Origin of the sequence: Streptomyces composti, assembly GCF_012034205.1 — a bacterium.
Lineage (GTDB): Bacteria > Actinomycetota > Actinomycetes > Streptomycetales > Streptomycetaceae > Streptomyces > Streptomyces composti.
Genome location: NZ_JAATEM010000016.1, coordinates 1 through 113,585, shown reverse-complemented (window position 1 = coordinate 113,585; position 113,585 = coordinate 1). Strand labels below are relative to the sequence as shown.

General features: G+C 72.9%; 97 protein-coding genes, 1 tRNA gene and 7 pseudogenes (1 of these 105 running past the window's edge). 57 read left to right on the top strand and 48 right to left on the bottom strand.

The window, feature by feature from the left end:
* Positions 1-1,788, bottom strand: the 5' portion of a protein-coding gene (locus HCJ93_RS15120; protein WP_167996209.1) for an HAD-IC family P-type ATPase. The gene continues 615 nt to the left of window position 1, outside the view; only the first 1,788 of its 2,403 coding nucleotides appear in the window; its start codon is at positions 1,786-1,788; its stop codon lies off the left edge, out of view.
* Positions 1,789-1,934: 146 nt separating this feature from the next.
* The gene (locus HCJ93_RS15115) at positions 1,935-2,216 is read right to left on the bottom strand and encodes a DUF2530 domain-containing protein (RefSeq protein ID WP_167996208.1); all 282 of its coding nucleotides are present in this window, start codon (positions 2,214-2,216) and stop codon (positions 1,935-1,937) included.
* 151 nt (positions 2,217-2,367) lie between these two features.
* On the opposite strand from HCJ93_RS15115, the gene HCJ93_RS15110 reads away from it, so the two are divergent.
* Entirely contained in the window at positions 2,368-3,819 is a 1,452-nt protein-coding gene (locus HCJ93_RS15110) for an NCS2 family permease (RefSeq protein WP_167996207.1), read from the top strand.
* A 79-nt stretch (positions 3,820-3,898) separates the two neighbouring features.
* Here the strand turns inward: HCJ93_RS15110 and HCJ93_RS15105 are convergent, their stop codons facing one another.
* Entirely contained in the window at positions 3,899-4,081 is a 183-nt protein-coding gene (locus tag HCJ93_RS15105; protein WP_167996206.1) for a ribbon-helix-helix protein, CopG family, read from the bottom strand.
* 156 nt (positions 4,082-4,237) lie between these two features.
* Between HCJ93_RS15105 and HCJ93_RS15100 the strand changes: the two genes are divergently transcribed.
* The 3 genes from HCJ93_RS15100 (at position 4,238) to thpR (ending at position 6,746) form a co-directional block, all read left to right on the top strand.
* Entirely contained in the window at positions 4,238-4,675 is a 438-nt protein-coding gene (locus HCJ93_RS15100; protein WP_167996205.1) for a MarR family winged helix-turn-helix transcriptional regulator, read from the top strand.
* Positions 4,676-4,702: 27 nt separating this feature from the next.
* The gene (locus HCJ93_RS15095; RefSeq protein ID WP_167996204.1) at positions 4,703-6,064 is read left to right on the top strand and encodes an MFS transporter; all 1,362 of its coding nucleotides are present in this window, start codon (positions 4,703-4,705) and stop codon (positions 6,062-6,064) included.
* 109 nt (positions 6,065-6,173) lie between these two features.
* Positions 6,174-6,746, top strand: coding sequence for an RNA 2',3'-cyclic phosphodiesterase (thpR, locus tag HCJ93_RS15090; RefSeq protein WP_167996203.1), 573 nt, complete (start codon positions 6,174-6,176; stop codon positions 6,744-6,746).
* Between the two features lie 147 nt (positions 6,747-6,893).
* On the opposite strand, the gene HCJ93_RS15085 is transcribed toward thpR, so the two are convergent.
* Positions 6,894-7,886: an aldo/keto reductase gene (locus tag HCJ93_RS15085; RefSeq protein ID WP_167996202.1), complete on the bottom strand. Its 993-nt coding sequence runs from the start codon at positions 7,884-7,886 to the stop codon at positions 6,894-6,896.
* Between the two features lie 110 nt (positions 7,887-7,996).
* Between HCJ93_RS15085 and HCJ93_RS15080 the strand changes: the two genes are divergently transcribed.
* A complete protein-coding gene (locus HCJ93_RS15080) occupies positions 7,997-8,773 on the top strand; it encodes an aminoglycoside adenylyltransferase domain-containing protein (protein WP_167996201.1) in 777 nt (258 codons plus the stop codon).
* 38 nt (positions 8,774-8,811) lie between these two features.
* Here HCJ93_RS15080 and HCJ93_RS15075 read toward each other — a convergent pair whose 3' ends face one another.
* Entirely contained in the window at positions 8,812-9,507 is a 696-nt protein-coding gene (locus HCJ93_RS15075; protein WP_167996200.1) for an SGNH/GDSL hydrolase family protein, read from the bottom strand.
* Between the two features lie 89 nt (positions 9,508-9,596).
* Between HCJ93_RS15075 and HCJ93_RS15070 the strand changes: the two genes are divergently transcribed.
* On the top strand, positions 9,597-10,595 hold the full coding sequence (locus tag HCJ93_RS15070; RefSeq protein ID WP_167996199.1) for a WD40 repeat domain-containing protein: 999 nt from the start codon (positions 9,597-9,599) through the stop codon (positions 10,593-10,595).
* Here the strand turns inward: HCJ93_RS15070 and HCJ93_RS15065 are convergent.
* Positions 10,566-11,420, bottom strand: a complete 855-nt coding sequence (locus HCJ93_RS15065; RefSeq protein ID WP_167996198.1) for a TetR/AcrR family transcriptional regulator — start codon at positions 11,418-11,420, stop codon at positions 10,566-10,568. The genes HCJ93_RS15070 and HCJ93_RS15065 overlap by 30 nt on opposite strands.
* 86 nt (positions 11,421-11,506) lie before the next feature.
* On the opposite strand from HCJ93_RS15065, the gene HCJ93_RS15060 reads away from it, so the two are divergent.
* Both HCJ93_RS15060 and HCJ93_RS15055 read left to right on the top strand, forming a co-directional pair.
* Positions 11,507-12,559, top strand: a complete 1,053-nt coding sequence (locus HCJ93_RS15060; protein ID WP_240967616.1) for an ATP-binding cassette domain-containing protein — start codon at positions 11,507-11,509, stop codon at positions 12,557-12,559.
* Positions 12,556-13,365: an ABC transporter permease gene (locus tag HCJ93_RS15055; RefSeq protein ID WP_167996197.1), complete on the top strand. Its 810-nt coding sequence runs from the start codon at positions 12,556-12,558 to the stop codon at positions 13,363-13,365. The genes HCJ93_RS15060 and HCJ93_RS15055 overlap by 4 nt, the downstream gene beginning before the upstream one ends.
* 117 nt (positions 13,366-13,482) lie before the next feature.
* On the opposite strand, the gene serC is transcribed toward HCJ93_RS15055, so the two are convergent.
* Positions 13,483-14,601 carry a phosphoserine transaminase gene (gene serC / locus HCJ93_RS15050; protein WP_167996196.1) on the bottom strand — a complete coding sequence of 373 codons (1,119 nt, stop codon included), beginning with the start codon at positions 14,599-14,601 and terminating at the stop codon, positions 13,483-13,485.
* A 180-nt stretch (positions 14,602-14,781) separates the two neighbouring features.
* Between serC and HCJ93_RS15045 the strand changes: the two genes are divergently transcribed.
* Positions 14,782-17,682 (top strand): FAD-binding and (Fe-S)-binding domain-containing protein, encoded by a 2,901-nt coding sequence (locus HCJ93_RS15045; protein WP_167996195.1) that lies wholly within the window; start codon positions 14,782-14,784, stop codon positions 17,680-17,682.
* 280 nt (positions 17,683-17,962) lie between these two features.
* Here the strand turns inward: HCJ93_RS15045 and HCJ93_RS15040 are convergent, their stop codons facing one another.
* Complete coding sequence (locus tag HCJ93_RS15040; RefSeq protein ID WP_167996194.1) at positions 17,963-18,196, bottom strand: GntR family transcriptional regulator; 234 nt, start codon at positions 18,194-18,196, stop codon at positions 17,963-17,965.
* 353 nt (positions 18,197-18,549) lie between these two features.
* Here HCJ93_RS15040 and HCJ93_RS15035 point away from each other — a divergent pair, with 353 nt between their 5' ends.
* The 9 genes from HCJ93_RS15035 (at position 18,550) to HCJ93_RS14995 (ending at position 29,835) form a co-directional block, all read left to right on the top strand.
* Entirely contained in the window at positions 18,550-19,506 is a 957-nt protein-coding gene (locus HCJ93_RS15035; RefSeq protein ID WP_167996193.1) for an EamA family transporter, read from the top strand.
* A gap of 147 nt (positions 19,507-19,653) precedes the next feature.
* On the top strand, positions 19,654-20,481 hold the full coding sequence (locus tag HCJ93_RS15030; protein ID WP_167996192.1) for a TIGR03084 family metal-binding protein: 828 nt from the start codon (positions 19,654-19,656) through the stop codon (positions 20,479-20,481).
* The gene (locus tag HCJ93_RS15025) at positions 20,478-22,190 is read left to right on the top strand and encodes an acyclic terpene utilization AtuA family protein (RefSeq protein ID WP_309141407.1); all 1,713 of its coding nucleotides are present in this window, start codon (positions 20,478-20,480) and stop codon (positions 22,188-22,190) included. Before HCJ93_RS15030 ends, HCJ93_RS15025 begins: the two co-directional genes overlap by 4 nt.
* Positions 22,187-23,785, top strand: a complete 1,599-nt coding sequence (locus HCJ93_RS15020; protein WP_167996191.1) for an acyl-CoA carboxylase subunit beta — start codon at positions 22,187-22,189, stop codon at positions 23,783-23,785. The genes HCJ93_RS15025 and HCJ93_RS15020 overlap by 4 nt, the downstream gene beginning before the upstream one ends.
* 7 nt (positions 23,786-23,792) lie before the next feature.
* Complete coding sequence (locus HCJ93_RS15015; protein WP_167996190.1) at positions 23,793-25,634, top strand: ATP-binding protein; 1,842 nt, start codon at positions 23,793-23,795, stop codon at positions 25,632-25,634.
* A 94-nt stretch (positions 25,635-25,728) separates the two neighbouring features.
* A complete protein-coding gene (locus HCJ93_RS15010; protein WP_167996189.1) occupies positions 25,729-26,895 on the top strand; it encodes an acyl-CoA dehydrogenase family protein in 1,167 nt (388 codons plus the stop codon).
* Positions 26,896-26,918: 23 nt separating this feature from the next.
* Positions 26,919-28,487, top strand: coding sequence for a 4-coumarate--CoA ligase family protein (locus HCJ93_RS15005; RefSeq protein WP_167996188.1), 1,569 nt, complete (start codon positions 26,919-26,921; stop codon positions 28,485-28,487).
* Complete coding sequence (locus HCJ93_RS15000; RefSeq protein ID WP_167996187.1) at positions 28,484-29,230, top strand: enoyl-CoA hydratase family protein; 747 nt, start codon at positions 28,484-28,486, stop codon at positions 29,228-29,230. The genes HCJ93_RS15005 and HCJ93_RS15000 overlap by 4 nt, the downstream gene beginning before the upstream one ends.
* Positions 29,218-29,835, top strand: a complete 618-nt coding sequence (locus tag HCJ93_RS14995) for a TetR/AcrR family transcriptional regulator (protein WP_206317437.1) — start codon at positions 29,218-29,220, stop codon at positions 29,833-29,835. Before HCJ93_RS15000 ends, HCJ93_RS14995 begins: the two co-directional genes overlap by 13 nt.
* 113 nt (positions 29,836-29,948) lie before the next feature.
* Here the strand turns inward: HCJ93_RS14995 and pdxH are convergent, their stop codons facing one another.
* Entirely contained in the window at positions 29,949-30,635 is a 687-nt protein-coding gene (pdxH, locus tag HCJ93_RS14990; protein ID WP_206317436.1) for a pyridoxamine 5'-phosphate oxidase, read from the bottom strand.
* 243 nt (positions 30,636-30,878) lie between these two features.
* Between pdxH and HCJ93_RS14985 the strand changes: the two genes are divergently transcribed.
* On the top strand, positions 30,879-31,979 hold the full coding sequence (locus tag HCJ93_RS14985; protein WP_167996184.1) for a citrate synthase 2: 1,101 nt from the start codon (positions 30,879-30,881) through the stop codon (positions 31,977-31,979).
* 513 nt (positions 31,980-32,492) lie between these two features.
* On the top strand, positions 32,493-33,926 hold the full coding sequence (locus HCJ93_RS14980) for a PAS domain-containing protein (RefSeq protein WP_167996183.1): 1,434 nt from the start codon (positions 32,493-32,495) through the stop codon (positions 33,924-33,926).
* A 135-nt stretch (positions 33,927-34,061) separates the two neighbouring features.
* On the opposite strand, the gene HCJ93_RS14975 is transcribed toward HCJ93_RS14980, so the two are convergent.
* On the bottom strand, positions 34,062-34,817 hold the full coding sequence (locus tag HCJ93_RS14975) for an SIS domain-containing protein (protein ID WP_167996182.1): 756 nt from the start codon (positions 34,815-34,817) through the stop codon (positions 34,062-34,064).
* Positions 34,818-35,109: 292 nt separating this feature from the next.
* On the opposite strand from HCJ93_RS14975, the gene HCJ93_RS14970 reads away from it, so the two are divergent.
* Both HCJ93_RS14970 and HCJ93_RS14965 read left to right on the top strand, forming a co-directional pair.
* Entirely contained in the window at positions 35,110-35,805 is a 696-nt protein-coding gene (locus HCJ93_RS14970) for an iron-dependent transcriptional repressor DtxR (protein WP_167996181.1), read from the top strand.
* 556 nt (positions 35,806-36,361) lie between these two features.
* Positions 36,362-37,225 carry an alpha/beta fold hydrolase gene (locus tag HCJ93_RS14965; RefSeq protein WP_167996180.1) on the top strand — a complete coding sequence of 288 codons (864 nt, stop codon included), beginning with the start codon at positions 36,362-36,364 and terminating at the stop codon, positions 37,223-37,225.
* A 34-nt stretch (positions 37,226-37,259) separates the two neighbouring features.
* Here HCJ93_RS14965 and HCJ93_RS14960 read toward each other — a convergent pair whose 3' ends face one another.
* From HCJ93_RS14960 to HCJ93_RS14950, 3 genes are all read right to left on the bottom strand, one after another.
* Positions 37,260-38,852, bottom strand: coding sequence for a transporter (locus HCJ93_RS14960; protein WP_167996179.1), 1,593 nt, complete (start codon positions 38,850-38,852; stop codon positions 37,260-37,262).
* Positions 38,849-39,640 carry an ABC transporter ATP-binding protein gene (locus HCJ93_RS14955; RefSeq protein ID WP_167996178.1) on the bottom strand — a complete coding sequence of 264 codons (792 nt, stop codon included), beginning with the start codon at positions 39,638-39,640 and terminating at the stop codon, positions 38,849-38,851. Before HCJ93_RS14955 ends, HCJ93_RS14960 begins: the two co-directional genes overlap by 4 nt.
* Positions 39,641-39,789: 149 nt before the next feature.
* Positions 39,790-40,443, bottom strand: coding sequence for a bifunctional DNA primase/polymerase (locus HCJ93_RS14950; protein WP_167996177.1), 654 nt, complete (start codon positions 40,441-40,443; stop codon positions 39,790-39,792).
* A 328-nt stretch (positions 40,444-40,771) separates the two neighbouring features.
* Here HCJ93_RS14950 and HCJ93_RS14945 point away from each other — a divergent pair, with 328 nt between their 5' ends.
* Complete coding sequence (locus tag HCJ93_RS14945; protein ID WP_167996176.1) at positions 40,772-42,157, top strand: NsdA family TPR-like regulatory protein; 1,386 nt, start codon at positions 40,772-40,774, stop codon at positions 42,155-42,157.
* 227 nt (positions 42,158-42,384) lie between these two features.
* The gene (locus tag HCJ93_RS14940; RefSeq protein ID WP_167996175.1) at positions 42,385-44,106 is read left to right on the top strand and encodes a hypothetical protein; all 1,722 of its coding nucleotides are present in this window, start codon (positions 42,385-42,387) and stop codon (positions 44,104-44,106) included.
* A gap of 70 nt (positions 44,107-44,176) precedes the next feature.
* On the opposite strand, the gene HCJ93_RS14935 is transcribed toward HCJ93_RS14940, so the two are convergent.
* Positions 44,177-45,481 carry an ABC transporter substrate-binding protein gene (locus HCJ93_RS14935; protein ID WP_167996174.1) on the bottom strand — a complete coding sequence of 435 codons (1,305 nt, stop codon included), beginning with the start codon at positions 45,479-45,481 and terminating at the stop codon, positions 44,177-44,179.
* A 172-nt stretch (positions 45,482-45,653) separates the two neighbouring features.
* Here HCJ93_RS14935 and HCJ93_RS14930 point away from each other — a divergent pair, with 172 nt between their 5' ends.
* Entirely contained in the window at positions 45,654-46,100 is a 447-nt protein-coding gene (locus HCJ93_RS14930) for an SCO4402 family protein (RefSeq protein ID WP_167996266.1), read from the top strand.
* A 46-nt stretch (positions 46,101-46,146) separates the two neighbouring features.
* The gene (gene purU / locus HCJ93_RS14925; protein ID WP_167996173.1) at positions 46,147-47,037 is read left to right on the top strand and encodes a formyltetrahydrofolate deformylase; all 891 of its coding nucleotides are present in this window, start codon (positions 46,147-46,149) and stop codon (positions 47,035-47,037) included.
* A 102-nt stretch (positions 47,038-47,139) separates the two neighbouring features.
* Here purU and HCJ93_RS14920 read toward each other — a convergent pair whose 3' ends face one another.
* Positions 47,140-48,390 carry a maleylpyruvate isomerase N-terminal domain-containing protein gene (locus HCJ93_RS14920; RefSeq protein WP_240967615.1) on the bottom strand — a complete coding sequence of 417 codons (1,251 nt, stop codon included), beginning with the start codon at positions 48,388-48,390 and terminating at the stop codon, positions 47,140-47,142.
* On the bottom strand, positions 48,387-48,986 hold the full coding sequence (locus tag HCJ93_RS14915) for a sigma-70 family RNA polymerase sigma factor (RefSeq protein ID WP_167996172.1): 600 nt from the start codon (positions 48,984-48,986) through the stop codon (positions 48,387-48,389). Before HCJ93_RS14915 ends, HCJ93_RS14920 begins: the two co-directional genes overlap by 4 nt.
* A 369-nt stretch (positions 48,987-49,355) precedes the next feature.
* Here HCJ93_RS14915 and HCJ93_RS14910 point away from each other — a divergent pair, with 369 nt between their 5' ends.
* Both HCJ93_RS14910 and HCJ93_RS14905 read left to right on the top strand, forming a co-directional pair.
* Complete coding sequence (locus tag HCJ93_RS14910; RefSeq protein WP_167996171.1) at positions 49,356-49,736, top strand: STAS domain-containing protein; 381 nt, start codon at positions 49,356-49,358, stop codon at positions 49,734-49,736.
* 240 nt (positions 49,737-49,976) lie between these two features.
* Complete coding sequence (locus HCJ93_RS14905; protein WP_167996170.1) at positions 49,977-50,489, top strand: EF-hand domain-containing protein; 513 nt, start codon at positions 49,977-49,979, stop codon at positions 50,487-50,489.
* Here HCJ93_RS14905 and HCJ93_RS14900 read toward each other — a convergent pair.
* Positions 50,473-50,682, bottom strand: coding sequence for a hypothetical protein (locus tag HCJ93_RS14900; RefSeq protein WP_167996130.1), 210 nt, complete (start codon positions 50,680-50,682; stop codon positions 50,473-50,475). The genes HCJ93_RS14905 and HCJ93_RS14900 overlap by 17 nt on opposite strands.
* 8 nt (positions 50,683-50,690) lie before the next feature.
* On the opposite strand from HCJ93_RS14900, the pseudogene HCJ93_RS14895 reads away from it, so the two are divergent.
* Together HCJ93_RS14895 and HCJ93_RS14890 are read left to right on the top strand one after the other, a co-directional pair.
* Positions 50,691-51,030: pseudogene (locus HCJ93_RS14895) on the top strand (acyl-CoA dehydrogenase family protein); the annotation flags it as partial.
* A 465-nt stretch (positions 51,031-51,495) separates the two neighbouring features.
* The gene (locus tag HCJ93_RS14890; protein ID WP_309141412.1) at positions 51,496-51,957 is read left to right on the top strand and encodes an ATP-binding protein; all 462 of its coding nucleotides are present in this window, start codon (positions 51,496-51,498) and stop codon (positions 51,955-51,957) included.
* A 519-nt stretch (positions 51,958-52,476) separates the two neighbouring features.
* Here HCJ93_RS14890 and HCJ93_RS14885 read toward each other — a convergent pair.
* Positions 52,477-52,947, bottom strand: a pseudogene (locus tag HCJ93_RS14885) (cyclase family protein); the annotation flags it as partial.
* A 22-nt stretch (positions 52,948-52,969) separates the two neighbouring features.
* Here HCJ93_RS14885 and HCJ93_RS14880 point away from each other — a divergent pair.
* Positions 52,970-53,134: pseudogene (locus HCJ93_RS14880) on the top strand (Zn-dependent alcohol dehydrogenase); the annotation flags it as partial.
* On the opposite strand, the gene HCJ93_RS14875 reads toward HCJ93_RS14880, so the two are convergent.
* Positions 53,059-54,141 (bottom strand): GlxA family transcriptional regulator, encoded by a 1,083-nt coding sequence (locus tag HCJ93_RS14875; RefSeq protein ID WP_167996169.1) that lies wholly within the window; start codon positions 54,139-54,141, stop codon positions 53,059-53,061. The pseudogene HCJ93_RS14880 and the gene HCJ93_RS14875 sit on opposite strands and share 76 nt — an antisense overlap.
* Before the next feature lie 71 nt (positions 54,142-54,212).
* On the opposite strand from HCJ93_RS14875, the gene HCJ93_RS14870 reads away from it, so the two are divergent.
* Complete coding sequence (locus tag HCJ93_RS14870) at positions 54,213-55,532, top strand: MFS transporter (protein ID WP_167996168.1); 1,320 nt, start codon at positions 54,213-54,215, stop codon at positions 55,530-55,532.
* Positions 55,533-55,784: 252 nt separating this feature from the next.
* On the opposite strand, the pseudogene HCJ93_RS29515 reads toward HCJ93_RS14870, so the two are convergent.
* Both HCJ93_RS29515 and HCJ93_RS14860 read right to left on the bottom strand, forming a co-directional pair.
* Positions 55,785-56,520: pseudogene (locus HCJ93_RS29515) on the bottom strand (CoA-binding protein); the annotation flags it as partial.
* 143 nt (positions 56,521-56,663) lie between these two features.
* Positions 56,664-57,887, bottom strand: a complete 1,224-nt coding sequence (locus tag HCJ93_RS14860; protein WP_167996167.1) for a flavin-containing monooxygenase — start codon at positions 57,885-57,887, stop codon at positions 56,664-56,666.
* A 216-nt stretch (positions 57,888-58,103) separates the two neighbouring features.
* Here HCJ93_RS14860 and HCJ93_RS14855 point away from each other — a divergent pair.
* From HCJ93_RS14855 to HCJ93_RS14845, 3 genes and pseudogenes are all read left to right on the top strand, one after another.
* A pseudogene (locus HCJ93_RS14855) lies at positions 58,104-58,484 on the top strand (Zn-ribbon domain-containing OB-fold protein).
* Positions 58,485-58,492: 8 nt separating this feature from the next.
* The gene (locus HCJ93_RS14850) at positions 58,493-59,122 is read left to right on the top strand and encodes a GNAT family N-acetyltransferase (protein WP_167996166.1); all 630 of its coding nucleotides are present in this window, start codon (positions 58,493-58,495) and stop codon (positions 59,120-59,122) included.
* Positions 59,123-59,208: 86 nt separating this feature from the next.
* On the top strand, positions 59,209-60,093 hold the full coding sequence (locus tag HCJ93_RS14845) for a GNAT family N-acetyltransferase (protein WP_167996165.1): 885 nt from the start codon (positions 59,209-59,211) through the stop codon (positions 60,091-60,093).
* 14 nt (positions 60,094-60,107) lie between these two features.
* Here the strand turns inward: HCJ93_RS14845 and HCJ93_RS30175 are convergent.
* Positions 60,108-61,213 (bottom strand): annotated as a pseudogene (locus HCJ93_RS30175) (pyridoxine/pyridoxamine 5'-phosphate oxidase).
* Between the two features lie 198 nt (positions 61,214-61,411).
* Here HCJ93_RS30175 and HCJ93_RS14830 point away from each other — a divergent pair.
* Positions 61,412-61,854: pseudogene (locus HCJ93_RS14830) on the top strand (nitroreductase/quinone reductase family protein).
* A 68-nt stretch (positions 61,855-61,922) separates the two neighbouring features.
* On the opposite strand, the gene HCJ93_RS14825 reads toward HCJ93_RS14830, so the two are convergent.
* Positions 61,923-62,549: a LysE family translocator gene (locus HCJ93_RS14825; protein ID WP_167996164.1), complete on the bottom strand. Its 627-nt coding sequence runs from the start codon at positions 62,547-62,549 to the stop codon at positions 61,923-61,925.
* A gap of 83 nt (positions 62,550-62,632) precedes the next feature.
* Between HCJ93_RS14825 and HCJ93_RS14820 the strand changes: the two genes are divergently transcribed.
* Positions 62,633-63,088 (top strand): Lrp/AsnC family transcriptional regulator, encoded by a 456-nt coding sequence (locus tag HCJ93_RS14820; protein ID WP_167996163.1) that lies wholly within the window; start codon positions 62,633-62,635, stop codon positions 63,086-63,088.
* A 190-nt stretch (positions 63,089-63,278) separates the two neighbouring features.
* Here HCJ93_RS14820 and HCJ93_RS14815 read toward each other — a convergent pair whose 3' ends face one another.
* Positions 63,279-63,914 (bottom strand): TetR/AcrR family transcriptional regulator, encoded by a 636-nt coding sequence (locus HCJ93_RS14815; RefSeq protein ID WP_167996263.1) that lies wholly within the window; start codon positions 63,912-63,914, stop codon positions 63,279-63,281.
* A gap of 134 nt (positions 63,915-64,048) precedes the next feature.
* Here HCJ93_RS14815 and kbpA point away from each other — a divergent pair, with 134 nt between their 5' ends.
* The 4 genes from kbpA to HCJ93_RS14790 all read left to right on the top strand — a co-directional run bounded on the left by kbpA (position 64,049) and on the right by HCJ93_RS14790 (position 68,456).
* Positions 64,049-64,780 carry an AfsK-binding protein KbpA gene (gene kbpA, locus HCJ93_RS14810; RefSeq protein WP_167996162.1) on the top strand — a complete coding sequence of 244 codons (732 nt, stop codon included), beginning with the start codon at positions 64,049-64,051 and terminating at the stop codon, positions 64,778-64,780.
* Between the two features lie 199 nt (positions 64,781-64,979).
* Positions 64,980-67,370 carry a protein serine/threonine kinase AfsK gene (afsK, locus tag HCJ93_RS14800; RefSeq protein WP_167996161.1) on the top strand — a complete coding sequence of 797 codons (2,391 nt, stop codon included), beginning with the start codon at positions 64,980-64,982 and terminating at the stop codon, positions 67,368-67,370.
* Between the two features lie 194 nt (positions 67,371-67,564).
* Entirely contained in the window at positions 67,565-68,131 is a 567-nt protein-coding gene (locus HCJ93_RS14795; RefSeq protein WP_167996160.1) for a hypothetical protein, read from the top strand.
* A 133-nt stretch (positions 68,132-68,264) separates the two neighbouring features.
* The gene (locus HCJ93_RS14790) at positions 68,265-68,456 is read left to right on the top strand and encodes an AMP-binding enzyme (protein ID WP_373563584.1); all 192 of its coding nucleotides are present in this window, start codon (positions 68,265-68,267) and stop codon (positions 68,454-68,456) included.
* Between the two features lie 72 nt (positions 68,457-68,528).
* On the opposite strand, the gene HCJ93_RS14785 is transcribed toward HCJ93_RS14790, so the two are convergent.
* The 4 genes from HCJ93_RS14785 to HCJ93_RS14770 all read right to left on the bottom strand — a co-directional run bounded on the left by HCJ93_RS14785 (position 68,529) and on the right by HCJ93_RS14770 (position 74,244).
* Positions 68,529-68,711: a hypothetical protein gene (locus HCJ93_RS14785; protein WP_167996159.1), complete on the bottom strand. Its 183-nt coding sequence runs from the start codon at positions 68,709-68,711 to the stop codon at positions 68,529-68,531.
* Positions 68,712-68,931: 220 nt separating this feature from the next.
* Entirely contained in the window at positions 68,932-71,910 is a 2,979-nt protein-coding gene (gene afsR, locus HCJ93_RS14780) for an SARP-family global regulator AfsR (RefSeq protein ID WP_167996158.1), read from the bottom strand.
* Positions 71,911-72,303: 393 nt separating this feature from the next.
* A complete protein-coding gene (locus tag HCJ93_RS14775; protein WP_167996157.1) occupies positions 72,304-72,696 on the bottom strand; it encodes a nitroreductase/quinone reductase family protein in 393 nt (130 codons plus the stop codon).
* Between the two features lie 21 nt (positions 72,697-72,717).
* Positions 72,718-74,244, bottom strand: coding sequence for a CehA/McbA family metallohydrolase (locus tag HCJ93_RS14770; protein ID WP_206317455.1), 1,527 nt, complete (start codon positions 74,242-74,244; stop codon positions 72,718-72,720).
* Between the two features lie 197 nt (positions 74,245-74,441).
* Here HCJ93_RS14770 and HCJ93_RS14765 point away from each other — a divergent pair, with 197 nt between their 5' ends.
* The 4 genes from HCJ93_RS14765 (at position 74,442) to HCJ93_RS14750 (ending at position 80,134) form a co-directional block, all read left to right on the top strand.
* Entirely contained in the window at positions 74,442-75,299 is an 858-nt protein-coding gene (locus HCJ93_RS14765; protein WP_167996155.1) for an LLM class F420-dependent oxidoreductase, read from the top strand.
* Positions 75,300-75,449: 150 nt separating this feature from the next.
* The gene (locus tag HCJ93_RS14760) at positions 75,450-78,035 is read left to right on the top strand and encodes a bifunctional FO biosynthesis protein CofGH (protein ID WP_167996154.1); all 2,586 of its coding nucleotides are present in this window, start codon (positions 75,450-75,452) and stop codon (positions 78,033-78,035) included.
* A gap of 224 nt (positions 78,036-78,259) precedes the next feature.
* Positions 78,260-78,820, top strand: a complete 561-nt coding sequence (locus HCJ93_RS14755) for a L,D-transpeptidase (RefSeq protein ID WP_167996153.1) — start codon at positions 78,260-78,262, stop codon at positions 78,818-78,820.
* Positions 78,821-79,015: 195 nt separating this feature from the next.
* Positions 79,016-80,134 carry an ADP-ribosylglycohydrolase family protein gene (locus tag HCJ93_RS14750; RefSeq protein WP_167996152.1) on the top strand — a complete coding sequence of 373 codons (1,119 nt, stop codon included), beginning with the start codon at positions 79,016-79,018 and terminating at the stop codon, positions 80,132-80,134.
* Positions 80,135-80,298: 164 nt separating this feature from the next.
* Here the strand turns inward: HCJ93_RS14750 and HCJ93_RS14745 are convergent, their stop codons facing one another.
* Positions 80,299-82,245: a DUF8823 domain-containing protein gene (locus tag HCJ93_RS14745; protein ID WP_167996151.1), complete on the bottom strand. Its 1,947-nt coding sequence runs from the start codon at positions 82,243-82,245 to the stop codon at positions 80,299-80,301.
* A gap of 190 nt (positions 82,246-82,435) precedes the next feature.
* On the bottom strand, positions 82,436-85,522 hold the full coding sequence (locus HCJ93_RS14740; protein ID WP_309141406.1) for a serine hydrolase: 3,087 nt from the start codon (positions 85,520-85,522) through the stop codon (positions 82,436-82,438).
* A 235-nt stretch (positions 85,523-85,757) separates the two neighbouring features.
* On the opposite strand from HCJ93_RS14740, the gene HCJ93_RS14735 reads away from it, so the two are divergent.
* From HCJ93_RS14735 to HCJ93_RS14725, 3 genes are all read left to right on the top strand, one after another.
* Positions 85,758-86,513: a GOLPH3/VPS74 family protein gene (locus tag HCJ93_RS14735; protein WP_167996149.1), complete on the top strand. Its 756-nt coding sequence runs from the start codon at positions 85,758-85,760 to the stop codon at positions 86,511-86,513.
* 301 nt (positions 86,514-86,814) lie between these two features.
* Positions 86,815-87,672, top strand: coding sequence for a Scr1 family TA system antitoxin-like transcriptional regulator (locus HCJ93_RS14730; protein ID WP_167996148.1), 858 nt, complete (start codon positions 86,815-86,817; stop codon positions 87,670-87,672).
* 328 nt (positions 87,673-88,000) lie between these two features.
* Positions 88,001-88,192 carry a DUF397 domain-containing protein gene (locus tag HCJ93_RS14725; protein WP_167996147.1) on the top strand — a complete coding sequence of 64 codons (192 nt, stop codon included), beginning with the start codon at positions 88,001-88,003 and terminating at the stop codon, positions 88,190-88,192.
* A gap of 99 nt (positions 88,193-88,291) precedes the next feature.
* Here the strand turns inward: HCJ93_RS14725 and HCJ93_RS14720 are convergent, their stop codons facing one another.
* From HCJ93_RS14720 to HCJ93_RS14690, 7 genes are all read right to left on the bottom strand, one after another.
* Complete coding sequence (locus HCJ93_RS14720) at positions 88,292-89,161, bottom strand: MerR family transcriptional regulator (RefSeq protein ID WP_167996146.1); 870 nt, start codon at positions 89,159-89,161, stop codon at positions 88,292-88,294.
* Between the two features lie 75 nt (positions 89,162-89,236).
* The gene (locus HCJ93_RS14715; RefSeq protein ID WP_167996261.1) at positions 89,237-89,773 is read right to left on the bottom strand and encodes a glutathione peroxidase; all 537 of its coding nucleotides are present in this window, start codon (positions 89,771-89,773) and stop codon (positions 89,237-89,239) included.
* Between the two features lie 341 nt (positions 89,774-90,114).
* Positions 90,115-90,513 (bottom strand): hypothetical protein, encoded by a 399-nt coding sequence (locus tag HCJ93_RS14710; RefSeq protein ID WP_373563583.1) that lies wholly within the window; start codon positions 90,511-90,513, stop codon positions 90,115-90,117.
* Positions 90,514-90,819: 306 nt separating this feature from the next.
* Complete coding sequence (locus HCJ93_RS14705) at positions 90,820-91,536, bottom strand: nucleotidyl transferase AbiEii/AbiGii toxin family protein (RefSeq protein ID WP_167996145.1); 717 nt, start codon at positions 91,534-91,536, stop codon at positions 90,820-90,822.
* 162 nt (positions 91,537-91,698) lie between these two features.
* Positions 91,699-92,520 carry an SAM-dependent methyltransferase gene (locus HCJ93_RS14700; RefSeq protein WP_167996144.1) on the bottom strand — a complete coding sequence of 274 codons (822 nt, stop codon included), beginning with the start codon at positions 92,518-92,520 and terminating at the stop codon, positions 91,699-91,701.
* Between the two features lie 244 nt (positions 92,521-92,764).
* On the bottom strand, positions 92,765-93,169 hold the full coding sequence (locus HCJ93_RS14695; RefSeq protein ID WP_167996143.1) for a hypothetical protein: 405 nt from the start codon (positions 93,167-93,169) through the stop codon (positions 92,765-92,767).
* 27 nt (positions 93,170-93,196) lie between these two features.
* Positions 93,197-93,841, bottom strand: a complete 645-nt coding sequence (locus HCJ93_RS14690) for a hypothetical protein (protein WP_206317432.1) — start codon at positions 93,839-93,841, stop codon at positions 93,197-93,199.
* 549 nt (positions 93,842-94,390) lie between these two features.
* On the opposite strand from HCJ93_RS14690, the gene HCJ93_RS29500 reads away from it, so the two are divergent.
* A complete protein-coding gene (locus tag HCJ93_RS29500; RefSeq protein WP_240967612.1) occupies positions 94,391-94,684 on the top strand; it encodes a hypothetical protein in 294 nt (97 codons plus the stop codon).
* 166 nt (positions 94,685-94,850) lie between these two features.
* Here HCJ93_RS29500 and HCJ93_RS14680 read toward each other — a convergent pair.
* Positions 94,851-94,923 (bottom strand) — tRNA-Arg (locus HCJ93_RS14680).
* A 123-nt stretch (positions 94,924-95,046) separates the two neighbouring features.
* A complete protein-coding gene (locus HCJ93_RS14675) occupies positions 95,047-96,423 on the bottom strand; it encodes a M6 family metalloprotease domain-containing protein (RefSeq protein ID WP_167996142.1) in 1,377 nt (458 codons plus the stop codon).
* Positions 96,424-96,764: 341 nt separating this feature from the next.
* Here HCJ93_RS14675 and HCJ93_RS14670 point away from each other — a divergent pair, with 341 nt between their 5' ends.
* Positions 96,765-97,418, top strand: coding sequence for a TetR/AcrR family transcriptional regulator (locus HCJ93_RS14670; RefSeq protein ID WP_167996258.1), 654 nt, complete (start codon positions 96,765-96,767; stop codon positions 97,416-97,418).
* Positions 97,419-97,729: 311 nt separating this feature from the next.
* Positions 97,730-99,283, top strand: coding sequence for an MFS transporter (locus tag HCJ93_RS14665; protein ID WP_206317431.1), 1,554 nt, complete (start codon positions 97,730-97,732; stop codon positions 99,281-99,283).
* Between the two features lie 129 nt (positions 99,284-99,412).
* Here the strand turns inward: HCJ93_RS14665 and HCJ93_RS14660 are convergent, their stop codons facing one another.
* Positions 99,413-99,928 carry a MarR family winged helix-turn-helix transcriptional regulator gene (locus HCJ93_RS14660; protein ID WP_167996141.1) on the bottom strand — a complete coding sequence of 172 codons (516 nt, stop codon included), beginning with the start codon at positions 99,926-99,928 and terminating at the stop codon, positions 99,413-99,415.
* A 172-nt stretch (positions 99,929-100,100) separates the two neighbouring features.
* Here HCJ93_RS14660 and HCJ93_RS14655 point away from each other — a divergent pair, with 172 nt between their 5' ends.
* Entirely contained in the window at positions 100,101-100,862 is a 762-nt protein-coding gene (locus tag HCJ93_RS14655; RefSeq protein ID WP_167996256.1) for a dioxygenase family protein, read from the top strand.
* Positions 100,863-101,045: 183 nt separating this feature from the next.
* On the opposite strand, the gene HCJ93_RS14650 is transcribed toward HCJ93_RS14655, so the two are convergent.
* On the bottom strand, positions 101,046-101,567 hold the full coding sequence (locus HCJ93_RS14650) for a GNAT family N-acetyltransferase (protein WP_167996140.1): 522 nt from the start codon (positions 101,565-101,567) through the stop codon (positions 101,046-101,048).
* A 192-nt stretch (positions 101,568-101,759) separates the two neighbouring features.
* On the opposite strand from HCJ93_RS14650, the gene HCJ93_RS14645 reads away from it, so the two are divergent.
* Entirely contained in the window at positions 101,760-102,758 is a 999-nt protein-coding gene (locus tag HCJ93_RS14645) for a sigma-70 family RNA polymerase sigma factor (protein ID WP_167996139.1), read from the top strand.
* A gap of 523 nt (positions 102,759-103,281) precedes the next feature.
* Positions 103,282-103,986 (top strand): TetR/AcrR family transcriptional regulator, encoded by a 705-nt coding sequence (locus HCJ93_RS14640; RefSeq protein ID WP_373563581.1) that lies wholly within the window; start codon positions 103,282-103,284, stop codon positions 103,984-103,986.
* Between the two features lie 35 nt (positions 103,987-104,021).
* On the opposite strand, the gene HCJ93_RS14635 is transcribed toward HCJ93_RS14640, so the two are convergent.
* Positions 104,022-104,999 carry a helix-turn-helix transcriptional regulator gene (locus tag HCJ93_RS14635; RefSeq protein ID WP_167996138.1) on the bottom strand — a complete coding sequence of 326 codons (978 nt, stop codon included), beginning with the start codon at positions 104,997-104,999 and terminating at the stop codon, positions 104,022-104,024.
* Between the two features lie 41 nt (positions 105,000-105,040).
* On the opposite strand from HCJ93_RS14635, the gene HCJ93_RS14630 reads away from it, so the two are divergent.
* A complete protein-coding gene (locus tag HCJ93_RS14630; RefSeq protein ID WP_373563580.1) occupies positions 105,041-106,570 on the top strand; it encodes an MFS transporter in 1,530 nt (509 codons plus the stop codon).
* A gap of 121 nt (positions 106,571-106,691) precedes the next feature.
* Complete coding sequence (locus HCJ93_RS14625; protein WP_167996137.1) at positions 106,692-107,018, top strand: hypothetical protein; 327 nt, start codon at positions 106,692-106,694, stop codon at positions 107,016-107,018.
* 144 nt (positions 107,019-107,162) lie between these two features.
* On the opposite strand, the gene HCJ93_RS14620 is transcribed toward HCJ93_RS14625, so the two are convergent.
* From HCJ93_RS14620 to HCJ93_RS14610, 3 genes are all read right to left on the bottom strand, one after another.
* A complete protein-coding gene (locus HCJ93_RS14620; RefSeq protein WP_167996136.1) occupies positions 107,163-107,909 on the bottom strand; it encodes a DUF6227 family protein in 747 nt (248 codons plus the stop codon).
* A gap of 200 nt (positions 107,910-108,109) precedes the next feature.
* Entirely contained in the window at positions 108,110-109,321 is a 1,212-nt protein-coding gene (locus HCJ93_RS14615) for a L,D-transpeptidase (RefSeq protein WP_167996135.1), read from the bottom strand.
* Between the two features lie 250 nt (positions 109,322-109,571).
* Positions 109,572-110,600: a P1 family peptidase gene (locus HCJ93_RS14610; protein WP_167996134.1), complete on the bottom strand. Its 1,029-nt coding sequence runs from the start codon at positions 110,598-110,600 to the stop codon at positions 109,572-109,574.
* A 193-nt stretch (positions 110,601-110,793) separates the two neighbouring features.
* On the opposite strand from HCJ93_RS14610, the gene HCJ93_RS14605 reads away from it, so the two are divergent.
* Positions 110,794-110,970 carry a hypothetical protein gene (locus HCJ93_RS14605; protein WP_167996133.1) on the top strand — a complete coding sequence of 59 codons (177 nt, stop codon included), beginning with the start codon at positions 110,794-110,796 and terminating at the stop codon, positions 110,968-110,970.
* Between the two features lie 13 nt (positions 110,971-110,983).
* Here HCJ93_RS14605 and mscL read toward each other — a convergent pair whose 3' ends face one another.
* The 3 genes from mscL to HCJ93_RS14590 form a co-directional block, all read right to left on the bottom strand.
* The gene (gene mscL / locus HCJ93_RS14600; RefSeq protein WP_167996132.1) at positions 110,984-111,451 is read right to left on the bottom strand and encodes a large conductance mechanosensitive channel protein MscL; all 468 of its coding nucleotides are present in this window, start codon (positions 111,449-111,451) and stop codon (positions 110,984-110,986) included.
* 198 nt (positions 111,452-111,649) lie between these two features.
* Complete coding sequence (locus HCJ93_RS14595) at positions 111,650-112,165, bottom strand: RcpC/CpaB family pilus assembly protein (protein ID WP_373563582.1); 516 nt, start codon at positions 112,163-112,165, stop codon at positions 111,650-111,652.
* 455 nt (positions 112,166-112,620) lie between these two features.
* On the bottom strand, positions 112,621-113,478 hold the full coding sequence (locus tag HCJ93_RS14590; RefSeq protein WP_167996131.1) for an S-methyl-5'-thioadenosine phosphorylase: 858 nt from the start codon (positions 113,476-113,478) through the stop codon (positions 112,621-112,623).
* Between the last annotated feature and the right edge of the window lie 107 nt (positions 113,479-113,585).

The window sequence follows — 113,585 nt, the reverse complement described above, 5'->3', positions numbered from 1 at the left end:
CAGTGTGGCGAAGCTGTTGTTCAGCAGCACGATCTGCGCGACGGCCCGGGTCGCCTCCGAGCCCGAGCCCATCGCCACGCCGATGTCCGCGTCCTTCAGCGCCAGCACGTCGTTCACGCCGTCGCCGGTCATCGCCACGGTGTGCCCGTGCGACTGGAGCGCGCCGACCATGTTCCGCTTCTGCTGCGGGGTGACCCGGCCGAAGACGGTCGCCTCGTCCAGCGCCTCGGCCATCTCGTCCCGGTCGGCGGGCAGCCGGCGCGCGTCGACCGTCCTGCCCTCGAGGCCGAGCTTCGCGGCGACCGCCCCCACCGACACCGCGTTGTCGCCGGAGATGACCTTGGCACGGACGTTCTGCTCCTCGAAGTAGCGCAGGGTGTCGGCGGCGTCCGGGCGCAGCCGCTGCTCCAGCACCACCAGCGCGGCCGGCCGGACGCCCTCGGCGACGTCCGCCGCGGTCAGGGCACGGTCGGTGCGGGCCAGCAGCAGCACCCTGAGCCCCTGCCGGTTGAGGCGGTCGGTGTCGTTCAGGGCGGGGTGGCGGGCGGGCAGCAGGACGTCGGGTGCCCCGAGCAGCCAGGTGACGCTCTCGCCGCGGTCGCCGTCCTCCTCGAGCACCGCCCCGCTGTACTTGCGGGCGGAGGAGAAGGGCAGCGCCTCGGTGCAGCGCCAGCCGCCGTCGGACGGGAAGCGGTCGATGATCGCCTGGAGGGAGGCGTTGGGGCGGGGGTCGGAGGCGCCCAGCGCCCCGAGTACCCGGTGCACGTACGGCTCCTCGAACCCCTCGAAGACCCGCAGCTCGGCGACGTCCATGCCGCCCTCGGTCAGGGTGCCGGTCTTGTCCAGGCACACCGTGTCCACCCGGGCCAGCCCCTCGATGGCGGGCAGCTCCTGCACCAGGCACTGCTTGCGGCCGAGCCGGATCACGCCGATGGCGAAGGCTATGGAGGTGAGCAGCACCAGCCCTTCCGGGACCATCGGCACGATGCCGCCGACGGTGCGGGCGATGGAGTCCTTCAGCTCGTTGTCCTTCACCACCAGCTGGCTGACGATCAGACCGATCGCGGTCGGAATCATCATCCACGTCACGTACTTGAGGATCGTGGAGATGCCCGAGCGCAGCTCGGAGTGGACCAGGGTGAAGCGGGAGGCCTCCTCGGCGAGCTGCGCCGCGTACGCCTCGCGGCCCACCTTGGTCGCCTGGAAGGCGCCGCCGCCCGCGACCACGAAACTGCCGGACAGCACCTGGTCGCCGGGACGCTTGACCACCGGGTCGGCCTCGCCGGTGAGCAGCGACTCGTCGATCTCCAGCATGTCCGTCTCGACGCACACCCCGTCGACGACGATCTTGTCGCCCGGCCCGATCTCTATGAGGTCGTCGAGCACGATCTCGGAGGTGCTGACCTCGGTGGCCGTGCCGTCCCTGCGGACCGTGGGACGCGCCTCGCCGATCAGCGCCAGCGAGTCGAGGGTCTTCTTCGCCCGCCACTCCTGCACGATGCCGATGCCGGTGTTGGCGAGGATCACGAAGCCGAACAGGCTGTCCTGGATGGGCGCGACCGCCAGCATGATCACCCAGAGCACGCCGATGATCGCGTTGAAGCGGGTGAAGACGTTGGCGCGGACGATGTCGGTCAGCGACCGGCTGCTGCGCACTGGTACGTCGTTGACCTGGCCGCGGGCCACCCGCTCGGCGACCTCGGCGGAGGTCAGTCCGCTCGCCGGGGTGGTGGATCCGGTGCCGGGTCGTGCGACGTCGGCCTGGGTGCCCGCGTCGAGATGCGTCATGCATTCGACGGTACGTGCGGACGGGGGCATTCACCCGCCGGAGCCGCGGAGTTCAGACCTCGGTAGGACGGGGCCCGGTGCCTTGTCGTGCCGTGGTCGTACGAGGGGGCGGGGGCGGTGGGCCGGCGGCGGTCACGCGACGGGGGCTAGGGGGTCTGCTGCTCCTCGCGCTCCGCCCGCGCGCGCTTGATCGCCGCGTCCCGCCTGCGCACGTACCAGATGCCGATCAGCCCGAGTCCGCCGCCGACCAGGCAGGTCCACAGCCACCAGGTGTGGCCGTGCTCTTCGAACCAGCCGTAGAAGGGCAGCTGCACCAGGAAGAGGACGAACCAGACGATCGTGCCGCCGACGACGGTGGCGACGACCGGCCCCTCCAGGGGCTCCGGCGCCTCGTGCCTGATCGGGGTTCCCGAGAAAAGCCCTGCCATGAGCGACAGCTTACGGGGCCCGCGTCTCTACGCGAGTAGATGGATTTGCGGCGGCTATATGTTCATACTGAATCCGTTTGCTTCTGACCGCTTCTGTTCGTAGGAAACGCCAAAGGGCCGTGGGGGAGGCCCGCTGGTGATGAGGTCCCGCATGTCCACCTCGGCACCCGCCAAGGCCCCCAGTCCCGATCAGCCGGGGTCCGGCCCCGCCACCGGAGCGCTCGACCGCTTCTTCAAGATCTCCGAGCGCGGCAGCACCCTCGCCCGCGAGGTGCGCGGCGGATTCGCCACCTTCTTCGCGATGGCCTACATCATCGTGCTGAACCCGATCATCCTCGGCAGTGCGAAGGACATGTACGGCCACCAGCTGGACAACGGCCAGCTGGTCACCGCGACCGCGCTGACCGCGGCGTTCACCACGCTGCTGATGGGCGTCATCGGCAACGTCCCGATCGCGCTGGCCGCGGGTCTCGGCGTGAACTCGGTCGTCGCGCTCCAGCTCGCCCCGCGGATGTCCTGGCCGGACGCGATGGGCATGGTGGTGCTGGCCGGTTTCGTGGTGATGCTGCTGGTGGCCACCGGTCTGCGTGAGCGCGTGATGAACGCCGTGCCCTACGGGCTGCGCAAGGCCATCGCGATCGGTATCGGCCTGTTCATCATGCTGATCGGCCTGGTGGACGCCGGCTTCGTCTCCCGCATCCCCGACGCCGCCCGGACCACCGTCCCGCTGCAGCTCGGCGCGGACGGCCACCTCACCGGCTGGCCGGTGCTGGTCTTCGTGCTCGGCGCGCTGCTCACGCTGGCGCTGATCGTGCGCCGGGTGCCCGGAGCGATCCTGCTGTCGATCGTGGTGATGACGGTCGTCGCCATGATCATCAACGCCGTCGCCGACATCCCCTCCTGGGGCCTGACCAACCCGGTCTGGCCCGGCAACCCGGTGGCCACCCCCGACTTCGGCCTGATCGGCGAGGTCAGCCTGTTCGGCGGGTTCGGCAAGGTCGGGGTGCTGACCGGTGTGCTGTTCGTCTTCACCGTGCTGCTGTCGTGCTTCTTCGACGCGATGGGCACGATCATGGGGGTCAGCGACGAGGCGAAGCTGACCGACGGCGAGGGCCAGATGCCCGGCATCAACAAGGTGCTCTTCGTCGACGGTGTCGCGGTCGCCGCGGGCGGTGCCAGCTCGGCCTCGGCCACCACCTGCTTCGTGGAGTCCACCGCCGGTGTCGGCGAGGGCGCGCGCACCGGCTTCGCCAATGTGGTCACCGGTGCGCTGTTCGCCGTGGCGCTGTTCCTCACCCCGGTCGCCACCATGGTCCCCTCGCAGGCGGCCACGCCCGCGCTGGTCGCGGTGGGCTTCCTGATCCTGGCCGGGTCGGTCAAGGAGATCGACTGGGCGGACTACACGATCGCCGTGCCGGCCTTCGTGACGATGCTGATGATGCCGTTCACCTACTCGATCACCAACGGCATCGGCATGGGCTTCATCACCTTCGCGGTGCTGCGCCTCGCGGTCGGGCGCGGCCGGGAGGTCCCGCCGGCGATGTACGTGGTGGCGGCGGTCTTCGCCTTCTACTACCTGATGCCGGCTCTGGGCCTGACCTGATCCGGCACCGCGGAACCCGGGGCCGCCCTCGGACGGGCCCGACCCGGCCGGCGGGTCCCCGCCCGCGCACCCGGCGGGGTCAGGTGACCCCGTAGAACTTCTCCGTCTCCTCGACGGCGGCCTGGAACCGCTGGTCGAAGTCATCGCGCATGAGCGTCCGGACGACATAGTCCTGGACGCTCATGCCGCGTTTGGCGGCATGTTCCCTGAGTCGTTCGAGCAGTTCGTGATCTATGCGGAGGCTGAGCACATCGGTCCCCATGGCTCATGAGCGTTGCCGCACCCTTCGGTGCGGTGTGTCAGGTTCCGTTGAAGGATCACCCAAATGAGTGATCCGGTGTATGAGTGGCGGTCGTCACGGGCACCATGGATCCTCTCCGGTGGTCTTTAGCCAGGGTAATGAGATAACCTAAACAACATGCCGGACCTCAGCCATGGCGACGACGCGGCCGCCGTGAACGCACTCCGATCCGCCGTGATGCGGCTGTCCCGTCGGCTCAAGCACCAGCGGGTCGACGAGTCGCTCAGCCCCACCGAGATGTCGGTGCTCGGCACCCTGGCCCGCTGCGGCAGCGCCACCCCGGGCGAGCTGGCCCGCAGGGAACACGTGCAGCCGCCGTCGATGACCCGCATCGTGGCACTGCTGGAGTCCAAAGGGCTGGTCCGGCTGGAGCCGCATCCGGACGACCGGCGCCAGAAGGTCGTGACGCAGACCGAGCGGGCCGAGGCGATGCTCGAGGAGAGCCGCCGCAAGCGCAACGCCTTCCTGGCCTCCCTGGTGGAGGAGCTCGACGAGGAGGAGTGGGCCAAGCTGCGCGTCGCGGCCCCGGTGCTGGAGAAGCTGGCGCACCTGTAGACGTCGATTCGCGAGGAGGCGAACCTTTTGAGTACGGGACCCGGAGCACCTTCCGCCCCCGCACCGGACACCCACGAACCCGCCCGCGAGACCACCCCCCGCAAGACGTCGATGTTCTCCTCCCTGAGGATCAGGAACTACCGCCTGTTCTTCCTCGGCCAGGTCGTCTCCAACATCGGCACCTGGATGCAGCGCATCGCCCAGGACTGGCTGGTGCTCAGCCTCACCGGCTCCGCCGCCGCCGTCGGCATCACCACCGCCCTGCAGTTCCTGCCGATGCTGCTGTTCGGCCTGTACGGCGGCGTGCTCGTCGACCGCCTGCGCAAGCGCCCCACGCTCGTCGTCACCCAGTCCGCGATGGCCCTCACCGCGATCGCGCTCGCCGTCCTCACCCTGACCGGGCAGGTGCAGGTCTGGCACGTCTACGTCGCCGCCTTCGCCGTCGGCCTGGCCACCGTGGTCGACAACCCGGCCCGCCAGTCCTTCGTCTCCGAGCTGGTCGGCCCCGAGCAGCTGCAGAACGCGGTCAGCCTGAACTCCGCGAACTTCCAGTCCGCCCGCCTGGTCGGCCCCGCCGTCGCCGGCCTGCTGATCACCGGCGTCGGCACGGGCTGGGCGTTCCTCCTCAACGGCCTGTCCTTCGTGGCACCGCTCACCGGCCTGCTGCTGATGCGCTCCCGCGAGCTGCACGCCGTGGAACGCGCGCCACGCGGCAAGGGCCAGCTGCGGGAGGGCCTGCGCTACGTGGCCGGCCGGCCCGAGCTGATCTGGCCGATCGTGCTGATCGGCTTCATCGGCACCTTCGCCTTCAACTTCCCCGTCTACCTCTCCGCCTTCGCCGACGACGTCTTCCACGGGGACGCGGGCGTCTACAGCATGTTCAACACGCTGATGGCGGTCGGCTCGCTGGCCGGCGCCCTGCTCGCCGCCCGCCGCGGCACGGCCCGGCTGCGCCTGCTGATCCTGGCCGCGCTGGCCTTCGGCACGCTGGAGATCCTCGCCGCGGCCGCCCCCGAGCTGTGGATGTTCGCCCTGCTGATGATCCCCATCGGCCTGTTCGCGATGACGGTCAACGTCACCACGAACACCTCCATCCAGATGTCCACCGACCCGGCCGTCCGCGGCCGTGTCATGGCCCTCTACATGATGGTCTTCCTCGGTGGCTCCCCCGTCGGCGCGCCCGTCGTCGGCTGGCTCACCGACACCTACGGCGCCCGCGTCGGGTTCGCCGCGGGCGGCACCGTCGCCATCACCGCCGCCGCCGTCATCGGCCTGATCCTCGCCCGCGTGGGCAACCTCCGCCTCACCGTCGGCTGGCACCACGGCCACCCCCACATCCGCTTCGTCCCCCGCGAGCAGCCGGAGAAGGCGCTGGCCCGGGCGGTGTAGCGGCCGGGGCGGTACAGCGGCCGGTGGCCGGGGCGCCGCTCGATGCCTGTGCGGCCGTGCGGTGCGACGCTGCGCACGGTGACCGGGGCACACCCGGCAGACTGGACCCATGAGACTGTTCGCCGCCGTGCTGCCGCCCGAGGACGTCGCCGAGGAGCTCGCCGCCGAGGTGGCCCGGCTGAGGAGGCTGCCCGGGGCCGAGGGGCTGCGGTGGACCGGGCGGCCGGGGTGGCATTTCACGCTGGCCTTCTACGGGGAGGTCGACGACGCGCTGGTGCCCGCGCTGACCGAGCGGCTCGGGCGGGCCGCGTCCCGTACGGAGCCGTTCGCGCTGGCGCTCGGCGGCGGGGGGCAGTTCGGGCGCGGGAGGGCCCTGTGGGCTGGGGCGGACGGGGATGTGCGGGCCCTCGGGGTGCTCGCCGGGCGGGCCGAGGCGGCGGCGCGCAAGGCGGGCATCGACATGGGGGAGCACCGCAGGTACAAGCCGCATCTGACGGTGGCCCGCAGCCGGGACGGCATCGACGTCAGGCCCTTCGTCGCGCGGCTGCGCGCCTTCCGCAGCCGTACCTGGACCGTGGCCGAGCTGGCGCTGGTGCGCAGCAATCTGCCGGTGAGCGGGGTGCCGGGCGAGCAGCCCCGCTACGAGGCGGTCGCGCGCCGGGCGCTCGGGGCGGCCGGTTAGGCTCGAGGCGTGGACCCGAAGACCCGTAACCGGATCATGGCCGGTGCGCTCGTGCTGATGTTCGTCGTGGTGGCGCTGGCGGCGGTGCTCGGGAAGTAGCGCCGCCGCCCGCCACCGGGTGCGGGTGACGTCCGGTCCCGCCCGCTACTACCAGGCGAAGGCCTCCGGGGACGGGCCCGGGCCGGGGAAGATCTCGTCCAGGCCGGCCAGCAGCTCCTCGCTCAGCTCCAGCTCCGCCGCCCGCAGCGCGGAGGCCAGCTGCTCCGCGGTGCGCGGGCCGACGATCGGGCCGGTGACGCCGGGTCGGGTGAGCAGCCAGGCCAGGGCCAGCTCGCCGGGCTCCAGGCCGTGCTTGTCGGCCAGATCCTCGTACGCCTGGATCTTCGCGCGCGCGGCCGGGTCCTGCAGCGTCTCCGCGGCGCGCCCCGAGGCCCGCCGGGCGCCCTCGGCCTGCTTCTTCAGCACGCCGCCCAGCAGCCCGCCGTGCAGCGGCGACCAGGGGATCACCCCGAGCCCGTAGTCCTGTGCGGCCGGGATGACCTCCATCTCGGCGCGCCGCTCGTAGAGGTTGTACAGGCACTGCTCGCTGACCAGTCCGATGGTGCCGCTGCGGCGGGCGGCCAGCTCGTTGGCCTGGGCGATCTTGTATCCGGGGAAGTTGGAGGAGCCGACGTAGAGGATCTTGCCCTGCTGGATCAGGACGTCGATGGCCTGCCAGATCTCCTCGAACGGGGTGGCCCGGTCGATGTGGTGGAACTGGTAGAGGTCGATGTGGTCCGTCTGGAGCCGCTTGAGGCTGGCGTCCACGGCCCGGCGGATGTTGACCGCGGAGAGCTTGTCGTGGTTGGGCCAGACCTCGCCGTCGGCGCCCATGTTCCCGTACACCTTGGTGGCGATGACGACCTTGTCCCGCCGGCCGCCGCCCTTGGCGAACCAGTTGCCGATGATGCTCTCGGTGCGGCCCTTGTTCTCACCCCAGCCGTAGACGTTGGCGGTGTCGAAGAAGTTGATCCCGGCGTCCAGCGCCGCGTCCATGATGGCGTGGCTGCCGGCCTCGTCGGTCTGCGGACCGAAGTTCATCGTGCCGAGGACGAGTCGGCTGACCTTGAGTCCGGTGCGTCCGAGCTGCGTGTACTTCATGACCGTCCAGCCAACGTCGTGGAGTGCGCTCTAGGCAAGGGGACGTTCCGCGAGGGCCCCTGGACGCCGGGCACGGAGTACAACGGGACGAGGGACGAAGGGGGACGCGTATGCCGGACGGGAGCGGCGTCGGCCGGCTGGCGGAGCTGGTGCTGCGGCACCTCGGGGACGACGTGCTCGGTGCGTATCTGCACGGCTCCGCCACCCTGGGCGGGCTGCGCCCGCACAGCGACATCGATCTGCTCGTGGTGACCCGGCGTTCCCTGGGAGAGGTCCGGCGCCGGGCGCTGACCGACGCGTTGATGCGGGTGTCCGGCGGCGGGCGGCGGCCCGTGGAGCTGAGCTGTGTCGTGCGGGACGCGGTGCGGCCCTGGCGGTATCCACCGGAGTGCGACTTCCTGTACGGGGAGTGGCGGCGCGAGGAGTACGAGCGCGGGGCGGTCCCGCTGCCCGGGCCGTGCCCGGATCTCGCGCTCCTGCTCACCGTGGTGCTCGGTGCGGGCGCACCCGTGTACGGCCCTCCGCCCGCCCGGCTGCTCGACCCCGTGCCGCACACCGACGTGCTGCGCGCCATGAGGGACGGAATCCCGGATCTGCTCGCCGGGCTGGAGACCGACACCCGCAATGTGCTGCTCACCCTGTGCCGCATCTGGCTGACCTTCAGCACCGGGGAGATCCGGTCGAAGGAGGCGGCGGCCGGCTGGGCGCTCGAGCGGATCCCCCACGCCCGTCACCGGGCGGTCGTCGCGCACGCCAGGGCGGTCTGCACGGGGGAGGAGAAGCAGGAGCGGTGGGAGGAGCTGCGGGACGGGATCGCGCCCGCCGCCCGCTTCCTGGTGCGGGCGATCGGGGCCGCCGGCGCCGGCCGGGCAGCGGTCGCCCGGTGAGGGCCGGCGCTCGCTCGGCAGCGGTGACGCGACGAGGGTCAGCGGCCGTTGCCGCGGTCCCGCACCTCGTAGGGGCCGCCCAGGTCCCAGCTCTGCCACATCGCGTCCGCGAAGGACGCCGCCAGCTTGTGCTCGCCGCTGGCGTTGGGATGCGTGCCGTCGTAGGTGTCGGTGTGGATGTCGTAGGAGGGGGCCGGGGTGGCCAGCAGCACGGGGGAGGCGGGGGTGTCCAGGTCGGCCGCGGTCTTGGCCAGGCGCTCGTTGAACTCGGTGACCTGGGCGGCGAAGGGCGCGTCCTGCTGGGCGCGGATGTTGGGGATCACCGGCAGCAGCACCATCCGGATGCCGGGGCGGGCGGCCCGCGCCTCGTCCACGAAGGTGCGGACGTTGGCCGCCGTCTGCTCGGCGTTGGTGTAGAAGCCCAGGTCGATCAGGCCGAGGGAGACGAGCAGCACGTCCGCACGGAAGGTGCGGACCGCCTCGCCGATCAGGGGGGCCATGTGGCACCAGCCCTCGCCCCAGCCGGCCAGATGCGCCCGCGGGAAGTCGGGGTCGGCGTAGGCGTACGAGGTGGGTTCGTCCGTCGCCGGGTCGCGCAGCGCCTCGCGCGGTCCGACGAAGGTGAAGGGCCCGCCGTACGCCCCGCACAGGTGCTGCCACAGCCGGTAACGCCAGGTGTGTTCACCCGCGCTCCCGATGGTCATCGAGTCGCCTACGGGCATCAACCTGAGCACACGATCATCATGGACGAAACCGCCGGTCGCCGCGATGTGAGTCCGGCCACCAGCCCTCGTACCGCCGCGCGGGGTGGCACTCTTGGGACATGCGCCGATCTTTCGCCCTGCTCGTCGCGGGACTTCTGACGGGTGCCCTCGCCGGAGCCGCCGTCCCGACCGCTTCCGCCGCCGGCGGCGACGACGGTGACGGCGGGTTCCAGATCAAGGATCCGCGCATCACCGAGTCCAGCGGGCTGGCCGCCTCCCGCCGCCACAAGGGCATCTACTGGACGCACAACGACCAGGACCGGGGCGCCTTCCTCTACGCCGTGGACAGCCGCACCGGCGAGACCGTCGCGACGATCACCATGACCGGGGTCGGCACCCCGCGCGACGTCGAGGCGATCTCGATGGGACCGGACGACCAGCTCTACGTCGGCGACATCGGCGACAACGACGGTGTGCAGTGGCCGTATGTGTGGATCTACCGGCTGCCCGAGCCGAAGGTGCTCAAGGACCAGTCGGTCCGGGCCACCCAGTACGTGGTGAAGTACTCGGACGGAAGCCGCGACGCCGAGTCGATGGTCGTGCACCCGAAGACCGGGCGCGTGTACATCATCGACAAGCAGGAGGAGGGCGGGCATCTCTACGCGGGGCCCGCCGAGTTGAGCCCCTCGGGCGCCAATGTCTTCCGGCCGGTCGCCGACGTGGAGATGTGGGCGACCGACGCCGCGCTCTCGCCGGACGGCGAACACCTGGTCGTGCGCGGCTACTTCGGCGGCGTGCACTACGAGTGGAACGGCGGGAAGCTGCGCCGCAGGGGGCGGCTGAGCGTGCCCATCCAGCCCCAGGGGGAGTCCGTCACCTACTCCGCCGACGGCTCGCACCTGCTGTTCGGCAGCGAGGGGGAGCGCAGCGGAGTCGTGGCACGGGAGGCCCCGGGCGGCTCCGGCGGCAGCAAGGGGTCCTCCTCCGGCAGGGGGGACGCGGACGCCTCCGGTGACGGCAAGTCCGTGCCCCCGGTGCTGACTTCGGGGGCGGTCGCGGTGATCACCGGGATCGCCGTGTTCCTCGGGCTACGACGGCTGTTCCGCCGACGGGGCTGAGGAGGGGCCATCGGGCGCCGGGGCTGAGCACGCGTCCGCGGCAGCCCGCGCCGAAGAGCCGCCGTCCGCGGCCGCGCGGCGCGCCTCGACGCACGTCTCCAGGCCGTCCAGGATGCGCTGCAGCCCGAACTCGAAGTGGTCGAACCCGGGGCTGAAGGCGTCCTCGGAGAGCGAGGCCAGCACCGGGTACCGGCCGCTGTGCATCGCCTTTTCCAGGGCCGGCCGCTGCGCCTCCCAGAACTCGGTGTCGGTCATCCCGGTTCTGCGCTCGGCCTCCTCCTCGAAGATCCGGGTGCGGGCCGCGCCCACCACGTACCCGTCGATCAGGATGATCACCGAGACCAGCTCGGGGTCGGTCAGGCCCATCGGCCGGATCCGGGCGAGCGTGTTCTCCATGTTCTCCAGGGCGTTGGGGCCGAGGATCGGACGGGCCTGGTTGACCTCCAGCAGCCAGGGGTGACGCCGGTAGAGGTCGAGCATGCTGCGGCCGAGCGCCTCCAGGGCGGTCCGCCAGTCCACCTCTCCCGGGCCGGCCGGCTCGTCGGAGGGGCGCTGCACGCGGTCCAGCATCAGATCGAGCAGCTCCGCCTTGCCGGGGACGTAGCGGTAGAGGGACATCGTGCCGGTGCCCAGCTCGGTGGCGATCCGGCGCATCGACACCGCGTCGAGACCCTCGCGGTCCGCGATGCCGACGGCGGTCTCCACGATGCGGTCCAGGGTCAGCCCGGGCTTCGGGCCCCGGCTGGGGCGCGGTCCGGTGTCCCAGAGCAGGTCGAGAGTCCGGGCGATGTCACCGCTGCCGCTGGTCTGCCTACCGCTCGTCATGAGGGCAGTCTAGGTCTCCCGCAAAAAACTGAGTACGGCGTACGCGTAATCGGGTACGGTGTACTCAGTTATTGGAAGGGGGACCCATGAACGACGGATACGCGGTACGGGCCGAGGGGCTCGAGAAGCGCTACGGCGACAAGCGCGCCCTGGACGGCTTCGACCTCGCCGTGCGCGCGGGCACCGTGCACGGGCTGCTCGGGCCCAACGGCGCCGGCAAGACCACCGCGGTGCGCATCCTGTCCACGCTGATCCGGCTCGACGGCGGGCGTGCCGCGGTCGCCGGGCTGGACGTCGCCCGGCAGCCGCGCGAGGTGCGGGCGCGAATCGGGCTCACCGGGCAGTACGCGGCGGTGGACGAGGTGCTCACCGGGCGGCAGAACCTGGAGATGTTCGGCCGGCTGTTCCACCTGGGCGGCAGGCGGGCCAGGGCGCGGGCGGGCGAGCTGCTGGAGCAGTTCGACCTGACGGACGCCGCCGACAAGGGCGTCGGCGACTACAGCGGCGGCATGCGGCGGCGGCTCGACCTCGCCGCCTCGATGATCCTCGCCCCGGCCGTGCTCTTCCTGGACGAGCCGACCACGGGGCTGGATCCGCGCAGCCGCGGCGAGGTGTGGGAGTCGGTGCGGGCGCTGGTGGCCGACGGGACCACGGTGCTGCTGACCACGCAGTACCTGGAGGAGGCCGACAGGCTGGCCTCCCGGATCACCGTCATCGACCAGGGCCGGGCCATCGCCGACGACACCCCGGAGGGCCTGAAGAACCGCGTGGGCGGCGACCGCATCGAGGTCGTGGTCGCCGAACGCGCCGAGATCCCGCGGGTGATGAAGGTGGTCGCCCGGGTCGCCGACGGGGAGCCCGAGGCCGAGGACGAGGCGCTGCGGGTGCACGCCTCGGTCACCGACCGGGTGTCCGCGCTGACCGAGGTGGCGCGCACCCTGCAGGACGAGGGCGTGCGGGTCGAGGACATCGGACTGCGCCGGCCGAGTCTCGACGACGTGTTCCTGCGGCTCACCGGCCACCGGGCCGAGCAGACGGACGGCACGAGGACGGGAACGGCGCGGACCGGCGGCAAGGGCCACAGGGCCGCCGAGACCGCCGAGACCGTCGAGGACAAGGGGAAGGGGACCCGCGCATGAGCGCTGTCGAGGCCGCGCACGGCCGTACGTTCTGGGTGCTGTCCGACGTGTGGAACATCGTCCGCCGCGGACTGACCCACTACCAGCGCCAGCCGGTCAACATCGCCTGGCAGCTGGGCTTTCCGATCCTCTCCGTGCTGCTCTACGGCTATGTCTTCGGCAGTGCGATGCAGGTGCCGGGCGGCGGGGACTACAAGGACTTCCTGATGCCGGGCATGTTCGTGATGACCATGGCCTTCGGCTTCATCAACACCGCGACGGTGGTGGTCTACGACTCCACCAAGGGGGTCATCGACCGGTTCCGCTCGATGCCGATGGCGTCCTCGGCCGTGGTGGCCGGGCGCGGCGTGACCGACCTGATCATCGCCTGCGCGGAGCTGGCCATCATGATGCTCACCGCGCTGGTCATGGGCTGGCGGCCGGACGGCGGCTGGGAGTTCCTCGCCGCGTTCGGGCTGCTGCTCTGGCTGCGGTTCGCGCTGATCTGGCTCGGCGTCTGGCTGGGCCTGCTGGTGCCCAACCCGGAGGCGGCGGGCGGGCTGTTCGCGGTGGCCTTCCCGCTGACCATGATCTCCAGCATCTTCGTGGCGCCGCAGCTGATGCCCGACTGGCTCGGCTGGGTGGCGGCCTGGAACCCACTCTCCTCCACGTCCGCGGCCACGCGTGAGCTGTTCGGCACGCCGGTCGGCGGAGGGGACTCCTGGGTCGAGCAGCACGCGCTGCTGATGGCGGGGCTGTGGCCGGCGGTGCTGACGGTCCTCTTCCTGCCGCTGGCGGTGCGGCGCTTCCAGCGGCTGAGCCGGTAGGCGGCAGTTCGCGGCAGGAGGCGGATCGAAGCCCGGACGGACGAAGGGGCGCCCGGCGAGCAGCCGGGCGCCCCTTGCGCACCTTCCGTCAGCGCACCGCGCCGGCGGACGCGTCCGTCAGAGCCGCTCGATCACATAGTCGACGCACTTCGTCAGCGCCTCGATGTCCGCCGGGTCGATCGCCGGGAACATCGCCACCCGGAGCTGGTTGCGGCCGAGCTTGCGGTACGGCTCGGTGTCGACGATGCCGTTGGCCCGCAGCGTCTTGGCGACGGCGGCGGCGTCGATCTCGTCCGTGAAGTCGATCGTGCCGACGACCGCCGAGCGCTTGGCCGGGTCGGCGACGAACGGGTTGGCGTACTTGATGTCCTCGGCCCAGCCGTAGAGCGTGCGGGCGGAGGTGGCCGTGCGGCGGACCGCCCAGTCGAGGCCGCCCTGGCCGTTGAGCCACTCCAGCTGCTGGTTCAGCAGGAACAGGGTGGCGAGGGCCGGGGTGTTGTACGTCTGGTTCTTGCGGGAGTTGTCGATCGCCGTGGGGAGGCTGAAGAACTCCGGGATGTGGCGGCCGGAGGCGTGGATGCGCTCGGCGCGCTCGATGGCGGCCGGGGAGAAGATGCCGATCCACAGGCCGCCGTCGGCGGCGAAGGACTTCTGCGGGGCGAAGTAGTAGACGTCCGTCTCCGCGATGTCCACGGGCAGGCCGCCGGCACCGGAGGTGGCGTCCACCAGGACCAGCGCGCCCTCGTCGGCGCCGGCCACCCGCTTGATCGGCATGGCCACACCGGTGGAGGTCTCGTTGTGGGTGAAGGCGTAGACGTCCACGCCGGCCTCGGCGACCGGCTCCGGGTGCGTGCCCGGGTCGGTGGAGATGATGTCCGGCTCGGCCAGCCAGGGGGCGAGCCTGGCCGCCTTGGCGAACTTGGAGCTGAACTCGCCGAAGCTGAGGTGCTGCGACTTGTTCTCGATCAGGCCGTGCGTCGCGATGTCCCAGAACGCGGTGGAGCCGCCGTTGCCGAGGATCACCTCATAGCCGTCCGGGAGCTGGAACAGCTCACGGATGCCCTCGCGCACCTGGCCGACCAGGTTCTTGACGGGGGCCTGGCGGTGGGAGGTGCCCATCAGGGACGTACCGGTCGCGGCCAGCGCGTCCAGCGCTTCCGTCCGCACCTTGGAGGGACCCGAGCCGAAACGTCCGTCGGCGGGCTTGATGTCAGCGGGAATCTGGATCTCAGCCACGGTCGGAGCCTAGCGGCTCCGCGAAAGCCGGGCGAAACGTCGTCCGTCCGGTGAGACGGGCGCGGGGCGTGCGGGGCATGCGGCGGAAGAGGGGCGCGGGGCGTGCGGGGCATGCGGCGGAAGAAGGGCGCGGGGCATGCGGCGGGAGGCGCGGGCGGCTCCTGCGGGCATGCTGGGGGAATGACCACCGGAACGACGGAGCACCGACAGCTGCGGGACGAGCTGGCCAGGGCCGTACGCGGGTCCGTGGACTTCGGCGTCACCGCCCGGGCGCTGAACACCATGGACGCCTCCAACTACCGGAGGGTCCCGCTCGGTGTGGTCGCGCCACGGGACGCCGACGACGTGGCCGCCGCGCTCGCGGTCTGCCGGGAGCACGGCGTGCCGGTGGTGGCGCGCGGCGGCGGGACATCGATCGCGGGGCAGGCGACCGGCACCGGGGTGGTGCTGGACTTCACCCGGCACATGAACCGCATCCTGCGCCTCGACCCCGGGGCGCGCACCGCCGTCGTCCAGCCGGGGCTCGTGCTCGACCGCCTCCAGGAGGCCGCCGCCCCGTACGGCCTGCGCTTCGGCCCCGATCCGTCCACCCACTCCCGCTGCACCATCGGCGGAATGATCGGCAACAACTCCTGCGGCTCCCACTCCGTCGCCTGGGGGACGACGGCGGACAGCGTGCGCGCGCTGTCGGTCGTCACCCCGGGAGGCGAGCGGCTGGAGCTCGGCCGGGGATGGGCGGGGGCGCCGGCCGGGCTGCGGGAGCTGGTGCAGGGCGAGCTGGCCCGGCTGCGCACCGGATTCCCCGAGCTGCCCCGGCGCATCTCCGGCTACGCACTGGACGCGCTGCTGCCGGAGCGGGGCGCCGATGTGGCCCGCTTCTTCTGCGGGTCCGAGGGCACCCTGGGCGTGCTGACGGAGGCGGTGGTGGAGCTGGTTCCGATGCCGCGGGTGCGGGCGCTCGCGGTGCTGGGCTACGCGGACGAGAGCGGGGCCGCCGAGGCGGCGGCCGGGCTGCTGCCGTACGGACCGCTGACGGTGGAGGGCATGGCGGCCGACCTGGTGCCGTCGCCGGCCGGCCTGCCGCGCGGCGGGGCATGGCTGTTCGTGGAGACCGGCGGCGACACCGAGAACGAGGCGCGGGCACGGGCGGAGGCGATCGTGCGCGCGGCCGACGTCGTGGACCACCTGGTGGTGACCGACCCGGCGCGGCAGCGGGCGCTGTGGCGGATCCGGGAGGACGCGAGCGGCACGGCCACCCGGATGCCGGACGGCACCGAGGCCTGGCCCGGCTGGGAGGACTGCGCGGTGCCGCCCGCCCGCCTCGGCGCCTATCTGCGGGACTTCCGTGCCCTGCTGGCCGACCACGGCCTGCGCGGCACCCCCTACGGGCACTTCGGGGACGGCTGCATCCACGTCCGCATCGACTTCGACCTGCTCACCGAGCCCGGCATCGCCCGCTTCCGCCGCTTCTCCGAGGAGCTGGCCGGCCTGGTCGTGGCACACGGCGGCTCGCTGTCCGGTGAGCACGGCGACGGGCAGGCGCGGGCCGAACTGCTGCCGCGGATGTACGGCGCGGAGATGGTGGCCCTCTTCGAGCGGACCAAGGCCCTCTGGGACCCCGGCGACCTGCTGAACCCGGGCATGCTGGTCCGCCCCGCCCCGCTGGACACCCAGCTGCGCTTCGCCGTGCTGCCCCGCGAGCCGGTCGACGTCGCCTTCGGCTACCCGGCCGACGGCGGCGACTTCTCGGCCGCGGTGCGCCGCTGCGTGGGCGTCGCCAAGTGCCGTACCACCTCGGTGTCCGGGCCGGCGGTGATGTGCCCCTCCTTCCGGGCGACCGGCGCCGAGGAGCACTCCACGCGCGGGCGCGCCCGGCTGCTGCACGAGATGCTCGCCGGGGAACTGGTGACGGACGGCTGGCGCTCCACCGAGGTGCGGGACGCGCTCGATCTGTGCCTGTCCTGCAAGGGCTGCCGCTCGGACTGCCCCGTCGGGGTCGACATGGCCACCTACAAGGCCGAGTTCCTGCACCACCACTACGCCGGCCGCCGCCGCCCGGCCGCCCACTACTCCATGGGCCGGCTGCCCGTCTGGCTGCGCCTGGTGGCCCGGACCCGGACGGCGGCCCTGGTCAACGCGCTGGCGTCGGTGCGGCCGCTGGCCCGGCTGGGGAAACGTCTCGGCGGCATCGCACCGCAGCGGGAGCTGCCGCGGATCGCGGGCCGCACCTTCACGCACTGGTGGCGGAGCCGCGGCTCCGGGGCCCGGGCGGACGGTCCCCTGGTGGTGCTCTGGCCCGACACCTTCACCGAGCATCTGTCGCCGTCGGTGGGGCGGGCGGCCGTGCGGGTGCTCGAGGCGGCGGGCCTGCGGGTGGCCCTGCCCCCGTCGCTGCGGCTGCGCGGCCGGCCGGTGGGGGACGCGCGCTCACGGTCGGCGGCACGGCTGCTGACCGCGCGGCGCGGCCGGGTCTGCTGCGGGCTGACCTACATCTCCACCGGCCAGCTCGACCGGGCGCGCTCGGTGCTGCGCCGCACCCTGGACCTGCTGGAACCGGTCCTGGAGACGGACGCCCCGGTGGTCGTCCTGGAACCGAGCTGCGCCGCTGCCCTGCGCGCGGACGCGCCGGAACTGCTGCACGACGATCCGAGGGCCGCGCGCCTGGCGTCCCGCGTCCGTACCTTCGCCGAGACGCTGGAGCAGTACGCCCCGCGCTGGAGCCCGCCGAGACTGGACCGTCCCGTCACCGGCCAGACCCACTGCCACCAGCACGCGGTGCTCGGCGACGCCGCCGACCGGCGGCTGCGCACCGCCGCCGGCCTCACCGGTGACCTGACCGGCGGCTGCTGCGGCCTCGCCGGCAACTTCGGCTTCGAGAACGGCCATTACGACATCTCGGCCGCCTGCGCCGAGGAACAGCTCCTCCCCGCGGTCCGCACAGCCGGAGCGACGGCGGTGGTCCTGGCCGACGGCTTCTCCTGCCGCACCCAGCTGCACCAACTGGCCGGCGTACGGGGCCGCCACCTGGCGGAGGTGCTGGCGGAGGGGCTGGACGACCTGCCCGACGGGCCGGACGCCTGAGAGGCCGGCCGCGCGCCGGGATCCCCAGCGCATCGGCAGCCCGCGCGGGTCCCGCCCGCAGTACAGGCGCAGGCGGCGCAGTTCCCACAGGCACACCGCACTGATGGAGACCGGGGCGCCCAGGATGAACACGCAGCGGACCAGGGGCGGCACGCCCTCGTGGGCGCCGGTGAAGATGTCGATCAGCGCCACCTCGTATCCGAAGGGTGAGGACTCACCATGTACGGCAGCGACCCGCCGCGACCTGGCGTTGTGCCGCACAACCCTCTTACGGCAACGCCTAGTCGGGGCGCCCAGTGACGAACGAACCGATGCCGTTCTCGGTACGGATCAGCCCGCGCTCACGCAGATCGGCAAGTGCCTTCCGCGCGGTCACCTGGGCGACGCCGAACTCAGCGCACAAGGCCAGAATGCCGGGAAGCTTCGCGCCCGCTGGGTACACGCCCGCGTCGATGCGCCGCTCGATCTCGGCGGCAATCTGAGTCCACTTCGCGCGGGTCGGGTCCAGTTCCACATGATCAATGCTCCGCGCTGTGGCGAAATGCGGCTAGATGTAGCGAGCTATGCAAGGTCAGGACTGATCAACGGCGCTCCAGGACGCCAGAAGCCACCAGGTGCTCAGGGATCACCCGGGCGGCTGGGGGCCTGGCCGCCGGGACGCCGCCTCGGCGGGCGGGCGAGGGGACGCGCGGGGCTGTCCGTATGCCGGACCGGCTTGACCGGGGAGGGGCGGGGGTCGCATGGTCAGGCATGTAAGCGGTTCACGGTCCTGACTCAGATCAATCCAGTGGACTGTGCGGTGCATCATGTTGCACCATCGGCAGGGTGAACCCCTTGTCTCGCGGTACCGACGCTCAGGAAGGCCCCGTGACCACGCCCAGCACCGCCACCCCGTCCACCGTCGCCCCGGCGGGCCAGGACCCTGCCTCGGTGCCGGGTGGCGCCCCGCGCGGCCTGGCGTCCCTCGGGCCGGTCGGGCTGGTGCTCGCCGGCGGGATATCCGTGCAGTTCGGCGGCGCGCTCGCGGTGATGCTGATGCCCCGGGCCGGCGCGCTCGGGGTGGTCACGCTGCGGCTGCTGGTGGCCGCCGTGGTGCTGATGGCGGTCTGCCGGCCCCGGCTGCGCGGACACTCGCGGACCGACTGGGGGACGGTCGTCGTCTTCGGGATCACCATGGCCGGGATGAACGGGCTGTTCTATCAGTCCGTCGACCGCATTCCGCTCGGCCCCGCGGTCACCCTGGAGGTCCTCGGGCCGCTCATCCTCTCCGTCGTCGCCTCCCGCCGGGCGATCAACCTGGTGTGGGCCGCGCTGGCCCTGGTCGGCGTGTTCCTGCTCGGCGGGGGAGGGTTCAGCGGTCTCGATCCGCTGGGTGTCCTCTTCGCCCTGGGGGCCGGCGGGATGTGGGCCGCGTACATCGTCTTCAGCGCCCGTACCGGCCGGCGCTTCCCGCAGGCCGACGGGCTCGCCCTCGCCATGGCCGTGGCGGCGGTGCTCTTCCTGCCGCTGGGCGTCACCGAGGCCGGCACCAGGCTGCTCGACCCGACGACCATCGCCCTCGGCGGAGCGGTCGCGATGCTCTCCTCCGTGCTGCCCTACACCCTGGAGCTGCTCGCCCTGCGGCGCCTGCCCGCCTCCACCTTCGCCATTCTGATGAGCCTGGAGCCGGCCATCGCCGCGACCGCGGGCTTCCTGCTCCTGGACCAGACCCTCACCGCTCCCGAGGCCGCCGCCATCGCCCTGGTCATCGTGGCGAGCATGGGCGCGGTGCGGACCCAGGCGGGGCGGCGGCCGAGCAGGCGCGAGGGGGAGTCCGGGGCATAGGGGCCCTTCGGGGCGGGGGCGGACGCCGTCCGTGACGCCCCGCCTGTTCCGTCCCGGGGCGCGTGGCTCGAGGAGGCTTGCGGCGCCCGGGAAAAATTCATGCAAGCATGCTTGATTGTTTAGTGGGTCACTGCCATGCTCCCCCTCATGGCCGACCCGACGCCCGTCATCGACGACCTGTGTGCCGAGAGCGACGAACTCGACCGGCTGGTGGCCGGGCTGGGGGAGGACGGCTGGAGGCTGCCGACTCCCGCGCCCGGCTGGACGGTCGCTCATCAGATCGCGCACCTCGCCTGGACCGACCGGTCCGCGCTGCTCGCCGTCACCGACGCCGACGGCTTCCAGAAGCTCGTCGAGGCGGCCCTCGCCGCTCCGCACTCGTTCGTGGACGAGAGTGCCGAGGAGGGAGCCCGGGCCGAGCCCGCCGCGCTGCTGGCCAGGTGGCGAGAGGACCGTGCCGCACTCGCCGGCGCCCTGCGGGCCGCTCCCGCCGGGGCTCGCTTCCCCTGGTACGGCCCGCCCATGTCCGCCGCCTCCATGGCCACCGCCCGGCTCATGGAGACCTGGGCGCACGGCCTGGACATCGCCGACGCGCTCGGTGTGGTGCGCCCGCCCACGGACCGGCTCCGGCACGTGGCCCGGCTCGGCGTCCGCACCCGGGACTTCGCCTACGCGGTGCACCGGCTCACCCCGCCCGCCGAGCCCTTCCGGGTCGAGCTCACGGCACCGGACGGCGAGAACCGGTGGGTGTACGGACCCGAGGACGCCTCCCAGTCCGTCACCGGCCCCGCGCTCGACTTCTGTCTGCTGGTCACCCAGCGCGCCCACCGCAGCGACCTCGCCCTCACCGCCCACGGCCCCGACGCCGACCGCTGGCTGGACATCGCCCAGGCCTTCGCCGGGCCCCCGGGCGGCGGACGTGAGCCCGGCACGAGCGGGCGTGAGCCCGAGGCGGAAGGGGAGGCCGCCCCGTGACGGACACGACGACCGCCGGGACGCCGAAGGCCGGGCCGCCCCTGCGCATCGGTAACGCCTCCGGCTTCTACGGCGACCGCTTCGACGCGATGCGCGAGATGCTCACCGGCGGCGACCTGGACGTCCTCACCGGCGACTATCTCGCCGAGCTGACCATGCTCATCCTGGCCCGGGACCGGCTGAAGAACCCGGACGCCGGATATGCCCGCACCTTCCTGCGGCAGCTCGAGGAGTGCCTGGGCCTGGCCCACGAGCGGGGCGTGAAGATCGTCAGCAATGCCGGCGGGCTCAACCCGGCCGGTCTCGCGGACGCCGTGCGCAAGCTGGCCGCCGAGGCCGGTGTGCCGGTGCGCGTCGCCCATGTCGAGGGCGACGACCTCACCGCCGCCCACCCGGGCGCCCTGGCCGCCCACGCCTACCTCGGCGGCTTCGGCATCGCCGCCTGTCTGCGCGAGGGCGCCGACGTCGTGGTCACCGGACGGGTCACCGACGCGGCCCTGGTCACCGGCCCCGCAGCCGCCCGTTTCGGCTGGACCCCGGAGGACCACGACCAGCTCGCGGGCGCCGTGATCGCCGGGCATGTGCTGGAGTGCGGCACCCAGGCGACCGGCGGCAACTACTCCTTCTTCCGGGACGGCGACGTCCGGCACCCCGGCTTCCCGCTCGCCGAGATCCACGCCGACGGCAGCAGCGTCATCACCAAGCACCCCGGCACCGGCGGCTTCGTCGACCCCGGCACCGTCACCGCGCAGCTGCTCTACGAGACCGGGGGAGCCCGGTACGCGGGGCCCGATGTCACTGCCCGGCTCGACACCGTGCGGCTCAGCCGGGAGGGGACCGACCGGGTGCGCATCGACGGGGTGCGGGGCGAGGCACCGCCGCCCACCCTCAAGGTGGGGCTCAACCGGCTCGGCGGATTCCGCAACGAGGTCGTCTTCGTGCTCACCGGGCTCGACATCGAGGCCAAGGCCGAGCTGGTCAAGGCACAGATGGGCGAGGCGCTCGCCAAGTCGCCGCCCGCCGAGGTGCGCTGGGACCTGGTGCGCACCGACCGGCCCGACGCCGGCACCGAGGAGACCGCGAGTGCCCTGCTGCGGCTCGTCGTACGGGACACGGACGAGGCGAAGGTGGGGCGGGCGCTCAGCGGCGCCGCCATCGAGCTGGCGCTCGCCAGCTACCCCGGCTTCCATGTGCCGGCGCCGCCCGGGAAGGGCTCGCCCTACGGGGTGTTCGAGGCGGCGTACGTGGCGCAGGACGCCGTCGAGCACGCCGCCGTCCTCCCCGACGGGCGCCGCATCCCGGTGCCACCGCCGGAGAACACCGCTCCGCTCACGGCCGTGCCCGAGCCGCCGCTGCCCGAGCCGCTGCCGGCCGGGCCCACCCGCAGAGCACCCCTGGGTCTCGTCGCCGGGGCCCGCAGCGGGGACAAGGGCGGGGACGCCAACGTCGGTGTCTGGGCGGTCAGCGAGCAGGCCTGGCGATGGCTCGCGCATCACCTGACCGCGGAGCGGTTCCGGGAGCTGATCCCGGAGGCCGCCGGTCTTCCCGTGACCCGCCACGTCCTGCCCAACCTGCGCGCCCTGAACTTCGTCGTCGAGGGGATCCTCGGCGCGGGCGTCGCCGCCCAGCACCGTTTCGACCCGCAGGCCAAGGCACTCGGCGAATGGCTGCGCTCCCGCCACCTGGACATACCGGAGGTCCTGCTGTGACGGTTCTCGACACCGCCGTGGACACCCACAGCCCCGAACACCGGGCGCAGCGCGAGGCGATGCTCGCCAAGCTCGCCGAACTCGACGCCGAGCACGCCAAGGCCCTAGCGGGCGGCGGGGAGAAGTACATCGAACGGCACCGCAAGCGCGGCAAGCTGCTCGCCCGGGAGCGGATCGAGCTGCTGCTCGATCCGGACACGCCGTTCCTGGAGCTCTCCCCGCTGGCCGGCTGGGGGAGCGACTACACCGTCGGGGCCTCTCTGGTCACCGGCATCGGCGTGGTCGAGGGTGTGGAGTGTCTGATCACCGCCAACGATCCGACCGTGCGCGGCGGTGCCAGCAATCCGTGGAGCCTGAAGAAGGCGCTGCGCGCCCATGAGATCGCGTTCGCCAACCGGCTGCCCCTCATCAGCCTGGTCGAGTCCGGCGGTGCGGATCTGCCGTCCCAGAAGGAGATCTTCATCCCGGGCGGGGCCATCTTCCGCGATCTCACCCGGCTCTCCGCCGCCGGCATCCCCACCGTCGCCGTCGTCTTCGGCAACTCCACGGCCGGCGGCGCCTACGTCCCCGGCATGTCCGACCACGTGATCATGGTCAAGGAGCGGGCGAAGGTGTTCCTCGGCGGTCCGCCGCTGGTGAAGATGGCGACCGGCGAGGAGAGCGACGACGAGTCCCTGGGCGGCGCCGAGATGCACGCGCGGGTGTCGGGCCTCGCCGACTACTTCGCCCTCGACGAGACGGACGCGCTGCGCCAGGCCCGCCGCGTCGTCGCCCGCCTCAACCACCGCAAGGCCTACCCCGATCCGGGCCCGGCCGAGCCCCCCAAGTACGACCCGGAGGAACTGCTCGGCATCGTCCCGGACGACCTCAAGATCCCCTTCGATCCGCGCGAGGTCATCGCCCGTATCGTCGACGCCTCCGACTTCGACGAGTTCAAGCCGCTGTACGGCAGGAGCCTCACCACCGGCTGGGCCACCCTGCACGGCTATCCGGTGGGCATCCTCGCCAACGCCCAGGGGGTGCTGTTCTCCGAGGAGTCGCAGAAGGCCGCCCAGTTCATCCAGCTCGCCAACCAGCGCGACATCCCGCTGCTGTTCCTGCACAACACCACCGGTTACATGGTCGGCAAGGAGTACGAGCAGGGCGGCATCATCAAGCACGGCGCCATGATGATCAATGCGGTCAGCAACTCGAAGGTGCCCCATCTGTCGGTGCTCATGGGGGCCTCGTACGGCGCGGGCCACTACGGCATGTGCGGGCGGGCCTACGACCCCCGCTTCCTGTTCGCCTGGCCCAGCGCCAAGTCCGCGGTGATGGGCCCGCAGCAGCTCGCCGGGGTGCTGTCCATCGTCGCCCGCCAGTCCGCCGCGGCGAAGGGCAAGCCGTACGACGAGGAGGCGGACGCGGCGCTGCGCGCCATGGTGGAGCAGCAGATCGAGTCCGAGTCGCTGCCGATGTTCCTCTCCGGCCGGCTCTACGACGACGGCGTCATCGACCCGCGCGACACCCGCACCGTCCTCGGCCTGTGCCTGTCCGCCATCCACACCGCGCCCTACGAGGGCGCACGCGGCGGCTTCGGCGTCTTCCGGATGTGAGGCAACAGTGATTGATTCCGTGCTTGTCGCGAACCGGGGCGAGATCGCCTGCCGGATCGTCCGCACCTGCCGCGAGCTGGGCATCCGCACCGTCGCCGTGCACTCGGACGCCGACGCGGGGGCCCTGCACGTCCGCCTGGCCGACAGCGCCGTACGGCTGCCGGGTTCGGCACCCGCCGACACCTATCTGCGCGGCGAGCTGATCGTGAAGGCGGCGCTCACCGCGGGGGCGGACGCGGTGCACCCCGGCTACGGCTTCCTCTCCGAGAACGCCGGTTTCGCCCGTGCCGTCCAGGACGCGGGCCTGGTGTGGATCGGGCCGCCCCCGGAGGCGATCGAGGCGATGGCCTCCAAGACCCGTGCCAAGCAGCTCATGGGCATCGAGCCGCTGCGCGAGGTCACCGAGGCCGACCTGCCGGTGCTGGTGAAGGCCGCGGCGGGCGGCGGCGGACGCGGCATGCGTATCGTGCGCGAACTCGCCGACCTGGACGCGGAGCTGGCAGCCGCCCGGGCGGAGGCGGCGAGCGCCTTCGGCGACGGCGAGGTGTTCGTCGAGCCCTATGTGGAGGGCGGGCGCCATGTCGAGGTGCAGATCCTCGCCGACACCCACGGCACGGTCTGGGCGCTCGGCACCCGCGACTGCTCCCTGCAGCGGCGCCACCAGAAGGTCGTCGAGGAGGCCCCGGCTCCGGGGCTGTCGGAGACCCTCACGGCGGAGCTCCACGACCTCGCCGTGCGCGCCGCCCGCGCGGTGGACTACGTGGGCGCCGGGACCGTGGAGTTCCTCGTCGCGGGCGACCGGGCGCACTTCCTCGAGATGAACACCCGGCTGCAGGTGGAACACCCGGTCACCGAGGCGGTGTTCGGCGTCGACCTGGTCGCCGAGCAGATCCGCGTCGCCGAGGGGCATGCGCTGGCGGCCGGGCCCCCGTCCGCGCACGGTCACGCCGTCGAGGTCCGGCTGTACGCCGAGGACCCCGCGCGCGAGTGGGCCCCGCAGACCGGACGGCTGCATCGTCTCTCCGTCCCCGGCGGTGTGCGCCTGGACACCGGCTACACCGACGGCGACGACATCGGCGTCCACTACGACCCGATGCTCGCCAAGGTCGTCGCCCATGCGCCCACCCGCGTGGAAGCCATCCGCAAGCTGGCCGCCGCCCTGGAACGCGCGGCGATCCACGGCCCGGTGACGAACCGGGACCTGCTGGTCCGCTCCCTGCGGCACCCGGAGTTCACCGAGGGGCGGATGGACACCGGCTTCTACGAGCGCCATCTGCCCGACCTCACCCGGCCCGCCCCCGACGCGCTCGCCCCGCTGGCCGCCGCCCTCGCCGACGCCCACGGCCGCTCCCGCTTCGGCGGCTGGCGCAATCTGCCGTCCGCTCCGCAGATCAAGCGGTACGCCGTCGACGGCGAGGAGCACGAGGTCCGCTACCGGCACACCCGGGCCGGACTGGAGGCCGAGGGGGTACGGGTGGTGCACGCGGACGCCGGGCTCGTCGTCCTCGAAGCCGAGGGAGTGCGGCGCCGGTTCGAGGTGGCCAGGTACGGCGACACCGTCTTCGTGAACGCCACCCGCCTCACCGCGCTGCCCCGCTTCCCCGACCCGGCCGGCCAGCACGCACCGGGGTCTTTGCTGGCCCCCATGCCCGGCGTGGTCGTCCGCGTCGCCGAGGGGCTCACCGAGGGCGCCCCGGTCCAGGCGGGGCAGCCCCTGCTGTGGCTGGAGGCCATGAAGATGCAGCACAAGATCACCGCCCCCGCCGACGGCACCCTCACCAGCCTCAACGCCAAGCCGGGACAGCAGGTCGAGCCCGGCACGGTGCTGGCCGTGGTGCAACCCGCCTAGGGATGCCCGCCCAGGGATCCCGCCCAGGGAGCGAGGGCTCAGGCGCCCCCGCGCCTGCGGCCCGGTCACAGACAACCCACACCCGGAGGACCGCGTGACCACCCACATCGAATCCGACGAGCACAAGGCACTGAGAGAAGCCGTCGCCGCCTTCGGCAAGCGCTACGGCCGCGACTACTTCACCCGCACCGTCGCCGAGGGCCGCCACCCCGCCGAGCTGTGGCAGGACGCGGCCAAGCTCGGCTACCTGGGCGTCAACCTCCCCGAGGAGTACGGCGGCGGAGGCGGCGGCATCGCCGAACTCTCCCTCGTCCTGGAGGAACTCGGCGCGGCCGGCTCGCCGCTGCTGATGCTGATCGTCTCGCCCGCCATCTGCGGCACCGTCATCGCCCGCTTCGGCACCGAGCAGCAGAAGCGCGACTGGCTGCCCGGCCTGGCCGACGGCAGCCGCATCATGGCCTTCGGCATCACCGAACCCGACGCCGGCTCCAACAGCCACCGCATCACCACCACGGCCCGCCGCGACCCCGGCTCCGGCGACTGGATCCTCAACGGCCGCAAGGTGTTCGTCTCCGGCGTCGACTTCGCCGACGCCACCCTCATCGTCGGCCGCACCGAGGACGCCCGCACCGGACGCCTCAAGCCCTGCCTGTTCATCGTCCCGCGCGAGACGCCCGGCTTCCAGCGGCGGCCCATCGACATGGAGCTCAACGCCGCCGAGAAGCAGTTCGAGCTGGTCCTGGACGATGTGCGGCTGCCCGCCGACGCGCTGGTCGGCGACGAGGACGCGGGGCTGCTCCAGCTGTTCGCCGGCCTCAACCCCGAGCGCATCATGACCGCCGCGTTCGCCATCGGCATGGGCCGCCACGCGCTCGGCCGGGCCGTCGAGTACGCCCGCGAACGCACCGTCTGGAAGACCCCGATCGGCGCCCACCAGGCCATCGCCCACCCGCTCGCCCAGGCACACATCGAGCTCGAACTGGCCCGCCTGATGATGCAGAAGGCCGCCCACCTCTACGACGCCGGCGACGACGTGGGCGCGGGGGAGGCCGCCAACATGGCCAAGTACGCGGCAGCGGAGGCCTGCGTGCACGCCGTCGACCAGGCCGTGCACACCCTCGGCGGCAACGGCCTCACCCGCGAGTTCGGGCTCGCCTCCATGGTGACGGCCGCGCGCGTGTCTCGTATCGCACCGGTCAGCCGGGAGATGATTCTCAACTACGTGTCCCACCAGACCCTGGGCCTTCCGAAGTCGTACTAGGCCGTCGCCGCCTTGGAGGAACGATGTTCCGCAGCGAGTACGCAGACGTCCCGCCCGTCGAACTCCCCATCCACGAGGCCGTCCTGGGACGCGCCGCCGAGTTCGGCGACGCCCCCGCCCTGATCGACGGCACCGACGGCACCACTCTCTCCTACGAGCAGGTGGACCGGTTCCACCGGCGGATCGCCGCCGCGCTCGCCGAGGCCGGCGTGCGCAAGGGCGACGTGCTCGCCCTGCACAGCCCCAACACCATCGCCTTCCCCACCGCCTTCTACGCCGCCACCCGGGCGGGAGCCTCGGTCACCACCGTGCACCCGCTCGCCACCGCCGAGGAGTTCGGCAAACAGCTCAAGGACTGCTCGGCCCGCTGGATCGTCACCGTCTCCCCGCTGCTGGACACCGCCCGCCGCGCCGCCGACATCGCCAGCGGCGTGCAGGAGATCTTCGTCTGCGACAGCGCGCCCGGACACCGCTCGCTGATCGACATGCTCGGCAGCACCGCGCCCGAGCCCGAGGCGGCCATCGACCCGGCCGAGGACGTCGCCGCCCTGCCGTACTCCTCCGGCACCACCGGCACCCCCAAGGGCGTGATGCTCACCCACCGGCAGATCGCCACCAACCTCGCCCAGCTCAACGCGGCGATCAGCGCCGGCCCCGGCGACCGCATCCTCGCCGTGCTGCCGTTCTTCCACATCTACGGGCTGACCGCCCTGATGAACGCCCCCCTGCGGCACGGCGCCACCGTGGTGGTGCTGCCCCGCTTCGAGCTGGAGACGTTCCTCGCCGCCATCCAGAACCACCGCATCACCGGCCTGTACGTGGCCCCGCCCATCGTGCTGGCCCTCGCCAAGCACCCGCTGGTCACCCAGTACGACCTCAGCTCCCTGAAGTACATCATCAGCGCCGCCGCACCCCTGGACGCCCGGCTCGCCGTCGCCTGCGCCGAACGGCTCGGCCTGCCACCCGTCGGCCAGGCCTACGGCATGACCGAACTCTCCCCCGGCACCCACGTCGTGCCCCTCGACTCCATGCGCGAGGCCCCGCCCGGCACCGTCGGCAAGCTCATCGCCGGCACCGATATGCGCATCGTCTCCCTCGACGACCCCGGCAAGGACCTCGGCCCCGGCGAGTCCGGGGAGATCCTCATCCGCGGCCCCCAGGTGATGAAGGGCTACCTCGGCCGCCCCGACGAGACCGCCGCCATGATCGACGAGGACGGCTGGCTGCACACCGGCGACGTCGGACACGTCGACGAGGACGGCTGGCTCTTCGTCGTCGACCGCGTCAAGGAACTGATCAAGTACAAGGGCTTCCAGGTCGCCCCCGCCGAACTCGAGGCCCTGCTGCTCACCCACCCGGGCATCGCCGACGCCGCCGTCATCGGCGCCTATGACGACGACGGCAACGAGGTCCCGCACGCCCATGTCGTCCGCCAGCCCTCCGCACCCGGACTCTCCGAGGGCGAGGTGATGATGTACGTCGCCGAACGCGTCGCCCCCTACAAGCGCATCCGGCGCGTCACCTTCATCGACGCCGTGCCCCGCGCCGCCAGCGGCAAGATCCTCCGCCGCGAACTGAGGGAACGCACATGACCCTGGTCCACCGCACGCGGACGCGGGGGGTCGAGACCCTCACGCTCGACTCCCCGCAGAACCGCAACGCCCTCTCCGCCGCCCTCGTCGGCGACCTCGCCGCCGCGCTCACCGACGCCGGCAAGGATCCCGGCGTCCGCGCCGTGCTGCTCACCCACACCGGCAACACCTTCAGCGCCGGCGCCGACCTGCGCGACCCGCCGGAGCCCGACGCCCTGGTCGGCCTGCTGCGGCAGATCGTCGAACTGCCCAAACCGGTCGTCGCCCGGGTCACCGGCCACGTCCGCGCCGGCGGTCTCGGCCTGCTCGCCGCCTGCGACATCGCCGCCGCCTCCGCCCAGGCGACCTTCGCCTTCACCGAGGTGCGCATCGGCGTCGCCCCCGCCGTCATCTCCCTCACCCTGCTGCCCCGCACCGACCCCCGCGCCCTCGCCCGCTACTACCTCACCGGCGAGCGGTTCGGCGCGGTGGAGGCCGCCCGGCTCGGCCTGGTCACCGCCGCGGGCGAGGATGACGCAGTTGACGTGGACGCCGTGCTCGAACCCGTCCTCGACGGGATCCGCCGGGCCTCACCCCGGGCCCTGGCCGAGACGAAGCGGCTGCTCACGGCTAGGGTGCTGGAGACATTCGACCAGGACGCGGCCGACCTCACCGCGCTCTCGGCCCGCCTCTTCGCCTCCGCCGAGGCGCGCGAGGGGATGACGGCCTTCCTCGAACGACGGGATGCGGAATGGGTGGTGTGAGCACGGCAGACCGTGCCGAACGAGTCCCCAAGCAGGACCGCAGCCGGCTCACCCGGCAGCGCCTCCTGGAGGCCGCCGTGGCCTGCCTGGCCGAACACGGCTGGGCGGGCTCCACGGTCTCCGTCGTCGCCGAACGCGCCGGTGTCTCCCGGGGTGCCGCCCAGCACCACTTCCCGACCCGCGAGGACCTGTTCACCGCCGCCGTCGAGTACGTCGCCGAGGAACGCTCCACCGCGCTGCGCGCCCTCTTCCCCGAGGGCGCGGGGGCCGCCGACCGCCATGCCGTGGTCGCCGCCCTCGTCGACCTCTACACCGGCCCCCTGTTCCGCGCCGCCCTGCACCTGTGGGTCGCCGCCACCAACGAGGAGCAGCTGCGCGCCCGCGTCACCGAGCTGGAGACCCGCGTCGGCCGCGAGAGCCACCGCATCGCCGTGGACCTCCTCGGCGCCGACGAGACCCGCCCCGGCGTCCGCGAGACCGTCCAGGGCCTGCTCGACATGGCCCGCGGCCTCGGCCTCGCCAACCTCCTCACCGACGACTCCGCCCGCCGGGCCCGTGTGGTGGAGCAGTGGGCCCGGCTGCTCGACGACGTCCTCGACGGCTAGGCATCCGGACGGGGCGGGGGCCGCACGCAGGGAGCCGGCCGTTCACGCCCGGGGAGCGAGCCGCTCTCGCCCGGGGAGCAAGCCGCTCTCGCCCGGGGGCGGGCCGCTTGTGCTCAGGGAGCAAGCCGCTCCACCCGCCAGCCGCCGCCCGGCTCCGCCACGTACCGCAGCCGGTCGTGCAGCCGGTTCTCCCGCCCCTGCCAGAACTCCACCGTCTCCGGTTCGACCCGGAAGCCGCCCCAGTGCGGCGGCACCGGCACCTGCTCGCCCTCCGGATAGCGCGCCGCCAGCTCGGCGTAGGCGGCGTCCAGCTCCTCGCGTGCGGCCACCACCCGCGACTGGGCGCTGGCCCACGCGCCCAGCTGCGAGCCGTGCGGACGGGTGCGGAAGTACGCGGCCGTCTCGTCCCGGCCGGTCCGCCGCGCCACACCGTTCACGATCACCTGCCGGGCCATCCCGTGCCAGGGGAACAGCAGCGACACATACGGGTTCTCCGCCAGGTCGCGGCCCTTGCGGGACTCGTAGTTCGTGTAGAACACGAACCCCTCGTCGTCGAAGTGCTTCAGCAGCACCGTCCGTGAGCTGGGCCGGCCCCGGGCGTCCGCCGTGGACACGATCATCGCGTTCGGCTCGAACAGACCGCCCTCCGTCGCGGCCTGCTTGAACCAGCGTGCGAACTGCTCGACGGGTGTGGCGGCGAGGTCCGACTCCAGAAGACCCTCGCTCCGGTACTGCTTGCGCATCGCGGCGAGATCGAACGGTGCGGCATCTCGATCGGTCACGCCGTCATCCTGCCGCATCCCCCCAGATCGGTGGGGCCCACGGTGGCCTTCGTCACTGAGTGGCACTGAGTGCCGCGAACTCTCCCCAAGCGTGGCACCCGGGGATATCGTGCTGCCACTGATCCGGTTGGGTGACCGCCAACCGGGCATCACAGGGGTACGTCCGAACCGCGCGTCACCTCGACGGGTCCGCGGATCCACCGGACGCACAACCGCCTGCCGCAGCGCATCGCATCTGTCCACATCACGAGGAGCCGCCTGATGTCCGACTTCGTACCCGGGCTCGAAGGAGTCATCGCGTTCGAGACGGAGATCGCCGAACCGGACAAGGAGGGCGGCGCGCTCCGCTACCGCGGCGTCGACATCGAGGACCTCGTCGGCCATGTGTCCTTCGGCAACGTGTGGGGCCTGCTCGTCGACGGTGCCTTCAACCCCGGCCTGCCGCCGGCCGAGCCCTTCCCCATCCCGGTCCACTCCGGGGACATCCGCGTCGACGTGCAGTCCGCCCTTGCCATGCTGGCCCCCGTCTGGGGCCTGAAACCGCTCCTCGACATCGACGAGAAGCAGGCCCGCGACGACCTCGCCCGCGCCGCCGTCATGGCGCTGTCCTACGTCGCCCAGTCGGCCCGCGGCCAGGGCCTGCCCATGGTGCCGCAGCGCGAGATAGACAAGGCCCAGTCTGTCGTCGAGCGCTTCATGATCCGCTGGCGCGGTGAGCCCGACCCCAGGCATGTCGCCGCCGTCGACGCCTACTGGACCTCCGCCGCCGAGCACGGCATGAACGCCTCCACCTTCACCGCCCGCGTCATCGCCTCCACCGGCGCCGACGTGGCCGCCGCCCTGTCCGGAGCCGTCGGCGCCATGTCCGGCCCGCTGCACGGCGGCGCCCCCTCCCGGGTGCTCGGCATGATCGAGGAGATCGAGCGCACCGGCGACGCCGAGGGCTACGTCAAGAAGGCCCTCGACAAGGGCGAGCGCATCATGGGCTTCGGCCACCGCGTCTACCGCGCCGAGGACCCCCGCGCCCGCGTGCTGCGCCGCACCGCGCGGGAACTGGGCGCCCCCCGCTACGAGGTCGCCGAGGCGCTGGAGAAGGCCGCCCTGGCCGAGCTGCACGCCCGCCGCCCCGACCGGGTGCTGGCCACCAACGTGGAGTTCTGGGCGGCGATCGTCCTCGACTTCGCCGAGGTCCCGGCGCACATGTTCACGTCCATGTTCACCTGCGCCCGCACGGCCGGCTGGTCCGCCCACATCCTGGAGCAGAAGCGCACCGGCCGCCTGGTCCGTCCCTCCGCCCGCTATGTGGGCCCGGGCCCGCGCGACCCGCGCGAGGTCGAGGGCTACGCCGAGATCGCCCACTGACCGGGCCCCGAGACGCAGACGACCCGCGAGCCTGGGTCCTCCGCAACGGGAGGAGCCGGCCGGACGTACCGGCGACTCGCGGGTCGGGTGACTGCTTGGGATTGGGCCGGCTGCCCGTCTCGTTCACGAGCTGGTCCGGCACCGCACTGAGTGTGGTGGCGGACCGCTAGCCCGCAGCCACCTCACGCGTCCGGTAGTCATACATCTGCCGAACCACCTCCCTTCTCGTGTACCTGGAACCCTAAGAAGCGCCTCCCTCGCGCAGCAACCGCTTTTTGCGATCCCTTTTCCGGAATTTCTCCCAGCCGGCCGGCGGAGATCACTCGGACTGCCGTCATGGCAGATGACGGGGCGGGCAGGCGGAGCGGGCCGGGCGGGCGAGGAATCGGCCGTGTACAACGATCGACTCAATCTTCCGGGAACTCGATGTGCGGTGGATCACGTTCAAGTTGAATGATTGCGAGTGAGTGAACCGTCGCGCCGTAGTGCGCACGCAGCCTGCAGGGGGTCCAGGTGAGTGCTTCCCGGCGTACTGGAACCAAGGACGAACTGGGGCCCGACGAGCCCGAGCGGGAGAGCAGGGACGGCTCGGACGGGTCCGATCTGCTCGCCGCTCTGCTGGACGGCATGGACGCCGCCCTGTGCGCCTTCGACGCGGACGGGGTGGTCACCCACTGGAACCGTGAGGCGGAGCGGATTCTGGGCTGGAGCGCCGAGGAGGCGGTCGGGCGGCAGGGCTTCGCGGGCTGGGCGGTACGGCCCGAGGACGCCGAGGAGGTCCAGGCCCGGCTGATGTCGGCGATGGACGCGCCGGGCCGGCAGGTGCACGAGTTCGCGCTGCTGACCAAGGACGGCCGCCGGGTGCTGGTGCGCACCCAGTCGGCGGCGGTGCGCGGCCCGGACGGCAAGCCGGCCGGCGTGTACTGCGCGTTCAGCGAGGTGCACGCGCAGATCGATCTGGAGCGGTCGATCGCGCTGAGCGAGGCGCTGCTCGAGGACGCCTCCTGGGGCGTGGTGCTGGTGGACGCCGATCTGCGTCCTGCGGTGGTGAACACGGCGGCGGCCAAGGCACTGGGCACGGGGCGCACCTCGGTGCTCGGCCGGCCGCTGGGTGAGCTGCTGGCGCAGGGTGTGGAGGAGCTGGAGAGCGCGCTGACGCATGTGCTGGCGGAGGGCGCTCCGCCGGCTCCGGCGGAGATCTGGGTGAGTGTGCGCACGCCGGAGGGCGAGCGGCGGCGCTGCTGGCGCAGCGGCTTCCTGCGGTTGTCCTCGCCGCTGGCGGAGGAGCCCGTTCCGCTGGGCGTCGGCTGGCTGTTCCAGGACGTGACCGAGTCCAAGCAGGCGGAGCAGGAGGCCTCGCTGCTGAAGTTCCGCACGCAGCAGCTGCACCGGGCGGCGCGGGCGGCGGCGGAGTGCGAGGACCCGGCGGAGGCGGCGACGGTCCATCTGGACTTCGCGCTGGCCGGGTTCGCCGATCATGCGCTGATCGACCGGGTCGCAGAGGCGGCGGGGAGCCCGGCGCGGGACGGCGAGGGGGAGGGCCCGGTCCGGCTGGTGCGGATCGCGGCCACGCCCTCCGGGGCGCCGGGGCCGAGCAGTCTCGGGGGCGGTGCGGGGCTGCCGGTGCGCTACGAGCGGGGGCATCCGGCGCTGCAGTGCGTGGAGCGGGCCGGTTCGGTGCGGGCGAACGCCGGAAAGGTGGGCCCCGAGGAGCGGCGGGCCTGGGCTCAGGCGCGCCAGTGGCCGCCGGACACGGTGCACGCCCTGTGCACGGCGTTGCGCAGCCGCGGGCGCACCCTGGGTGCCGTGACGTTTCTGCGGGGCGCCGGGCGGACGCCCTTCGAGCGCTCCGACATCCTGTACGCGGAGGACGTGGCGGTGCGGATCGCGTCCGCGCTGGATCTGGCGGGGCTGGTGGAGCGCGGGCAGGGCGAGGAGGACCGGTGACCCGGACCGGTGCTCAGGACCGGTGATCCGGTCCCGGCCCGGTGCCGCAGGAGGGCCCGGATCCGGTCCCGGCCCGGTGCCGCAGGAGGGCCCGGATCCGGTCCCGGCCCGGTCCCGCGGGGGAGGGCCCGGTCCTCAGTGCCGGTAGAAGATGCGGTCCCCGTACTGCTCGAAGATGCGGGCGTTCCACTCGTGGCCGCCGTCCACGTTGCCGGAGCGCAGCAGCGGGGGCTCGATGCCGCGTTCGGCGAGGGTGGCGGCGGCGGTGGCCATCACGGCCTGGAGGAGGGCCGAGGTGACGACCGTGGACGCGGGGGCGAACGGCGCGGGGACGTTGTCGAGGGTGAGCTCCGCGTCGCCGACCGCGATCTTGGAGTCCAGTACGACGTCGCAGTGGTCCTTCAGGAAGGTCCCCGAGGAGTGCCGCGAGGCGGTCTCCGTGGCGTAGGCGACCGAGGTCACGCCGATCACCTTCACGCCCAGGGCGCGGGCGCGCATGGCCATCTCCACGGGCAGGGCGTTGCGCCCGGACAGCGAGATGATCACCAGCGCGTCGCCGGCGCGCAGCGGTGAGGAACCGAGCACGGCGGTGGCGAGCCCGTCGACGCGCTCCAGGGCGGAGCCGAGCGTCGCGGGCGTGACGTCGACGCCGACGGCGCCGGGCACGGCGAGCAGGTTCATCAGGGCGAGGCCGCCCGCGCGGTAGACGATGTCCTGCGCAGCGAGCGAGGAGTGGCCGGCGCCGAAGGCGAAGAGCCGTCCGCCGTCCGCGACCGTGTCGGCGAGCAGCGTGCCGGCGGCCGTGATGGAGCCGGCCTCCTCGTCGCGGACCCGGTGCAGCAGGTCGATCGCGGCGTCGAGGAACCGGTCGGCCGGCGTGCGGTCGCTCATGCGGTATCCCTTCGGGTGGCTGTGTTGCGGATCACGGTGCGGTCTGGACCACTGCCGTGTCAATACGGTGGTGCCGTGCCCGGCCACGGCGGCGCGGGCGTGCCCGGCGGCGGATGCGGGCTTGGCCGGAACCCGACGCACCGGTGGCCAAAGCCCCCTGAAGCACCCCGTTTCCACGGCGCCGCACGCTTGTCAGTGACATGCGTCAGAATTGAGTCCTGGGCCAGCGCATGTGCCGGTGAGCCGGCCGGCCTCCGGCAGAGCCAATCGCAGATCACATCAAGGGGCACGTATGTCCGGACTGATCGACACCACGGAGATGTATCTCCGCACCATCCTCGAGCTGGAGGAGGAAGGTGTGGTCCCCATGCGCGCCCGGATCGCGGAACGGCTCGATCAGAGCGGTCCGACCGTCAGCCAGACGGTGGCGCGGATGGAGCGGGACGGCCTGGTCTCCGTGGCGAGCGACCGTCATCTGGAGCTGACCGACGAGGGCCGCCGCCTGGCCACGCGGGTGATGCGCAAGCACCGCCTGGCCGAGTGCCTGCTGGTCGATGTGATCGGCCTGGAGTGGGAGCAGGTGCACGCGGAGGCCTGCCGCTGGGAGCACGTGATGAGCGAGGCGGTCGAACGCCGCGTGCTCGAGCTGCTGCGGCACCCGACGGAGTCGCCGTACGGCAACCCGATCCCGGGCCTGGAGGAGCTGGGCGAGACGGACGGCGCGGACCCGTTCCTGGACGAGGGCATGGTGTCGCTGGCCGATCTCGACCCCGGCAACGAGGGCAAGACGGTCGTGGTGCGCCGGATCGGCGAGCCCATCCAGACGGATGCGCAGCTGATGTACACGCTGCGCCGCGCGGGGGTGCAGCCGGGCTCGGTGGTGAGTGTGACCGAGTCGGCGGGCGGCGGCGTGATGGTCGGCAGCAGCGGCGAGGCGGCCGAGCTCCAGCCGGACGTGGCCTCCCATGTGTTCGTCGCCAAGCCCTGAGCCGGGCCGGGTGGACCGAGCCCTGACACCTCCCTGACGTCGCGCGCGAACCGTGTGCCCGCGGACCGGGGGGGCCGCGCCGCACGGATCCGTACGGCCACCGATGTGATCCCGTCGTTTCGAAGATCCAGTGCGGGGAATCGCAGCGCGCGCCCGGATCGCGTGCCAGGCTGTCGCATGAGGCATGACCCGGGGTTCGCGGTCGGGCGCGGTGTCGGTCCTGACAGCGATGTCACCCGGCCGGGGAGGGGCGGGGAGGATGGGCCGTGAGCATGTGAGGAGCCCCGGCGCCGCAGGGCGCCGGGGCTTGTCCTCCCCTGTACTGACCCGGAGCCCCGAGCTCTCAGGGTCATTCCCCTCGGACCGGTTTCCCCGAGCGGTCCGCCTCCCGCTGAAGATCTCCCCTGGGGCGCGGCGATCATTCCTGGCGGCGTGTCACTCGATTGAGGGGTGTTGCCCGCCGGAACTCCGTTCTCGAAAACGTATTCGATAATCTGGCGCGGTACGGCAGACAGGTCCGGCACGGCAGACAGCGAGCTTGGGGGGTGCCTGGAGAATGGCGCGACGCATCGGCGTGACCGGGGCGGACGGCGTGCAGCTCGCCGCCTGGGAGTTCGGCGACCCGCCCAAGACGGGCACCGAGGCCGAGGCCGCCCCCGGCGTGCTCTTACTGCACGGACTGATGGGGCGCGCCTCGCACTGGGCGTCCACCGCCCGCTGGCTCTCCGAGCGGTACCGCGCGGTCGCCCTCGACCAGCGCGGCCACGGCCGCAGCGAGAAGCCCCCGCACGCCTCCTACAGCCGGGAGGCCTACGTCGACGACGCCGAGGCCGCCCTCGAGCAGCTGGATCTCGCCCCCGCCGTCCTCATCGGCCACGCCATGGGCGCCCTGACCGCCTGGCAACTGGCCGCCAGGCGCCCCGACCTGGTCCGCGGCGTGGTCATCTGCGACATGCGGGCCTCCGCGCTCGGCGCGGCCTCGCAGCGCGAGTGGGAGGAGTGGTTCCGGGCGTGGCCGGTTCCGTTCGCCACCCTCGCCGACGTCCGCAAGTGGTTCGGCGAGGACGACCCCTGGGTGGAGCGGCCCAACCCGGCCCGCGGCGAGTTCTACGCCGAGGTGATGGCCGAGTCCCCGGACGGCTGGCGCCCGGTCTTCGACCAGGAGGTGATGCTCCGCTCCCGCGAGACCTGGGTGTACGACGCGCACTGGGAGGAGCTGGCCCAGGTCCGCTGCCCCGCCCTGGTGGTGCGGGGCCTCGACGGGGAGCTGGGCCGCGCGGAGGCCCAGGAGATGGTCCGGGTCCTGCCGCGCGGGCAGTACGCGGAGGTCGCCGACGCCGGCCACCTGGTCCACTACGACCAGCCCGAGGGCTGGCGCGCGGCGATCGAACCGTTCCTGGCCTCCCTGCGCGAGAGCTGAACCGGAGGCGTACCGGGCGCCCGCCGGGTGCGCCTCAGCCCTTGCTGACCGCCGTGAGGATCTCCGGCAGCCGCCGTGCCGTCTGCGGTGCGGCCAGCCTCAGCCCGAGCAGGGTCAGCAGCGCACCGTAGGCCGTGCCGACCGGCAGCAGCAGCCACAGCAGGTCCTGGCCGTCGGCGCTGAGGTTCCACCAGATGGTCAGAGCGATGACCGGGGCGCACAGCACCGCCGCCGCGATCATGCCGCCGAAGATGGAGATCCAGGCCAGGCCCACCTGCCCCGGCGCGACGTTCTTGTGACCCTCCTGCGGGATGGAGTACGGGAACCGCGCCGAGGTCCAGGCGCCGGTCGCGAGCATGGCGCCCAGCAGCGCGAACGACAGCCCCAGCGTCTCCGGCAGCCGCCGCCAGGCGCCCAGCATGGCCGTGGTCAGCACGGTCACCAGCGTGGCGTACGGCAGGGTGATCAGCAGCAGGGCCAGGGCACGGGCGCGCAGCTCGGCGTAGGCGTCACGGGTGGTGGAGATGGTCATGGCGACCATCCAGAACGCCGAGGTGTCCTGGCCGAACTGGTTGTACATCTGGATGCCGAGCATGCCGGCCGCGAAGCAGGCGAAGTACACCGAGCCGGTGCCCTGCCAGGCGTTGAATACCGGCACGATCAGCCCGATGGCCAGCGAGGTCACCCAGGCCGCCTTGGTCTTCGGGTCGCGCCACACATAACGCAGGCTGCGCTCCACCACCGTGCCGGTGCGCCCGGCCGGCAGCAGCCGGGCCAGGCCGCTCGCGGAGCGCTCCCGCACCGCCTTCTCACCGGTCTGCAGGGTGGAGCCGTCCGGCGCCGTCATCAGCCGGGTCAGCGACCGCGACCACAGCGCCAGCAGCACCACCAGGGCGGCCACGCTCAGCGCCAGCTGCGCCAGCGCCGTCCCGTGGGCGCCCTCGCCCACCGCGTGCACGGCGCCGACCGCGGAGGCGGGCGGGATCCACTGCAGCACCCCGGCCACCGGGTCCAGCTCGCCCAGCCCCGAGGAGCCGAGCCGCTGGGCGCCGAAATTGACCACCTGGGCGCCGATGGCGATCACCAGGCCGCTGAGCACGGCGAGGTCACGCCCCTTGCGGCTGGTCAGCAGCCGCACGTTGGCGGCGGCGACCGCCCGCGCCAGCGCCACGCACACCAGCAGCGCCAGCGGGACGGCGAGCACCCCGACCGCGAAGGCGGCACCACCCCGGGCGACCGCGATCACCGAGCCGGTGAACATGCACAGCGTGAACAGCGGCCCGATGCCCACCAGCGAGGCCACCAGGAGCGCCCGCACCAGCGGGCGGGGCCGCAGCGGCAGCATCACCAGGCGGGTCGGGTCCAGGGTCTCGTCGCCGCTGGGGAAGAACAGCGGCATCACCGCCCAGCCGAGGCCCAGCACCGCGACGAGCAGCACCACCAGGGACTCGGCGTGCCCGACCCCGCGCAGCGCGATCAGGCCGATCAGCTGCAGCGCGGCGAAGAGCAGCACCAGGACGGCGGAGGCGATGTAGGCGGCGCGGCGGCCGCCGGACTGGCGCAGCCCGTTGCGCAGCAGCGACAGCTTCAGCCGCACGACGACGGGGGTGATCGCGGGCGCGCTCACCGGGCACCGCCGCCCAGCCAGTCGAGGTCGGAGGAGGCGTCCCGCCCGTCCGCGCCGACGAGTTCCAGGAACGCCCGCTGGAGGGAGGGCGCGTCACCGCGCACCTCGGCGAGCGGGCCGTGCGCCCGGATCCGCCCGGCGGCCATCACCGCCACCCAGTCGCACAGCGACTCCACCAGCTCCATCACATGCGAGGAGAACACCACGGTGGCGCCGGAGGCGGTGTAGCGCTCGAGCACGCCCCGGATGGTCTGCGCGGACACCGGGTCGACGCCCTCGAACGGCTCGTCCAGGAAGAGGACTTCGGGATTGTGCAGCAGCGCCGCGGCCAGCCCGATCTTCTTGCGCATGCCGGTGGAGTAGTCGACGACCAGCTTGTGCTGGGCGCCGGCCAGGTCGAGGACGTCGAGCAGCTGGGTGGCCCGCTTGTCGACCTCGGCGCCGGGCAGCCCGCGCAACCGGCCGCTGTAGGCCAGGAGTTCGCGCCCCGACAGCCGCTCGAACAGCCGCAGCCCCTCGGGCAGCACCCCGATCCGGGCCTTGACCGCCACCGGGTCCCGCCACACGTCGTGCCCGGCGATCTCCACGGTCCCCTGGTCCGGCCGCAGCAGCCCGGTCACCATGGACAGGGTCGTCGTCTTGCCCGCCCCGTTCGGTCCGACGAGCCCGATGAACTTCCCCGCCGGCAGGTCGAGATCGATCCCCGCGACGGCCACCTGCTCGCCGAACCGCTTCCACAGTCCCCGTACGCGGACCGCTGCCCCGTCCGCCTGAGTTCCCTCCGTCATGGCAGCAGCCTACGGGCACGCCCGCGCCGCCGAGCAGCCGTCGCCGGACCGGCCGGCGGTCCCGGCGTGCCCGCGCCGGGCGGTCTGACCAGGAGGTACGGCCGGGGACCGGGGCCCTTGCCCGGCGGATCCCGCCGCGCGGCCGGACGCTAGCGGTCGCGCCCGCAGGCGTAGGCGAGAGCCGGGATCAGCTCCTCCGCGTCGGGCAGCCAGCGGTTGGCGGGGGTCGGACGGCAGGCCCACTGCACGGCGCCCCGGGAGCCGACCCGCGTGGGCGGTGCGGCCACGTACATGCCCTCGCCGAGCACGGCCAGATCCATCGAGGCCGGCGACCAGCCGAGCCCGCGCACCAGCTCCGGGACCTTCGCCGCGGCACCCGGCAGCACGAAGAACTCCATCCGCCGCGCGGGCGTCAGCGTCACCGGGCCCAGCGTCAGTTCCATCCGCTCCAGGCGCGCGAGGGCGAGGAAGCCGGCCGTCTCCGGGACGGAGATGGCGTCGAAGGTGCGGCCCGTCGGCAGCAGGATCGAGGCGGTCGGCTGCTTCTGCCACATCCGGCGGGCGACGGTGGCGCTGCCCGTCGCCTGCGTCGCCCAGTCGGGCCGGGCCGGGTGCGCGCCGGGCGCGGGGCAGGCCGCGTCGCCGCACGAGCAGCGCTGCACCCCGTCGGCGGCCTCCAGCCAGGTGCCCGGGAACACGTCCCAGTGACGCTCCTCGGCATAGCGGACTGCGGTGTCCAGCAGCGATTGCCCGCGCTGCTTCGGGATCTGTGCGGCTTCGGTGCCCGGGATCGTCTCTTCCACGATGAACACAACTTCGCCCGCCACCAGTGGTTACGCCCGCGCGCGTGCGCGGGGGCGGAGCATCGGCCCCGCGTGCGGGGCGCACGGGTGCACGGGCGGGGGCGCGCGGGGGGAACGGTGCCCGCGGGTGGGTAGCCAGGAGTGGGGCCGGCGGACGACCTCGCATGCCGTCACCCCGGCAATCCTCACAAGTCCCGCATTTTCGGTACATCCGCGGGGCATTGATCTTCACGGCCGGAAACTCCTCGCCGGGACGTGAGGAGCACGGCCACGGAAAGCACGTCAACTCGGTGTGTGGGCAGGCACCGTAGCCACAGGGGGTTACGCCATGGCCGCAAGGCCTCTCGTCGCGCGGCAGCCGAACGAGCGGTTGCAGGCGCTCATCCAGGAAGCCGGATGCTCCAACGCCGGGCTGGCCCGCAGGGTCAACATGTGCGGCGCCGAGCACGGCCTCGACCTGCGCTACGACAAGACGTCGGTGGCCCGCTGGCTGCGCGGACAGCAGCCACGGGGCCGCGCCCCGGCGATCATCGCGGAGGCGCTGGGCCGCAAACTGGGCCGTACGGTCACGATCGACGAGATCGGTATGGCCAACGGCAAGAACCTCGCCTCCGGGGTCGGTCTCCAGTTCTCGCCGACGGTACTGGGGGCCATCGAGCAGGTCTGCGAGCTGTGGCGCAGCGACGTGGGCCGGCGGGACTTCCTGTCCGGCTCGGCCGTCGCCGCCTCGGCGCTGGTGGAGCCCAGCAGGGACTGGCTGATCTCCGCGCCGGACGCCCAGGTGGCCCGCTCGGCCGGACCGCGGGTGGGCAGGTCCGACGTGGCCGCGGTACGGGACATGACCCGGGCGCTGGTGGAGCTCGACCACCAGTACGGCAGCGGGCATGTGCGGCCGGTCGTCGTGCACTACCTCAACAGCGTGGTGTCGGGGCTGCTGGCCGGCTCCTACCGGGAGTCGGTGGGCCGTGAACTCTTCGCCGCGGTCGCCCGGTTGACCGAGCTCGCCGGGTACATGGCGGTGGACACCGGGCAGCCGGGGCTCGCGCAGCGCTACTACATCCAGGCGCTGAGGCTGTCGCAGGCGGCGGGCGACCGCGGATACGGCGGCTATGTGCTCGCCGCCTCCATGAGCCACCTGGCCGCCCAGCTCGGCAACCCGCGGGAGATCGCCCAGTTGGCGCGGGCGGCCCAGGAGGGCGCACGGGGGCGCGTCACGCCCCGCGCGGAGGCCATGTTCCACGCGGCGGAGGCGCGTGGGCACGCCGTACTGGGCGACGTGCGCGCCGCGCAGGCGGCGGCCGGGCGCGCGATCAGCGCCATGGAGGCGGCCGACGCGGCGTCCGGGGACGACCCGGCGTGGATCGCCCACTTCGACGAGGCGTATCTGGCGGACGAGCTGGCGCACTGCCATCGCGATCTCGGGCAGGCGGAGGCCGCCGCGCGCTATGCGCGCGAGTCGCTCGCCGGGCATCCGGAGTCACGGGCGCGGCGGCGGGCCATCGGCTATGTGCTGCTGGCCACGGCCCAGGTGCAGCAGCGGGAGATCGAACAGGCCTGTGCCACGGGCCTGAAGGCGGTGGAGATCCTCGACGGGCTCCGCTCCAACCGCGGCGCCGAGTACCTGGAGGACTTCCAGCAGCGCCTCGAACCGTACGGAGAGGAGCCGGTGGTACGGGAGTTCGGGGCGCGGACCAGGCTGCAGGCCGCGGCCTGAGCGGGCGGCCCCGCCGCGCGGGACGTGAACGGCCGGGCATCCGGGGCGAACGTTCGCGTCCCGGGCGGCCGATGTGAAGGAAGTGACATAAACAGCGTGCCGTGACGCGGTTTTGTTACCGCGCTCACAGGGCAGGAGATCACGTCCTGTGCTGCGTGGAAACGGGCTCCGGGGACCCGGTAGCGTGACCCGACGATTCACAAGGTCCCCCATTGGTAGGAGTCCCGGTGACGCAGAGTGGACAGGGCGAGGAGCCCTCGTCGCGCCCCGCGCGCGAAGGCATCGTGCTGCCCTCCGACGGCGGTGAGCCCCTGCTGCCGGGCGTGACGCCCCCGACCGGCACCGCGCCCTCCCAGCCGTCCGCACAGCCCCCCGCCTCGGCACCCCCCGGCGGTCAGGGCTGGGGCCAGCCGTGGGGTCCCGGCGAGGGGCAGCAGCAGGCCCCGGCCGGCGGCCAGGGCTGGCAGCAGCCGCAGGCCCAGCCGCAGCCGCAGGCCCAGCCCGAGGCTCCGTCCGCCGCGTACGGCTCCGGCCAGTGGGACTCCGGGACGCCGTCCTCCTGGGGCGCGCCGGGCGGACAGCAGCCCCAGGCCGGGCAGCAGCCCCAGGCCGGGCAGCAGAGCGGGCCCGGCCCGCTGCCTCCCGAGGGCGCGCCGGCACCCTCCGCCTCGTACCAGCACGGCGGCACCCCGCCCGCGCAGCAGCACCAGCAGCCGGGCTCGCTGCCGCCCGCCTCCGCCGGGCACGCAGGCCCCGGCCCGCTGCCGCCCGCCGACGGCGGCCGGAGCCACTCCGCCCAGCAGCCCGGCTACGGCACGCACGGCGGAGGCCAGGCCTACGGCGCCGCCCCGCAGCAGCCCGCCGCCTCGCCCGAGGGCGCGACGCAGTACATACCCCCCGTGGGGCACGGGGCCTCGCCGGAGGGCGCCACGCAGTACATACCGCCCGTGACCGGCAACGCCACCGACGAGGGCGCGACGCAGTACATACCGCCGGTCGCCGCGGGCGGGCTGCCGCCGGAGCGGCCCGCCGGGGAGGACTCCGAGGAGACCCGCTCGCTGCGCCGGCCGCAGCCGCCCGCCGGCGATCCCGACGCCGAGGCCACCCAGTACATCCCGCCCGTCACCGGCGGGCCCTACGGCGTACAGCCCGGTGACGGCAGCCGGCAGCCGCCGGCCGAGTTCGACAATCTCTTCCGCAGCGACAGCGGCGGCGGCGCCGCGGGGGCGACCCAGCAGCTCCCGCGCATCGACGAACCCCTGCCGCCCCGTTCCGTCGGCGCGGGCGGACGCGGCGGACGCGGCGGGGGATCCCGCTCACGCGTTCCGGCGCTCGCCGCGGTCGGCGTGGTGATCGCCGGCGTCGGCATCGGTGCGGGCGCCCTGCTCGCCGACGGCGGCGGGGACGACGGCGACAAGAGACAGACGGTCTCGGCCACCGCTCCCGCGAGCGAGTCGGCCTCCCCCTCACCCTCGCCGTCCGCCGACCCGGCCCGCGAGCAGGCCGTGGCGCTGGACAAGCTGCTCGCCACCAGCGGGGACAGCCGCTCCACCGTGATCAAGTCGGTGGCCGACGTGAAGGCGTGCCGCAATCTGCCCGAGGCGTCCAAGAACCTGCGGGACGCGGCCAGGCAGCGCAGCCGACTGGTCACCGACCTGCGTGAGCTGTCCGTGGACAAGCTGCCCCGGCACACCGAGCTGACCACCGCGCTCACCAAGGCATGGCGGGCCTCGGCCTCCGCCGACAACCACTACGCCGCGTGGGCCGACGAGGTCGCCAAGAAGCAGCGCAAGCTGTGCAAGAAGGGCCAGGCGCGCTCCACCCCCCGGACCCAGGCCGGGAACCGGGCCAGCGGGGTGGCGACCGCGCAGAAGGGCAAGGCCTCCCAGCTGTGGAACGCGGTGGCGCGCCGGTACGGCCTGACCGAGCGCCAGCCGACCCAGCTGTGACGTTTCCCTCCCTGTCCCTTCCCCCGCCTTCGCCGCCTCCCGGATCCTTCCTGGGCGGCCGGCCCCGCCGTCACAGCAGGTCGGCCGCCTGAAGGGTCTCGGTGGTGTCGGTGAAGCCCTGGCCGACCGTCACCAGCCGCCCGTCTCTGACCACCTGCTGGGTCACATCGGCGTTGACCATGCGCGGGAAGCCCGCGGCGGCCAGCTCCTGCCGCGCCTTCCACTGCAGGGTGGGGGTGAGGCCGCCGGTGCTCACCTTCAGCCCGCCGTCCAGCGCGTCGGTGACGGCGTCGGCGCTGACCTCCTCGCCGCCGAGCGTGTCCAGGACCCGGTGCAGGACGGTGTAGGCGATCCAGGTGGTCTGCACCCCGGCGTCCGCCGGGTCGATCCGGGTGTCGCCGAACGCCTCCTGCTCGATGACCTCCTTCATCGCGTCCCAGCGCTCGTCGCTCGCCTGCGGGTACCAGCCGGTGGCATACGCGCCCTCGTAGGGGCCCGACGCCCCGCCGGAGGCGTCGATCGTGGTCTGGTCGACGCTGCCGAGCACGGTCGCGGTGCGCACCTCGGGGAAGTCCGTGCGGGCCCGGCGGAAGGAGTCCATGAAGACGGGCGTGCGGTCGCCGAGGGCGGGGACCACGCACCCGGGCCGTCCCGGCTCGGCGGTGGCCCGCCGGAGGGCCTGCCGGACGTGGTCGTCGTAGGCGGTGGCGTCCTCCGCGGCCCGCTGGTCGCCGGCCCGCCCGTGACCGCCGGCCGCCAGGCCCGAGTCGAGCAGCGGCGGCAGCTGGTCCCCCGCGATGGTGTCCGGCCGGACCAGGGCGACCGGCCCGCAGCGGTCCGCCAGCGCCCGCCCGAGTCCGGCCAGCAGCGCCGGCTGCCCGCCGTTGACCGGGTAGGACAGAGGGCTGGTGAACTCGTCGTTGGTGATGCCGTAGCCGCCGATGTAGGGGATGCCGGCGCTCTCCAGGGTGTTGAGGAAGGAGTCGGTGTGCTGGCTGTAGGAGCCGACGACGGCGACCGCCTTCTCCTCCACCGCGCGCCGGGCGCAGCGGGCCACGGCCACGCTGTCGTTGCGCTCGTTGCAGGTCAGCACCCGCAGCTCGCGGCCGTCGATGCCGCCCCGGGTGTTGACCCAGCGGCCGTAGGCGCGGGCCAGGGCGGGCATCCCGGGCTTGTCGTCGGCACCGGTGCTCTCGGGCGCCCAGGTCATCACCGTGATCGGGTCGTCCCCGGAGCCCCCCGTGACACCGGGGACGATCCCGCAGCCGGTGATCAGCGGCGCGCACGCCGCCAGGGCGCCCGCGGCCAGGGCGCGGCCGGGCCGGGGGAGGAGACGGGGGAGGAACCTGCTGCCGTTGCGTCGCCTGCCGGTCATGGCCACGCACGATGCCGTCACACGGCCAACCGGAAGGTGACCCACGGTCGACGGACGGTTACCGACAGGTGAATTGCGGGGTCCTCGCGAGGTGCTTGCGGGGCGAAACGTACGATCGACGACCGTGCAAGGTACGGAGAACTCTTCCCGTCGCGGCCGTCGCTCCTCCACCATGGGCGGCATGCCACTCAACGACATGCCGTGGTGGCGCTGGCGCAGCCATGTGCGCTCCGCGCTGCACATGCTCTCCGACCCGGTGTTCCAGCGGGACGTCTGGCTGGCCGGCGTGGACGGCTACGGTGACGTCACCGACGCCGTGTACCGGCTGGTCGAGGACACCTGGCTGGACAACTGGTCCGCCGAGAAGTACGTCGGCACGATCTTCCGTGACTCCCAGGAGGCGGCGCTGGTCGACACCGCCGTGCTGCGGGTGCTGCGGATCATGCACCAGGTCGGCCCGGACGCACCGGTCACCGCCTATCTGGAGCACCCCGGCTGGCCGGAGGCGGTGCGGGCCGCGCGGGACGCCCATGTGCGGATGGCCACCAGCGACGGGGAGGACCCGGACGCGCCGCCGCGCACCCTCGAGGTGCTGCGGATCATGACCCGTTCCGCCTGACGGGACGGCACGCCGGTCGCCTGAGCGGGTGTGGGAACCTTTTCCCATGAGCGAGCAGCCCACCCGAGCAGCGGCCGGTACCGGCCAGGCCGACCAGTACGTCCTCACCCTGTCCTGCCCCGACAAGCAGGGCATCGTGCACGCCGTGTCGAGCTACCTGTTCATGACCGGCTGCAACATCGAGGACAGCCAGCAGTTCGGCGACCACGACACCGGGCTGTTCTTCATGCGGGTGCACTTCTCGGCGGAGTCGCCGGTGACGGTGGACAAACTGCGGGCGAGCTTCGCGGCGATCGGTGACTCCTTCCAGATGGACTGGCAGATCAACCGCGCCGACGAGAAGATGCGCATTCTGATCATGGTCAGCAAGTTCGGGCACTGCCTGAACGACCTGCTGTTCCGGGCGCGGATCGGGGCGCTGCCGGTGGAGATCGCCGGGGTGGTGTCCAACCACCCGGACTTCGCCGAGCTGGTGGCCTCGTACAACATCCCGTTCCACCACATTCCGGTCACCAAGGAGACCAAGCCGGAGGCGGAGGCACGGCTGCTGGAGATCGTGCGGGAGGAGCAGGTCGAGCTGGTCGTGCTCGCCCGCTACATGCAGGTGCTCTCCGACGATCTGTGCAAGCAGCTGTCGGGGCGGATCATCAACATCCACCACTCGTTCCTGCCGAGCTTCAAGGGCGCGAAGCCGTATCACCAGGCGCATGCGCGGGGTGTGAAGCTGATCGGGGCGACGGCGCACTATGTGACCGCGGATCTCGACGAGGGGCCGATCATCGAGCAGGAGGTCGAACGGGTCGGGCACGAGCTCACGCCGGAGCAGTTGGTGGCGGTGGGCCGTGATGTGGAGTGCCAGGCGCTGGCGCGGGCCGTGAAGTGGCACGCGGAGCGGCGGATCCTGCTCAACGGCAGGCGTACGGTCGTTTTTGCGTAGGTTCCGGGAGCCCGGGGCCTGACGAGTCCGGGCGGCTGCGCGACCAGCCGCGGACGACCCGCCCCACGCGCCGGCGAAACAGCAGAACAGCCCGGCGAGCCGCTACATCCTGCTCAGGCTGGCGGCGGCCAGCAGCACGTCCTTGATGGCCTCGCGGTCACCCACTTGACCGGCCGCCGCTTCCAGCGGAGGGACGTGGCCCGCCGCCAGGCGGCAGAACTCCGCTCCGTCCAGCGCGACATGCGCCACCTCGTGCTCGGCGGAGCCCTTCGCCGCGGGCGAGTCCAGCGGGATCAGCCACTCGCCGCCGCCCGAGCCCTCGATCTCCAGCCGCAGGCTGCGCCCGGGCTCCCCCGCGGCCACGAGGCGGCGCTCCGCGGGCGCCGCGAGCCCGGACCGCCGCCGCGCCTGCAGCACCGACGGCAGCAGCCGCGCCGCCAGATCGACCATGTGGTGCAGATGCCGGCCGGAGGGCGGATCGTACGGGTAGTCGACCGCGTCGGCGATGTCCTCCGCGTGCACCCAGCACTCGAAGGCGCGGTCCAGCATGGCGTCGTGCAGCGGCAGTTCGAAGTCGCCGTACTGCACGGGCATGCCGCCGCGTGCGTCCTGGCCGCCGGTGAAGGACACCGTGCGCACCAGGCTGTGGGTCTGCTCACGCCAGGGCGCCCGTACGGAGCGGGTGGGCGGGAAGTGGGCGGCCCGCCAGTACGCCTCGGTGCGCGCCGACGGGGTGGGCCGCTCGGCGGTGACCTCACCGAGCGGGTCGTCCAGGCCGAGGGCGACGGCGACCAGGCCGTCCACGGTCATCAGATGGGCGATGACCCCGGCGACGGTGGTCCGGCGGCTGGCCGCCTCGTCGGCCTCGTACCAGCGCAGCCGCACCGGGGCGTGCCATTCGGCGTCGCCGAAGTCCTGCAGCAGCGCGTCCAGGCGGGCGGTCTCGGCGTCGTAGGCGGCGGCCCACTCGGGGACGGGGATGCGCGGCGGGCGGCGTTCCAGGCAGGACTCCAGGACGCGGGTGCGCAGCGCGGGGTCGAGGTCGAGGCTCTCGGGGCGCTGCAGCAGGCCGACCGCCTCGCGCAGGCGCAGCGCCTCGTCGGCGCAGGCCCCGCACTCGTCGAGGTGCTCCTCGACGGCGGCGGCCTCCTCCGGGGCGCAGGCGGCCAGCGCCCAGGCGCCCAGCAGCGACTTCAGCACCGGATGCTCCAGGGTGAGGGGCTGAACGGCGCTCTGCGCAGCGGTGGCCGGCGCGGGCGGCGGGGCGCCCGTGTCCTCCACGGAGTCGCGGGGGAGCGGGACCCGGGCCTGGTGGCCGGGGTCGTCGCAGGCGTGGAAGGGGTCCTCCGTCATGCCGCACCCCCGATCTCCGGCGGGGTGCCGCGGGAGCCGGGTGCGGCGGCGTCCTGGGCGGTGGCGAGGAGCTGGAGGCCGAGCCGGAGGCGGCGGCGCGCCTCGTCCTCGGTGACGCCCAGGTCGGCGGCGGTCTGGCGGTAGTCGCGGCGCTTGAAGTAGGCCGATTCCAGTGCGGCGCGCAGCGGGGCGGGCATGGACTGGACGATGTAGTCGGCGCGGGCGGCCACCGAGGCGCGGCGGACCTTGCGCTCCAGGTCCTCGGTGCTGCCGGGGCCGCCGCGGGCGAGGGCCGCGGTCTCGGTGGCGCGCAGGCGCTGGACGGCCAGCCGGTGGGTGAGCGCCGCCACCCAGCTGCGCAGCGGGCCCTGCTTGGGGTCGTAGGTGCCGGGGTGCTCCCAGACGTGGGCGAAGACGTCGCGGGTGATGGCGTCGGCGGCCCGCTCGTCGCCGAGGACGCGGTGGGCGAGACCGTGCACCAGGGAGGCGTACCGGTCGTAGAGCTCGCCCAGGGCTGCCGCCTCCCCGCGGGCCAGCCGCTGCTGCATCGTGCGGTCCCAGCGAGGCGGTACGGGTGATACGTCCCTGGTCGCCATGTGGCTCCTCACCCCCAGTTCCCTCCCCGGCACCGTGCCGTCCGGTGCCGCGCCGCCCGGATTCAGCCTGTGCCCGCAGTCTGAACGAATGTAGTCGGCATGTGCGACAGTTCACGCCCCCTTGTGGCAATGTGCGCCCCCTGGCGGGCCGGGGATGGTAAAGGGCCCCGCCGTGCAGGCCGGCGGTCGTCCGGGCGGCGCCTGCCCGGGCGGGCGCCGATCGGAACCGATCGATTCGGTTCGAAGTCGACTGAAACAAGCCTTTTCTGTTCGGTTACCGTTTCCGTGCCCGGGTTTCAGGGAACGGCCGGTGGGCAGCCGCGCAGCAAGGAAGCGTAGGCACTGCTTCCGGTTTCGACAGCGAGGGGCGTGGTGGTGAGTTTCAAAGTGACCGACATGGAGCAGGGCGAGTGGGCCGTGCTCCGGGTGTCGGGAGAGCTGGACCTGGTGACGTCCCCTGTGCTGCGCCAGCGCGTGCACGACGCCGTGGCCGACGGCAGGCACCGCCTCGTGCTCGATCTGTCCGAGGTGTGGTTCTGCGACTCCAGCGGGGTCGGCGTGCTGATCGCCGCCCGCCGGCTGCTGCGCTCCTGCCAGGGCAGTCTGCGGCTGATCCTGCCCGCCCGGGGCGCGGCCGACGGCAGCCATGTCAACAAGGTCCTGGGCGCGCTCGGCGTCCGCCGCCTGTTCGACATACACCCCGATGTGCCGTCCGCGGTGTCGGACGACTCCCGCCCGCTGTCCGCCTGACGCCGCCCCAGCGCCTTCCCTCGAGTACCCAGGTGTCACAGGAGATCACGGGAGCCTCCTGGGACACGGCCGGAACCGGCCTGCGCACACGCACCGCACCGCCTGCGTGCCCGTCCGTGCACGGATGTCGCGGAATGCTCCCGTTCCTGGCACAACCCTGATGCCGGCGCCCCCTGCCCCCCGCCGCTCACGTACGCTCCGAGCGAGACGTTCCCCGACCTAAGGCGGCCTGAAGAAGACATGGTCACCAGCGAGTACGAGCGCAGGATCGCAGCCCGGTTCGCCACCTTCGACCAGGACGGCAACGGGTACATCGACCGCGAGGACTTCAGCCAAGCGGCCAAGGCCCTGCTCGCGGAGTTCGGCACCGCCGCCCGGTCCGACAAGGGCCAGGCCCTGTACATCGGGGCCGAGGCGTTCTGGCAGGGCATGGCGGGCATCGCGGACCGCGACGGTGACCAGCGCATCACCCGCGAGGAGTTCGTCAACGGCGCGGTCAAGCGGCTGCGCGACAACCCGGACCGGTTCGCCGAGATCGCCCGCCCCTTCCTGAGCGCGGCCCTCGCCGTCGCCGACACCGACGGTGACGGGGCGGCGACCGTGGCGGAGGCGGCCCGGGTCCTGAAGGTTCTCGGCGTCGCCGAGGACACCGCCCGCGCGGCCGCCGCCGCCCTCGACGCCGACGGCGACGGCAAGGTCGTCGAGGACGAGATCGTCCCGGCCTTCGCCCGCTACTTCACCGTCCCCGAGTAGCCGAACCACCGCCGGCCGTACCGCCGTTACGCTCGCGCAGCTCGTGCCTGAGCATTTTGCGCAGCGTCCGGCCGCGCGGAAGGGCCTCCGTCCCCTCCAGCCGCTCCGGCAGCTCGTGCACGGACAGCCCTTCCGCGCGCAGGAAGGTCACCAGCTCCTCCAGCGACGGCGGCTCGACGCCCGCCGCGGGCACCGACCGCGCAACACGCCCGGACCCGTCAGCAGTTCGGCAGGGCCGTCGGAGCCTTCCAGGCGGTCGCGCATCTGTGCGCGGACATCCAGGTGCGGACCGAGACGGCGCGCGCCGCCGTCTACGCCGCCACCGTCACCGCCGACCCGGCCGACATCGCCGCCGCCCGGCTGCTCGCCGACGAGGCCGCGGTGCGCGGTCGGTGCCCGCGACTGCCTCCAGGTGCACGGCGGCATGGGCTTCACCTGGGCGGCGGAGCTGCGTCTGCACCTCAAGCGGGCCCGGGTGCGCACCCGTCGTCCGGGTGGAGTGACGGACAGTGAGAAACTCCTCGCCGCCGGTCTGCTCGCCCGGGACGGCGGAAACCGGCGCCGCCTGCGGTGCTCGCCCTCGCGCGCCCGGCGGATGTCACGGATCGTGGCATTGCTTGATCACGGAGCGTTGATACCGGGTTGTGTCCTCGGGACGTCCCGTCACGGCCCGGAGTCGGCCCTCTGCTCCGGTACCTTGTGTGGGATGCGAGTGGATGTGAGCGCCGATCGGGCGCTCCGGCCGACGGTTGCCGCCTGTTCGACTCCTCGCGGCGAGCGTCGCACAGTATGCCGTACGGGTACTCCTTCGCGCTGGAATATGCCCGAAGCGCTTGTTGGCGTGACTGTACGTCAACCATGCTGTCCCAACAGGGATTCACGTTCCGTGACCCCTGACCCGGCCGTTGTTCTGGCCATGCAGAAAATGGCTACGATCGTGGCCCTCGTGAGGCGCGAGTCCAAGTGTCCGCCGGTTCGGATGGTGTGAGCGGTGCAGGTGCTTCAAGTGCAGCTGGAGATCCGGCCCGACCCCGCTGAGGTGGGACGGGCCAGGCGGTGGGCCCGCTCACGGCTGGCCGGGGCCGGGATAGGGGCAGACGAGTCCCTCGCCGAGACCCTGATCCTGCTGGTCTCGGAACTCGTCACCAACGCCGTGGTGCACACCGGCTGTCCGGCCGTGCTGCGCCTGTCCCTGCCGGGCGCCGCGGCCGAGACCGCCACCGTCCGCCTGGAGGTGGCCGACCGCAGCGCCCAGGCGCCGGTCCCGCGCTGGGTGGACGGCGAGGCGACCGGCGGGCGCGGGCTCGCCCTGGTCGACGGCCTCGCCGACCGCTGGGGCTGGAGCTGCGAGGGCACCGGCAAGCGCATCTGGTGCGAACTCGACCGCTGCCCCGAACCGGGGCCCGCCACCCCGGCCTGCGCCGGCCGGACCCCGACCTGTGACGGGCTGGCGTACGAGGCGGTCTGAGCCCCGCTGGAGCAGCCCTCCCCGCGGGGCCGTTGGACCGGGCCGTTGAACCGGGTTGTTGAACGGGGCCGTTGAACGGCGGGCGCACGGAGGAGTGACCCGTGCGGCCGGGCGTGCCGGCCGGTGCACGGTGGCACGGGCGGACGGGCGGCCCCTGATGCGCGATGAGGTGGTGCGCCGGGCGTGCTTCCGTGCGCGGTCCGTCCTGAGCTGGGCATATGCCCCTCCCCGGCGATCACCCGGTTCGCGTCATTGACGCGGCGTGTCCGGCTGATCACGCTGGTCGACAGCGATTCGCCGCGAGGGGACGGCGAGGGCTCCGACGGGGGTCCTCGGCGAGTGTGGGTCGTTGTCCGGCGCGGGTCCCTCAGGGCCACGGGGACCAGGGGCGGGAGCGCCGGCGTCTGGAAGCGGGGCGGCGCTGCCGTGCTCGGGGCGGCCGGCGCCGCGCCGCCGCATCAGGGGGGACGGCCCGGAGCGGGGTCGGTTCGAGGGGGGCGGCCCGCAGAGGGGGGCGGGTCAGAGGACGGCGACGGGCGCGACGGGGGCGCCCGTCCCGCCCGCGAAGGGTTCCGGCGTCGCCGACAGCAGGAGCGCGCAGCGACCGATTTCTCCACAGGCTGTGGACAACTTTTCGAGATCCCGGTTCTGCCCCTGCGGCATGGCCGCCTCCCAATAGGTGCAGGGCATGCACCGGCAGCCACAACCCGGGTATCTCCGGCGGGAAGATCTCGAAGGTCAGGGTGTCGCTCGCCACCGCCGCCACGTCCCGCGCGTGGAACCACTCCGAGGTGCGGATCGACAGGCCGGGCGAGGGATGGGCGTGGCCCTGGCGGTCCCCGTCCAGGCAGAGCCGCATCTGCCCGGTCCGCGCCGGCACCACGTCACCGGCCCGCACCCGGGTGCCCGCCGGCTCCTCGGCCGCCTCCAGATCCTCGGGGGCGACCGTGTGCCCTGGAGCCGGTCCGTGCCGCGGGCCCGGGCGATGTCATCGATCCTCGGCCGCCGCTAGGGCTCCTCCCGGCCACAGCGGGACATCGCCCGGTACGCCGAGCTGTGCCGGCACGGGCGGCTGCTCCTCGGCGAACTGGTCGGCCGCACCTACCCGGTGGAGGACTTCGCCAAGGCCTGCGCGGACGCGGAGGCCGGCCGGGTCGTCCGCGCGGTGCTCACCTTCTGGGCGGCGCCCCCGCCGCCCCCGCCGGTGGTGGCGGTGCCGTTGGCGCGGAAGGTGCGCCGGTAGGCGGTCGGGGTCACGCCCAGGGCCGCCTGGAGGTGCTGGCGCATCGACTGCGCGGTGCCGAACCCGGCGTCGCGGGCCACCTGGTCCACCGACAGGTCGGTGGTCTCCAGCAGGTGCCGGGCGCGCTCCACCCGCTGCTGGGTGAGCCACTGCCCGGGGCTGACGCCGACCTCCTCGCGGAAGCGGCGGGTGAAGGTGCGGACCGACATCGACTCCCGCGCGGCCATGTCGCGCAGCTGGATCGGCTCGTGCAGCCGGCCGAGCGCCCAGGCGCGGGCGGCGGTGGTGGACGCCTGCTGCGGATCGGGCACCGGGCGCTGGATGTACTGCGCCTGCCCGCCGTCGCGGTGCGGCGGCACCACCGTCCTGCGCGCGACGTCGTTGGCCACGGCGGCACCGTGGTCGCTGCGCAGCATGTGCAGACACAGGTCGATGCCGGCCGCCACGCCCGCCGAGGTGAGGATGTCGCCGTCGTCGATGAACAGCACGTCCGGGTCGACCTTGACGCGCGGGAAGAGCCGCTGGAAGCGCTCGGCGTCGGCCCAGTGGGTGGTCGCCGGGCGCCCGTCGAGCAGTCCGGCGGCGGCCAGGACGTAGACGCCGGTGCAGATGGAGGCGATGCGGGTGCCCGGCCGGATCAGGGCGAGGGCGTCGGCCAGTTCGCCGGTCAGCTCGCCCCGCTCGTAGACCGGGCCCAGCTCGTAGGAGGCCGGGACGATCACCGTGTCGGCCGTGGCCAGCGCCTCCGGGCCGTGCGGGACGTGCAGGGTGAAGTCGGCGTCGGTCTCCACGGGCCCCGGCGGCCGGACGGAGCAGGTGGCCACCTCGTACAGCGGGCGGCCCTGAGCGTCCCGCGGGCGGCCGAAGATGCGGTGCGGGATGCCCAGCTCGAAGGGGAGCAGCCCGTCGAGGGCCAGGACGACGACACGATGCGGCAGCATGGCCCGATCCTAGCGAAGGGTGTCCCTCGGGCCACTCGATACGGAGATCGCCGAACGGCACGCTCTGTGGCGTGACCCAGACAACGACCACCGAGACACCCGCCACCGGGCCCGGGGCCGGCACCCGGCGCGCCCGCCCGCGGATCCATCGCGCCTGGTTCGTCGCCGCCGTCACCTTCGTGACGATCATCGGCGCGGCGGCCTTCCGCGCCGTTCCCGGACTGTTCACCGACCCCCTGCACACCGAGTTCGGCTGGTCCCGCGGCACCATCGGCGCCGCCGTCTCAATCAACCTGGCCCTGTACGGGCTGACCGCGCCCTTCGCGGCCGCGCTGATGGACCGCTTCGGCATCCGCCGGGTCGTCGCCGTCGCCCTGGTGGTGATCGCGGCCGGCTCGGGCCTGACCGTGTGGATGACCGCGGCCTGGCAACTGCTGCTGTGCTGGGGGCTGCTGGTGGGCCTCGGCACCGGGTCCATGGCGCTGGCCTTCGCCGCCACCGTCACCAACCGCTGGTTCACCGAGCGCCGGGGCCTGGTCAGCGGCATCCTCACCGCCGCGTCCGCCTCGGGGCAGCTGATCTTCCTGCCGCTGGTGGCCTGGATCGTCGAGTCCTACGACTGGCGGCCCGCCGCCGTCACCGTGGCCCTCGCCGCGCTCGCCGTGGTGCCCTTCGTCTGGCTGCTGCTGCACGACCATCCGGCCGACGTGGGTCTCGAGCCCTACGGGGCAGCCGAGTTCGTGCCCAGGCCCGCGCCCGTGCCCGGCGCCGCCCGGCGGGCGCTGAGGGTGCTGGCCTCGGCCGCCCGCACCGGCCCGTTCTGGCTGCTCGCCGGCACCTTCGCGATCTGCGGCGCCTCCACCAACGGCCTGATCCAGACTCACTTCGTGCCCGCCGCGCACGACGCCCACATGCCGGTGCGGGCCGCCGCCTCCCTGCTCGCCGTCATCGGCGTCTTCGACGTCGTCGGCACGGTGGCCTCCGGCTGGTTCACCGACCGCTTCGAGGCCCGCCGCCTGCTCGCCGTCTACTACGCCCTGCGCGGCCTGTCGCTGCTCTTCCTGCCGCTGCTGCTGGCGCCCAGCGTCCATCCGCCGATGGTCCTGTTCATCGTCTTCTACGGCCTCGACTGGGTCGCCACCGTGCCGCCCACCCTCGCCCTGTGCCGCGAGCACTACGGCGAGGACAGCGCCATCGTCTTCGGCTGGGTGCTCGCCTCCCACCAGGTCGGCGCCGCCCTGGTCGCCTTCCTCGGCGGGCTCGCCCGCGACGTCTTCGGCACCTACGACATCGTCTGGTACGCCTCGGGCGCGCTGTGCGCCGCGGCGGCGCTGATGGCCCTGGTGATCCGGCGGGGCACGGCGGAGGTGCGGGTGTCCGTGGCCCGGTGAGGGGGACCCGTGCCTCATCCGGTGGCCGGACCGGCTCCGTGCCGGTGAGGACCACGGCCCGCACGTCCGGGTTGGCGGAGGTGCCGTCCAGCAGTCGATGAGGCGGTCGCGCAGACCGGGCGTGAGGGCGTTGCGGGCCTCGGGGCGGTCGAGGGTGATGTGGGCGACCTGGTCGGGGGGTGACGTGGCGGATCCATGGACCGGCTGCGACGGGATCGACGCGCTCGACCTGATCTTCGGCATCCGCGGCATCGGCGGAGTGGCGAAGCAGGAGAGGAAGCCGGCGGTCTCCGGGTCGGCCTCGTTGCCGGTGGGCGCCCAGTGGGAGACGCGGATGCCGCTCTCCTGGAGGGCGAAGACCGGCCGCCCCTGGTGGCCGGACTGGGTGATCGGGGCGATCGCGGGTCCTTCGAGGCCGCCCCGGAAGCGCTCGAAGGCGTTGAGGTCGGTGTTGGGGCCGAGCCGCCGCATCCCGGATCCGCGACGGCCGCGGCCGGCCGCTCCTGGGCGGCGGCACCCTCGTCGCCGGTCTCGGCGAACCCGGAGGCGAACACCACCGCGGAGCGGGCCTTGGCCGCGGCCGGTTCCTCGACCACCGGCAGCGGGTCGCCGACCGGCATGACGGCGACGTCGACCTGTTCCGGCAGGTCGGCCACGGAGGGCGAGCGGGGGATGCCGAAGACCGCTGGCGGCGCGGATGCACCGGGAGCAGCCGGGCGCCGACCCGTCCGGTCCAGTCGAGCAGCTGCCGGGTGATGCCGGTGTGCGGTCGCCCCTCGGCGTCCGAGGCACCGATCACGGCCACCGACTCCGGCCGGAACAGCCGGTCCGGATCGGGGACCTCGGCGTACCGCGGGCGCCCGCTGACATCGGTGTCGCCCGCCTCGCCCGGCCTGCCGTGCACGGGGGGACCGGTCCGCTCGCCGCAGGCGATGGCCCGGGTGCGGCGGTAGTCGGTGGTGAGGGTGCCGTGGGTCGATCCCAGGATGGCTTCGTCCGCTCCTGCGAGACAGCCGCCGACGACTGACGCCCTGTCAGGTACTGAACGGACGGTATGTCAGGACCGGGAAGAACACGGCCAGTTGAGGTGAGCGACCCGGTGTTCGGCGGTGGGGAACCGGAGTTTGCCGCTCACCCCGGAAGGCGGGACACCCCCGGCGCGCCGTCCCGGCTCACCGCCCTGGCGATGCGCTGGGCGTCGATGGCCAGCTCGCGGAGGTTGCCGCTGATGGGGTTGGTGTAGCCGGTGAAGTACAGGCCCGGGGCGCCCTCGGGGGTGCGGGCGCCGTGGGCCACGGGTCTGCCGCGCTCGTCCAGGACCCCGAGGTGCCCGACGAGCGGCTCCAGGCCCCGCTCGTACCCGGTGGCCGCGATCACCGCGTCCGGGCCGACGCGGGTGCCGTCGGCGAGGAGGACCTTGTCGTTCTCGAAGCCCTCCACGGCCGCCACGACCTCCACCCGGCCGCTGCGCACGGCGTCGATCAGCCCCACGTCCTGCACCGGGATGGCGCCCTCCAGGACCCTGCTGTACAGGCCGGTCTCGGGGCGGGGCAGGCCGTGCGCGGAGAGGTCGGGCACCGCCACCTTCGCCTGCAGCCGGCTGATCCGGTCGACCAGTTTCACCGGCAGGTGCCGCACCAGGATCCCCGAGTACTGGGCGGGCCAGCCGGCGGTGGAGCGGCGCACGATGTGCGGGGCGGTGCGCACCGCGAGCCGCACCCGGGAGGCGCCGCCCTCCGCCAGGTCGACGGCGATCTCGGCGCCGGTGTTGCCAACGCCCACCACCAGCACGTCCCGGCCGGTGAAGGGGGCCGGGTTGCGGTAGGCGGAGGCGTGCAGGAACTCGCCGGTGAAGCCGTCCCGGCCGGGCCAGTCGGGCACCCGCGGGGTGTGGTTGTAGCCGGTGGCGACGACGACTGCGGCGCCGGTCAGCTCGCGGCCCCCGGTGGCGCGCAGCAGCCAGCCGGTGCCGTCCGGGGAGCGCTCGACCCGGGAGACCTCCACCCCGGTGACGATCTCCAGACGGTGGTGCTCGGCGTACTTCTCCAGGTACCGGACCACGTCGTCGCGTGCCACCCAGCGCCCGAAGCGGCGCGGCATCGGCAGGCCGGGCAGGGCCGACTGGCGCCGGGTGGTGTGCAGCCGCAGCCGGTCGTAGTGGCGCCGCCAGGAGGCGCCCACCTGCTCGGAGCGCTCCAGCACGACGGCCCGGAGCCCCCGCGAGCGGAGCGCGTAGGCGACGGCGAGCCCTCCGGGGCCGCCGCCGATGACGTAGACGGGGCGGTCGGGCGGGGCGGGCCTCGCGGGCTGCGCGGATCTGCCGGTGGGGTCGGTGTGGTCGGTGGTGTCGGCCATGAGCGCGAGCGTAATCACGCACCTGCTTGATGGGTATCGGTCAAGACCACAATTGGTTGCGGATCGATCACATCTGTGCGGACCCGCCCATGGCCTGCGGCGCGGTCGTGCGGGCGGTGGGCGGAAACAGTGAAGCTGACTTACCGTCAGGTGTGTACCGGCCCGCGACCCCGGCAGGCGCAGAGGGAGAACGCATCCGGATCAGGGAACCCCAAGCTGCCCGGGGCAGACGCCTTCACCAGGACCTCCTGGAGGCCGCGGACCGGGGACGGCTGCTCGTCCGCCGGTGCGGCGACTGCGGCCGTGCCCACCACTGCCCGCGCGAGTTCTGCCCCACTGCTGAGCGAGCACGTCACCCGGGAGACCGCGAGCGGCCGGGCCACCCTCTCCACCTGGTCCGTGGTGCACCGCAACGACCTGCCGCCGTTCGCGGCCCGCACCCCCTGCACCGCCGCCGTCGTCGACCTCGCGGAGGGGCCGAGGACGATGACGGAGCTGGTGGACGCGGAGGCGGCGGGCGGCCCGCCCCCCGGGACGGAGCCGGAGGTGACCTTCCGCGCGGACCTTCCCCTGTTCCGGTCGGTGCGGCGGGTTTGAATGGAGCCATGGCCCACCCACGCAAACGCGCCTCTGCCGCCCGCACCGTCGCCGAGCTCCACGGTCACGGACTGCACCTGGGTCCCTGGGACCCGGAGTCCCGCAGCGACGTGGAGGCCTGGCTGCGCGGCACCACCGACTCCGAGTTCCGGCGCTGGAACACCCCCTTCCGCCCGGTCACGGATCTGGCGGGCGCCCGTGAGGTGCTGCGCGGGCGGGCGGCGCAGGCCGCCGACGGGACCACGGCCTCGTTCCGCATCGCCGAAGCCGGCAGCGGCACCCTCCTCGGCCACATCGCGGTCAGCGACATCCGGCCGCTGCTGCGGGTGGCCCGGGTCGGCTACTGGGTGCTCCCCGAGGCGCGCGGCCGGGGCGTCGCCACCCGGGCACTGCTGCTCACCGCGCGCTGGGCGCTGACCGACCTCGGCCTGCACCGCCTGGAGCTGGACCACGCCGTGGGCCACGAGGTCTCCTGTCACATCGCCGAACGCTGCGGCTTCCGCTACGAGGGGACCATGCGGGACGCCATCTTCGCCGCCGGCCGCCACGACGCCTTCCGCGACGCGCATCTGCACGCCCGGCTGGCGACGGACCCGGAACCACCTGCGCCGGAGCCCGTGACGGAGGCCGGGCGGTAGACGCCCGGCCGCACGGTGGCCGGGCCATGGACGCAGCGGCCGCAAATTCGGAGGCGCCCCGCCCACCCCACGCGCCACCATGGGGCATGGCTTGGGACGACTGGTATCTCACCCGCGACATCGACGACTTCCTCGCCCGCGCCGGTGACTTCCTGCGCGCCGAGCCCGCCGCGCACACCGTGCACTTGACGGTCACCGAGACCCTGCGCACGCGGGGAGCGCGGTCGTACGGCGACGAGCCCCCCGAGTTCGGGGTGCTGGAGCAGGACCAGAAGGTGCGGGCCGCCTTCTTCCGCACTCCGCCGCACCGGCTGTGCCCCACCCCGCTGACGCCGGCCGAGGCCGACGCGCTCGCCGGTCTGCTCCACGACCGCGGTCAGCCGCTTCCCGGTGTCCAGGGTGACCAGGACACCGCCGCGGCCTTCGCCGACGCCTGGCGGCGCCGTACCGGAGCCGAGGTCACGCTCCACGAGCGGCAGCGGCTCTACCGGCTGGGCGAGCTGACCGTGCCGCAGCCCGTCCCACCGGGCCGGGCGAGGACCGCAGGCCCCGAGGACCGCGCCCACCTGAGCCGCTGGTACCGCGAGTTCTGCGAGGCGGTGGGCGACTCCGTCTACCAGGACCCCGGGCAGTGGGCGGACTCCCGGATCGAGCAGCGTGCCGTGACCTACTGGGAGGATCCCGGGGGCGAGCCCGTCGCCATGGCCTGCCTGGGCCCGCAGGTCGCCGGGCAGGTCAGGGTCTCCTGCGTCTACACCCCGCCCGCGCTGCGCCGCCGCGGATACGCCGGGGCGGCCACCGCCGAGGCCAGCCGGACCGCCCGGGAGCGCGGGGCGCAGGAGGTACTGCTCTTCACCGACCTGGCCAACCCCACCAGCAACGCGCTGTACCAGCGCATCGGATACCGGCCGGTCGCCGACTTCGCCCTGTACTCCTTCTCGCAGCCCTCGCAGCCCTCGCAGCCCTCGTAACGCCGGCGCCGGCGCTACGGCCACAGCAGCTCCCGGGACCAGCCCTCGCCGGTCCGCCGGTAGCGCAGCCGTACGTGCCGGCGCCGCTCCTCGCCCTGGAAGAACTCCGCCTCGTCCGGCCGCAGCCGGTACAGCGTCCAGGACTCCACCGGCGTGTCCGGTTCCCGCTCGGCCCGCTCCCAGGCCGCTTCCGACGCCCGGGCCAGCTCCTCGAGCGAGCCCAGCACCCCGCTCTGCCGTCCGGTCAGCGCGGCGGCCAGGGCGGCGGTGGAGCGGGCGTGCAGATCGGCCTGCGCCTCCTCGGCGGGCGCCTGCTCCACGGGCCCGCGCAGCCGCACCTGGCGCCCGAGCACCGGCCAGTAGAAGGCCAGGGCCGCATACGGGCGTCGGGCGAGCTGGGCGCCCTTGCGGCTGTGCGCGTGGGTGGCGAAGGCCCAGCCGCCGGCGTCGGCGCCGTGCAGCGTCACGATGCGCACGTCCGGCAGGCCGTCCGCGTCCGCCGTGGCCAGCGACATGGTGTGCGGCTCGGTCTGGCCGGCCGCCACCGCCTCGGCGAACCAGCGGGTGAACAGCGCCAGCGGTTCACCGGGCGCGCCCGCCGGGTCGAAGGCCGGCAGCTCGGTCACCTCCGGGTCCCACACCCGCAGTGACCGCAGCAGCTCGTGAAGATCGGTTCCCATGCCCCGATTCTCCCGCCCGGCCCGCACCACCGTCCCCGACGAGCAGAACCAGCCGCCGGTGCCGGAGGCCACGGCCGGCCGGGGCAGTGAGCCGTCGGCCCGGCGCACCTGCCGCTGTCCGCACTCGCCCCGCAGCTGCCGTACCGCTTCCGCCAGCAGGAACAGCCCCCGCTTTCCGGGATGCTGGGCGGACAGGCCGCCCCGTCGGTGTTCACCGGCAGCCCGCCGCCCCCGACCCGCAGCCGCCCCTTCTCCACGAAGGCCCCGCCCTCGCCCTTGGCGCAGAAGCCCAGGTCCTCCAGCGTCACCAGCGTCATGCAGGTGAAGGTGTCGTACAGCTCGGCGAGGTCCGTCTCCTCAGGCCGCACCCCCGCCCGCCGGAACGCGCGCGGCCCGCTGACCGCGGCCGGGGACACCGTGAAGTCCGGCCACCCGGACATCGCCGCGTGCGACACGTACTCGGCGGTGCCCAGCACTCCTCTTCGGCCCGCCCCACCGGCTCCGGGCGCATGCCGCCGCCCGCGCAGGTCTCTTCGAGACCACCGAGTACCTCGAGACCGCCGGGACAGGGGAGGCCCGCTGACGCGGCGGGAGGCGCACGGGCCCCGCGCGGGCCGGCTGCCGCGCGGGGGCAGCGGGTGTCGGCGCCCCGCGCCTTCGCCCGCCTCGCGCCCCCGGTGCTGCCCGCCGTGGACCGTGGCCTGCACCGGCTCACCGGGGGAACGGAGCTGCTCAGCACCTGGCTCCTGCCCTGTGCGGTGCTGACCTCCACCGGCGCGTGCACCGGCCGCGCCCGCCGCACCCCGCCGGCCTGCATGCCGGAGGAGGACGGGCACAGTCGGATCCAGCTCGGTCCGGCTTCGGCCGCCCGCGCCACCCGGCGTGGACGTACCACCTGCTCGCCCGTCCGGACGCCGTGATCAGTTGGCGGGGCGAGGAGGTCTCGGTGTCGGCCCGGCTGCTCGAGGGGGACGAGCGGGCTGCGGTGTGGCGGCGGGTGCTGGAGTTCTGGCCGTCGTACGCCCCCTACCAGGCGAGGGCCGCGAGGGAGATCCGGCTGTTCCGGCTCCGTCGCAGATGACGGACTGCGCAGCTGCCGCCGGCGCGGACGGCACCCGCGGCGAGTGACGCCCAGGCCGGTGCGCGGTGCTAGAGCACGGCCAGGCGCTGGACCAGCAGGAACGCGCCGATGCCGAGCATGGCGGCGCCGGAGGTGCGGACCACCGCACGGGCCGCCGTGGGGCGTGCGCCGAGGAGGGCGCGGGCGGTGAGGCCCACCGAGAGGTAGACGGCGGCGCAGCACGCCATGTGCAGGGCGCCGAGCGCGGCCGTCTGCACCGGTACCGGCAGCCGGGCGGTGTCGCCGGTGACCAGGAACTGGGGGAGCACGGAGAGGTAGAGCAGCAGGCCCTTGGGGTTCAGACCGCTGATGACCGCGCCGCGCCGGAAGGCCCCGAGGCCGCTCTCCTCGGCGGCGGTGCCGTCCGTGCCCGGGGTGCCGGGGCGGCGCAGCACGCTCCAGCCGAGCCACACCAGATACGCCGACCCCGCCGCCGTCAGCGCGGTGAGCAGGGCGGGGGAGCCCGCGACCAGGACCGCGAGCCCCGCCGCGGCCAGCACCGTGTGCAGGGCGTACCCGGTGACCAGGCCTCCGACCGCCGCGAGCACCGAGCGTCCGCGCAGCCCCGCCGAGATCGTGTACGCCCAGTCGGCGCCCGGCACGCACACGAGCAGCAGATCGAGCGCGAGGAAGGAGAGCAGGGTGGCGGAGTCCATGGCAGGCACATTAGGCCGGAACTGGCCGAATGTGTTTCTGAAGTTTCCCCCGTATCTCCTGTCGTGGGGCAGAATTTTGCTCCATGGACGACATGGATCGGAAGATTCTTGCTGAGCTGCAGCAGGACGGACGGCTGACCGTGACGGAGCTGGCGGCCCGGGTGCGGCTGAGCGTCTCGCCCTGCCACCGGCGGCTGCGCGAGCTGGAGCGGACGGGGGCGATCACCGGGTACCGGGCGGCGGTGGACCCGGCGTCGGTGGGGCTCACCTTCGAGGCGCTGGTGTTCGTCACCATGCGGCAGGAGGACCGGGAGACGGTCGTGCAGTTCGAGCGGGCGGTGAGCGAGGTGGAGGAGGTGCTGGAGGCGCAGCGGCTCTTCGGGGAACCCGACTATCTGCTGCGGGTGGTCGCCGCCGACCTCGCCGCCTATCAGCGGCTCTACGACGAGCGCCTGGCCACCCTGCCGGGGGTGCAGCGGCTGACGTCGACGCTGGTGATGAAGCACGTGGTGAAGGACCGGCCGCTGCCCGCGCGTTAGCACGCCGTCCAAACCCGCGGCCGCGCGGTGCACGCAGCGCGAGGTCCGCCGTACGAGAGCCGGGGCACCGTCCGCGCACCGCGATGACACAAGCCCCCGCACAATGCGACAGGCGGTGGCCCACCGGAGTGAACCACCGCCTGCCAGACAGGACTTGTGAAAAGAGTAGAGGTGCTGTGCCTGGCGTCGCCTACTTCGTCGGCTTCCTGCCGGTGATTCCCAGGTGGACCAACAGGGCGAGGTTGGGCCTGAGTTCGGCCTGCTTGACGCCCCAGGAGGTGAAGCCCTTCTGATGCGAGGCCACCGCCGCGAGCATCGCGACCAGCGAACCGGCGATCGCGGCCGGGTTCACCTCCTTGTCGACCCGGCCCCTGGCCTGGAGGTCGGCGACGGCGTCGGCGAGCGAGTTGTTCACCGAGTTGAGGATCTTCATGCGGATCTTGTAGAAGCGCTTGTCGCCCTCGGCCGCCCCGAGATCGACCACGCGCAGAATGGCGTCGTTCTTCCGCCAGAAGTCCAGGAAGCCGTCGACCAGGTCCTGCGCGGTCTGCCAGCCGGCCTTGCCGACCCAGGAGCGGCCCTCGACCAGCTCGGTCAACGACGAGCTCTCGGCCGCCGTTTGCTCCGCGATCTCCAGAACGGCGCCCTCGACGTCGGGGAAGTACTGATAGAACGTCGCGGGCGAAGTGCCCGCCCTGCGGGCGACGTCGATCACCTTGACGTCCCGGTAGGGGGAAGAGCTGAGCATCTCGCTGAGGCAGTCGAGCAGCTTCTGCCGGGTCGCCTGCCCACGCCGGCCGGCCACGCGGCCGTCGACGGTTCGCACTTGTCCTGTCATGTCGTCAGCTTACCGAGGGGTGATCGGAGCGCGATTCGGCCGACTGCAAATGGGGTGTGCCCCTTCCGGAAGCGTGGTGTGCCTGGTCTGCGGGGTGCGGGTGGCGCCGCTAGTTTGGCGGCATGGCCGAAAACAGGGCATCGGAGTACAGGGAGGGCACCCCGTGCTGGGTGGACGCGCAGCTGCCCGACGTGGCGGCCGGCAAGCGCTTCTACGGGGAGCTCTTCGGGTGGACCTTCCAGGACCAGCCGGATCTGCCGAGGGAAGGGGTGCGGGCGCTGAAGGACGGTGAGCCCGTCGCCTCCCTGCGGCGCAAGGCCGACGGGCGGCTGCCCACCGTGTGGACGGTGTTCCTCGCGACCCCGGACGCCGAGAACCTGTGCCAGCGCATCCGCACGGCCGGCGGGCGGATCGTCGCCGCGCCCCTGCCCCTCGGCGAGCTGGGCGTGCACGCGCTGGTCACCGACGGCCAGGGGGCCGTCTTCGCCCTGTGGCAGCCCGGCACCCACCCCGGCTTCGGCCGCCGCCACGAGCCGGGCACCTTCGCCTGGGCGCAGCTCTACACCAACGACACCGAGGCGGCCGACACCTTCTACGGCGGCCTCTTCCACGACGCCCTGTTCGGGCCCGAGGCCCGGCCCGACTTCGGCCGCGCCCCGGTCTCCGACGTCTTCCCCGCCGAGATGCCGCCCCACTTCCTGGTCCACTTCGCCGTCGAGGACGTGGCCGCCGCCGCGCAGGAGGCGGTACGGCTCGGCGGCCGGGTGCAGGTGCCGCCCTTCGAGACGTCCTACGGCACGGCCGCGGTCGTCACCGACAATCAAGGGGCGTCCTTCGCGCTGCTGCGCCGCTGAGCGGGGCACGGGGACCCCGACCAGCCGGGCAGAATGTCTTGTTTAACACCTGACACCCCGATTGTCGGCGGGTTCGCAACGAAGGCCCCGGCCAGGAAGAATCGGGGTGCGTGCCGCCACGGCGGTGCGGTGGTGAGACGCTGCACTTCGGTCGCGGGCACATGTGGTGGCGCGACTCGTACGGGGAGGTGGCAGGCAAGTGGTGGATCAGCTGACGCAGCACGATCCGCGGCGTATCGGGCCGTTCGAGGTGCTGGGACGGCTGGGAGCCGGCGGCATGGGGCTGGTCTATCTCGCACGCTCGGCGTCCGGCCGGCGCGTGGCGATCAAGACGGTCCGTACCGAACTGGCCGAGGACCAGTTGTTCCGGGTGCGCTTCACCCGCGAGGTCGAGGCGGCCCGCGCCGTCTCCGGCTTCTACACCGCGGCCGTGGTGGACGCCGATCCGCGCGCCGCCGTGCCGTGGCTGGCCACCGCTTATGTGCCCGCTCCCTCGCTCGAGGAGATAGTGAACGAGTGCGGGCCGCTGCCGGCCAAGGCGGTGCGCTGGCTGGCGGCCGGGGTCGCGGAGGCGCTGCAGTCCATCCACGGCGCCGGACTGGTCCACCGCGACCTCAAGCCAAGCAACGTCCTGGTGGTCGAGGACGGCCCCCGGGTGATCGACTTCGGCATCGCCTCGGGTGTGTCGAACACGCGTTTGACGATGACGAACGTCGCCGTCGGCACGCCCGCCTACATGTCCCCGGAGCAGGCCAAGGACTCCCGCAGCGTCACCGGCGCCAGCGACGTCTTCTCCCTCGGCTCCACCCTCGTCTTCGCCGCCACCGGACACGCGCCCTTCCACGGCGCCAACCCGGTCGAGACCGTGTTCATGCTGCTGCGCGAGGGCCCGGACCTGGAGGGACTGCCGGAGGAGCTGCGCCCGCTGATCGAGTGCTGCATGCAGATGGAGCCCTCGGCCCGGCCCACCCCGGCCGACCTCCAGGCGCAGCTCGCCCCGCATCTGTTCGGCTCCGGCTCCGACGACAGCGGCACCGCCTCGGCCTGGCTGCCCGAGGCTGCGGTCAGCCTCATCGAGGCCCGCCGCAACGGCCGCCCCGCGGCCAAGCCACGGCCCGACCAGGGGCAGGGCTCCGGCCAGGGCCGCGGCGCCCGCCCGCAGGTGCCGCCCCCGCCGCCGCACGACCCGGTCATCCCGCCGCCCCCGTCGGCGCCCGCCCCGGTGGGCGCCGCGGCCGGCGCCCCCGACAACGGCCCGGTCCGGCTGGCCGGCGCCCCGGTGCCCATCGGGCCGGGCCCGCGCGTCGCCGACGTACGGGCCGCCGCCGTCAAACCGCCCCCGCCCGAGGCCGCCCTCGCCGCCTCCTGGACCAAGCCGCGGCCCGGCGTCAACGGCGCCGACCCGGCGGTCGCCGGCGGTGCCGCGCCCGCGGCGGCCCCCGCGCCGCCCGAGCAGCCCAGCGGCTGGCGGCCGTGGCGGTTCCGCATGTCCAACGACCTGTGGGGCACCCCCGCCGTCGACGGCGACCTGGTCTACGTCACCTCCTTCGAGGTGCACGCGCTCGACGTGGCCACCGGCCGGCGCCGCTTCAAGACCCGCGACGTCGCCTGGTCCATGGCCGTCGCCGACGGCCGCATCCACGCCTCCGACGGGCCCACCCTGTTCGCCCTGGACGCCCGCGAGGGCAGTGACCTGTGGCGGCTGAACACCGACGCCTGGGTGTACTCGCTCAGGGCCGAGCGCGGCACCGTCGTCACCGGCACCCGCGGAGGCGGCGCCCAGGGCTGGGAGGCGTCCAACGGGCAGAAGCTGTGGGAGATCACCGGCTGCCAGACCGACTTCGAGTCCCCCGAGGCCGGCCCCGCCCTGCACGACGGCACCGTCTACCTCTGGCAGGACGCCCGGCTGCGCGCCCTCGACGCCCGCACCGGCGACGAGCGCTGGTCCTACCCCATCGGGGACGCGGCCTCCTGCGGCGGCGTGCCCGTGCGCCTGACCCAGGCACCGGACGGCTACGTCTACGTCTCCGCCGGCACCCGGGTCATCGCGCTGGATGTCGCCGGGGGCCACGTCCGCTGGCACTTCGAGGCGCCCGCGGTCTTCCTGTGCCCGCCGACGTTCGTCCCCGGCCCCGCGGTGACCGGAGGCGGCGTCTATCTCGCCGACTACCTCGGCACGGTCTACGCCCTGGACGCCACCGACGGCCGCGACCGCTGGCGCATCGCCACCGAGGCCCGTTCCTCCATCGAGCCCGTCCTGGTCGCCGCGGGCCATGTGCACGTCGGCAGCGGCAAGGCCGTCTACACCCTGGACGCGGTCACCGGCACGCCCAAGTGGCGCTTCCAGGCGGGCGGCGAGATCGTCGGCGCCCCCGCGGTCGCCGAGGGCCGCATCCACTTCGGCTCGACGGACCACCTGCTCTACACGCTCAAGGCCGACGACGGCCGCCTGCGCTGGAAGCTCGCCACCGGTGGCGAGATCACCGGCTCCCCGGTCGTCCGCGACGGCGTCGTCTACGCCTGCAGCAAGGACCGGTGCGTCTACGCGCTGGACGCGGAGAAGGGCACGGGGACGGCGCGCACCAGCTGAGCGCGCGCCCCGCGGCCGTACCGGACGGCCGCCGCGCCGGGTGCCCCGGAGGGCACGGGACGGCGGCCGCCGGTCGTGCGGTCCGGGCCCGGGGGAGCGGCCTCCGTCCCTGCCCCGGCCGCCGTTGCTCCGCGTGCCCGATGGTGGCGACCTGGTGACATGCTCGTGACACGTCCCTCGTTAGGCTCACGGTCATGAAGCTCCGGGGGAACACACTCAAGCTCACTGCCGTGTCCGCGCTCGTCGTCCTCACCCTCACCGGGTTCTCCACCGGCCGCACCGGCGGCGGACACGGCCACGGCGACGGCGGCGGGGGCGGCGGCTGCAGCAGCTCCTCGCAGAACCACGACTCCTCCACCTCGGGAGGCGGTTCGCACCGGGACGACGACTACGACGACTACGACGACTACGACGGCGACACCGGCTACGACGACCGCTACGACGACACCGACACCTCCGGCGGCTCCGGAGCCGGCTCGGACAGCTCCTCCGGGCTCGAGGAGGGCACGGTCAAGCTGGTGAGCTGCGCCGGCAAGACGTCCCCGCACGCCACCGTCGAGGTCACCAACCCCAACACCGCCAACGTCACCTTCTCGGTCACCGTCGACTTCCGGGACGGCAAGGGCAACCTCGTCTCGACCAGTACCCGGACCGTGGAGGTGCCCGGATCCGACTCCGCCACCGTGAACGTGGCCGTGAGCGGGAGCGCCGCCAAGGTCGCCCGCTGCGACGCCGAGCCGACGGCACCGGCCCTGCGCTGACCGCTCCGCATCCCGGCCCCGCCTCGGGTCTGCACAAACCGGGCCCGCTCTACCGCGTCCGGAACACACCCCGCTCCCGCCCGGCGGACAGTTCCGCCTGCCGTTCGCCGGGCAGCTTGCCGAGCGCCACCAGCTGCGGGGCGGGAGCGCAGGCCACGCCTACGTCGTCCGGCGCCCGGGCAGCCCCCTCACATCCGACGCCCACATCACCTGGTCCCGCCGGGAAATGGCCCACTGCGAGGTCCCGAGAAGAGTCACCTTCGTCCCCCGACTCCCCAGAAGCGCCGGCGGCAAAGTCCTGAAGGGCGATCTGCGCGATCGCTGACCCCGGACACACACCGACCGCGGCGGCTCCCCTCCGCGCCGCCGCGGTCGATCCCCCCGTGTGGTTGTGTGCCTACTTCGCCGGCTTGAAGGGCTCCGACGTCGCGTGGATGTCCTTGGTCTCCAGAGGCTCGTCGGTGGCGTGGATGTCGCCCTGCGGCGTGGCCTCCACGTCGCCCTTCCCGGCGTCGGCCTTGGCCGGCTCCGACGTGGCGTGGATGTCGCCCTGCGGCTTGGCGGTCTGCTCGTCGCTCATGCTGTGCTCCGCTCGAAGTGATCTGGGATCAGACGTGGTTCGCGGGGCCCGTCCGGTCATTCCCCCGAGGATGACCGGACGGGCCTTCGGCCGCTCAAACCCTAGTTCGCAGGCTCACGGCCCTGACGCCGACCCGTCTGCCCCCCGACGCGACGGATCGACTGAGTCGAGCATGGCCCGCGGCGATAAACGAACGATGAACGCCGGGCGTGCCGGGTTGTCAGGCCGCGCTGACGGGGTTGAGAAGCTCCCGTACCGCGGGTGCCTCGGGTGAGCCCAGCTCCTCGTAGATCTCCAGGGCGTCCTGCCAGCACACCTGTGCCCGGCCGGTCTGACCGATGCCGGTGAGGGCGTGCCCGAGCACGGTCAGAACGTTCCCCCGGCGCCACTCGCCGCCGATGCCGCGCAGGACGGTCAGCGCCATCTCCGCGTTGCTGGCCGCCTGTCCGAAGCGGCGGGCGGCGATGTCGACCTCCGCCAGACGGAACAAGGTCATGCCCTCCCACAGCCGCTGCCGGCTCTCGCGGAAGACGCTCAGCGCCTCCAGGAGCCGTTCCGCCGCCTCGTCGAGCCGGCCGCTCTGCGTGAGGGCCATGCCCAGCGCATACCGTCCGTTGGCGCCGCGCATGGAGTTGCCCATCGCGTCGTAGATGGCGATGCCCTCCTGCGCCAGTGCCACCGCGCTCCGGGTGCGCCCCATGGCCAGGTGGATGCGTGAGAGGTTGCACAGCGCGCTGGCCTCGCCCGGGCGGTCGCCCAGGGCGCGGAAGTGCTCGATGGCCTCGGAGAGATGTGCCTCCCCGTCCTCGTGGCGGCCCTGGTAGAGCGCGATGACGCCCCGGGCGTTGTGCGCCCAGCACACCGGCAGGATGTCGACGGCCTCGTGGGCGAGGCGGATGACCCGTTCCGCCTCCCCGTCGGCCATGTCGAACCGGCCGCCGTCCAGGTGCGCGTGCGCCAGGGTCATCAGTGCCCGTGCCTCGACCCGCGGCACCCCGAGCCGCTGGGCCGCCTCCAGCAGCGCTCCCGCCGTGGACTCGTACTCCTTGGGATTCGCCCCGGACTCGGAGATGTCGAGGGCGGCCCACAGCAGGTCGATGGCCTTGCCCAGGGCGTCCTGGCCGGTCACTGCCTGACGGGCATGAGCCAGCAGGCAGTTCGCCTCCGTGTAGAGCCAGTCGCGTGCGCTGTCGCGGTCCTCGAAGGTGAGCGCCGGGCGCTCGGGCACCGCCAGGTGGTCCACCAGCCGGTCCCCCGGCCGTTCGATCGCGTAGACCTTCGCCGCGGTCGCCAGGTAGAAGTCGAGGAGGCGGGACATCGCCGCGTCCCGTTCGCTCGGGGGGTGTTCGTCGCGTTCCGCGCATGCACGCGCGTAGAGGCGGACCAGGTCGTGGAAGCGGTAGCGGCCGGGGGCCGCCGACTCCAGCAGGGACGTGTCGACCAGGGACTCCAGCAGGTCCTCCGTCTCCTCGAGCGGCAGGTCGAGGACGGCGGCCGCGGCGGCCAGGGAGATGTCGGGGCCGTCGGCCAGACCCAGCAGGCGGAAGGCCCGGGCCTGGGCCGGCTCCAGCTGGCCGTAGCCCAGCTCGAACGTGGCCTTGACCGCCAGGTCGCCCGCCTGGAGTTCGTCCAGGCGCCGCCGTTCGTCGGCGAGCTTCGCCGCCAGGACGGAGACCGTCCAGGTGCGGCGGGCCGCGAGACGGGACGCCGCGATGCGGATGGCCAGCGGCAGGAAGCCGCAGGCGGCGACGACGTCGAGGGCGGCCTTGCGTTCGGAGGCCACCCGCTCCTCGCCCACGATCCTGGTGAACAGCGCGAGCGCCTCGTCGGGGGACATCACGTCCAGGTCGACCAGGTGGGCGCCGGCCAGGTCCACCATGCGCACCCGGGAGGTCACCAGGGCGGCGCAGCCCTCCGTGCCGGGCAGGAGGGGGCGCACCTGCGCCGCGTCCCGCGCGTTGTCCAGAAGGACCAGCACCCGGCGTCCGTCCAGCACCGAGCGGTACAGCGCCGCCCGCTCCTCCAGCGTGTCCGGGATCGCCGAGTCGGGCGTGCCGAGGGCCCGCAGGAAGGAGCCCAGGACCGTCTCCGGCTCCGCGGCGCGCGGGCCCGCGCCCTGCAGGTCGACGTAGAGCTGGCCGTCGGGGAAGGCGGGCCGGGCCTGGTGGGCGACGTGCACCGCCAGGGTCGTCTTGCCGACGCCGCCGATGCCCGCCAGCGCGGACACCGCCATCACCCTGCCGTCCGCCGAGGAGAGCAGGTCGCCCAGTTCGCGGACGAAGGAGGCCCGGCCCGTGAAGTCGGGGACGGAGGCGGGGAGCTGGGCGGGGCGGACGCGGGTGGTGGCGGGCTCGGCCTCGGGGGCGGAGTGCTCGGCCAGCGCGGGGTCCGCGCGCAGCACCCGCTGCTGCAGCTCGCGCAGCTCCGGGCGCGGGTCCACGCCCAGTTCCTCCGCCAGCAGCCGCCGCGTGTCCGCGTAGACGGCCAGCGCCTCCGCCTGCCGTCCGCTGCGGTACAGCGCCAGCATCAGCAGCTCGCGCAGCCGCTCCCGCAGCGGATGCGCCGCGGTCAGCGCGGTCAGCTCGGAGACGGCCTCCGCGTGGCAGCCCTGCTCCAGGTCCAGGTCCAGCCGCGTCTCGAGCAGTTGCAGCCGCCACTCCTCGAGCCTGACCCGCTGCGCCTGCGCGTACGGGCCCGGCACTCCGGCCAGTGTCTCCCCGTCCCACAGGGCCAGCGCCTGCCGCAGCGCCTCCCGCGCACGGTACAGGTCCCCGGTGTTGCGCGCCTTCTCCGCCTCGGCCGCCAGCTCCTGCGCCACCGCCAGGTCCAGGGCGCCCTCGCCGAGCCCGCGCACCGCGTAGCCGCCGGACTCGCTGACCAGCACGCCCGGGTCCAGCACCTTGCGCAGCCGGGACGCGTAGGTGCGCACCGCCGCCAGCGCCTGCGACGGCGGCTCCTCGCCCCACAGGGCGTCGATCAGTTCGGCCGCCGTGGCGGTACGGCCCTCGCGCAGCAACAGGGCCGCGAGCAGAGCGCGTTGCTGGGGGCTGCCGGTGGCGAGCGGCTCGCCGTCGCGCCAGGCGCGCACCGGACCGAGCACGCCGAAGCGCAGCCCTTCGGGTCCGGCCCCGGAACCGGACCCGGAGTCCGCTCCGGATGCGGACCTCCGCTGCTCCGGCACTCGCGGTACACCGTCCATGCAGTGAGTCCCCCTATGCGTCCTGCTGCGCGCTCCGAGCAACCAGGCCAGTTTGCCTTGTTCACGGCAGATGCGTCAGCCGTGCGAGACGCCCGTCACAGGCCCTGGGTCCAGGTCCACACAGGGTTCTCACACCGTCCGCCCGCTCGTTCGCACAGATCATGCCGTGCAGGACCCCGTGAACGCACAGCAGACGGTCCGTCAGATCGGCGTCACGGTGACCGCGGGCCGGAACACGGGGGGCGACGTTCGGCGGGTTCCGCGGCAGCGGCGTCGGCCGGGACGTCGGCTCCTGCGCCCCGCACGCCCGCAGCGAGGTGCAGTCGATCGTCCGGCCGGGGTGAGCGTGGCCGGGGCGGCGGGCCGTCGTAGCCGCCCCGGCCGGACGACTCCTCAGACGTCGAGGTCGATCCGCACCGTGAGCAGCCCGGCCCCGACGGCGCGCACCACCGCGCTGTTGTAGCGGGGCAGGGTGCGCAGCCGGGCCACCGGGTCGTCGCCGGGCAGCAGATGGGCGGTGCCGGAGTACCAGCGCCCCCGGATGCGGAGACGTACCCGGGGGTTCGCCTTGATGTTGCGGACGTACTGGGAGCGCTCGCCGAACTCGGACACCAGCCAGAAGGAGTCCCCGATGCGCCGCCCGCCCACGGGGGTGAGCCGGGGCAGCCCGGAGACGCGGCCGGTGGTCTCGAGCACCGTCTGGAACGGCAGCCGGCGCAGCAGGGGATTGATCCGGCGCTGGAAGGCGGTGGCCCGCCGGTACTTGCGTTCGGCGTTCGTGGTCATGTGCGGGAAGCCTAGAGCCTGTCACCGGCCCTGCCGGGGCCGCCGGCCCAGGAAGACCGGATTGGTGAACGCGGCCGGCGCGCCCGGCAGCGGCCCGGCGGCCGTCTCGTGCCGCAACTCGGCACGCACATAGGCCGCGTACGAGGGCGTGGTGCGCCATTCGACGACCCCGGAGCCGGACACCGGCAGCGGGGCGCTGGTGTGCAGCACGCCCTGGTCGGTGACCAGGCGGACCGTGCAGCGCGGGGCGCCGGTCACCTCCAGGCGCACGGTGACCGGGGTGTCCCGGTCCACCTCGAGCCGCTCGCCGATCCCGGCGTGCTCGCCCCGCCCGCCGGAGGCGCCGAACGCCAGGGAGACACCGCTGGACTCGGCGACATAGGAGCGGCCCGCCCGGATGCCCTCCTGGATGGCCCGCCGGGACAGCTCGTCGGCGAGGACGACGGTCTGCGGCAGCCCCACGGCGTCCGGGTCGCGGTGGGCGTCGCTGCCGCCCATGGCGGGAATCCACTCCCGTCCGTCGCGCACCGAGGCCACCAGCATGCTGTCCCAGTCGGCGAGGGCCATCTCGTCGTCGGGCGTCCAGGGCCCGTTCCACACCTCGATCGCGTCCGCCTCGCCGAAGCCGAACTTCCAGTTGCAGCCGATGCAGGTCGCGTGCGGATGGGCCGGCACGACCAGGCCGCCCGCCCGCCGGATCTGCCGGGCGTACCGGCCGAAGCGGTTGTCGCGGGCCCGGTAGCGCCAGTCGACGAACGTCCCCGGGTCGGTGCCGAGCGCCACCACGTGCCCGTTGCGGGTGGTCACCTCCTCGCCCAGCATCACCAGCAGGTCGTCCCCGGCCGCCTCGGCCCAGTGGGCGTGCGCGGAGTGCGTGTTGTGCTCGGCGGAGTTGATGAAGTCCAGCCCGGCGGCACGGGCCAGCGCGGCGATCTCCTCCGGGGTGCGGCGGCCGTCGGAGTGCCAGGAGTGCAGATGGCAGTCACCGCGGTACCAGCCGCGGCCCCGCCCCCTGACCCGCTCCGGCGGATACACCGGCTTCGGGGTCTCGCCCGGCTCCCCGTAGGTCAGCGTGATCGTGATCTCGTACGACAGGCCCTGCGGGGCCACGGTGTACGGGCCGAGCGCGATGTGCCAGGTGCCCTCCCGCACCGGGCCCGGCAGGTAGCCGGGGGTGGCCTCGTCGGCGCGCACGAAGAACTCGGTGCGCGCCCCGCCGGACCAGCCGCGGAAGCCGCGCCCGCCCAGTTCGGTGCCGCGCTCGTCGAACAGGCCGATGTCGAGGGCGTTGCCGGTGGTGCCGGGCGGCACGGACGGCCGGTCGTAGGTGTAGGAGACGTGGATCTCCCGCACGCCGGACGGCACCTCGACGGGCACGTACACGAAGTCGGGCGCGCCCGGCTCCAGGGTGCCGCGCACCGTTCTGGTCTCCCGGCCGCCGTCGCGGTCCGCCGCGGAAGCGAAGCTCACGCTTCCCAACGTAAGCGCGGCGGCGGCGCCCGTCACGAACACGGCACGCCGTCCGATGCCGGTGTGGTCCTCGCGCATATGGCTGCACATGTGGCTGCTCCCCAGGTGTCGTCCGACCTTGACTGTGGTTGCGACCTGACATGGGTGGTGCAGGGGTGGGACCCGGTGGTGCGTGCAACCTTTGTAGTGAGCGGTGAACTGCCGTGGAAGGCACGGGGATCGGCGGATTTCCGGTGCGTGCGGGGAATGGATCGCGGGCGGGGTAGGGATGGTGCATGCGTATCGCCGTCACGATCTTCCTCACCGACGAGACCATCACCCCCGTCCGGCTCGCGCGTGAGCTGGAGCAGCGCGGGTTCGCGGGCCTGTATCTGCCGGAGCACACCCACATCCCGGTGGAGCGGACCACGCCGTTCCCGGGCGGCGGGGAGCTGCCGCGCGCCTACGGCCGCTGCCTGGACCCGTTCGTCGCGCTCGGGCAGGCCGCCGCGGTCACCGAGCGGCTCGGTCTCGGCACCGGCATCACGCTGGTCGCCCAGCACGACCCGATCGCCCTGGCCAAACAGATCGCCACCGTGGACCACCTGTCCGGCGGACGCCTCACCCTCGGCGTCGGCTTCGGCTGGAACGTGGAGGAGGCCGCCGACCACGGCGTCGACTGGCCCACCCGGCGTGCGCTGGTGCGCGACCGGATGGCCCTGATGCGGGCGCTGTGGGCGGATGAACCCACCGCCTTCCAGGGCGAGTTCGGCAGCGTCCGGGCCAGCCACGCCCACCCCAAGCCGGTGCAGCGGCCACGCGGCCCGGTGACCGGCCCGCGCACTCTGCTCGGCGGGGCGGCAGGACCCAAGCTGTTCGCCCACATCTGCGAGTACGCCGACGGCTGGCTCCCCATCGGCGGCCGCGGCCTGTCGGAGTCCCTGCCGGAACTCCGCGCCGCCTGGTCCGACGCGGGCCGCGACCCGGACGCCCTCCAGGTCGTCCCCTACGCCGTCCACCCGAACCCGGGCAAGCTCGCCCGCTTCGCCGGCCTCGGCATCGAGGAGGTCGTGGTGCAGCTTCCGTCGGCGGGGGAGAGCGAGGTGCTCAAGACGCTGGAGGAGTACGAGCAGTACGTCGAGGGCTCGCGGTAAGAGCCGGTGCGGCCCGGCGGGAGCCGCCCCAAGCGGCGGTTCGGGCCTCGCGGGAGCCGCCCCAAGCGGCGGTTCGGGCCTCGCGGGAGTGGCCGGAAGCGGTACGAAGCGCTCATGCCCGTCTGATCAGGGCGATCGTATGCTCGGAGGATGACGAATGCCGCGGCCCCAGGATCCGGACCCACCGAGAACTCCCTGCGTCGCGCCCTGAAACGGGCCCGGGACGGGGTCTCGCTCGACGTGGCCGAGGCCGCGGTGCTGCTCCAGGCCCGGGGCGAGCACCTGGAGGACCTGTCGGCCTCGGCCGCCCGGGTGCGGGACGCGGGCCTTCGGGCGGCTGGGCGGCCCGGCGTCATCACGTACTCCAAGAGCGTCTTCATCCCGCTGACCCGGCTGTGCCGGGACAAGTGCCACTACTGCACCTTCGTCACCGTGCCCGGCAGGCTGCGCCGCGCCGGCCACGGGATGTTCATGTCGCCCGACGAGGTGCTGGACATCGCCCGCAAGGGCGCCGCCCTCGGCTGCAAGGAAGCCCTCATCACCCTCGGCGACAAGCCGGAGGACCGCTGGCCGGAGGCCCGCGAGTGGCTGGACGCGCACGGCTACGACGACACCCTCGCCTACGTCCGTGCCGTCTGCGTCCGCATCCTGGAGGAGACCGGCCTGCTGCCCCACCTCAACCCGGGCGTGCTCACCTGGACCGACTTCCAGCGGCTCAAGCCGGTCGCCCCCTCCATGGGCATGATGCTGGAGACCACCGCGACCCGGCTGTGGTCCGAGCCCGGCGGCCCCCACCACGGCTCCCCCGACAAGGAACCGGCCGTGCGCCTGCGGGTGCTGGAGGACGCCGGCCGCTCCTCGGTCCCCTTCACCTCCGGCATCCTCATCGGCATCGGCGAGACCTACCAGGAGCGCGCCGAGTCGCTGTTCGCGCTGCGCCGGATCGCCCGGACCTACCACGGCATCCAGGAACTGATCATCCAGAACTTCCGCGCCAAGCCGGACACCGCGATGCGCGGCATGCCGGACGCGGAACTCGACGAGCTGGTCGCCACGGTCGCCGTCGCCCGCCATGTGCTCGGCCCCTCCGCCTGCCTGCAGGCGCCGCCGAACCTGGTCGACGCCGAGTACGAGCGGCTGATAGCGGCCGGCATCGACGACTGGGGCGGCATCTCCCCGCTCACCATCGACCACGTCAACCCCGAACGGCCCTGGCCGCAGATCGAGGAGCTGGCCGCGCGGTCCGCGGCGGCCGGCTTCGAGCTGCGCGAACGCCTCTGCGTCTACCCGGAGTTCGTGCGGCGCGGCGAGCCCTGGCTGGACCCCCGGCTGCGCCCGCACGTGGCGGCCCTCGCCGACCCGGAGACCGGACTGGCCCGCCCCGGCGCCATGCCGCAGGGCCTGCCCTGGCAGGAGCCGGACGAGGCGTTCACCGCCACCGGCCGCACCGACCTGCACCGCACCATCGACACCGAGGGCCGCGGCGCCGACCGCCGCGAGGACTTCGACGAGGTGTACGGCGACTGGGGCGCCCTGCGCGAGGCCGCCGCCCCCGGCATGGCACCCGAGCGGATCGACACCGACGTCCGCCAGGCGCTGGCGACGGCCGCCGACGACCCGACCCGGCTCACCGACGCCGAGGCGCTGGCCCTGCTGCACGCCGACGGCCCGGCCCTGGACGCGCTGTGCCGGATCGCCGACGACGTGCGCAGATCGGCGGTCGGTGACGACGTGACCTACATCGTCACCCGCAACATCAACTTCACCAACGTCTGCTACACCGGCTGCCGCTTCTGCGCCTTCGCCCAGCGCCGCACCGACGCCGACGCCTACACGCTGTCCCTGGAGCAGGTGGCGGACCGGGCCCAGCAGGCCTGGGAGGTGGGCGCGGTCGAGGTGTGCATGCAGGGCGGCATCCACCCGGACCTGCCCGGCACCGCCTACTTCGACCTGGCGAAGGCGGTGAAGGACCGCGTCCCGGGCATGCATGTGCACGCCTTCTCGCCCATGGAGGTGGTCAACGGCGCCACCCGCACCGGCCTGTCCATCCGCGAGTGGCTGACGGCGGCCAAGGAGGCGGGCCTGGACACCATCCCGGGCACGGCGGCGGAGATCCTCGACGACGAGGTCCGCTGGATCCTCACCAAGGGCAAGCTGCCCGCGTCCACCTGGATCGAGGTCGTCGAGACCGCCCACGAGCTGGGCATCCGCTCCTCCTCCACGATGATGTACGGGCATGTGGACCAGCCCCGGCACTGGCTGCGTCACCTGCGCACCCTCGCCGGGATCCAGCAGCGGACCGGGGGCTTCACGGAGTTCGTCACCCTGCCCTTCGTGCACACCAACGCCCCCGTGTACCTGGCCGGTATCGCCCGCCCCGGCCCGACGGTCCGCGACAACCGCGCGGTGACGGCGATGGCCCGGCTGCTCCTCCACCCGTACATTCCCAACATCCAGACAAGCTGGGTCAAACTGGGCACCGAGGGTGCCGCGGAGATGCTCCGCTCCGGCGCCAACGACCTGGGCGGCACGCTGATGGAGGAGACGATCTCCCGGATGGCGGGCTCCTCCTACGGCTCCTACAAGTCGGTCAAGGACCTGGTCGCGGTGGCCCGCGCGGCCGGCCGCCCGGCGCGGCCCCGCACCACCCTCTACGGCGAGGTCCCCGAGGAGCGCCGCAGGGCTGCGGAGGCATCGGACGGGCACCTGCCGGAGCTGCTGCCGGTGCTGGACTGAACGGATCCGGGGAGTGCCGGGCCTGGTGCCGGTCCGGGGCGCCGGGCCCGGCGGGGAAGCGAGGCGCGGGCTGCGGGAAGTGGGGCGCGGGCTGCGGGAAGCGGGACGCGGGCTTGCGGACGGCGGGACGCGGACGGGCAGGAAGCCGGGGGTCCGGCGGGCAGTAGGATGATCCGACGCCCCTTGCGGGGGTGGACCGTGCCCGACCGAGGAGATGCGTACCGGTGTCTGCCCGACTTCCCTCGTGGGCCTGGGTGACCGGGCTGACCACGGGGGCGATCGCCGTGGTGGCCGTCCTGGCCGTGCAGGCGGACCAGGGCACCAAGCCCACCGCGTCCGCGACCCGGCCCAGCGCGTCGGCGACGGCGGACGCGAAACCGCCGTCCAGGCCGGAGGAGCCGCCCGCCGTGCCCGCCGACTCCGGCACCGGCCGCCGCATCGTCTACTCCCTCGGCGACCAGCGGGTCTGGCTGGTCGACGCCAGCGACACCCCCCGCCGCACCTTCAAGGTGTGGCCCGGCACGGTCACCCCGGACCCCGGCACCTACACCATCGGCACCCGCACCGAGGCCACCACCGGCAGCGACGGCGTCCAGGTCGAGCACATCCTGTACTTCGCCGTGAAAAGCGGCGTCTCGGTCGCCTTCTCCAACGCCGTCGACGGCTCCTCGCCCCCGCCCGCCGCCTCCGGCACCAAGACCGGCGGCATCCGCGTCGGCAAGGCCGACGGCAAGGCGCTGTGGGCCTTCGGCACGGCGGGGACGACGGTCCGGGTGGTCGAGTAACCGGACAGCCGGGTACCGGAGTGCGGGCATCGCCGAGTTCGAGCGGATCGCCCGCGCACGGGACGCGCTGACGGCCCGAGCACGCCTCGGCGTACGCGCTCCTCGGACCTCGGCCTGAACGTCCCCTCAGCAGCACCTCGGCATTCGATTAGAGTGCTGGGCGTCGTACGTATGGACGGTGCCTGGGAGGTCTGGGTGGGTGCCACTGCCGGGCCCGTGTGGGGCCGTCGCGAGCAGCAGGACTTCCGCAGCCGGGTGCGCGGGACGCTCCTCGGCGTGGCGGTCGGCGACGCGCTGGGCGCGCCCGTGGACGGGATGGGCGTCGCGGCGATCCGCGAGGCGCACGGCACCGACGGCCTGGCGGACATGGTCCCCGCGTACGGGCGCAGGGGCGCCGTCACCCACCACACCCAGCTCACCCTGTTCTCCGTGGACGGCCTGATCCGCGCCCAGGTGCGCCGTGACACCGGCGCCTGGCACCCGCCGACCGATCTGCACCGGGCGTATCTGCGCTGGGCGACCACCCAGCGCGACTGGGGCCCGGACGAGCGCCGCAAGGAGGACGGCTGGCTGGCCCGCGAGGAGTGGCTGTACGCCCGCCGCGACCCGGCCCGCACGCTCCTGGTCGGCCTCGGCGACGACACCATGGGGACTCCGGACGCGCCGAAGAACCCCGGTGAGGCCGGCCCGGAGCCGGCGGCCCGTTCCGCGCCGTTCGGTCTGCTCGTCGGCTGGGAGCCCCAGCTGGTGGCCCAGCTGGCCGTGGAGTGCGCCGCCCAGACCCACGGCCACCCGGTCGCCTGCCTCGCGGCGGCTGCGTACGCGGTGACCGTGCACGCGCTGGCCCGCGGCGAGAGCGTGGACGCGGCGGTGCAGCAGACCCTCGCCCTGCTGGCCACCCGCCCCGGCCATCAGCCGGTCTCCGACGCGCTCCAGCAGGCGCTCGGCGCGGTGCGGCAGGGCATGCCCACCCCGGAGAGGGTGAGCGGTCTGATCGGCGCCGGCACCGCGGAGGGCGTCGTGGCCGCCGCCGTCTACTGCACCCTGGTCGGCCAGGACGTCCGGCGCTCGCTGTGCCTGTCCGTCAACCACGACGGGCCCTCCGCCGCCACCGGTGCCCTCACCGGCGGTCTGCTCGGTGCCCTGCACGGCGAGACGGCGCTGCCCCCGGCCTGGCTGGCCGAACTGGAGGGCCGCCCCACCATCCTGGAACTCGCCGACGACTTCGCCATGGAGATGACCCAGGGCGCCGCCCTGCACAGCCCCGCCGCCTCCTCCCCGGCCTGGCTGGCCCGCTACCCCCGCGGCGCCTGACCGGCAACCGGGCCCGCCCCCTCCACCGGCGGCCAGGCCAACCCGCCGCCCGGAGCAGCCCGCCGTACCGCATCGCGCTCTGCCCCGGCGGCGCGGCAGGCCGCGCCCCGCCCGCGGCATCCATGACCCCCGGAGCCGGCCGGGCCGTGCCCAACGCCGCGCCCTCAGCGCAGCTCGTCCGGGCAGGGCGTGCCGCGCGGCAGGGTGTACGGGGCGGCCAGCCGGTAGGTGCCCGGCTCGGGCGCGAGCAGCACCGTCCAGCGGTCGCCGTGGGCGTCCTCCTCCGTCTCCATCAGACAGCCGTTGACGTTCTCGAACGTCCTCGGCTCACCCTCCGGGCGGTTCCTGGACGCCTCCGTCTCCTGCGGCGGCTCCAGCTTCCCGCCCTCCTCGTCGACGATGCTCAGCCACGGCGAGTAGGGGATGCGCACCAGGATCCGCCCGGCCTTCTCCACCCGCAAGGTCATCTCGCCCTGCTCGGCCCGCTCCACCACGGCGTTCGGCTCCGCCATCGGCGTCGGATCGATCACCTCGAACAACTGCCAGTTGGCGTCGCCCCAGATCTGCTTCAGATACGGCAGCCCCCGCTGCAGCAGCTGCCGCTCCCGCTGACCGCCGTCGCCGTCCGGCTCGTCCTTCGGCAGGACCACGTAGTGCACGGCCCACCGCTTGAGCCACTCGTGGTAGTTCGCCGAGTTGAGGGTGTCGTCGTAGAACAGCGGGTTGCGCTCCATGTCCGCCTGGCGGTTCCAGCCGCGCGCCAGGTTGACGTACGGGGCGAGCGCGGACGCCTCCCGGTGCGAGCGCGCCGGGACGACCTCCACCCGGCCCCGCTCGGCGCCGACCTCCTGCAGCTCGTTCACCAGCGGCGCCAGCTCACGCGCCCAGGAGGCGGCCGGGGTGGTGTGCACGATGTCGTCGACCGACTTGTAGCCGATCCAGCCGATGAAGACCGCGAACGCCAGCACGATCGTGTACCACTTGCGGGACTTCGGCACCGCGTAGGGCAGCGCGGCCACCAGCACCACGCCCGCGAACAGCATCGCCAGCCGGGTGATGTTGGACCCGATCTGCGAGCTGATGAGCCACACGAGCACGACCCCGAGCCCGTACACCGCCGCCGTCAGCCGGACCGTCCGCCAGCCCTGCGGCACCACCAGGTACACCACGACCGAGAACGCCAGCGGCAGGATCACCGAGCCGAACCCCATCGGCTGCGTCCCCGAGAACGGGAACAGCCACGCCGACAGCGCCACCACCGCGCTCGGCGCAAGACCCAGGGCCCAGGCCCCCGGCCGCCGCTTCTGCAGGAACAGCGCCACCGCCACCAGGCCCACGAACAGCCCCGCCACCGGCGAGGCCATGGTGGCGAGCGCCGCCAGCGGGGCCGCGCACAGCGCCTTCGCCCAGCGCTTGTACCGCCACTTGTGCGGCCAGCAGAACACCACCGCGACCGCGCCCAGCGCGAACATCGTGCCCAGGCCGAACGTCACCCGCCCGGAGGCGGCGTTGCACAGCAGCGCGAACACCCCGGCCAGCGCCGCCCACAGGGGATTGCGCACCGCACGGCTGCGCATCAGCATCAGCGTCAGCAGCCCCGCCGATGCGGTCCCGGCGAGCATCATGGTGGTCCGCACGCCGAGCAGCGACATCAGGTACGGCGACACCACGCTGTACGACACCGGGTGCATTCCGCCGTACCAGGCGAGGTTGTACGCCCGGTCCGGGTGCCGGCCGACGAACTCCGCCCAGGCGTCCTGCGCCGCGAGGTCCCCGCCACTGTTGGCGAACGTGAAGAACCAGACGATGTGCAGCGCTCCGGCGAGCCCCGTGACGGACAGCACGGGGTGCCGCAGCATACGGGCGCGCAGCGCGAGGAACGCGGCCCGGGAACGGGAGCCGCGGGTGGCTTCGCCGGCCGCGGGAGAGCCGTCGGCGGCGGGGTCCTGCGAAGCCTCGTGCTCCGGGGGAGTCCTGTCCGGTGCGGCCCCGTCCACCGCGGAGCTGTGTTCGTCCACGCCTATTCGCGGACCGTCAGGCCCCTGCCCGGGGTCCGGTCGGCCGGTGCCCGGACCGGAGTCGTCGGCGTGTGTCGGCTCCGCTGTGGCCACCTGAAGGCACTCCCCGTGTCCCGTCTTCCGTATCGGCTGCCGCGTGTCGTCCGCAGCCGTTCCCACTGCGTCCGGTCGCCGGCGACCTGCCCGTTTCGTGACGCTAGCAGACCCCCTGCCGGCCGTCGCCCGTGACGGGCGACGGCCGGCAGGGGAGTGCGCGGGTCACCGCGTGGATCGACCGCGTCAATCAGGCGATGCGCGTCAGCTTGTCCGTGAAGCCGGGCTCCACGAGATCCTCCTTGAGGGCCACCGGCACCTTCACCGCGCTGGACGACCCGTCACCGACGGTCAGCGTGCCGACCTCGGTGCCGGCCTCGGCGCTGTGCGGCACGGATCCGGGGGCGAAGGACAGCTTCACCTTCAGACCCGCCCAGCCGACGGCGGAGACGTCCTTGGCGACCACGACCGGAGTACGGCCGCCCAGCTGGTCGTCCACATAGCCGACCACGGTGCCCTTCTTCACGACCTGTGCCGAGGTGAGCGCGTTCTCGGCGGCCTCCAGCGCCGTCTGGCTGACCCGGTTGGCCGTCTCCAGGATCTTCGGCTTGTGCTGGCCGAGGATCGCGCCCACGATCGTCACCGACCGGCCGTCGACCTCCTCGCGGGAGGCGAAGAGCAGGTTGCCGCCGGCCTTGGTGGTGCTGCCGGTCTTGATGCCGATGGCGCCCATCCGGTACGGCAGCTCGTTGTAGTTCGTCCAGTACTTGCCGGAGGGGTCGGTCCAGCTCGCCACGCTGGTGATGGCCACCAGGGCGGGGTTCTTGACCACCGCGCGCCCCAGCTTCACCTGGTCCTCGGCCGTGGAGACGGTGGTCTCCTTCAGACCCGAGGGGTCGGTGTAGCGGGTGTCGCTCATCCCCAGCTCCTTGGCGGTGTCGTTCATCTTCTTGACGAACGCCGCCTCGGATCCCGCGTCCCAGCGGGCCAGCAGCCGGGCGATGTTGTTGGCGGAGGGGATCATGACGGCGGACAGCGCCTGCTTCAGCGTGAGCTTGTCGCCGGCCTTGACGGTGTCCAGCGTGGACTCGCCGTCCTTGTTGTAGCCGCCCTCCTTCTCCGCCCGCTCGTCGATCTCGATCTCCGGGCCCTCCTCCCCCGGCTTGAGGGGGTGGTCCCGCAGGATGACGTACGCGGTCATGGTCTTGGCGACCGACCCGATGGCCACCGGCTTCTGCGCGCCGAAGTGGTCCATCGTGCCGACCCCGTCGACATGCATCCAGCCCTGTCCCTCGTCCGGCCACGGCAGCTGCACCTTGTCGCCCTCGAACACATAGGAATTCGCGGTGACGGTCAGCGTGGGCTCCGGCAGCGGGCGCACGGCCTGCGCGATCGCAAAGATGATCACCAGCAGCAGGACCAGCGGCGTCCAGATCTTCACCCGCCGCACGGCCGTGCGCAGCGGGGTGTCCGGCGGCGGCGGGGTGTTGGTCAGCTCGGCGAGCAGATCCAGCGGCGGCTTGGGCGGCAGCGGCTGCTGCGCGGTGCGCTCGGGCCCGATCTGCGGCAGCGCGGTGGTCGCGTCGGCGGCGGCCGGCTCACCACGGGCGGGCTTGCGCACGTCGGGGTCGTCCAGCGACTTCAGCGCGACGAACCTGCTGGTCCGCTCGGCCGTGCCACCGGCTTCCGGCTTCGGCTCGGGCGTCCGATCCGGCTCGGAGGATGCGCGCTCGCCCTGGCTCGGGATCTGGCCCGGGCTCTGGCTCTGGTCCGAGCGGTCGACCCGGAGCATGGTGGTGGCCTGATCCAGCGCGGGCCCCGAGCGGACGGTCTTGAACACGGCAGTGGGCTGATCGACCGGCCGCTCGGCCTTCGCGCCCTTGCTGCCCGAGTCGCCCTTGCCGGCATCGCCGGACCCGGGCTTGCCGGCGCCGGCGCCCTTGCCCGCGGCACCCTTGGGCGCGGTGCCCTTGTCCGGGGTGCCCTTGGGCGCGGGCGTGCCGGAGGGGCGGGAGCCCTGGGCCGGGGTGCCCTTGGGTGCCGGGGCGCCGGAGGGGCGGGAGTCCTTGTCCCGGGTGCCCTTGGTGCCGCCGCCCTCGTCCCGCACGGCCTCGGTCTCGGCCTCGGTCTCGGCCTCGGTCTCGGCCTTGGTCTCGGCCTTGGTCTCGGCCTTGGCGCCGTCACCGACGGCGGTTGCCTTCGCCTTGCCGGCTGCGTCGTTCCCGGCCTCGGTGGCATCCGCGGCGCCCGTACGGCCGGCGGCGGGCGCGTGCTCGGCGCCGCCGTCCTCCTTGGTGCCCTCGGCTTCCTCGGCGCTGTCCGCTCCGGCGCCGGCGGCCTTGTCGGTCGCCTCGTCGGATGCCCTGCGCCCGCTCGGAGCGGCGGCCCGGGCCGCCGTGCCGGAGGCGGCGCGCTCGCCGCCCTTGCCGGCGGCGCCCGGTACGTCCGAGGTGCCGGCGCGGTCCGCGTCCTGTGCGCCCGTGGCGCCCTTCGCTGCCGCCTCGGCGGTTCTGGTCGTGTCGCCGGACCCGTCGCTGTTTCCTGAAGCGCCCGGTGCGTCCTTGGTGCCGTTCGCGTTCTTCGCCCCGGCCCCGGCGGCCCCGGCCGTCTCGCCGGACGCGTCGCTGCCGGACGGGGCGGCGGTGGGGCCCGCCTCGCCGGATGCCGCGCGCTCGCCGGCCCCGCCCGTGGCGCCCTCTGCGGCCGAGGCCCCGGAGCTGCCTGCGCCGGAGGCCCCGGAGCTGCCGTCGGCGGCCGCCGTGTCGTCCTCGCCGGCCGCCCGGCCCTTGCCCTTCTCACCGTTAGCACCGGCTCCGGCGGCCACACCGCCCTCCGCCTCACCCGCCTCAGAGACCTCAGAGGTCCCGGATGCCCCGGACGCCCCGGACGGCGACTCGCCGGAGTCGGCCCCCCGGACCCACGCCGCCACCGCGTCCCGCAGGCGTCCGTCGCTCTCGGCCGCCGCCGCAGCCTCGTCCCGCTCCTCGTCCGACGGCGTCTTCGCGGGCCCCGCGTCCGTGTCGCCGGACTTCCGCGCACTGTCGCCCGTACCGGCGGCGGAGCCCTTCCGGGGCCGCACCGGCAGCACCTGGGTGGCCGTGTCGACCCTGGGCCGGGCCTCAGCCGGCTCGGCACCCTCGGTGGACGTCGCGGGACCGGACTCGGCGGACTTCCCGGCCGTCGCGGACTTCGCGGGCGAAGCCTCCCGGGCGACCGCCAGGCGCGGGTCACGCGCCTCCGTGGAGTTCCTCGCCTCGGGAACCGGGCCGGCGCTCCCCGACGTCGTTCCTGCCGACGACTCGCGCTGCTTCGACTTGTCGGGGGACTCGCCCGCCACCGATGCCTCCTCCATGTGCCGCACGCACGCGTGCGCCAACCGAACCGTGAACCGCCCGCCCGGCAACGCCTCCGAGCGCTGTCCGAACCATGTACCAGTGTCCTGTGTGCGGGCCTACCCCACGCGGTAGACGAGAACGACATACCTACCGGTTCCCTTACGAACCGGTCACGCACCCTCGACAGACCAATGTGAGAGGGGTCACCCTGTCATTCATCCACGCGGGGAGGCATGGATGGGCAGGAGCCGCAGAACACTTCCGGAGGAGCTTCTGCTGCTGGCACTGGACCCGGCCACGGGTACCACTGCACAGCCGCAGTCGCTCGACCTCGGTCTGGCCGGAGCACAGCTAGTGGAGCTGGCGCTGGCCGGACGGATAGCCCCAGACGGGGATCGTATCGCCGTGGTGGTGCCACGGCCGACAGGAGATCCGACTCTGGACCACGCCCTGGAGTTGCTGCGAAGGCGCGGCGCCCCGGTGCGCGCGGTCCACTGGATCGGCGGGCCCCGTCTCGGGCTCCGCCAGACCTACCTCTCGCATCTGGAGCGGTGCGGCATGGTGCAAGCCGTGGCCGGACAGATGTGCGGGGTGCTGCCGACGACTCGCTACCAGGCGACGGACACCGAGATCAGCCGGGAGATCAGGGCCCGGCTGGATGCCGCGATCCGTACCGGTGTGCCGCCGGACCCGCGGACCGCGGCGCTGGCCGCCCTGGCCCACGCGGTCGGCCTCGGCAAACACCTGTATCCGGGCAACGAGGGACGTTCGTCCCGCTCCCGGCTGCGGGATCTGATCCGGCACGACCCGATGGGCGGCCTCGTGGCGCACGCCGTGATGGACGTCCAGAACGGTGTGGCCTCGCAGCCGCGCCGCAGCCCCGCCGCCGGCAGGCAGCCCGCCCCGGGCAGCCGGCGGGGCACGACGGACCCCGCACGAGGCGTTCCCGCACAACCGCGCCGCGGTTCCATGGCGCGAGCCGCGGCCCACTGAGGCGCGGCAGCACAGACCCGGTCACGGGAGCCGTTGTCCGAGCGGGGCGGAGAGAAGGCACGGACTCTCTCCGCCCCGCTCGGCGTGCCCGCGGGCCGCAGTCCGGCCCCGCAGGCCCCCGCCGGCCCCGTGAACTGGCGTGTACTCGTCGAATATCGACCGTTTCCCAGCGGCAGCGGACCTCTTGGTGGCAATCTGCTCAACAGCAGATACGCAAAGTGGCAGAGCAAGTACCGAGCAGTACCGAGACCGAGAAGTACCGAGTACGAGTACGAGGCACGCAGCCGGAGGTGCACGTCCCGTGGCGTCCAATGTCAATCCCACCGTCAGGCGACGCCGGCTGGGCCAGGAGTTGCGCAGGCTCCGCGAGCTCAAGGGCATGACAGCGGAGGAAGTGGCGGAGCGGCTGCTGGTGTCGCAGTCGAAGATCAGCCGTCTGGAGAACGGGCGGCGCAGCATCAGCCAGCGCGACGTCCGCGACCTGTGCAACGTCTACGAGGTGGAGGACCAGCGCATCGTCGAGTCCCTGATGCAGATGGCCAAGGACTCGCGCCAGCAGGGCTGGTGGCACGCCTTCGGTGACATCCCGTACAGCGTCTACATCGGCCTGGAGACCGACGCCGAGTCGCTCCGGGTCTACGAACCCCAGATCATCACCGGCCTGTTGCAGACCCGCGCCTACGCCGAGGCCATCATCCAGGGCGGTTCGCCGGAGGCCTCGGAGCAGGAGAACGACAAGCGGGTCGAGGTGCGGCTGCGCCGGCAGAGCCGGATCACCGCCGAGAAGGACCCGCTGCGGCTGTGGGTGGTGCTGGACGAGGCGGCGCTGCACCGGGTGGTCGGCAGCCGCCAGGTGATGCGCGAACAGCTGGAGCACGTACTGGAGATGAGCCGGCTGCCGCACATCACCGTGCAGGTGCTGCCGTTCGAGGTCGGCGCGCACGCCGGCATCAACGGCCAGTACTCGATCCTGGAGTTCGCCGACGCGGCCGACTCGAGCGTGGTCTACATCGAGGGCGTGACCAGCGACCTGTACCTGGAGAAGCCGCACGACGTGCAGAAGTACACCGTGATGTACGAGCACTTGAGGGCGCAGTCGCTGAACGTGGAGGCCTCGCGCCGGCTCGTCGAGCGGATCGCCAAGGAGTACGCGCGCTGAGCCCTCCGGCCGGGCGCGACCGACCCCCGCGGCCGGGCGCGATCGAGCCCTGGAGACCGGCGCAACTGGCCTTCTGCCGGGCTCTGCTGACGTCCGCCGGGCGGCACAGGGCGCAGTGCGCGGCGAATCCTACATCCCCACCGCGTCAAACTGGAAGACTCGCCTGGAATATGCCCCTAGTTGAGTGAAGGACTGCTCCGAAAGTGGAGGGTGGCGAGTAGCGTCGATCACGCCAACCACGAGTCGAGGTTGGCGCAATCCGTTCTGCGGGTCCTTGCCGGAATGCGCAGCCCGGTGACGCAACTCAGCAACTGGCTACGGAGCGAACATGGCAATTCGTCTGGGCGCCACGGAAACGTGGACGACGTCCTCCTACACAAACAACAACGGCGCGTGCGTGATGGTCAGGTCGACCACCGAGGAAGCGCTGGAGCTCGGCGACACCAAGATTCCCGAGGGTCCGAAGCTGGCGTTCCCCGCCGACGCGTGGAGCGCGTTCGTGGCCGCGGTCAAGTCCTAGCCCGGGCGGCGAAGACCCTCAAGCACCACCGACAGAGCCCTCTCGACGAGTTCGCCGTCCTTGCCGAGAGGGCTCGGCTTGTGGGCGCAAGCCCACAGCTCACTTCACCGGAAAGGCAACGTCACACACCGGATCCTCGGCTCCCGCCGCGTCCCAGTCCGCGAAGTACACCTCCCGGCACGGCCCCGCCTGGCTCAGCCCCTCGGCAGCGATCCACTCCTCCACCGCCTCGAACGCCGCCAGGATCTGCGGATGGGCCACCTGGGCCTTGGAGATCCGGGTGTACGCCAGCCTGCGGGCCGGCTCCACCCGCACCGTCGTCTCCCAGGCCCGGCCCCGCTGTTCGGCCCACGCCCGTGCCGCCGCCTCGTCCGCGACCGGAACACATGCCTCCGCCGGTCCGTCGCTCTCCAACGACACCTCGGCGTGGTACGCCACGAACGGCACCCCCGCCACACCCCCGCACTCCTCGGCCGCCGCCGCCAGCCGCCCCAGCGACGCCCCGATCCAGGCCGGCAGCTCAGGGGCCAGTGTGTGCCGCTTCTCGGTGATCACCACCTGCTCCGGCACATCCACCAACTCGACCGCGAACTTCCCGTGCATCTCGGAGCTCCTCCCCGACAGTCGTCCACGGAGGTACTCGGCGAGCGCCCGCTGCCCGGCGACCCGGGTCTCGACACCGGCCCAGTAGGCGGCTAGCCGATCGGCCGCCACCCCACCGTCGCCGGCGTCGAGGACCTCGGCGATCCGGGCGAGCGGCATGTCCAGCTGCCGCAGCAGCGCCACCAGCCGGGCGCGCTCCACCTGGCCCGCCGCGTAGTACCGGTAACCGGTGGCCGGGTCGACCCGCGCGGGCACCAGCAGGCCCAGCCGGTCGTACAGGCGCAACGCCTTCGCCGACAGCCGCGCCCGCGCGGCGAACGCCCCGATGCTCAGCAGCTCCTCGTCCACGCCGTCATCCTCCGTCACCGGACGGCCTCTCCGCCCGGCGACAAGGACGCTCGCCCCTGCCCCAAGGGCAAGGTCAAGGGACGTCCCGAGGCGTCACCCCAGAGCCTCCTCCACCGCCGCCACGACCTCGGCCGACTCCGGCTCGGTCTGCGGCGCGAACCGGGCGACGACCCGGCCGTCCCGGCCGATCAGGAACTTCTCGAAGTTCCAGCGGATGTCCCCGCTGTGTCCCCCGGCGTCGGCGTGACCGACCAGCCGCTGGTAGAGCGGGTGCCGGCCTTCCCCGTTGACCTCGATCTTCTCGGTCATCGGGAAGGTCACCCCGTACGTCGCCGAGCAGAACTCGGCGATCTCCTCCGCACTGCCCGGCTCCTGCCCGAGGAACTGGTTGCAGGGCACCCCGAGCACGGTGAACCCCCGCTCGGCATACCGCTCGTGCAGCCGCTCCAGCCCCTCGTACTGGGGCGTCAGCCCGCACTGGGAGGCCACGTTCACCACCAGCACGACCCGCCCGGCGTACTGCCTGAGCTCGGCCGGGCCGCCCGTGAGCGCCCCGATCTCGACATCGAGAACCGACTCCCCGCCGTTCCCGCCGCTGCCGTTGTTCTCGCTGTTCTCCGCGTGCGTCATGGCATTCGTCATGCCCGGATGCTAGCCGCGCCACCTGAACGCCCCCGCGCGTTCAACCCCTCCCCGGCCCGACCTCCCTCACCGCCACGGCATCCCGCCGCGCCCTCTCTCCCACTTCCTCGTCCACCAAGCCCGAACCCCCCACCGCGCCAGCGCCCCCACAGCCAACGACACAAGAACGGCCCCCGAGTCGATGACATGCGGCAGCCCCGGGAAGAACCCGAAGAACCCCAGCGCTCCGGCAACTCCGACGGCAAAGGCCACCACCCCTGCACGCCGCAGCCGCACCTGGTCGACGACCCGAGCCCCCTGCCCACGCTCCTCGCCCATGACCGTCCTGCTCACTTCGTGATGTGGTGGCACTGGGTCACCCGCCGCACGCCGTTGACATAGAGGTGTGCGCACGCCTTGCCGTAATGGGGCAGTGTCTGGGGAGAGTTGTTGCGCATGGGGCCGATCTTGCATTCCCGGTGCGTCTTGCCCCGGGAGGTCCGATACGTGCGGTTGTTCGTGTCGGCGTAGGCGAAGTCGATGCGCCAGTTGCAGAACCCGCTGTTGAGCGCACCCACGAACCCGCAGTCGACACCGGCGTTCTGGTACGTGATCTTGCGCCCCTTCCCGCGAATGATGTGGGTGAACATGCACCCCGTCGGGACCTTCATCGTCGCCCCGCCGATGCTGTACTCGAAGGTGCGGACCGGCGTCGAGCCGACCGCCGAGGCATGCGCGGTGAACGGCATCGAGACGGTGAGCGTGGCTGCGGCGGCGAGTGCTGTGGTCAGGCGCGCGGCGTAGGACCAGAGCAAGGCAATCCCCTCCTGATGTCTCGCGTCTTTCTGCGAACACCAGGGCAACCGTGATCGAAATCCGGAGGTTGCCGGGCTCCCTGCCGTTTCACCACGTCAGGTGATCATGGCATCAGTGTGCTGACCTGCAGAGACGTTGCTCCGGGTGGGGGTACGACAATCGGCGTGGCCGGTTGCGGGCCGGCCGGACAGCCGGGGTCAGCCCACTACCGGCGGCTCTTCCCCGCGCTCCTCCCCCTCTCACCCCTCCTGTTCCTCCTGTTCCTCCTCCGGAGGCTCGCCCTCCAGGAGGCGTTCCGCGATGTCGTCGGCCCACTGCTGGGCCCAGCGGCGGAGTTCGTCGACGGCGGGGGAGTCGAGGCCCTGTTTGCGGAACTCGACGTCGTCCAGCCAGTCGGTGCCGGCGAGGCGGGTTTGGAGTTCGGCGAGATCGAAGGTGTCGGGGGCGTGACGGCGGCCGAGTTCCTCGAGCTCCGGATGACTCCAGCGGTCGGCCACCGTATGGACGTCGACCAGGTCGCGAGGCAGTCCCCGGTCGGCCAGCGCCCTGACCTTCGTGCCGATGAGGTCCTCGAGGGAGAGCGCCGGCCCCGCCTCCGTCACCACCGGCGGCCGCCACAGCATCTCCTTGCGCAGGTCCACGGGGCACTCCTCGCCGTCCGCCGCCGCGCGCACCACCAGCCGCGCCGCCAGCGGGTCCGCCTGCACCTCCCCGACGACCCACCCCCGGGCCTCCAGGCCCGCCCGCACCGCGTCGGCGATGTCACCCATCGGCGCGGCATCCTCGGTGGCCAGGTCCACGCCCCGGCCGGCCCGCTCCACAAGCCCGTGCGCCCGCACCGCATCGCCCCCGGCCAGCACCAGCCCGTACGGCGCGCCGACCGCGAGCAGATCCGCCCGCAGCCGCTCGTGCACGGCGTTCGTCCCGGCAACCGATCCCGGTCCCGCTGAGGCCATGCCCCGATTATCGCCCGCGCCCCGCCGACCTGCGGGGACGGCGGGGGCGGACGGGTGAGGGGGCCTGGCGGATGGCTTGGTGGACGGCTCGGTGGCCCTCAGCAGCCGGAGCCGCCATGAACCGGTGAACCGTCAACCGTCGCCTGCGTACCCGCCGCGGGCCTACTCCTTGAGCGCCACGCCGCAGTACGCGTCCAGGTCGGCCGGACCGTTCTCCGCGCCTTCCTCGGGCCGCCACTCCGGCACCCGCACGACGCCCGGCTCCACCAGCTTCAGCCCGTCGAAGAACCCGGCGATCTCCTCGACGGCGCGCACGTAGTACGGCACCGCCCCGCTGTTCCGGTACGCCTCAGCGGCCGCGATCATGGGCTCGCTGGTGGCCGTACTGTCGGAGATCACCAGGTAGCTCCCGGACGGCAGCCGCTCCATCAGCCGCTGCACCAGGGCGCGTGCGTTCTCGTACGGGTCCACATGCCCGAGCGTGTTGAGGATCATGAGCCCGACCGGCTTCGAGAAGTCGAGCGTCTCGGCGGCGGCCTCCAGCACCTTGTCGGGGTCGTGCATGTCGGCGTCGATGTAGGCGGTCTTGCCCTCGGGCGTGCTGGTCAGCAGGGCCTGGGCGTGCGCCAGCACGATCGGGTCGTTGTCCACGTACACGATCCGTGAGTCCGGGGCGACCCGCTGCGCGACCTCGTGCGTGTTGTCGGCGGTCGGCAGCCCCGTGCCGATGTCCAGGAACTGCCGGATCCCCTGCTCGCCGGCGAGATACCGCACGGCCCGCCCGAGGAACTTGCGGCTGGAGACCGCCACGTCCACGAGCCCGGGGAATATCTCCTTGATCTGGTCCCCGACCTCACGGTCGACCTTGTAGTTGTCCTTGCCGCCGATGAAGTAGTTCCAGAACCGCGCCGAGTGCGGCCGCGACGTGTCGATCCGCGCCCGGGTCTCGAAACCGGCACTGTCCTGAGCGATGTCCTCCGACACGGCTGAGCCTCCTGTGAGTGAACGGCGACCGGTGCACCAGCCCACCAACCTACGTGAACTTGGCTCATTCCACCGCCAGTTGTGCAGGAAGAAGACCGATGAACGCGCGTCGCATGCCCGGCCGGACACGTACCACACGCCCAGCCGGACGTCTGGAGAAGCAGCGATGGATGTTCGAGGCGGAGGACACACACCACACGCCCGGCCGGACGTGTCTCACATCCAGCCGGGCGTGCATCTCACATCAGCCGGCTGCCGACATCACGGCACCGAGGAGGGCGGGGGCGATCACCAGCCCCGAGGCCCGCACAGCGGTCCCCCTCCCGGCGCTCCCCGTCCCGCCGCCCGCCGAGAGCCTGCGCACCGCGAAGGCCGCTACCAGCGCGAGCGGGAAGACGACCAGGGCAGCCTGCTCGATCCCGACACCGTGCCCGGACAGCCGCCCGGCCACCGTCATCGCCAGCGTCCCGGTAAGCAGCGCCAGCAGCACCGAACCGGCACCGAACCACCGCTCCTCGAGGTTCTCGACGACCTTTCCGAACCCGGCCCCCGCCAGCTTCATCCGCACCGAACTCACCAGCGCGGCACCCAGGACGGCGAAGCCGATGACGAGAAAGGCCCACTGCAGGACCGTCGCGACCGTGTGCATCGTCCGTCTCCTCCTTGTCCGACCGTCCTACCAGCAGTTCTTGATGACCTGGTCGACGCCCAGGATCTCGGCCGCGAGGGCCCCGACGCCGGTTCCGGCCTCCTCGAAGACCTCCATGATCGCCTTCTTGAAGCTCTTCTTCCCGCGCTTCTTCTTGTCCTGGATCTTCTTGACGACCTTCTTGACGCCGCCGAGCTTGTCGATGGCCTTCTTGACCTTGTAGATCTTCCCGATGGCCAGCAGGTTCGAGCCGACGGCCAGCAGGATGCCCCGGGCACAGCCACCCGCGTTGAACTTGAACACCTGGATGCGGCCCTCGCCGGCCGTCTCCCCGAGGCGCGCCTTGAGCCACTGCTCGGTGGCTTCCTGCCCCTGCTGCAGCACGTCGTCCGGGATCTCGCTGACGGCGCGGAGCACCTCTTCCAGACCGGCGAAGGCGGCCTCGTCGTCCAGGCCCTCCAGTGCAGCCAGTCCGCCCCCCGTCTCCGCCGCCATGCTCACCGAAGGCGCCGTCGAGGCGGCTCGCTCCGCGGCCGTGGCGTTCGCCAGCGGAGCTGCTACGCCCAGTGCCACCGCGGCCGCCGTGAGAGCCGCGACGTCGCGGAGCCTCTTGCGCCACTGGTCACTGCTGCTGCGGGCCGAGTGCTCTGCGGCGATGAATGACGTGGTCACGTCTTCCCCCATGTTTCGTTGTCGTTCCGCATGCTGGTCGGGCATGCAGCCACGTCGCCTCACGCAACCGCTGGTCACGCGGTCGTTGGTCAACGCGGTCGCACTGATCTTGTGGTGAACATGGCTCAAAGGCAACGAATTTGAGCAAGTCCTGAGCCTTGGCCTTCAGCCCGGCCTCTTCGGCGCCCAGGGCGCCCCATGAACCCCCGGCCCTCTACTACGACCGGCGCCTCAGACGGCCTGTCACAGGCACCCCCTACGGTCGACCCCATGGCGATCACTTCCAGACCATCGTCGACCTCGACGCCGCACCGCAGAGGCAGCGGCCCTCGCGGACCGTGCTCTCGACTGGCTCGTGCGCGAGGGAATCGTGCTCGCCCAGCCGGCCAAGTGCGTGCTCGGAACACCCGACGGCCACCCGCCCGTCGAACACTGGGCCAGGACAGTCATCGACGAGGACCGGGAGCCCACGGACGGCCTCGCGGTACAGACCGGCCGCACGGTCCTCCACGGTGGCCAGGGCGGCGCCCAGTACGCGATCTGCCCCCGATGCGGCACCGCACTGACTTCTTCACCGAGACCTGGGACCCCATGGACGGCGCCGACGACGCCTTCCTCGACGCCATGACCACCTGGCACGAAACCGGAGAGGCCACCGTCACCTGCCCCCACTGCACCACCCCCTCCGCCCTCCCCGCCTGGACGTGGGCCGACGACTTCTACGCCTTCGCCCACCTCGGCTTCGAACTCTGGAACTGGCCCGAGTTCTCCTCCCGCTTCCTGACCGACTTCGCTCAAGTCCTCGACGGCTACCGGGTGGTGCGCGTGTGGGGAGAGCTATGAAGCTACGCCGAGCACCGGCAGCCGCCTGAAGACAGCAGCTCACCACGGGACCACGCCCTCCGCCCCTACAAGCTGCTGCGGGGGTCCCGGCCCGAGACCGACGCCGTTGCCGTCACCGCTGAACGTCAAAGACCCCGAACCATGATCGGTCCGGGGTCTCTTCGCGTGCCCCCGGCAGGATTCGAACCTGCGACACCCGCTTTAGGAGAGCGGTGCTCTATCCCCTGAGCTACGAAGGCATGGCCTGGTGGTGGCCCGTGGTCGTGGAGGACCACAGGCGTCAGGGTACCGGATCGTGCGCGGTGGAGGCTGGGGGTTGTGGCAGCAAGATCGGGAGAGCGGGGGAAGGGCGGGGGAGGGCGTCAGTCGTCCAGGGGCTCGTCGCGGGACACCCGTACGCGGTAGTGGTCGTCGGCGGCCGGGCGGGTGCCGGTGGCGGGGTCTGCTGCGGGTTCTGCGTCGGCCTCGGAGGCCGGGTCCGGTTCGGAGACGACGGTCACGCGTATGCGGGCCTCGCGGTCGATGAAGGTCTGGCCCTTGCGGAAGGGGGCGTCGGAGAGTTCGGCGTGGACGTTGGGGCTGCGGGTGCAGCCGCCGCTCTCGCGGCGGGCGTCGTAGACCTTGATGGGGCCCATGCCGGTGTCGACGTTGGCGTCGACCTTGTAGATGAGGACGCCGGGGCGGCAGACGGCCTCGTCGTTTCCGGCCCGGGTGCGGACCTCGACGGCGTAGCCGGTGCGGTCGTCGAGGGGGATGAAGACGAGCTTGGGCCCGCCGGGGCGGGCCAGCGGGGTGAGGGCGTAGTCGCGGGTGCCCGCTTCGGCCGCGCAGTGGACCTGGGACGCGTCCAGCCAGCCCAGCTTCCACTTGTGCCAGGCGAGGAAGTCGTTGTTGGCGCCCCAGTCCTCGCTCATGATGTCCCAGTGGCCGACCGCTCCGCCGCCCTCGGCGGTGTAGAGGTCGGGCAGGCCGAAGACGTGGCCGTTCTCGTGCGGCAGTACCCGGTAGCCGGTCTGCCCGTAGGTGCCGGAGCCGTCGTCCTGGCGGGAGTAGACGAAGGAGGCGTTGGCGACGGGGACGCCGTCCGCGGTGGGGGCCTGGGTGTTGCCGGCGAAGGTGACGGACAGGACCGTGTCCAGGGCGGAGGGGCCGGCGTTCGGCGTCACCAGCACGTTCAGGAGGTCGTAGTCCTGGAAGTTCACCTTGGGGTCGGCCGCCGCCACGATGTCGCGGACCAGGTTGCGGTAGCCGGGGTCGAAGGGGGCTCCCCGCTCTATCCCGTAGGCGCGGAACGACTTGGGCATGCGCAGCCAGTCGGGGATCGGGATCTCGGGACGGTAGTCCAGGCGGCCGTAGGAGCTGGTGCGGAACCACTCCTGGGTCTTCGGGAAGAACTCCCGGTAGCGGTCGAGGGCGTCGCCCTCGCCGGGCGCGTCGGAGAAGTCGATCATCAGGGTGAGGGCGCGGACCGTACCGGTGGAGCGGGCGTAGCCGGAGGAGGTCGGGATGCCCTCGGACATCTGGACCTCTCGGGAGCTGCTGATCAGGCAGGGGGCGTGGGCGGTGGTGCGGGACAGCACGTTCCGGACGCCTCCGGACCCTGCGCCGGCGGCCGAAGTGGCGGGGGAGAGGCGGCCGTTGCCCGCCGAGGTGCTGACGGCGAGGGTGAGGGCGGTCATGCAGGCCAGGGCGGCGACGCGGCGCGGGCATATGGCGCGTCTGCTCGGCTGCGGCTGCATGAAGACCCTCCCGCTCCACACGGCAGCCGCCGGTCTCCGACTGCACCCTCTCGATCACCCTGCGTCGCCGGATGCGCGCTCGCTCGCTGGGCGGGCCGATCGTGGGGTTCCGTGCCGCCAAGCTTGTGATTCAGGTCACAAGCGGATTTCTCGGCCGGAGGGAAATAACCGGGGAGCCCTTCCCCGTTTAGACCTGTGTCCGCGCGAAACGGGGAGCAGCTCCCCGGTTCCCCGCACAGGGCAGAAACCGAAGCAGCAACAGAAGCAGCAAGGAAGCAGTGACAGCAGAGCTGCGAGAGCAGCGGCTCGTACTGAAGAAGCAACGACCACAGGAGCGCACCGTGCAGACCGCCACCCCAGTACCGCGCAAGGCGCCCCGGCCGCGTGCCGACGCCCTGCGCAACCGGGAGCGGATCGTCACCGCCGCCCGTGAGATGTTCGTCGCGCACGGGCCCGACGTCCCGCTCGACGAGATCGCACGCCGGGCCGGCGTCGGCAACGCCACGGTGTACCGCAACTTCCCCGAGCGCGACGCGCTCGTCCGCGAGGTCGTCTGCTCCGTGATGGAGCGGACCGCCCGGGCGGCCGAGGAGGCGCTCGCCGAGACGGGGGACGCCTTCGAGGCCCTGGAGCGCTTCGCGCACGCCGCCGCGGACGAGCGGATCAGCGCGCTGTGCCCGATGGTCTCCAGCGCCTTCGACCAGCACCACCCCGACCTGGAGGAGTCGCGGGAGCGGGTCGAGAACCTGGTCGCACGGCTGATGGACCGCGCCAAGGCGGCCGGCCGGCTCCGTGAGGACGTGGAGCTCGGCGACCTGCTGGTCGGGGTCTCGCAGCTCAGCCGGCCCCCGGCCGGTACCGGGTGCGACACCCTCGAACGCTTCAACCGGTTCGTCCACCGGCATGTGCAGCTGCTCCTGGACGGCATGCGGGCTCCGGCCCCGTCCGTCCTTCCGGGAACCGCCGTCACGATGGAGGACCTGCGCCAGGGCTGACGACGAGCGGACGAGCCGGTCACCACGCCGCTCGCTGATCGCTCCGAAGCCGGCCCGACTACAGCACCCGATCAGAGACCAGCACCCGATCAGAGACCAGCGCCCGATCAGAGACCAGCATTCGGCCAGGGGGCGGCCGGCAGTCGTGCACCGGCCGACCGCGACGACACAGCCCCCGCCACCACCACACCGACAGATCCGCGGAGACGGCCACAGGCGCGGGTGACCGCCGCCGGGCCTCTGCCGCAGCACGCGCTCTTACTTCACCAGTCCCGAAATTTCCGTCACGAAGTTCCGAAGTGGGTACCCCCATGTCTTCTTCAGCCTCGAAGATCCCGGACAGCGTTCAGCGCGCCGTCCAGGCAGTCGATCCCAACCGCTGGAAAGCGCTGGTCTTCATCGCGCTCGCCCAGCTGATGGTGGTGCTGGACGCCACCATCGTGAACATCGCCCTGCCCTCCGCCCAGCAGGACCTGGGCATCTCGGACGGGAACCGCCAGTGGGTGGTGACCGCCTATGCGCTCGCCTTCGGCGGTCTGCTGCTCTTCGGCGGCCGTATCGCCGACCTGTGGGGCCGCAAGCGCACCTTCGTCACCGGTCTGGCCGGTTTCGCCGCCGCCTCCGCGATGGGCGGCGCGGCCACCAATGAGGCGATGATGTTCGGCTCCCGCGCCCTGCAGGGTGTGTTCGGCGCGCTGCTCGCGCCGGCCGCGCTGTCGCTGCTCGCGGTGATGTTCACCGACGGCAAGGAGCGCGCCAAGGCGTTCGGCATCTACGGTGCGATCGCCGGTGGCGGTGGTGCCGTCGGTCTGATCCTCGGCGGTTTCCTCACCGAGTACCTGGACTGGCGCTGGACGTTCTTCGTCAACATCCCGTTCGCCGTGGTCGCCGCGGCCGGGGCGTACTTCGTCATCCGTGAGCCCAGGGGCGGCCGCAATCGCTCGCCGCTCGACATACCCGGCGTGATCCTGTCCACCCTGGGTCTGGTCGCCCTGGTCTACGGCTTCACCCGGGCCGAGTCCGACGGCTGGAGCGACTCGGTGACGGTCGCCATGTTCGTGGCCTCCGCCGTGCTGCTGCTGGCGTTCGTGGTCGTGGAGTCGCGGGTCAAGGCGCCGCTGCTGCCGCTGCGCGTGATCACCGAGCGCAACCGCGGCGGGGTCTACCTGTCGCTCGGCCTGGCGATCATCGCGATGTTCGGCCTGTTCCTCTTCCTCACCTACTACCTGCAGGTCGTGAAGGGGTACTCGCCGGTCAGGACGGGCTTCGCCTTCCTGCCGATGATCGCGGGCATGATCACGGGCTCCACCCAGATCGGCACCCGCCTGATGACCCGGGTCGCCCCGCGGCTGCTGATGGGGCCCGGCTTCCTGGTCGCCGCGCTCGGCATGCTGCTGCTGACCCAGCTGGAGATCGGCTCCTCGTACGCGACCCTGCTGCTGCCGGCGATGCTGCTGCTCGGTCTGGGCATGGGCACGGCGTTCATGCCGGCCATGTCGCTGGCCACCCTGGGCGTCGAGCCGCGGGACTCCGGTGTCGCCTCCGCGATGGTCAACACCTCGCAGCAGGTGGGCGGCGCGATCGGTACGGCCCTGCTGAACACCGTCGCCGCCTCGGCCACCACGGCCTACGTCGCCGACCACATCGGCGGTGCCACCAGCCGGTCCCAGCAGCAGCTGGTCCAGCTGCAGGGGATGGTGCACGGCTACACCAGCGCCATCTGGTTCGCCGTCGGCATCCTGGTCCTGGCCGCCACGATCGCGCTGACCTTCGTCAACGCGGGCCGGCCCGGCACCACGGCGGTCGCCGGTTCGGCCGGGGCCGCCGAGGAGGACGAGGCGGCGGTGCCGGTGGTCGCCCACTGAGCCACCCGCCCCGCTGATCCCGCCCCCTCGGGGGTACCCCTTCGGGCCCACGGAGGGATCCGGGCCTCGCGTACCGGCGAGGAGGGGACGCCTCGTCCGGTACGCCTCCCGCGGACCTGCCCCGGCCGCTCAGCGCAGCCAGGGCAGGTCCGCACCCGCGTCCTTGGGCTGGAGTCCCTCGGCGATGATCCGCATGATCTCGCCGAGGGACTCCTGCTGTTCGGGGCTGAGCCGGTCGAAGACCGCCTGGCGCACGGCCTCCACATGGCCGGGTGCGGTCCGGCGCAGCACCTCGTAGCCCTCGTCGGTGAGCACCGCGAACTGGCCCCGTTTGTCGGAGGGGCAGTCCTCGCGGCGCACCCAGCCGTTCTTCTCCAGGCGGGCCACGGCGTGCGAGAGACGCGAGCGGGTGATCTTCGCGTGCATGGCCAGTTCCGTCATCCGCATCCGCCGCCGGGGGGACTCGGCGAGTGTGACCAGCAGGCCGTAGTAGATGTGCGGCATGCCGGCGTCGTGCTGGAGCTGGCGGTCCAGGTGGTCCTCGAGGAGGGTCGTGGCCTCGATGTACGCACGCCATACGGCCTGCTCCCGGTCGGTGAGCCAGCGGGGTCCCTCGGCGGGTTCGGATGCGGGTGCCGTGTTCATGCGTCCACTCTACGGCGGCACTGCTTGAACTTTAAACTAGCGGGGCGTACGGTCGGGAGGGAGAAGTTTAGAGTTTAAGTAAGTCGCGGGTGTCCGTGGCCGGAACCGCCTCGCGCGGGTCCGGCGCCGCCCGGAGGGAGCCGCCGCCATGACCAGCCAGAGCGCCGAGCGCATGCCCGCCGTCTACCTCAGCCACGGCGCGCCACCGCTCGCCGACGACCCGGTCTGGCCCGGTGAGCTGGCCGCCTGGTCGGCCGCCCTGCCCCGCCCGAAGGCGATCCTCGTGGTCTCCGCCCACTGGGAGGAGGCCCCGCTCGCCCTCGGCGCCACCACCCGGGTCCCGCTCGTCTACGACTTCTGGGGCTTCCCCGAGCACTACTACAAGGTCACCTACGACGCCCCCGGCGCACCGGAGCTCGCCGACTCGGTGCGCAAGCTGCTGCGCGCCCCCGGCCTGCCCGTCCAGGACGTGCCCGACCGGGGCCTCGACCACGGCGCCTACGTCCCGCTCGTCGAGATGTACCCGGACGCCGGCATCCCCGTCCTGCAGATCTCCATGCCGACCCTGGACCCCGTCCGGCTGATGCGGATCGGGCGCAGGCTGGCCCCGCTGCGCGACGAAGGCGTGCTGATCATCGGCTCCGGCTTCTTCACCCACAATCTCGCCGCGCTGCGCCAGGGCGGCGTCCCCGCCTGGTCGGCGGAGTTCGACGACTGGGGGCGCCGGGCCCTGGAGTCGGGCGACGTGGACGCGCTGCTCGACTTCACGCGCACCTCACCGGCCGGCCGGCTCGCCCATCCGCGCACCGAGCACTTCGCACCGCTCTTCGTGACCATGGGGGCCGCCGACGCGGCCGGTGATCTCGGGGAACAGAAGTCGGTGATCGACGGGTTCTGGATGGGGCTGGCCAAGCGGTCGGTGCAGTTCGGCTGAGGGCGTCCCGCGCCGCGTCCCGGTCGCACAGGCCCGGCCTCGGGCGTCCCGGCGTCCCGCGCCGCGTCCCGGTCGCACAGGCCCGGCCTCGGGCGTCCCGGCGTCCCGCGCCGCGTCCCGGTCGCACAGGCCCGGTGGCGCGCGTTCCGGTCGCGCAGGACGGGTGGTCACGCTTCCGGGGCCTCACAGCTCCTTCTCGTACCAGGCCACGTCCCAGTAGCGGCCGAACTTGTACCCCACCTCGTGGTACGTGCCGACGTACCGGAAGCCGAAGCGCGCGTGCAGCCGGGTCGAGGCCTCGTTCGGCTGGGTGATGCCCGCGTAGGCGCGGTGCAGGTTCTCCCCGGCGAGGGCCTCGAAGAGAGCCTTGTAGAGCAGCGTGCCGACGCCCTGGCCGCCGGCGCCGGCGGCGACGTAGATCGTCGTCTCCACGGAGGTGCCATAGGCGGGCTTGGGACGGAACGGGCCGGACGTGGCGTAGCCGAGGACCGGCCGCCCGGGATCGGGGCCCGTGGCAACCATCAGGCGGTGCGGCCCGTCTATGGGGTGGGAGAGCAGCCAAGGGCGGCGCTCCTCCGGAGTGAACGGCGCCGTGTCGAAGGTGATGGGCGTCTCACGTACGTAGTGGTTGTACAGCGTGGTGAGAGCCGGCAGATCCCCCTCGCACCCCGGCCTGACCTGGACCTCTGCAAGCTCAGATGGCATCACGCCTCCCCGTGTGGCCGGACAGGGTACTGCATGATCACAAAAGTTGTGGGTCGGCTTGGGAATTCTGTCCCGATTCAAGTCGTTGTTTCGTACGGATGCCGGGCACCCGAGAAGAGTCCGAAGAAGACCTGAGCAGTGCCGAGCGTCCGCAGGACCGCCCGCTGACCTCACCATCGCAAGGGAGCACGCATGGCAACCCGCGCCGTCGCCCGTCGTCAGTCCGCCACCGGCGAGACGGTCGACACGGCAAGCAGTGTTCGCGCCCATGGCGGCGAGATCGCAGACCGCGATCTGGTCGGCATGTACCTCGACGAGATCGCGCGCACACCGCTGCTCGACGCCGCCAAGGAGGTCGAGCTGTCAAAGATCATCGAGGCGGGTGTGTTCGCACGACAGATCCTCGACGGCTACGAGGAGAACAAGGCCGGAGCCACCCGTGAGGAGCTCCAGGCCCTGGTCGACGAGGCCGAGCGGGCCAAGGACATCTTCATCCGCTCCAACCTGCGCCTGGTCGTCGCCGTCGCCCGCCGCTATCCGCGCAGCGGTCTGCCGCTGCTCGACCTGATCCAGGAGGGCAACGCCGGCCTGGTGCGCGCGGTGGAGAAGTTCGACTACCGCAAGGGCTTCAAGTTCTCCACGTACGCGACCTGGTGGATCCGGCAGGCCATCACGCGGTCGATAGCCGACCAGTCCCGTACCATCCGCCTGCCTGTCCACCTGGTGGAGGAGCTGGGCCGCATCCGCCGTGTGCAGCGCGAGTTCAACCGTGAGCACGGCCGTGACCCGGAGCCGGCGGAGATAGCCGAGGAGCTGGGCTCGACGCCGGAGCGAGTGACCGACGTGCTGGACTGGGCCCGTGACCCGGTCTCGCTGAACATGTCGGTGGACGACGAGGGCGAGACCCAGTTCGGCGACCTGCTGGAGGACACCTCCGCCGTGTCCCCCGAGCAGTCGGTGCTGACGCTGCTGCGCAGCGAGGAACTGGACGACCTGATCGGCCGCCTCGACCAGCGCACGGCCTCGATCATCAAGATGCGCTACGGCATCGAGGACGGCCGGGAGCGCACGCTGACCGAGGTCGGCAAGGAGCACGGCCTGACTCGCGAGCGCATCCGCCAGATCGAGAAGCACGCGTTGCTGGAGCTGAAGAAGCTGGCACGCGACACCGGCTTCGACGCGGCGGCGTGATGCCGCCGCGCGACGCCGCGGCCGGCGGCCGGTCGCGCGCAGAGCGCAGCAGACTCGCAGAGCCTCCAGAACCGCGCAGAGAGCGCGGGGAACCTCTCACCGCCCGCTCGGGGGCGACCCCCGGTGAGGGGCGGCAGGCCGCCCACGGCGTACGCCGGGTGGCGAAAGACCGCGCAAACATTGGCCGTTCCGCGTCGCTTCAAATCGACAGCTCCGGGAACAAGACTTCCAAGACCGGGAGTTCGGACCAGTCCGGCATCGTCCGGGCCGGGTCCCGGGCTTCAGGTCCGACCCCCCTTCGGCCGTGCCCGTTCGCGGCCCCGAGAACCACGTCCCGACGCACACCCCCCGGCGCCGGGACTTCCCAGCCGGGCTTCGGCGCTCTTCCCCCCGGGCGCCGGGCCCGGCTTCTTCATGTCCGGCTCCGGACAGACGGGTGCCTGGGGGCGGGTCACCCCGGACCTGAACCCCGGGGTGGCCCGCCAGATGGCAGATTGTGCCACATGGGCATAGCCTGCCGGGCGTGACCGGTACCACCCCTGCGACCTCTCCGGCGCTCTCGCTCACCGAGCGCCGCAAGGCCGAGACCCGCATGGCCGTCGCCCGCGCCGCGGCCGGCCTCTTCGTGCGGCGGGGGCTCAGGGCCACCCGCGCGGAGGACATCGCCCAGGCCGCGGGCATCGCCCCGCGCACCTTCTACCGGTACTTCGCCGTCAAGGAGGAGGCCGTCGCCCCGCTCTACGAGGCCGGCGCCCTGCGCTGGACGGAAGCGGTGTCGGCTGCCCCGGCCGGGATGTCCGTCCCGGAGGCGCTGGCAGCGGCGGTACGGCACACCCTGACGCCAGGGATGGGCGTCTCGGCGGGGTCCTGGGAGTGGATGCGCACGCTGATCCGGCTCGCCGGTTCGGAGCCCGCGCTGCGCCGGGTCTGGGCGGAGGTCGGCCAGGCCTCGGAGCGGCAGCTGGCGGAGGTACTGGCCCGGCGGGTGACGGCACCCCGGCGCGTCGGCGGTCCCGGCGCCCTCGACGCTTCCGACAACGTTGCCGTCCCGGTCCGTCTCCGGTACGCGGCGGCCGTCGCGAGCGCGGCGGTGCGCACGGCGGTCGAGGCATGGGCGGCGGGGGAGGCACCGCCGGAGGGAGCGCAAGGGCCTGCCGAACTGGCCCTGGGGAACCTCGGATGCCTGCGGGGCTTCCCCTGGGAGGAACTGACGAGCGGCGGGGAGTGACGGCGGCGGACGCCCTGGGGACCGCGCGGCCGTGCTCAGCGCGTCGCGGCCCCGGCTGCCGCCTGCCGCAGACGGTCGCCCAACGCGAGGGCCGCGTCCGCCAGTTCGCCCGGGGAATTGATGGTGAAGCCGATGCCCAGCATGGCCAGGCGTACCGCCAGCCAGTCCTTGGCGTCGGTGGTCGTGGTGCGGAGCCGGCAGCTGTGTTCGTCCAGGGGCTCGGGCGCGCCGAGCCAGCCGGGCAGCCGGGCGGCGACGGTCTGCGCCGGTGCCGCGAAGGTGATGTCCAGCTCGTAGGTGTCCTGGTTGCGGTGCATGGAGCGCCGCAGGTACTCCGCGGCGTCGCCGGTCGGCAGCTCCCGGGGGGTGAAGCGGGCGCCCGTGGCGAACGGGTCGCTCACCCGGTCGACGCGGAAGGTGCGCCAGTCGGCGCGGTCGAGGTCGTAGGCGACGAGGTACCAGCGGCGCCCGGTCGACACCAGGCGGTAGGGCTCGGTCAGCCGACGGGATCCGGTGCCGTCGGCGGCGCGGTAGGCGAAGCGCAGCCGCTCGTGCCCGGCGATGGTGGAGGCCATCACGGTCAGCGTCTCCGGCGCGATGGTCGGGCCGTCGCCGCTGGTCAGCGCACTGGTCGCGGCCTGGAGGTCGGCGACCCGGTGGCGCAGCCTGCTGGGCAGCACCTGCTCCAGCTTGGCCAGGGCGCGCACCGAGGCCTCGTCGACGCCCTCGAGCGCGTGCCCGGCGCCGGCGCGCAGGCCGACCGCGATCGCCACCGCCTCCTCGTCGTCGAGCACCAGCGGTGGCATCGCCTTGCCGGCGACCAGCCGGTAGCCGCCCTCGGCGCCCATGGCCGCCTGCACCGGGTAGCCGAGCTCGCGCAGCCGGTCGATGTCGCGCCGGACCGTGCGGCGGGAGACCCCGAGCCGCTCGGCGAGTTCGCCGCCGGGCCATTCGCGGGGCGTCTGGAGGAGGGAGAGGAGCTGAAGCAGCCGTGCCGGGGTGTCCGTCGTCATGGACAGAGGATGCCCCAGAACTAGGACATGATCTGACCTATATGAGCACTAGCGTCGGCGGCATGAACCTCACCGAGACACAGCCCGTGGGCGACCGCCGCCGCTGGTTCGCGCTGGCCATCGTGATGACGGCGGCCTTCATGGACCTCGTGGACGTCACGATCGTCAACGTGGCGATTCCGTCGATCAAGCGCGCCGAGGGCGCCACCTTCAGCCAGGTGCAGTGGATCACCGCCGGCTACGCGCTGGCCTTCGCCGCCGGGCTGATCACCGGTGGCCGGCTCGGCGACATCCACGGCCGCAAGCGGGTCTTCCTCATCGGCATAGGAGGCTTCACTCTCGCCTCCGCGCTGTGCGGGTTCGCCGTGAACCCCGAGATGCTGGTCGCCTCCCGCATTCTGCAGGGCGCCATGGCGGCGCTGATGGTGCCGCAGGTGCTGTCGATCGTGCACGCGACGTTCCCGGCGCACGAACGCGGCAAGGTGTTCGGGCTGTTCGGCGCGATCGTGGGCCTCGGCGCGGTGTCCGGGCCGCTCCTCGGCGCCCTGCTGACGCAGTGGGATCTGTTCGGCCTGGAGTGGCGGCCCATCTTCCTGATCAACCTGCCCGTCGGCATCGCAGGCCTGATCCTCGGCAGCCGGTTCATCGCCGAGTCCAAGGCCCCGCGCGCCCTGCGCCTCGACCTCGTCGGCGTCGTGCTGGTGTCCCTGGGCCTGCTGATGGTGATCTACCCGCTCACCCGCGGCGAGGAGCTGGGCTGGCCGCTGTGGGGCCACGTCTCGATGGCCTGCGCGGTCCTGGTCCTGGCCGTGCTGGTGGCCTACGAGCGGCGCAAGAGCGCCCGGGACGGCTCCCCGCTGATCGAGCTGTCGCTGTTCCGGGTGAAGAGCTTCGCGGCGGGCATCGCCGTGCAGACCGTGTTCGGGATCGTGCTCGGCGTCTTCTTCCTGGTCTGGACGCTGTACATGCAGATCGGCCTGGGCTGGACCGCCCTGCGGGCCGGACTGACCGGGGTGCCGTTCTCCGTCGCCGTCTCCGTGGCGGCCGGGATGTCGGTGCAGCTGCTGGTGCCGCGCTTCGGGCGCAAGGTGCTGCAGGCGGGCGCGCTGGTGATGGCGGCCGGTGTGCTGCTCTACATCTGGGAGTCCGGGCGCTACGGCATGGCCATCACCTCCTGGCAGATGGCGCTGCCGCTGGTGGTCATGGGCGCCGGCATGGGCCTGATCGTGGCCCCGCTGACCGACGCCGTGCTCTCCGAGGTGCCGCGGGAGCACTCCGGGTCGGCCTCCGGGCTGATCAACACGGTGCAGCAGATGGGCAACGCGCTGGGCCTCGGCCTGGTGTCGGTGGTCTTCTTCGGCGTGATCGGCGACCGGCTCACCCCGGCCGAGGTGGGCCCGGCCTACGCGGACGGCTTCCGGTACGCGCTCAGCTGGGTGGCCGCGGTGCTGGGCCTGATCTTCCTGCTGATGTTCGCGCTGCCGAAGCGGCCGGCGCAGCACGTCGAGGGCGCGGGCCCGGACGAGACCACCGAACCGGTGGCGGAGAAGGAACCGGAACTGGTGTCCTGAGCGCACGACATCGACGGCGGGCGCGGGATCCACTACGCCGGGTTCGCACCAACTGCGAGATACATCACGCTCCTCACGGTCCGGGGTTCACATCCCGGGCCGCGGGTGTGTACTGGGGCGCATGCCTGAGCACGTCTCGATCTCGAGAGGGGTGGCGGGCGCCGGGCTTCTCGCCCTGGCCGCCCTCGCCTGCACGGCGGGACTGGCCGCGGTACGGCGCCGCGGCCAGGCACGCCGTTCCGGGCGCGGGCGGCGCGGACGGGCGGTGCAGTACGCGGCGGCCGCCCCGCAGCCGGTGCGGCGCACCGTCCCCGGCATCCCCGCGATCCCCGGCCAGCGCCGGACCGGGCCGCGGACGGAGGCAGTGCGTCTCACCCCGGAGGAGCGTGACGCCTTCGCGGGCCTGGTGCGCCGCTTCCGGGACGGCGGACGCGACGAGGAGGACTGACGAGGACTGACGGGCTCGTCCGGCCGGCCGGGCGGGAACGGCCCCCGCGGGCGGCCACGCCCGACAGGGCGCGGAACGGCCGGCTGCGGCCGGGGGCGGGCGTCCGGAGAACTGGTGGGGCAGCCGGCGGATCCGGTGGGGTTGTCAGAGGATCCGGGCGGCCCTGCGCTCCATCGCGTCCCGGGCCGCGTCCTCGGTGACGTACACCTCGCACATGTGCCGCCCGTCCGGGGTGGCCGTGTGCTCGACCTCCCACAGCGAGACCTCGGCGCCGTCGTGCAGCAGGAACGCGTGCTCGTAGAGCGAGAGGTTCAGCCCCGGACGCCCCGGATGCCGAGGCCGGCCGAAGGCCTGGGTGATCTGGTAGGCGAACGCCCTGCTCAGCAGCGCGGCCGTCTCCGCACCCGGCCGGTCGGCGTTCTCCGCCCGGCGCAGTAAACGGCGGGCGTGGTCCGCAGAGTCGTCCGGCGCGTAGGCGTACCGGGGTGTGTGCACCGTGGTCAGCTGCACCGTCACCGGCAGCTCGAAGTCGGGGGCGTCGGCCGGCAGCGGCAGCCGGGCCGTGGCGGCGCGCAGCTCCTCCTCGTCCGCGTACACCTCGTGCTGGGGCTCGCCGCCCGGCGCGGTGTTGTGGACCAGCTCCCAGAGGGTGAGCGCCGATCCGTCGGAGAGCAGCCAGGTGTGGCGGTAGGTCTCACGGTGCAGGCCCGCGCTGTGGTGCGCCGAGTGCAGCGAGGTGTCGTGCGCCAGCGCGCAGTCCAGGCGTCGTATCGTCTCGTCCGGCAGTTCGAAGGAGTTCAGGGTGCGGCCGAGGAGCCGTGCGAGGTGCTCCTTGGGGGACTCGGGCGAGTCGGCGGAATCGTACGCTGCCGTCTCGTACGGAACGCTCAAGGTTTCTCCCGGCGTCGCTGCATGTCACCTTGTGGGTGCATACCGTAGCCCTTCGGTCGGACATCATGTCCGGGATCCGAGAAAACGTGCGGGGAGAAAGACGAACGGGCCGCCTGCGGGGTTCCCGGGCGGCCCGAAACGATGTCAGTCGCGGCCGCCGGGCGCGCACTTGACGAGCGCGGCGGGTGTGTCGGGCCGGCTCACACGGCGCTGCCCGCGACCCACTTGCTCCACTCCATGTTCCAGCCGTTGAGCCCGTTGTCCGGCGCGACCGTGGTGTCGGGCGAGTTCTTGACGATCACCACGTCCCCGATGAGGGAGTTGTCGTAGAACCACTTGCCCGGGGTGTCGCCCTGGGCGCCCCGCACGTCCTGCAGACCGACGCAGCCGTGGCTGCTGCCGATGCGCCCGAACGGCGGGTTGGCCTTGTTGTACCAGTAGTTGCCGTGGATGAAGGTGCCGCTGGTGGTCAGCCGCATGGCGTGCGGCACGTCCTGGATGTCGTACTCCGAGCCCAGGCCGACCGACTGGCTGTTCATCCGGGTCTGGACGAACTTCTCCGAGATCACCATCTGCCCGTTGTACGTGGCGTGCTGGGCGTCGCCCGCGGAGACCGGCACCGACTTGATGGTCCTGCCGTCCCGCACCACGGTCATGGTCTGGGTGTTCGCGTCCACCGTGGACACCTGGGAGCGGCCCACGGTGAAGGTCACCGTCTTCTTCTGCACGCCGTGGATGCCGTCGGCGCCCTCCACGCCGTCCAGGTCGATCCTCACGGTGACCTTGGAACCGGACTTCCAGTACTCCTTCGGGCGGAAGTCGAGCCGCTGGGAGCCGAACCAGTGCCCGGCCACCTTCTGCCCGCTGCTGGAGGTGACCTCGATGTGCGACTGGACGGCCTTCTTGTCGGTGATCGCCTTGTCGAAGGTGAACGACACCGGCATGCCGACACCGACGGTCGAGCCGTTCTCCGGGGTGTAGGTGCCGATGAAGCTGTCCGCCGGGGTGACCGTGGTGAACTCCGACTCGGCCTTGGAGGTGCGTCCCTCGCCGTCCTCGGCGGTGGCCGTTATCCGGTACGTCGTGCCGCGCTCCAGCTGCTCCTTCGGCTTCCAGGCGCGTCCGTCGCCGGTCAGCTCGCCGGGCACCGCCTCGCCGGTCTCGGCCACGGTCATCCTCACGTCGGTCAGCCGGCCGCCGGAGACCTTCACCCCGGTGGAGTTGATGGAGGCGCCCGTCGAGCCGTCCTTCGCCGAGATCGCTATCGTCGCGCCCCTCGCGCCGCCTCCGTCACCTCCCTTGTCGCTGTCGGCGTTCGCGTTGCCCCCGCAGGCGGTGAGGGTGAGGGAGCCGACCAGCAGGGCGGCACACGCCGCCACCACGCGCCGCGCTGCAATGTCCGGCGTTGTCACGGGCTGCTCCAGGTTCGGTCGATGTGAGTGATCCGCACACGTACGTGAACCAAGAGCCCGCCGGCCCCACCCCGGGTTCCGCCACGCCCCGACCAGCGACATCCCGGTGACAGAACCGCGACATTGCGTCCGCCGGGCGTGTGAACGAGCGGTCGTGCGGGGGCAGTCGGGGCTGCGGAAGGGGCGTGCGCGGGCCATCGGGCCACGGCCGACGGCCCGCGGGGACGGCACCCGGCGTGGCGACCGGGTGTCAGCCGGCGCCGTACAGCTCCTCGTACGACGGCCAGGCGCCGCCCGGCGTCGACACCGGGGTGGCTGCCCGGACCGCCCGGGTGATGGCGAGGGTCACCATGTCCGCGCCCGCCGCGAGCAGTTCGTTCAGCGCCAGCGGGTCGGCGCGGTCGAGGTGCCGGCGGCCGGTGGCCAGGGTGAAGACCGTGTCACCGTCGTTGAGCAGGTGCACCGGGCGCACGGCGCGGGCGATGCCGTCGTGCGAGGTGCCCGCCAGCTTCTGCGCCTGCGCCTGGGTCAGGTCCGCGTCGGTGGCGACCACCGCGAGGGTGGTGTTGAGCGGAGGCGGCGCGTTCCGCTCGGCCGACTCCTGCAGACGCCGCCGCGCCGCCGCGTGCACCTTCTCCTCCGGGTAGCGCACCCGCCCCCCGGTCAACTCCCCGTACAGCACCCCCGTTTCCAGGTCGACCGCCGACCCCGCCGCGTTGGCCACCACCAGCGCGGCCACCGTGAACCCCGACTTCAGCACCGCGCTCGCCGTGCCGACGCCGCCCTTCAGCTCGCCGACCACGGCTCCGGTGCCGGCGCCCACGCAGCCCTGCTCGACCGGGGCCCCGGGCTCGCTCGCCGCTGCCGCCTCCACCGCGGCGCGCCCCAGGGCCGCGTCCGGCCGTGCCCGGAAGTCGCCGCCCCGGCCCAGGTCGAAGACACAGGCGGCCGGTACGACCGGCACCACATGCTTCGGGTCGGCACCGACCCGCACACCGCGCCCCTGCTCCTCCAGCCAGGCCATCACGCCGGAGGCGGAGTCGAGACCGTAGGCACTGCCGCCGGTCAGCACGATCGCCTCGGTCTTCTGCACCAGGTTCCGCGGATCCAGCGCGTCGGTCTCCTTGGTGCCGGGACCACCGCCCCGCACATCCACGGCGGTCACCGCCCCGCCCTCGGGTGCCAGCACCACCGTGGTGCCGGTGAGCCAACCGCCGCCGCTGCGCGTCGCGTGCCCCACCCGCAGGCCGGTCACATCGGTCAGTGCGTCAACTGTCATGCGCTCAGTGTGGTGCACGCCCCGGGAGGCGCGGCGCGGTGCACGCCCGGGGAGGCGCGGCGCGGTGCACGCCCGGTGGCCAGGTGTGTGCCGTCCCGGTCGGCCGGATGCGTGCTGTCCCGGTCGGCCGGCTGCCGCTGCCGCGCCGGCCGCCGCCCCGGCCACCCGCCGGCATGGCCGTACCCTGGGACGTATGAGCACCGCCCCGGAACCCGAGCCGCGCGAGCCGAAGCCCGCGCTGGTCTTCGACGACCCGCTGGACCAGCAGACCTCGGACGACACCGACCGAGGCTGGGGCGAGGCGCCGTCCGGCGACAGCGCGGCCGATCTCAAGCGCTTCCTCGACGAGAAGCCGCCCCACCACATCTGATCCGGGCGTCCGGTCAGGCTCCTCCGCGACCCGACTGCCGCTGCGCGACCAGCTCGTCGCGGATCTCCTTGAGGACCTCCAGCTCGGTCACCTCGACGAGCTCCTTCGCGCCCTCCTTGGCCTTCTTGCGGTCGGCCACCCTGGCCAGGTACTTCGACATGGGCAGCACCATCAGGAAGTAGACGACCGCCGCGGTGATCAGGAACTGCAGGGTGGCGCCGAGCACCGAACCCCACAGGATCCGCACCCCCGTCGCCGCGTCCCCGGTGCCCTCGCAGGGGCCCTTCAGGCAGGAGGAGTAGCTGTCGAGGTTCTTGGTGCCGAAGGCGCCGACCAGCGGGTTGATCACGCCCCGCACGAACGCGTTGACGATGTTGGTGAACGCGGCGCCGATCACCACGGCGACGGCCAGATCGACGACGTTCCCGCGCATCAGGAAGGCCTTGAAGCCCTGCCACACGGATTCCTTCTTCTCGCTCACCTTCGGGCCCCATCTCGCGTACACGGTGCGTGCAACAAAACGCTTGGCAACCTACGGCAACGCCGTGCGGGCCTGTCCAATCGGATCGCTCGGACGGGGGATGCGGCGGCCGGGTGGTGACAGGGGCGTCCAGGACGGCGGCGGCGAAGGCGTCCGGGGCGGCGGGCACAGGAGTGTTCGGGGCGGGGGCAAGGGACTTCAGCACAGGGTCACCGCCAGCCGTGCCGTGGCGCTCGCGCCGGCGAGTTCGGCAGCCACGGGGCGCGGTACCGAGAGGACCACCAGGGCGCCGGCTTCCTTCGGGACCTCCGCCTCCGGCTCGGGGACCTCAAGGACCCGCGCGCCGCGGGCCACGACGCGGACCTTGCCTCCGGTCGCCGTGTCCTCGGCGGCGATGACGTCCACGCGATCGCCCGGTCGCAGCAGCCGGACCGTGGCCGCGTCGGAGATCCGTACCGGTGCCGAGACCCTCGCCGCCACGGCGCGCGCCGTCCGGGCCGGGGCACGCTCGCCGGTCGCCGCCGGGGCCGCGCGGGAGGCCGGTGTCCGCTCGGGATGGCCGCGGGAGCGGTCGCTGCCGTCCCGGGGCCCGGCCGCGACCAGCGCCGCAGCCGTCACCGCGAGGCCCACCGCCACGGCCCGCCTGCGGTGCCGGGCCAGCGCGGGGGACCCCAGCAGACCGGCGCGCACCCGCACGGGAGGGAAGTGCGGCACCTCGCAGGGGGGAGGCACCTCGGCTCCGGGCGGGCCGGAGACCGGGGAGCCGGCGGCGGAGACGCGGGGCGGGACCGAGGGCGCCAGGGCCTGCCGGGAGAGCTGAGGAGAGGACGGACGCGACGTCGGGCGAGCGGACTGACGCAGTGACATGAGGACCACCACCTGGTGACGGAGACCGGCTTGCGATCCCCACGATGAGGCCTCGCGCCGATCTCCGCCGGACCCTGTGGAAACGCTTCGGCCTGTGGAAATCCCGCTCACCCGAACGAGCCGCTCCCCCCGAGCCGCTCCGGTTCTCCCATCGCTCCGGCTCCCCGAGCCGCCCCACCTCCCGGCCCGCTCCGGCTCCCGCCCGCTCCGGCTCCCGGCCTGCTCCGGGGCTCCCCGACCCGTTTCCGCTCCCCGAGCCGTCCAGGCCCCCTGCCGGTCACCCGCTCATGCCTCAGCCCGCCCTACGGCAACTCGAACCCCGGATCCATCCCCCCGAGCGCCGACGTGCACAGACAGTCCCGCTCCTCGTTCGCCGGCAGCGCCGCCACCGCGTCGAACAGCACCCCCCGCAGCCGGTCCACGTTCGCCGCGAACACCCGCAGCACCTCGTCGTGCGAGACGCCCTCCCCGGTCTCCGCGCCCGCGTCGAGGTCGGTGACCAGGGTCAGCGAGGTGTAGCAGAGCTCCAGCTCGCGGGCGAGTGCCGCCTCCGGGTGGCCGGTCATGCCCACCACCGACCAGCCCTGCGCCTGGTGCCACAGCGATTCCGCGCGGGTGGAGAAGCGGGGCCCCTCGACCACGACCAGCGTGCCTCCGTCGACCGCATCCCAGTCCCGCCCGCGCGCCGCCTTCAGCGCGGCCGCACGACCGGTCGGGCAGTAGGGGTCGGCCAGCGACACATGCACCACGTTCGGCACCGTGCCGTCGGGCAGCGGCAGCCCGTCGAAGTAGGTGCCGATCCGGGACTTGGTGCGGTCCACCAGCTGATCGGGGACGAGCAGCGTGCCCGGCCCGTACTCGGGGCGCAGCCCGCCCACCGCGCACGGCCCGAGGACCTGGCGCACGCCCACCGAGCGCAGCGCCCAGAGGTTGGCCCGGTAGTTGATCCGGTGCGGCGGCAGATGGTGACCGCGGCCGTGCCGGGGGAGGAAGGCGACCCGGCGGCCGGCCACCTCGCCGAGGAAGAGGGAGTCGCTGGGCGCCCCGTAGGGGGTGTCCACCTGGACCTCGGTCACATCGTCGAGGAAGGAGTAGAAGCCGGAGCCGCCGATCACACCGATCTCGGCCGCGGGCGCGGAAGCGTTCGCCGTGTTCGCCATGCCCCGAACCCTAACGGCCCGTGCGAACGCCGAGGACCTCGTCGTCGAACGCCGAGAACCCCGTCGTCGAACGCCGAGGACCGAGTTGTCGAACGCCGAGAACCCCG

Bases quoted from the DNA above. Each gene is read 5' to 3' on its own strand.
- HCJ93_RS14785 (WP_167996159.1), bottom strand. From the start codon at position 68,711: ATGAGCGACGAGCAGACCGCCAAGCCGCAGGGCGACATCCACGCCACG.
- HCJ93_RS14995 (WP_206317437.1), top strand. From the start codon at position 29,218: ATGGGTGGTGTGAGCACGGCAGACCGTGCCGAACGAGTCCCCAAGCAG.
- HCJ93_RS15110 (WP_167996207.1), top strand. From the start codon at position 2,368: ATGTCCACCTCGGCACCCGCCAAGGCCCCCAGTCCCGATCAGCCGGGG.
- HCJ93_RS14665 (WP_206317431.1), top strand. From the start codon at position 97,730: ATGTCTTCTTCAGCCTCGAAGATCCCGGACAGCGTTCAGCGCGCCGTC.
- HCJ93_RS14970 (WP_167996181.1), top strand. From the start codon at position 35,110: ATGTCCGGACTGATCGACACCACGGAGATGTATCTCCGCACCATCCTC.
- HCJ93_RS14945 (WP_167996176.1), top strand. From the start codon at position 40,772: ATGGCCGCAAGGCCTCTCGTCGCGCGGCAGCCGAACGAGCGGTTGCAG.
- HCJ93_RS14715 (WP_167996261.1), bottom strand. From the start codon at position 89,773: ATGACGCACGCGGAGAACAGCGAGAACAACGGCAGCGGCGGGAACGGC.
- HCJ93_RS14845 (WP_167996165.1), top strand. From the start codon at position 59,209: ATGGCTTGGGACGACTGGTATCTCACCCGCGACATCGACGACTTCCTC.
- HCJ93_RS15000 (WP_167996187.1), top strand. From the start codon at position 28,484: ATGACCCTGGTCCACCGCACGCGGACGCGGGGGGTCGAGACCCTCACG.
- HCJ93_RS15065 (WP_167996198.1), bottom strand. From the start codon at position 11,420: ATGACGAGCGGTAGGCAGACCAGCGGCAGCGGTGACATCGCCCGGACT.
- HCJ93_RS14920 (WP_240967615.1), bottom strand. From the start codon at position 48,390: ATGACGGAGGACCCCTTCCACGCCTGCGACGACCCCGGCCACCAGGCC.
- HCJ93_RS14760 (WP_167996154.1), top strand. From the start codon at position 75,450: ATGACGAATGCCGCGGCCCCAGGATCCGGACCCACCGAGAACTCCCTG.
- HCJ93_RS14630 (WP_373563580.1), top strand. From the start codon at position 105,041: ATGAGCACTAGCGTCGGCGGCATGAACCTCACCGAGACACAGCCCGTG.
- HCJ93_RS14930 (WP_167996266.1), top strand. From the start codon at position 45,654: ATGGGCGGCATGCCACTCAACGACATGCCGTGGTGGCGCTGGCGCAGC.
- HCJ93_RS14735 (WP_167996149.1), top strand. From the start codon at position 85,758: ATGGGCAGGAGCCGCAGAACACTTCCGGAGGAGCTTCTGCTGCTGGCA.
- HCJ93_RS14915 (WP_167996172.1), bottom strand. From the start codon at position 48,986: ATGGCGACCAGGGACGTATCACCCGTACCGCCTCGCTGGGACCGCACG.
- thpR (WP_167996203.1), top strand. From the start codon at position 6,174: ATGAGACTGTTCGCCGCCGTGCTGCCGCCCGAGGACGTCGCCGAGGAG.
- HCJ93_RS15100 (WP_167996205.1), top strand. From the start codon at position 4,238: ATGCCGGACCTCAGCCATGGCGACGACGCGGCCGCCGTGAACGCACTC.
- HCJ93_RS14695 (WP_167996143.1), bottom strand. From the start codon at position 93,169: ATGCACACGGTCGCGACGGTCCTGCAGTGGGCCTTTCTCGTCATCGGC.
- HCJ93_RS14675 (WP_167996142.1), bottom strand. From the start codon at position 96,423: ATGCAGCCGCAGCCGAGCAGACGCGCCATATGCCCGCGCCGCGTCGCC.
- HCJ93_RS14765 (WP_167996155.1), top strand. From the start codon at position 74,442: ATGCGTATCGCCGTCACGATCTTCCTCACCGACGAGACCATCACCCCC.
- HCJ93_RS14795 (WP_167996160.1), top strand. From the start codon at position 67,565: ATGAAGCTCCGGGGGAACACACTCAAGCTCACTGCCGTGTCCGCGCTC.
- HCJ93_RS14975 (WP_167996182.1), bottom strand. From the start codon at position 34,817: ATGAGCGACCGCACGCCGGCCGACCGGTTCCTCGACGCCGCGATCGAC.
- purU (WP_167996173.1), top strand. From the start codon at position 46,147: ATGAGCGAGCAGCCCACCCGAGCAGCGGCCGGTACCGGCCAGGCCGAC.
- HCJ93_RS14955 (WP_167996178.1), bottom strand. From the start codon at position 39,640: ATGACGGAGGGAACTCAGGCGGACGGGGCAGCGGTCCGCGTACGGGGA.
- HCJ93_RS14860 (WP_167996167.1), bottom strand. From the start codon at position 57,887: ATGGCCGACACCACCGACCACACCGACCCCACCGGCAGATCCGCGCAG.
- HCJ93_RS14645 (WP_167996139.1), top strand. From the start codon at position 101,760: ATGGCAACCCGCGCCGTCGCCCGTCGTCAGTCCGCCACCGGCGAGACG.
- HCJ93_RS14590 (WP_167996131.1), bottom strand. From the start codon at position 113,478: ATGGCGAACACGGCGAACGCTTCCGCGCCCGCGGCCGAGATCGGTGTG.
- HCJ93_RS14705 (WP_167996145.1), bottom strand. From the start codon at position 91,536: ATGGCCTCAGCGGGACCGGGATCGGTTGCCGGGACGAACGCCGTGCAC.
- HCJ93_RS14935 (WP_167996174.1), bottom strand. From the start codon at position 45,481: ATGACCGGCAGGCGACGCAACGGCAGCAGGTTCCTCCCCCGTCTCCTC.
- HCJ93_RS14725 (WP_167996147.1), top strand. From the start codon at position 88,001: ATGGCAATTCGTCTGGGCGCCACGGAAACGTGGACGACGTCCTCCTAC.
- HCJ93_RS15030 (WP_167996192.1), top strand. From the start codon at position 19,654: ATGGCCGACCCGACGCCCGTCATCGACGACCTGTGTGCCGAGAGCGAC.
- HCJ93_RS29500 (WP_240967612.1), top strand. From the start codon at position 94,391: ATGCGGCACCGCACTGACTTCTTCACCGAGACCTGGGACCCCATGGAC.
- HCJ93_RS14965 (WP_167996180.1), top strand. From the start codon at position 36,362: ATGGCGCGACGCATCGGCGTGACCGGGGCGGACGGCGTGCAGCTCGCC.
- HCJ93_RS14770 (WP_206317455.1), bottom strand. From the start codon at position 74,244: ATGCGCGAGGACCACACCGGCATCGGACGGCGTGCCGTGTTCGTGACG.
- HCJ93_RS15055 (WP_167996197.1), top strand. From the start codon at position 12,556: ATGAGCGCTGTCGAGGCCGCGCACGGCCGTACGTTCTGGGTGCTGTCC.
- HCJ93_RS14655 (WP_167996256.1), top strand. From the start codon at position 100,101: ATGCCCGCCGTCTACCTCAGCCACGGCGCGCCACCGCTCGCCGACGAC.
- HCJ93_RS14820 (WP_167996163.1), top strand. From the start codon at position 62,633: ATGGACGACATGGATCGGAAGATTCTTGCTGAGCTGCAGCAGGACGGA.
- HCJ93_RS14710 (WP_373563583.1), bottom strand. From the start codon at position 90,513: ATGCCGTTCACCGCGCATGCCTCGGCGGTCGGCTCGACGCCGGTCCGC.
- HCJ93_RS14610 (WP_167996134.1), bottom strand. From the start codon at position 110,600: ATGACAGTTGACGCACTGACCGATGTGACCGGCCTGCGGGTGGGGCAC.
- HCJ93_RS14605 (WP_167996133.1), top strand. From the start codon at position 110,794: ATGAGCACCGCCCCGGAACCCGAGCCGCGCGAGCCGAAGCCCGCGCTG.
- HCJ93_RS14635 (WP_167996138.1), bottom strand. From the start codon at position 104,999: ATGACGACGGACACCCCGGCACGGCTGCTTCAGCTCCTCTCCCTCCTC.
- HCJ93_RS14825 (WP_167996164.1), bottom strand. From the start codon at position 62,549: ATGGACTCCGCCACCCTGCTCTCCTTCCTCGCGCTCGATCTGCTGCTC.
- HCJ93_RS14905 (WP_167996170.1), top strand. From the start codon at position 49,977: ATGGTCACCAGCGAGTACGAGCGCAGGATCGCAGCCCGGTTCGCCACC.
- HCJ93_RS14625 (WP_167996137.1), top strand. From the start codon at position 106,692: ATGCCTGAGCACGTCTCGATCTCGAGAGGGGTGGCGGGCGCCGGGCTT.
- HCJ93_RS15045 (WP_167996195.1), top strand. From the start codon at position 14,782: ATGACCACCGGAACGACGGAGCACCGACAGCTGCGGGACGAGCTGGCC.
- HCJ93_RS14660 (WP_167996141.1), bottom strand. From the start codon at position 99,928: ATGAACACGGCACCCGCATCCGAACCCGCCGAGGGACCCCGCTGGCTC.
- pdxH (WP_206317436.1), bottom strand. From the start codon at position 30,635: ATGCGGCAGGATGACGGCGTGACCGATCGAGATGCCGCACCGTTCGAT.
- HCJ93_RS15005 (WP_167996188.1), top strand. From the start codon at position 26,919: ATGTTCCGCAGCGAGTACGCAGACGTCCCGCCCGTCGAACTCCCCATC.
- HCJ93_RS14650 (WP_167996140.1), bottom strand. From the start codon at position 101,567: ATGCCATCTGAGCTTGCAGAGGTCCAGGTCAGGCCGGGGTGCGAGGGG.
- kbpA (WP_167996162.1), top strand. From the start codon at position 64,049: ATGGCCGAAAACAGGGCATCGGAGTACAGGGAGGGCACCCCGTGCTGG.
- afsR (WP_167996158.1), bottom strand. From the start codon at position 71,910: ATGGACGGTGTACCGCGAGTGCCGGAGCAGCGGAGGTCCGCATCCGGA.
- HCJ93_RS15085 (WP_167996202.1), bottom strand. From the start codon at position 7,886: ATGAAGTACACGCAGCTCGGACGCACCGGACTCAAGGTCAGCCGACTC.
- HCJ93_RS15115 (WP_167996208.1), bottom strand. From the start codon at position 2,216: ATGGCAGGGCTTTTCTCGGGAACCCCGATCAGGCACGAGGCGCCGGAG.
- HCJ93_RS14850 (WP_167996166.1), top strand. From the start codon at position 58,493: ATGGCCCACCCACGCAAACGCGCCTCTGCCGCCCGCACCGTCGCCGAG.
- HCJ93_RS15060 (WP_240967616.1), top strand. From the start codon at position 11,507: ATGAACGACGGATACGCGGTACGGGCCGAGGGGCTCGAGAAGCGCTAC.
- HCJ93_RS15080 (WP_167996201.1), top strand. From the start codon at position 7,997: ATGCCGGACGGGAGCGGCGTCGGCCGGCTGGCGGAGCTGGTGCTGCGG.
- HCJ93_RS15105 (WP_167996206.1), bottom strand. From the start codon at position 4,081: ATGGGGACCGATGTGCTCAGCCTCCGCATAGATCACGAACTGCTCGAA.
- HCJ93_RS14775 (WP_167996157.1), bottom strand. From the start codon at position 72,696: ATGACCACGAACGCCGAACGCAAGTACCGGCGGGCCACCGCCTTCCAG.
- HCJ93_RS15070 (WP_167996199.1), top strand. From the start codon at position 9,597: ATGCGCCGATCTTTCGCCCTGCTCGTCGCGGGACTTCTGACGGGTGCC.
- HCJ93_RS14875 (WP_167996169.1), bottom strand. From the start codon at position 54,141: ATGCTGCCGCATCGTGTCGTCGTCCTGGCCCTCGACGGGCTGCTCCCC.
- HCJ93_RS14985 (WP_167996184.1), top strand. From the start codon at position 30,879: ATGTCCGACTTCGTACCCGGGCTCGAAGGAGTCATCGCGTTCGAGACG.